Below are 114,070 nucleotides of genomic sequence, written 5' to 3'. Positions count from 1 at the left end.
CAGCAGGCGGAAGCCGTCCGGCTCGGCCGCCGCGGCGGCGATGAACGCGTGCAACGTGCTTATGTCGATCTTCTCGGCCTGGGCGGCCACCGCGATCAGGTCGCCGATCCGTTCCAGGGCCTGTCGGTAGAGATCCCGCTTCGAGTCGAAGTGCCGGTAGACGATCATGCGGCTGATACCGGCCTCGTGGGCGACGTCGTCCAGGCTCGTCGCGGCGAATCCGGCCCGCGCGAACGCCGTCGTCGCCGCCGCCAGGATCTGCTCCCGCCGCTGCGCTCGTGGCAGTCGTTCGCTGCGCTGTCCCGTCACGTGCACTGTCCTACCAGGTCGCCGATGTTGACAGGCGTGTGTATATTTCAAAGTATACGTAGCCTGGGGAGGGACGATGACCGCACTGCCGCAGCTGCCGTTCGTCGACGGCGGCCTGCTCGAACCGTCACCGCAACTGCTGAAGCTTCAGGCCGAAGGGCCCATCACCCGCATTCGCACGCAGATCGGCGACGAGGCGTGGCTGGTCACCCGCTACGACGAGGTCCGCGAGCTGTTCGCCGACCCGCGTCTGGGCCGCTCGCACCCGAATCCGCAGGAAGCTGCCCGTACGACCAACTCCGTCCTGGTCGGCGGCGCCGTCGAGGACGACAACGAGGACGAGAACCACGCCATGATGCGGGCGATGCTCATGCCCGCCTTCTCGCCGCGGCGGATGCGGGCGATGCGCCCCCACGTCCAGGAGATCGTCGACACCGTCATCGACGGCATGCTCGCCGACGGCGGTCCCGTCGATCTGCACGAGCGGTTGTCCATGCCGCTGCCCGTACTGGTCATCTGCGCCCTGCTCGGCGTGCCTTACGAGGACCGGGACGACTTCCGCGCCTGGTCCGATGCCGTCGGCGACACCGTCGACGGCGCTCGCTCCGCCGCCGGTTGGGAGAGCCTCAACGCGTACATGAAGGGGCTCATCCATCGGAAGCGGTCCGAGCCCGGCGACGACCTGATCAGCGACCTCGTCGCCGACTACGGCGACCGGGTCGGCGACGAGGAGCTGTCCGCCCTGTGCGCCGGCCTGCTGTTCGCCGGCCACGAGACCACCATGGTCCGCATCGACGTCGGCACCGTGCTGTTCTTGACCAATCCCGACCAGCGCGAGGCCTACGTCCAGGACGAGAAGCTCGCCGCCTCCGCCATCGAGGAGGTCCTGCGCCGCAGCATGACCGGCGGTGGCGGTCTGCTCCGCTACGCCCGAGAGGACATCGAAGTCGGCGGCACCACGATCAAGGCCGGCGACGCCGTCCTACTCGGCGCCGGCGCCGCCAACCACGACGAGCGGGTCTTCGCCGACGCCGTGCACTTCGACATCTCCCGCCCGTCCAACCAGCACCTGACCTTCGGCCACGGCGCCCGCTACTGCATCGGCGCCAGCCTGGCCCGCCTCGAACTCCAGATCGTGTTCGACGCCCTGCTCCGCCGAATCCCCACCCTGCGCCTCGCCGTCCCGGTGGAGGAGATCAAGCTGCGCGTCAACCAGCTCGGCGGCGGTCTTGTCGCAGTGCCGGTCACTTGGTGACTGTCGAACGACGTTTCGGTGCCGGCCGCCATCTGGTGATCAGCACCCGGCCGGGCGTTGCCCCGTAGTTCGCCGAACTTCTCGATTCCGCCGCAGTCGAGAAGTTCGGCGGCCTGGAGAACCTCGCCGAAGGTGAGAACTTCGCCGAAGTCGGGGAGTTCGGCGAACTTGAGAACTTCGGTGAACTTGAGACTTCGGCGAAGTTGAGGAAAGCGCGGAGGAGCGGGTCGGCGCGGGCGGAGGTCCCGGGGTCAGGCGGGGTGGGTGAGGGCCGCGCGCACGATGTGGAGGAGATCGTCGGCGGAGAGGCCGAGGTCCGCGGTGGCGGCGGCGAACTGGCGGGCGGCCTGCTGGGCGCGCTGGAGGCTGTGCTCGCCGGCGGGGCTGACGAAGGTGCCGGCGCGGCCGCGGGTCTGGACGAGGCCGGCCTCCTCGAGCTCGCGGTAGGCGCGGGCGACGGTGTTGACGGCGAGGCCGAGATCGGCAGCGAGCTGGCGGACGGTGGGCAGGCGGGTGCCGACGGCCAGGGTGCGCTCGGCGATCTGACGGGCGAACTGCGACTTGACCTGCTCGTACGGCGGAACGGGCGACGCGGTGTCGAGCTGGATCACCGGGCCACCGGGACCTTCGGCGTCAACGGCTCGTGGGCCATCGCGAAAACCGAGATCACAGCCGAAACGGCTGTGTACACAGTTAACAACCACATCGACGACGAGGTCGACATCGTCACCAGTGCCAGCAGCACGGGGTAGGCGACGGCGGCGTGGCGGGCGTCGTGGACGCGGAGCAGGTCGTCGGCCTGGAGGGATCCGAGGTCGACGGCGATGGGGGCGCGGGTGAGGGCGCCGTGCAACGAGGTATAGGTGACGGCGGCCAGTAGTGCGACGCCGACGAGGAATACGACGGCGAGCTGAATATCGCCGCCGGTGAGAAGTGCGGCGAAACCGAGAAGTGCGGCCCCGGTGTAGGAGACGGCCAACAGGATGCGGGTGCGGCGGCCGACGACGGCGTTGAATTCGACAGGCTCGAAACGGTCGACGTGCTCCCGCTGGGTGGCGGCGACGCGAGCGTCGCCGACGCGCTGGACAACGAGGCCGATACCGGCGGCGAGGGCGACGAGCGCGGTCAGCGACATCGGCCAGATCAAGGCGGTCGAACCGAGAAGGAACTGCGCGACCCGAAGGGCGAGGATCACGGCGACCAGGCCGACACCGAGATGGACGGCCCGCCGGCGGACGAGAAGGCGACCGAGCAGCAGGCCATGGGGCCCCAGGTCCACGCCGCGATAGCGCTGCGTCCACGAGTCGACGTATCCCACGGAGCTCCTCGGCATTGAGTGCGACCGGTTTGACATGTGACTGTCATCACCGTATCGGACCACCGGCTCCGCGTCGCCCGTCGGACGTAGGTCAATACACCCGGCGTCAAGTCCCGAATACACCCGAACGCCTCAGGTGATCTCCAGCACACCGGCCGGGTCGAGCGGGATCTGCCTCAGCACGAGGCGACTCCGCAGCTCACGGACCCCGTGCTCACGCTTGAGCCGTTCGATCAACTCCTCGAATTCGGCGGTGTCGACGCAGGCCATCCGCAGCTGGTAGTCGTACTCCCCGGTCACGTGCGCGGCCGAGAAGATCTGCGGAAACCGGCGCAGTCCCCGCTCGAACTCGGCGCCGGACACGCCGTCCCGCAGCCGCGCCTCGGTGACCAGCACCAACGGCCGGCCGAGGGCGGCGAAGTCGAGGTCGGCACGGTAGCCGCGCAGGAGCCCCGACCGCTGGAGTCGACGCACCCGGTCGGCGACGGCGTTGGCGCTCAGCCGGACGGCCCGACCCAGCTCCTGATACGTGACCCGGCCATCGTGCAGCAGCACGGTGAGGATCTCCCGGTCGACGGCGTCCACTGCGACTTCCGAAGTCATGGTGCCAATCTACCGAGGAGATCGCGGCCAATGACGGCCAAGTGCTGAGAATTCCGCGACAAATGAGGCGGCATTACTGAGAGGGTCGAAGTCATGGGGCCCGACCTGCTCAAACTCCTCCTGACGCCCACCCTGATCATTGCCGCCACCCTCCTCCAACGCCGCTGGGCGACACTGTTCGGCGGCCGCCTCGTCGGCCTCCCGCTGACCGCTGCCTCCTCGCTCACGCTGCTGACCGTCCGCGAGGGCGAGACCTTCGCCGTCCAGACGGCGATCGCGACCCTGTCCGGCCAGTTGGCGATCGCCGCCTTCTGCCTCGGCTACGCCCGCACGGCGCTTGCCCACCGCTGGTCGATCGCGCTGCCGATCGCCATCTGCTGCTACGCGATCGCCGCGCTCACGCTGAGCCTGCACGACTTCTCCTTGCCGGTACTGGAATTCCTCGTGCCGACGGGTCTGGCGGCGACGCTGGCGGCCTGGCCGGCTCTGACGCCGCGCGAGGTTCTGCCCCTGCCGTGGGAACTTCCGGCCCGCATCGCCGTCGCCACGGTCATGACGACGTCGGTCCTCGCGACTGCCACGATGGTCGGGTCGAGAACGATCGGCCTTGTGGCCTCTTTTCCTTTGTTCGCAGCACTGTTCGCCGCGCACGGGCATCATGGGGCCGGCGGCCCGGTGGCGGTCATCTCCCTGCGTTCGGTCGTGGTCGGAGCCTTCACGTCCTCGGTGTTCTTTCTCACGATCGCGAGCACCCTGTCGTTGATGGGCGCCCTCGCCGCGTTCCCGCTTGCCGTGGCGGCAACGGTGTTCGCGCACATTGCGGTCAACCTATTCACCTATGGATCGAATCCTGGCGATTCCTGTATTGGACGCATGAACGAGCGGCAACTAGCTTCCAGTGCATGACCGTGACCCATGCGCCCGAAGATCAAGCACATCGCCGTGGCAGCAAGGGATTCCGTCGCATCAACCTCGGCCTGTTCGCCGCCGGCCTGGCCACGTTCATGGTCCTCTACTGCGTGCAACCGCTGCTTCCCTTGTTCGCCAGGGACTTTCGGCTCACGCCCACCGAGTCGAGCCTGGCGATCTCCGTCGCCACCGGCATGTTGGCCCTGGCGATCGTGCCGCTGAGCATGCTTTCCGAGCGGTGGGGCCGAATGCCGCTCATGACGGCGTCGCTGTTCGCCACGGCGCTGCTCCAGATCGCCGTCGCCTTCAGCCCGAACTTCACCGTCATGTTGGCCTTGCGGGCGTTGCAGGGCCTGGCGGTCGCCGGCCTGCCCGCGGTCGCAATGGCCTATCTCGCCGAGGAAGTACACCGAGGATCGCTCGGATTCGCCGTCGGCCTCTACATCGGCGGCAACAGCATCGGCGGCATGGCCGGCCGTGTGATCGCGGGCCTGGTCACCGATCTCGGCGGCTGGCGCTGGGCGCTCAGCGCTGTCGGTGTGACCTCGCTGGCCTGCGCCCTGCTGTTCCGCGCGGTGATGCCGTCCTCGTCGAACTTCAACCAGAAGCCGATCGGGATGCGCTCGCTGGGCCGCTGCTTCCGGGACAGCGGTCTGGTGCGCCTCTACCTGATCGGCATGATGCTGATGGGCAGCTTCGTCACGATCTACAACTACCTCGGCTTCCGCCTCACGGCCGCCCCTTTCGGCCTGTCGCAGGCGATCGTCGGCCTGATCTCCGTCGCCTACCTCGCCGGCACGGTCAGCTCCCCGGTCGCCGGCCGGCTGGTCGACCGCTACAGCCGGCGCCAGGTGCTGTGGGGGACGGCGCTGGTCAGCCTGGCCGGCCTCGGACTGATGCTCTTCGACAACATCGTGCTCGTCGTCCTGGGACTGCTGCTGCTCACCGCCGGCTTCTTCGCCGGCCACACGGTCGCCAGCGGCTGGGTCAGCGCCCGCGCGGCCCATCCGGCGCAGGCGGCCGCCGCCTACCAGCTGTGCTACTACCTGGGCAGCAGCGTCGGCGGATCCGTTGGCGGGCTTGCCTTTTCGGGCGGCGGCTGGGTTGAGGTCACGGTGTTCACGGCCGCGTTGACGCTGGGCATGCTGGCGCTGGGACTGAGCCTGCGCAAGCTGGCTCCGGCCGCGCGGAACCTCGTCCGCACACCGGTCACCGTGTGATCAGCGGTCCGATGTCCTCGGGGCCGCCGGGCTCGCCGAGCGCCACGCCCTGACCGGCGTCCACGCCGATCTCCCGCAGCCACGCCACATCGTCCAGGGTGTCCACGTTCTCGGCGATCACCTGCATGCCCATCTGGTGGGCCAGCGACACGGTGTTCCACGAGACCGTCGCCGGAATCGTCTCCCGCTCCCCGTTGGCCTGGGCGACCACTAGATCCCGGCTCTTGAGCGCGGTCAGCGGTCGGGCCGCCAGGCGCTCCGGCGGGTGCCCCGACAGCCCGGAGATGCTGAAGGTGATGCCGCGTTCGGCGAGCAGGATCATGTCCTCCTCCTGCTCGTCGCCTTCGCCGTCGAGGGCGTCGGGTTCGAGCTCCAGCCGCAGCAGATTGCCGTCGAGGCCGCTGTCGGCCAGCGCCCGCAGCACGTTCGGCAGGAAGTCGGGGTCTCGCGCCTGCCGCGGCGGCATCTTCACGCTCACGACCGGGGCGCGCTCGCCGAACTCCAGCTGCCATTCGCGCGCCTGCCGGCACACCTCCAGCAGCAGCCACTCGGACAGCCGCACCACCAGCCCGGTGCGCTCGGCCAACGCCAGGAACTCCGCCGGCGGCAGCACGCCGTGCTCGGGGTGATCCCAGGCCAGCTGCGCCTCGACGGCCATCAGACGGTTGTCGCCGAGGGCGCGAATCGGCTGGTAGATGACGGTGAACTCGCCGTTGTCCAAGGCCACGGGCATGGTCAGCGCCAGCTGGAGCTGCGCGCGGTCACGGTCGCAACGCTGCTTGTCGAACAGGGCCCACTGCGCCTTGCCGCCCTGCTTGGCCCAGTGCAGCGCCATCGTGGCGTCCCGCAGCAGCTCCGCCGGCTGTTCCCGACCGACCGCCCGCTCCACGATGCCCGCGCTGGCGTGTACGGACAGCCGGTGCCCGAGCACCGTCACCGGTTCGTTGATCAGCCGCATGGCCTCCTCGACGAGCGGCGTCACGGTCCGGGTGCCCTCGGACTCCTCGATCAGCAGCGCGAACTCGTCGCCGCCGAGCCGGGCGGCCAGCATCTTGTTGTCCTCGGCGTGATAGCGCAGCTTGGTGCCCAGCTTGAGCAGCACCTCGTCGCCGACCTCGGGGCCGAGCCCGTCGTTGATGGCGGCGAACCCGTCGATGCCGAACACGCACAGCGCGACCCGCCGCGGCCGGTCCACACGTCCGAGCACGCTGTCCAGCCGGGCCATGAACGCCGTCCTGGTCGGCAGGCCGGTCAGCGGGTCCTGCATGCCGAGCGTGGCCATCGCCTGGTTCGCGTAGTGCAGCTCGGTGGCGTCCTCGACCATCGCCACCTGGTACGTGGCCACGCCCGTGGAGTCACGCACCGCGGACACGGTGACGTTGGCCCACAGCATGTCGCCGTCCTTCTTCAGCAGCCGCTGCCGGCTGCGGAACGACGGGTACTCGCCGCGGAACAGCCGGTCGTAGCGCTGAAGGGTGTCGGGGATGTCGTCCGGGTGCAGGATGTCCGCGCCGGTCAGCCCGTTGAGCTCCTCGCGGCTGTAGCCGAGCAGCTCCTGCAGCGCCTGGTTGGACTCGAGGATGTTGGAGTCGAAGTCGCCGATGGCCAGCCCGATCGGCGCCGAGTCGAACACGGCCAGGAAGCGGGACTCGCTGTCCTGCAGCCGCCGCTGCGCCACGTCCGTGGCCAGCCACATGGCCTGCTTGATGACCTCCTGCTCCTCGAAGGTGCGCTCGCGCAGCGCCTCCGAGTAGCCGGTGCTGAGCCGTCCGAGCAGCTGGACGACCCGGTCCAGCAGCTTGAGGTCCTCGCTGGAGATGCCGGCAGGCCGCACCAGGCCGGTGCCGAGCAGCTGCAGCGTGCGGCCGAGCGCCTCCGGGGCGGTGAAGTGGGCGTTGACCAGCCGGGCCCCGACCTCGATCGCCGGCTCGGGGTCGAACGGCTCGCTGACCAGCGCGGTCAGCAGGTTGCCGGACAGGTCCAGCAGGAAGTCCTCGATCTCGCGCCGGGACATCGGCACGTAGCTGGTGTCGATGATGGCCGCGGCCCAGCCCTCGGCGAACTCGCGCAGTTGGGCGCTGCGACCGTCCTCGGTCATCGCCACCTCGCTCGTTCCGGCATCCCGGCCGGTAAGTGTATTCGGCGTCGGCTACGGCTTCGCCGCCACCACTCCGTAGACGAGCGAACTCTCCGGGTGACGGCCGACGTCCGCGGCGGAGTCGGGCCGCCACAGCGGCAGATGGACCACGCCGGGCGGCACCGGCTCGAAGCCGGCGATGATGCGCAGCAGGTCATCGGCGGTGCGCAGGTGCAGCGGCTCCATGGTGTCCTGCACGATGTCGCCGACCGTCTGGGCCTCGGCGAGCAGCGCGCCGTCCGCGCCGGTGAAGCTCGGATGGGACAGTGCGACGTGGCTGCCGGGCGCCAGCGCGTCCCGGTAGCGGCCCATCAGCCGCGCCGGGTCGGCGCTGTCCGGGACGAAGTGCAGCATCAGTAGCGTCAGCACGGCGACCGGCCGGTCGAAGTCGATCAGCGCCCGGACCTCCGGCGCGCCCAGCACGCCCTCCGGCGAGCGGAAGTCGCCCAGCACCGCCGTGGCCAGCTCGTTCTCCCGCAGCAGCGGCTCCGCGTAGGCGATGGCGATCGGGTCGTTGTCCACGTACGCCACGCGGCACTTCGGATCGAGGCCCTGGGCGATCTGGTGCACGTTGCCCACGGACGGGATGCCCGAGCCGATGTCCAGGAACTGCGTGACGCCCTGGCCGACCAGATAGGTCACCGCCCGGCGCAGGAAGCTCCGGTTCAGCCGCACGGTGGCGCGCACCTGCGGCATCACCTCGATCAGGCGCTTGGCCAGCTTCCGATCGGCCGCCGTGTTGCAGCCGCCGCCGAGCAGGTAGTCGTACACCCGCGCCCCGCTGGGCCGGGTGAGGTCGATGCGTTTGGGCGCCCATTTCGGTCTGTCCAGCATCGGCACGTCAGCACTTCCTCGCCACCACGCCGTACATGGCGGCCTCCTCGTCATGGTCGGCGTCCTCGGGGAACTCCGGTCGCCAGCGTGGCACGTACACGATGCCCGGCTCCAGTGGTTCGAAACCGTCGACCAGTGTGGCGACGTCGGCCAGGCCGCGCAGCGTGATCGGCGTCTGGTTGGCGGCGTACAGGTCGTAGACGGTGAGGATGTGGTCGGTGACGGATTCGTGGGTGGGGTGCGACAGCGCCACATAGCTGCCCTCGGGCAGCGCCTCGCGGTACACCGACATCAGCTCGGCCGGCTCGTCCTCGTCGGGGATGTGGTGCAGCAGCGCGAACAGCAGCAGGCCCACCGGCTGGTCGAAGTCGATCAGGCGCTGCACTTCCGGTGACGACAGGACGGCGCCCGGCCGGCGGAAGTCCTCCTGCACGACGGCGGCGAACTCGTTGTCCTGCAACAGGAGTTCACTGTGGACGACTGCCGTCGGCTCGCGGTCGACGTAGACGACGCGGCAGCGCGGGTCGCGCGCCTGCGCCACCTCGTGCACGTTGCCGACGGTCGGGATGCCGGAGCCGATGTCGATGAACTGGTGGACACCCAGATCGACCAGATGGCGTACGGCGCGGCGCAGGAACGCGCGATTGGCCCTCGTCAGGTACTGCACCTCGGGCATCGCCTTGATGACCTGGCGCGCCAGCTCGCGGTCGGCCTCGGAGTTGGTGGCCCCGCCGAGAAGGTAGTCGTAGATCCGGGCCGCGTTGGGCGTGTCCAGATCGATGTAGGTGTGAGCCCAGCTCGTGTGGTCAAGCACGGCGCACCTCGTGGTCCGGTGCTGCGAACGGCGCGCACCCTGGCGTTTCGGTGGTAGCCCTCGGGAGTGTAGTGATCGGGGCCGGGACGTCTACCTGCCTTGAGGTGAATCCCCGTCCACACGGGCAGGGTCGTCTCCCTGCGTTGCCGTTACAGCGTCCGATCGGGTGATGTTCGGTGTCCGAAGCACCGTGATCACCACGCCCACGGCGACACCCGCTGTGATCGACACCAGCGCGCGGTCCAGTTCGACGGGCAGCGCCACGATGCTGGTCGAGCTCCACCACACCGGCAGATCCTGGAGAAAGGCGAGGGCGCCCAAGCCCACCGCGGCCAGCGCCGCGAACCATCGTCCGGTGCTCCGATCGGCCGCCAGCAGGGCCACCGCCGCCGCCCCGATCAACCAGGCGAGCACGACCGGCAGGTACTCGTGCGAAAGGACAGTCCACTGATTCTCGGCCTGCCGACCAAGAATTGTGGCAATTCCGTGGGTGGCGGCGGCCAGCACCAGCACGGCCGTCGCGACTGCCAGCGGCCGCTGGCTGCGGCGGACAAGGCCCAAAAGCGAGGCGGCGATCGCCAATGACACCGTGACCAGGATCCACGGTGCGGGCGACGGTCCCGGGATCCAGCGCAGCTCGCCGCGCACCTGGTAGGTCCTGCCGTCCGAGACGAGATCGACCCGCCAGGCCCGGATCAGGTGCTCGTGGCCCGGATCGGACACAACCTGCGACGGAAGTGTTGCGTCACCCCAGTGCGCGTAGTGATCGTGCCACTGCACCGCCGGATCGGCGGAGATGCGTTGCCAGCGCGGGGCCTTGGCCGCGTCGCCGGTCGGCTTCTCCGGGTCCTCGCTGATGTCGCCCGACGGCGTCGGCTCGGCCGGGAGGGCGGCGTTGACCGCCGCGCCCTCGGGGCCGATCTGGTAGCGCTGCGCGCCGTCCGGGTCGAGAACGACGACATCCGTTCGAGTGGAATTGCGCAGCCACAGGGCTTCGCCGTTCTGCAACACCTGGAACTGCACGCCCGACGGCAGTTCCTGGCTAGACTGGATCAGGGCGCTGCGCAGGTCTCCGACGCGGTCCGGCGGCGTGTGCGCGTCGGCGTCGTGGGCGGACGCGGGCGCGGCCAGCGCCAGCAGCAGCACGGCGACCAGGGCGGCAAGGCGGGCCACTTCGTCAGCCTCCCAAGGGATTGAAGCCGGCCGGCAGCTCCAGCCGGTGCGCGCTCATGAAGCCGGAATCGGCGAGGATCTCCCGGATCGGGCCGTCCGCGACGACCTGGCCGTGGTCCAACACCACGGCGCGGTGGCACAGTTCCAGCGCGTACGGCAGGTCGTGGGTGACCAACAGTGTGGTCATGCCCAGTCGTTTCACCAGATCCGCGAACTCGCGCCGGGCCGCCGGGTCCAGATTGGACGATGGCTCGTCGAGCACGAGGACCTCGGGGTGCATGGCCAGCACGGTCGCGACCGCCGCGCGGCGGCGCTGGCCGAGGGAAAGCCGGTGCGGTGGGCGATCGGCGAGATCGGCAAGGCCCACATAGGACAGTGCCTCGGTCACGCGCTCCTTGAGCTCGTCGCCCTTCAGGCCGAGATGGGCCGGCCCGAATGCGACGTCCCGGCCGACGGTCGGGGTGAACAGCTGGTCGTCGGGATCCTGGAAGACGACGCCGACCTTGCGGCGGACGTCCTTGAGCGTCTTCGGGCCGACGGCGGTGCCGCTGATCAGGACCTCGCCCGCCGACGGCGTGAGGACGCCGTTGAGTTGCAGCACCAGGCTCGTCTTGCCGGCGCCGTTCGGTCCGAGCAGCGCGACCCGTTCGCCGCGATAGATGGTCAGGTCCACAGTGGACAAAGCGGACGTGCCGTCGGGGTAGTCGAAGCTGACGCCGCGGATCTCGATCGCGGCCTGCTCGTTCGAGGCCGTGGTGGAGGGCATGAACCGGCCACGGCGGACCTCGACCGTCGGCGCGGGGGACGGGGTGCGGATCGCCCGGCGGGCCTTCCGCTTGCCGCGGGCCGGCTCGTCGCCGTGCGGAGTAAGGGAAATCGGCAGCCCGACCTTGTCCTCGTAGCCCGGCAGCTGGACCCGGTACGTGCACAGGTCGCAGTTCATCCGGACGTCCCCGTGCAGCGCCTCGCGATAGCGCTCCAGGACGATTCGCGCCAGCCGTGGATCGGGGCCGAGGTGGCCGCCGCCGCGGACCGTGATCTCCGGGTGCTCGGCCGCCCATTCGCCGGCCTGCTGGTGGATTCGCGGCACCAGCATGCCCGTGAACAGGAAGAAAGGGCTGACCACGATGGTGGTCGCGCCGAGCAGGCGGCAGCGTTCCATCGCCTCGGCGACGTTCGGGCGGGCGACGGACACGAAGCCGGGCTCGATCGTGCCGAGACCCCGCTTGTCGGCCAGCAGCCGGCCGACCTTCCACAGGTCGGAGCAGGCATCGGGGTCCGACGAGCCGCGCCCGATCAGCGCGACGCCGAGCTTCTCCGGATCCGCGTCGCCCGCGGCGTCGCGGATCCGTTCCTCGGCGATCGACAGGATCGTCGGCTCGATGCCCAGGTCCCGGGCCAGTCTGAAGTGGACGGACGGGTGTCGTTGGCGGGCACGGGCCATCGACGCCGGACCGTCGTTCTTGAGGTGTCCGGCGGCCAGCAGGACCAGCGGCACCACCACGATCTCGTGGGCGCCGTCCGCGACCAGGCGGTCGATGGCCTCGTCCACGCCCGGTTCGGCCAGTTCGACGAAACCGCAGCCGATCCGGAGATCCGGCGCGCTGGCCTTCACCGCCTCCGCCAGCGCCCAGTACTCGTCGACGCCGTCCGCGTCACGGCTGCCGTGGCCAAGCAGCACCATCGCCGGCGCGGTCATGCCGTCGCCCACGCTGTCGCCGTCAACGCGGCAAAGATCGTCGGGACGGTCAGCGCCGCCGCCCAGGTCCCGCGCTTGGCCGGCTCCCCGGTCAGCGTCGCCGGCAGCGATCCCTCGTAGCCGCGGGACGCCATGGCGAGATAGACCCGCTCGCCCCGTTCGAAGGCGCGGACGAACAACGCGCCCACACACAGGGCCGTGTCCCTGGCCTGCCACAGCCATCGCGGATCCGCGCCGCGGCAGGCCCGGGCCGTGCGCAGGCGGTTGAGCTCCGAGTTCAGCACCTCGGCGTACCGGATCATGAACGACGCCACCGCGGTGAAGATCTTCGGCACCCGGAGCCGCTCCAGGCCCGTGATCACCTCCGGCAGCGGCGTGGTCGCCGCCAGCACACCCGTGGCCAGCAGGCCGAAGCTGGCCTTCAACACGATCGACGCCCCGGACTGCAGGCCCGCGATCGCCAGCGGAACGCCCAGGACGTGGATTTTCGGGCCGGTCGCGAGGAACGGCAGCAGCACCACGAAGAACACGAACGGGATCTCCACGACCAGCCGCCGCAGCAACATCGTCGCCGGGATCTGGGCGATATACGTCACCACGGCCAGCGCGAGGACGTAGCCGAGGTACGGCCAGTACGTGTCCCGCGGCGTGCAGGCCACCAGCAGGATGCACAGCGCCGTCGCCGCCACCTTGCACTGCGGCGCCGCCCGGTGCAGCGGCGTGTCCGCCGGGATCAGCAGGTCCGCGCCCGGATTGTGGGCGGCTCCGCTCACTGCGGCACCTCGCTAGCGCTCGGTGTCCGCGTTCGCGGACGCACTGCGTTGAATGATTCGCTCGCAAGCTCGCTCATGCGCTCGCCCGTGTCAGATGCCGGCCCACCCGCACCAGATCCGGCCTCAGCCGCAGCAGCGCCGCCACGATCAGGCCCGTCACCAGGCCCTCGAACACCGCGATCACCGTGTAGGTGCCGATCGTCGTCACCGCCACCGTCACCGGCGGCACCGCCGTCGCGCCGCCCACCGCATACTCCAGGCTGTACAGGACGGAGCCCGCGGTGACCGACACGAAGCCCGCCAGCCCACAGGCGATCGCCACCCAGAGCTTCGTCTTCGGCAGCACCTTCCGCAGGCCCAGGATCAGCGGATAGCCCACCACCGCCGGGATCAACGCCATGTTCACCGCGTTCACCCCCAGCGCCGTCACGCCTCCGTCGCCGGCGAACAGCCTGCACCACCAGGACCACCCGAGATCACCACCGGCCCCAGCCAGGGTCCCAGCAGCGCCACCGCCAGCGTCCCGCCCAGCAGGTGACCGCCCGTGCCCACCCCGATCGGGAAGATCGGCGCCTCCAGCACCAGGAAGAACGCCGCCGCCAGCCCCGCGAGGGGGATGTCCCGGTCCCGCAGCGACGGCCCCAGGTTCCGGCTGCACAGTGCCAGCCCCGCCACCGCCACCACCCCGCCCGCGATGGAGACCGGCGCGTTCACGAACCCGTCAGGAATGTGCATCGGATCCCTCCACCGGTCCGTTGATCGCCAACAGGTCGAGCGCGGCCACCTCGCCGATCACGAAGGTCACCGGCGGGCGAAGCCGCGGGTTGGGCAGCGCGGCGAGGGTGCCGAGCTCGGTGCGCTGGTGCGGACGGCTCGCGGCGCTGATGGCCGCGACGGGAGTGTCGGCGGGCAGGCCGCCGGCCATCAGCTGGGCGGCGATGTCCCGCAGCGCGGACCGACCGGTGAGAACGACGATCGTGCCGCCGACACGGGCGATGGCGCCCCAGTCGATGTGCTGGCGGTACTCGGGGTCGTCGTTGCCGGCGACGACGGTCAGGGTGGTGGCGACCTGCCGGACCATCACCGGAATGCCGGCGAGCGCCGGGGCGGCGATGGCCGCCGAGATGCCCGGCACGATGTCGAACGGCACACCGGCGGCGGCCAGTGCGACGGCCTCCTCGCCGCCGCGCGAGACGACAAAGGCGTCGCCGGCCTTCAGCCGGACCACCTCACGGCCGGCCCGCCCGAGTTCGACGAGAAGCTCGTTCACGTCGGCCTGGGGCCATGCCGGACGACTTCCTGCTTTGCCGACGCAATGCACAACTTCGGCGGAATTCGCGATGTCGACGATGTCGACCATCGACGGACGGTCGTAGACGACAACTTCGGCGGACTTGAGAAGTTCGGCCGCACGGCAGGTGAGTAGACCGGGATCACCGGGGCCGGCGCCCACGAGGTGCACGGTCACCCGGTACTCCGCCCAGCACTCTGCCCGGCCGCCGATCGGGGCGTCACCAGCCAGTCGCCGAACCGCCGGGTGCTCGACGAACCGATCAGCACGGTGGTGGTCATGCCGACTTTGTCGCAGTCGAGGTCGGCGAGCGTGGTGAGCTCGACGCGCTGCCCGTCGCGGGCGATGTCGGCGACCAACGCCACCGGAGTAGTAGGCGCGCGGCGTTCGAGCAGAACTTCGCGGGCGCGGTCGAGCTGCCACGGCCGCCCTTTGGAGCGGGGGTTGTAGAGCGCGATGGCCAGGTCCGCCTCGGCGACGGCCCGCAGCCGGCGCTCCACTTCCTCCCAAGGAGTCAGCAGGTCGGACAGCGTCAGGCAGGCGAAGTCGTGCGCGAGCGGGGCGCCGACCAGTGCCGAGGCCGCGAGCGCCGCGGTGACGCCGGGCAGCACGCGGACCTCGGGTCGTGCGGTTTCCCCGATTTCGTACGCATTGCTCAACGCCAACGTCGCCATGCCGTACACACCGGCGTCGCCCGACGACACGAGCACCACCCGCCGGCCGCCGGCCGCGGCCTCGACGGCCTGCTCGGCGCGGAGCTTCTCCTCGGTCATCTGCCCGCGGACGACGACCTGCTCCGGGCGAAGGATGTCGTCGCAGGCGTCTATATAGGCGGAGTAGCCGTAGACGGCCTCGGCGTCGGCGATCGCCTCGGTCACGGCCGGTGTGCGGTGTCGTGCGTCGCCCGGTCCGAGACCGACGATGGTGAGCACGCCGGTCATGGCAGCCTCCGCTTCTCCACCGGAATCGGCCGGCCCTCCGTGGTGCCCTCGGCCGACCGCCGCCGACAACCGTGCGAATAGGCCGGGTCGTACAACCTGGTGCGCTGGACCTCGCGGTCGGCGCGGAGCGCTTCGCCGACGAGCACCAGCGCGGCGGTCCGGATCCCGGACGCCCGCAGATCGGCGGCGAGTTCGCCGACGGTGGTGGTGACGATGCGCTCGTCCGGCCATGTCGCCTTCGCGACGACGACCGCCGGCGTGTCGGCGGAGTAGCCGTTCCCGTCGGCGAGCAGCTCGGCCTGCAACTGCTCGGGACGCTGCGCGGAGAGGTAGACGGCCATCGTCGTGCGGTGCGACGCGAACGAGGCGACCGTCTCGCCGTCGGGCATCGACGCGGCCGTCCGACCACCGGCCAGGCGTGTTAACACGATCGACTGTGAAATCGTCGGTGAAGTCAGTTCACATCCAACGGCCGCCGCGACGGCGCCGAGAGAACCGACGCCCGGCACGATCTCGTACGGCCGACCGGTCCGCCGACACCAGTCGATCTGCTCGCCGATCGCCCCGTACACGGTCGGGTCGCCGGAATGCAGCCGGACGATGGCCGCGTCGGGGTGGCTTGCGTAGACCTCGAGCACGTCCTCCAGCGTCATGCCGGCGGAGTCGTGCCGCTCGGCTGCCGGATTGGCGTGCTCCAGCACCTCGGCCGGCACCAGCGACGACGCCCACACCACGACGTCGGCCCTGGCCAGCCGGTCGGCGCCGCGGAAGGTCATCAGGTCGGCCGCGCCGGGGCCGGCGCCGACGAATGAGATCAGTCCGGGGGGGATCACCGCGGGAACCGCCCGAGGCGCAGCGCGATGCCAGCCATCACATCCTCCGTGCGACGCGTGTCAGTCGCGTGGCCGGTCTCCTGGCTCCCGGATCACCGCCGTCGCCGCGCCTTCCCAGGCGCACGCGCCCAGTGGCTGTTGCTCTGCGGGACGACTTCCCGGTCACAGTGGCGGGACCGCGCCGGATTCGCACCGGCTTCCCGTAACCACGCTCGCGGAGCAGGTTAACTGACGCGTGGGTGGGCCGACACCGCCGACTACGGTGTGAAACAGTCCAGCCGAGGGGAAGCCCAGTCGTGCCGCGAGTGCCTCATCCGATCGAGTCGGAGTCGTACGAAATCCTCCGTCGGCGCGTCGACACCGGGGGGCTGGGGCCGCTGTCGCGAGCGGTCGTCGAACGTCTCGTGCACACCACCGCCGACCCCACCTGGGCCGGTGACCTGCTGGTCGACGAACAGGCGCTGGCCGCTGGCCGGCAAGCGCTGGCCGACGGCGCACCGGTGGTCACCGACGTCCGGATGGTGGCCGTCGGCATCACCAGCCGACCGGCGATGGTCGTCGCCGAGACGGCCGGCGGAGTTGAGGAGTTCGTACGAAAAGCTCCGGTTGGCGCGGTGTGGGCCATCGGGCAGGACGTGTCGATCGTCACCGAACTGGTCGCGAGTTGTCGGGCCGGTGAGATTCGGCCGGCATTGGTGATCGCGTTGCCGGCCGGCTTCGTCGGCGCAGTCGAGGCGAAGCGGGCGGTCCGCGAGCTCGGCGTGCCGGCGCTGACCAACCGCGGCGAACGCGGCGGCGCGGCGCTGGCCACCGCTGCCGTCAACGCGCTGCTTTACCTCTGACGCAGGCGTGCCAGGTGATCGGTTTGCCGTTAACGTGACGAACGCTGACGTGGCAAGTTGCTGACGACGGGAGAGTGGCGCATGTCCATCGGCCAGGACGAGTTCGTGTCGGCGGCCAAGGACCTGATCGACCAGTTGGTGACCACGCAGCGTGAGGCCATCGCGGCCGCCGCCGCGTTGGTGGCCGACTGCGTGCTGGCCGACGGCGTGGTCCAGGCGTTCGGCACCGGTCACTCGCAGGGACTGGTGATGGAGATCGCCGGCCGGGCCGGCGGCCTGATCCCCACCAACAAACTGGCGCTGCGCGACATCGTCACCTACGGCGGCGCCCCCGCCGACTCCCTCGGCCCGCACACCGAGCGCGAACCGGCGATCGCCCACCGCGTGTACGAACTCGCCTCGCCGCGCCCGACCGACCTGTTCGTCATCGCGTCCAACTCCGGCGGAAACGGCTCGATCGTCGAAATGGCCTCGCTCGTCAAGGAGCGGGGTCACGGCCTGATCGCCTTCACATCGCTGGCCCACGCCACCGCCGTCGAGTCGCGGCATCCGTCCGGCAAGCACCTGCACGAGCTGGCCGACGTCGTGATCGACAACTGCGGCCCGATGGGTGACACGCTCCTGCCCATGCCCGGCGGCGGCCAGGTGTGCGCGATCTCGTCGATCACCTCCGCCTTCGCCGCCCAGATGATGCTGGCCGACGCCTGCGCCCGCCTGATCGCCGCCGGCAAGACGCCGCCGGTCTACCTGTCGGCCAACGTCCCCGGCGGCGACGAGCACAACAAGTCCCTCGAAGAGCACTACTCCGGCCGCATCCGCCGCGACCCGTAGACCACCGACCCGCGGACGAACACCACCGGGCCGTTGGTCCGCTACTCCGGCGCCATCCGGGAGGCGGCGTAGAACTCGGCGAGTTTGGCGACGGTCGAGGTGACCATGTCGCGGAGCTCGGCGGGGTCGAGGACCTCCAGTTCGGCGCCGAAGCGGAGGAACTCGCCGTGGGCATGGCGGAGGGTTTCGATCGGGACCACGGCCTCGACCCAGCCTTCGGCGTCGGGCGCGGAGAAGGTGGCGGTGACCAGGTCGGCGACCTGGCGGCCGATGAAGTAGGGGAGGGCCCGCACGCCGTCGGGGGACAGCCGCACGCGGGCCCGCTGGCCGCGCATGCGGACCTCGAACTGGCTGGCCCAGTCCTGCCAGTAGGCGGCCAGGTCGAAGTCGGCCGGGCGGGAGAAGCGCTCGTCGAGGGTCTGCACGGCGAGGACGTTGGAGACGCGGAAGGTCCGCAGGTCGGCGCCGGCCAGGGCGACGAGGTACCAGGTGCCGGCCTTGAGTACGACGCCGAGCGGGGCGAGACGGCGGGTGACCTCGCGAGGGGTCTGCCAGCGGCGGTAGCGGATCTCGACCATCCGCTCGTTCCAGACGGAATCGGCGATTTCGGAGAGAAAGGGAACTTCGTCGGCTTCCCGCAGCCAGCCGGGGGCATCGAGGTGGAAGCGTTCACGGATGCGGCTGGCCCGGGCCCGTAGGTCGGGCGGCAGGGCGGCGAGCATCTTGAGCTCGGCGGTGGCGACGACGGTGCCGAGCCCAAGCTCGGCGGCGGGACCGGGCATGCCGGCCAGGAAGAGGGAGTCGGCCTCGTCGGTGGTGAGTCCGGTCAGCCGGGTGCGATAGCCGTCGAGCAGTTGATAACCGCCGGTGGGACCGCGATCGGCGTAGACGGGCACACCGGCGACGGACAGGGACTCGATGTCGCGATAGACGGTTCGTACGGAAACCTCGAGTTCGTCGGCGAGCTCCTGCGCGGTCATCCGCCCCCTGGTCTGCAACAACAGCAGGGTGGACAGCAGCCGGCTCGCACGCATACCCCGCATTGTGGGTCAGGCGAACCGGACGACCGCCGTCGGCACTCCACGAACCTCGGCGATCCGGTCGGCCTCGGCCTGCACGTCGTCACGCAGCGAGGGGTCGATGTCGGCGTCGAAGGAGGTGACGGTGACCTCCAGCTTCTTGCGGCCGACGAGCCTCGCCCGCCACATTCCACCGATCTGGCCGTCGACCAGAAGTGCGCCCGGATTGCCGAGGACCGTCCACAGTGCCTTCTGCTCCGCCTTGTCGGGCACCAGCAGGTCGTGGTCGCGGGCCTGGAGGAACGGGTCCATCGCCGGCAGCAGTCGGACGAGCTCCACTCGGTCGCAGTCGAGAAGTTCGTCGACATTCCCCTCGGGCAGCCACGCACGTCGACCGTCCATGGAAACCTCGGCGAGGTCGTCGGGCCAGATGTCGCGGACGTTGGCCGTCGATGTATCTAGCCACTTCGCCACCTCGGTGGGCGTCGCCGGTCCGAGGAAGCGGAGATAGCGGTGCACGAGTCCGTGCGGATTGGTGGATTTCGTCGGAATCGGTCCGCGCTTGGGCAGCGGCTCCAGCAGCAGCCCGGTCTCGCCGGCCCGCAGCCGTATGCCGCCCGGCAGCGCACCGAGCCGAAACGGCTGTTCGTATACATGTGTTGCCTTACACGCCGGGCAGTCCTTCAGCTGGCCGGGCGGCATCAGCTTGGTGACCTCGGCGCTGGCCGCGCCTTTGGTCATCGGCTTGGTCACGACCTGGCGCATCGACTCCGCGATCAGCCGGTACGTCTCCAGCGCGGACAACCCGTCGGTGACGGTCCGGGACTTCTGCCACATGAGCCGGGCCCGCGCGTCGGTGTCGCTCCACGGCCACAGCTCGCCGGCCCACCGCCGAAGTTCACCGGGCCGGTGGTGGTACGGGGCGCCGCGCAGCGTCCACGCCAGCTCGTACCCGTCAAGACTGACCGGTCCGGTGGTGCGGGCGGCCAGCGCGAGCTTGGCGGAGCCGGCCTGGGTGTCCTGAAGGCCGATGTCCAGCACGGCCGGCTCCTCGCTGTCGCGGAGGAGCCCCTGCTGACGGACGCGGTACCACAGCACCTGGTCGCGGCTGACGGTTCTGGTCACCAGGCCATCATCACCCGAAAGACTGCCATCCGCTGTCAGGATCGGCGGCGCGAATCGGCGCAGACCGCCCTGACTACCATCGTCGCGTGACCGAGCAGCACCAGCACTACTTCACCGCCGATCCGAACGCGGTCAGCGAGCCGCGGCTGCTCACCGTCGAGCTGCCTGATCTGACGTTGAAGCTGACCACCGACGCCGGGGTGTTCTCGCCGAAGCAGCTCGATCCCGGCACGAGGGTGCTGCTGGAGAACGCGCCGGCGCCGACCGTCGACGGCCACCTGCTCGACGTCGGCTGCGGCTACGGCCCGATCGCGCTGACGCTGGCCAAGCGTTACCCGGGCCGGAAGATCACCGGTGTCGACGTGAACACGAGGTCGCTGGAACTGGCCCGTGCCAACGCGAAGGCGGCCGGCCTCGACACGATCACCTGCCTGCTGCCCGAGGAGGTCCCGGCGGACGCGCGGTTCGCGGCGATCTACTCGAACCCGCCGATCCGCATCGGCAAGCAGGCGCTGCACGAGCTGCTGCTGCACTGGCTGGACCGCCTGCTGCCGGACGGCGTCGCGTATCTGGTGGTGCAGAAGAACCTCGGGTCGGATTCCCTGGCCAAGTGGCTGACCGAGCAGGGCCACTCGACCCGGCGCATCGCCACCGACAAGGGCTATCGCGTGCTCGCCGCCAGGCCCAAGGCCTGATCACTCCTCAGTGTCGGCCTCGCCGGTGTCGACCGCCAGTACGCCGCGCTGATCGGACAGGCCGGTCACGAGCGCGGTCAGCTGTCGCGGGCCGACCAACCGCAACCGTAGGTCGATGACGTTGGTCGACTCGTTCCGATTGGTCGAGGCGTGCTCGACGACGTACCCGGATGACGTGACGAGCTCCAGGATGTCGCGCAGCGCGCCCTCGCCGTCCCGGTAGCTGGTGCGCACCACGGTGGTCGCCGGGCGGGATCGGGTGAGCAGCCGGACCAGCGGCGGATATCCGTACACCACCAGGAAATGCGCGGCGGTGACGAACGCCGCCAGCAGCGGCAGCCCGGCCGCGCAGGCGCAGCCGACGGCGACGCTCACCCACACCACGGCGGCCGTGGTCAGCCCGCGCACGATGTTCTGCCGGACGAAGATCAGGCCCGCGCCGATGAAACCGATGCCGGACACGATCTGCGCCGCGACCCGGGACGGGTCCAGCACGATCCGGCCCTCGACCAGCACGTCGGTGAATCCGTATTTGCTGATCAGCAGGAACAGCGCGGCGCCCAGTCCGACCAGTGTGAGCGTGCGAAGTCCGGCACTCTTCTGCTTGAGTTCCCGCTCAAGGCCGATCAGCGAGCACAACACGAGCGCGGTGGCCAGTTCGATGATCTGCGTCCAGCCCTGCCCGGACGGTTCGCCGAACGTCACCAGCTCGTTCATCGCTCACCCTTTTCGTCGCAGGTTCTCCCGCATGCGGCGGAGAAAGTCGCCGAACTGCGCCCGCTCCGCCTCGCTGAAACCGGCCAGGGCCCGTTCCGCGGCATCCTCTCCCACGTACCCCGGCTCCCGCAGATCGGAGACGGCGCCGACGAGCTCGCCGACGACCGGCCCGAGCATGGCCAGCGCCATGCGGGTGCGCAGCTCGTACAGGCTGATGCCGGTGGCGACGCCGACGTTGAGCGACTCGACGTCGCCCGACATCGGGATTCGGACCACGTGGTCGGCCAGCTCCAGCACATCGTCGCCGACGCCGTCGGTCTCGTTGCCGACGATGAGGGCGACCGGCCGGCCGCTCAACGGCACCGATCCCTGCAGCGTGTCGGCACGTCCCGAGGTGGCGACCACCTCGAAGCCGCGTTCACGCAGGTCACGCACCGCCTGGACCGGTGTGTCGTAGCGCCGCAGTCGGGCCCGCAGCACCGCCGCCCGCGAGGCGTCCAGCACGCGGCGGCTGGTCAGGTCCGTCTCCGGGTCGGTGCAGACGATGTCGGCGACGCCGAGGCCGACAGCCGTCCGCACGATTGTGCCCAGATTGCCGGGATCGAGCACATTGTCCAGTACTACGGCGAAGTCCCCGTACGGCTGGTCGTCGCCGGCGACGGCGGCCAGCTCGGCGACGGCCAGCCAGGAGACGGCCCGGTTCAGCCGCACCGCCTGCCGCAGCACCGACTCCTTCACCACCATCACCGGCACGTGCGCCTCGGCCAGCAGCGAGGTCACCGGGTCGGCGGCGCCCTCGGCCGCGAGCACGAACCGCAGCGCAGCGCCGGCCTCCACCGCCTGAGTGATGAGCACGGCGCCTTCCAACAGGCAGCCGCCGGCCTCGGCCCGTCCCGTCCGGTTGGCGAGGGCCCGGACCTGCTGGAGGTGGTCGTCCTTGAGCGACGTGATGACTGCTGGCACGGCGACGACCGTATCGGCCGGTTCGGTCGGACCAGCGCTTAGGCTGTGTCCAGACAGTGAGGAAGGTGCGCCGTGACCGAACGCCGTCTGCCGCGTCCACGCGAGCTGGCGCAGTTGCTCCGGCCGAAGCCGCTCGTGCTGGACCCCACGGAGCGTCGGTTGGCCGCCGCGCACACGATCGCGGACCTGCGCACCATTGCCCGTCTGCGCACGCCGCGCGCGGTGTTCGACTACACCGACGGGGCCGCCGAGATGGAGGACAGCCTCCGCCGTGCGCGCACGGCCTTCCGGCGCGTCGAGTTCCGGCCCAACGTGCTGCGCGGTGTCGCCGACCCGGACACCAGTGTCGAGGTGTTGGGCCAGCGCAGCGCACTGCCGTTCGCCTTCGCGCCCACGGGGTTCACGCGGATGATGAATCACGAGGGAGAGCGCGCTGTCGTCAAGGTCGCGCAGCGCGCCGGCATTCCGTTCGCACTGTCCACGATGGGCACCACGTCCATAGAGGACGTTGCGGCCGCCGCCCCCGAGGCGCGCAAGTGGTTCCAGCTGTACGTGTGGCGCGACAAGGGCGCGGGCCGTGAACTGTTGCAGCGCGCGCATGCCGCCGGCTACGACACGGTGCTGCTGACGGTCGACACGCCGGTCGGCGGTGCACGCATGCGGGACGTGCGCAACGGCCTGACGATACCGCCCGCGTTGACGCTGCGGACCTTCCTCGACGGCGCCACGCATCCGGCGTGGTGGTTCAACCTGCTCACGACCGAGCCGCTGACGTTCGCCTCGCTCACCGAGTGGGGCGGCACGGTCGAGGACCTCATCAACTCGATGTTCGACCCGACGCTGAACTTCGACGATCTGGACTGGGTGCGCCAGATGTGGCCCGGCAAGCTCGTGGTCAAGGGCATTCAGAACGTCGAAGACGCCAGCGACGTCGTGAAGCACGGCGCCGACGCGGTGCTGCTGTCCAACCACGGCGGCCGGCAGCTCGACCGCGCGCCGACGCCGCTGGAGCTGCTCCCGCAGGTCGTGGACCAGGTGAAGGGGGACGCCGAGGTCTGGCTGGACACCGGCATCCTGTCCGGCGCGGACATCGTGGCCGCCCGGGCGATGGGGGCCGACCTGTGCCTGATCGGTCGCGCCTACCTGTACGGGCTGATGGCCGGCGGCGAGCGCGGCGTACAGCGCACTGTGGACATCCTGCGCAAGGAAATCGTGCGGACGATGCAACTGCTCGGCGTGCGCGCCGTCGCCGACCTGCGACCCAGCCACGCGCGGCTGCGGTAGGCGCCGTGCTCGATTTCAGACTGCTGGGCCCGGTCCGCGGTTGGCGTGACGGGGAGGAACTCCAGCTCGGGCCGCCGCAGCAGCGCACGGTGCTGGCCATGCTGCTGCTGAGCGACGGGAAGCCGCAGACGCCGGAGCAGCTCGCCACTGCGCTGTGGGGTGCCGAGGCCCCCTCGTCCGCGGTCGCCACGGTGCGTACCTACATCCACCGCCTGCGCCGTGCCCTCGGCGACGACCAGCACCTGCTCGTGCACGACAGCAACGGCTACCGCCTCGATCTGCCGCCGACCGCCACCGATGTGGGCAAGTTCCAGGAGTTCGTGGACCGTGCCGCCGTCGCGCTCGACGAGGCCCGGCCGGACGACGCCGTGCGGGACTTCCGCGCGGCGATCTCGCTGTGCAACGGCACGGCGCTGGCGGGGCTGCCCGGCGAGTACGTGGAAGCCGAACGCGCTCGCATGCGGCAGCGCCGGCTGACCGTCCTGGAGGACCTGTTCCGCGCCGAGCTCGACCTCGGCCGGCATGCTGAGATCGTGGACCAGCTTCAGGTCCTCGCCGCCGGCGAGCCGCTGCGCGAGTCCATGCACGAGCTGCTGGTGCTGGCGATGTGCCGCTCGGGCCGGCAGGCCGAGGCAATGCTGGCCTACGACCAGATCCGGCGGCAGCTGCGCGAGGAGCTCGGCGTCGATCCCGGCGCCCGCCTGCGCATGCTGTACGAGCACATGCTGCACGGCGATCCAGAGCTGGAACCGAAGGCGCGGCAGGCGCTACCGGCTGTGCCGCCCGCACAGCTGCCATCTGACCTGCCCGTCTTCGCGGGGCGGTCTCACGCGCTGGCCGAGGCGCACCGTAGCCTGCCCGGCGAGGACGCCCCCGACCGCACGGTCGTCACCGTCATCCAGGGCATGGCCGGCGTTGGCAAGACGGCGTTCGCGCTGCACTGGGCTCATGAGGTCGCCTCACGATTCCCCGACGGCCAGCTGTACGTGAACCTGCGTGGCTATGACCCGGTCGCGGTCGACCCGAACGACGCCGTGCGCGCCTTCCTTCAGGCACTGGGAGTGCCCGCCGCGCTGGTGCCCGCGGAACCGGAGGCGCGGATCGGTCTCTACCGCAGCCTGCTGGCCGACCGCCGCTGCCTGCTGCTGCTCGACAACGCGCGGGAGTCCGCCCAGGTGCTGCCGCTGCTGCCTGGGCGGTCGCGTTCGCTCGTCATCGTGACGAGCCGAGGACGCCTCGACGGCGTCGTCGCCGCCACCGGCGCGCCGCCGATGACCCTGGATCTGCTCAGCCGTGACGACGCCGTCGACCTGCTGTCGCAACGCCTCGGCGCGAAGCGTATCGCCGCTGAACCCGACGCCACGAACGCGATCGTCGACCGCTGTGCGCGACTGCCGCTGGCACTGTCCATTGTGTGCACGCGAATCCTCGCTCAATCGAGCGAGTTCCCGCTCGCCGACATCGTGGCGTCGCTGTTCGGCCCGCAGTTCTCCCTCGACGCCTTCGCCGCCTCCGACCCGAGCGTCGATATTCGTGCGGTGCTGAGATCTTCGTACGCATCCCTGTCGGACGGTGCGGCGCGCATGTTCCGACTCCTGGCGCTGCACCCTGGACCGACCGTTGGCCTGCATGCGGCGGCCAGTCTGGCGGCGGTTTCGGTGCGCGAGGCATCAGCCCTGCTGCGTAAGGTTACGGACGTTCACCTAGTGACGGAGGTCGCGCCCGGCCGCTACGGCTGGCACGACCTACTGCGTGCATACGCCACCGAGCAGTTGGAAGGCGCGGCCGAATGCGAAGCGGTATTCCGTCGCCTTGCCGACCATTATCTGCTGACCGCCGACAGTGCGGCCCGTCGATTGTCGACGCAGAACGACGCCCCGTCGCCGTGCGAGCAGGCGGCCGGCGTCGTGCCGACGGACCTGGCCGACCAGGAGCAGGCCGTGCGTTGGTACGTCGACGAGCAGGCCGCGGCGATGCGCGTGCTGGAACTCATGGCCGCGTACGGACTGCACGAGCACGCGTGGCGCTTCGCGTGGGCGCTGCGGCACTTCCAGGACCGTCAGCAGCACTGGTACGACCTCCTCGACGCGCACGCCATCGCTCTGCGGTCGGCGACGGCGGCCGGTAACCGGATCGGCATGGCGTACGCCCATCGCGGGCTGTCTCGCGCCGACTGTCGGCTTTCGCGCCTCAAGTCCGCGCGCAAGCACATCGACGAGGCGCTCGCGTTGTTCGAACAAGCCGGCTGCACCGCGGCGTTGGCGTACACGCTGCGGCAGTACACGTGGGTCGAAGAGTTGGACCACGCCCCCCAGCGCGCGCTCGAACACGCCGCGCGCGCCCGTGACTTGTTCCGCGGGCTGGGTTGGGGCCCTGGCGTGGGCGTCGCGACCATGACGATGGCTCGGTACTACAGCATGATCGGCCGCGACGCGGAGGCCGTGCCGCTGGTGTACGAGGCGCTCCTGCTGCTGCCCGCCGGCGACACCGGCGAGTTGGTCGGCGCGTGGGAGGTGCTCGGCGAGGCCTACTACCGACTCGGCCAGTACGAGGACGCGGTCGGCGCCTACCAGAACGCGGTGAAGGCCTTCGCCGAACTGCGGGCCGACGCCGATGAAGTCTCCGTGCTGCTGCGGATCAGCGCCTGTCTGCTGGCGCTGGAGCGGCGGGCGGAGGCCGGTGACGTGCTCCGCCGCGCCGCCGCGATTCAGCGCACGCTGTGCCCGGCCGCGATGGGCCCGACGATCAGGGTCGAGGACTGGGCCCAGTTGCTGACCGTCGAGCAGTGACCCGTCACTCGACGAAGATGTCGACGGACGGCCGCATGCCGGCGCACACCCGCAGCACCTCGTGCACGACGTGGTTCTCGAATTCGCCGAACTTCTCGATGTCGACGGTCTGCTCGTCGTCGATGACGGGGTAGGCGCGCTGCGTCAACGCGTAGTCGAAGCGGGGCGCCCACTTGCGCGCGCCGAGCCGAGCGGTGATGGAGCAGTTGTCCACCAGATAGGCGATGCCGCGGGCGTGCATGTAGGGGTTGAGGGAGTCCACCGCCTCGATCACCGACTCGTTGGCGATCTCCGAGTACGGGTGGCCGAACTCCAGCAGCGCGTCGATCTGCGCCATCATCACGCCGATGAACACGCCGGCGGTGAACGGGTCGAGCGGGATCTCGTCGGGCACCCGGTCGGCCCGCACCTTCTGGCCGACCCGCCACATGTCGGCCTGGTCGATCTTGCCCATCGGGAACCGGGACAGCCGCTTGCCGGCCAGCACGACGCTGCGCACCTCGTCGCCGGAGCGGACCTCGTCGTAGATCTCATGGATCAGCTCCAGTCCGACCGGGTAGCTGACCGAGTACGCCTCGGCGAAGATCTGCTTCTCGTCGGAGTCGAGCATTCGGTAGACGCCGAGCATGCCGTCACGGGAGATGATGCGCGAGATCGGGCCGGTGACGGACTCGGCGGAGTGCCGGAAGGCGTCCTCGTCGCTCATGCCGTGGTCGCGGAACCGCCGGTAGAGGCTCTCGACGATGCCGTGCAGGCCGCCGGCCAGGATGCCGCGCTCGCCGGACAGATCCGAGAGGTACTCGGAACGCAGCGTGGTCCGAAACGTGTACGGCGCGCCGAGGCCCACCGACCAGCCCAGCGCGCGGTCGACCGCGCGGCCGGTGACGTCCTGGTGCACCGCGAAACTGGCGTTGATGCCGGCACCGTTGACGTCCTGCCCCTGGAGGTAAAGCGCGCGGACCGAGGCGCCCATGCCCTTCGGGCAGACGGCGATCACGTCGATGTCGGCGGGGAACTCGCCGCCGACCAGGTCCAGGTGGCCGAGCAGGAAACCGTGCGACAGGCCCAGCGTGGTGCCGCGCTTCATCGCCGCGAACACCTCTTTGTAGGTCTCGGCCATCGCGCCGTCCGAGATCAGCAGGATCACCATGTCGGAGTCGCGGATGACGTCGAACATCTCGCCGAGCGTGCCGTCCTCCGGCGAGAAGCCCGCCTGCACGGCGGCGTCCCACGACGCCGAGCCCCGCCGCAGACCGACGGCCACGCGCACGGCGTTGCCCAGCGAATCGCGCAGATTTTGCGCCTGCGCCGAACCCTGCGGACCCCAGCCGATGACGCCCAGCTGCCGCACACCCTCGAAGGCCGCCGGCAGCCGGTCGAACAGGTGCCGGCCGCCGCGCACGATCGGCTCCTGCCGGTCCGCGACGGCGATGTACTCCTTGTCGAACACCTTGGTGTCGAAATCCAGGTCCATGGCGGTGGTTCTCCTCAAGCGCCGACGCGGGCGGGAAGTTCGGTGGAAACGTGCCGGGTCTCGGGAAGACCGAGCAGGCACAGCAGGCTGACGACGGCCGAGCCCGCCACGTACCAGCCGACGGCGGTTGTGCCAGAGCCGGCGGCCAGCGCGGCCGCGATGGTCGGGGCCAACGCACCGCCGAGCACGCCACCCAAGTTGTACGCGAACGACGACGCCGAATACCGGTAGCGCGCGTCGAACAGCTCCGGCAGGAAGGCACCGAGCGGCCCGTACACCCAGCCCATGGCGGCCAGGCCCAGCGCGAACGCGATGCCGACCGACAGCGCGGTGCCGGCCCCGAGCAGCGGGAACATGACCAGGCCAATGACGCCCGTGGCCACGCACCCGGTGAGCAGCACCGGTTTGCGGCCGAAGCGGTCGCCCGCCAGGCAGGACAGCACCGTGGTCAGCGCCATCGCCCAGATCGCCGCGATCAGCAGGCCCAGCGCCTCCGACCTGGGCATCTTCAGCGTGGTCGTCACGTACGACAGGCAGAACGTCGTGGTGACGTAGAAAATGACGTAACAGGTGATGATCGTGCCGCCGCCCAGTAGCAGCCGGACCGGCGCCTTGCGCAGCATGTCGACCAGCGGCATGCGGCTCTGCTCACGCCGGCGTACCACCTCGGCGAACACCGGCGTCTCGGCCAGCCGCAGTCGCACCACCAGCCCGACGGCGACCAGCACGGCCGACGCCAGGAAGGGGATCCGCCAGCCCCACGCGTGGAACGCGTCGTCCGACAGCAGCGCGGACAGGCCGAGGAACAGTCCGTTGGCGGCGAAGAAGCCGATCGACGGCCCGAGCTGAGGGAAGGTCGCGTACCAGGACCGCTTGCCGGCGGGCGCGTTCTCCACGGCCAGCAGTGCGGCGCCGCCCCACTCGCCGCCGAGGCCGATGCCCTGGAGGAAGCGCAGCAGCACCAGGAGCACCGGCGCGGCGACGCCGAGTGTCGCGTAGCCGGGCAGCAGGCCGATGGCCACAGTGGACAGGCCCATGGTCAGCAGCGAGGCTACCAGGGTCGCCTTGCGGCCGACCCGGTCGCCGAAGTGGCCGAACAGCAGGGAGCCGAGCGGCCGTCCGATGAAGGCGACGGCGAAGGTCGCGAAGGCCGCCAGGGTGGCGTTCACCGGGGCCAGGGTCGGGAAGAACGTGGAGTTGAGCACCAGCGCCGTTGCCGTGCCGTAGATGTAGAAGTCGTAGAACTCGATCGCGGTGCCGATGAAGCTGCCGACGGCGATCCGGTCGATGCCGGGCGTGCTGGTCACGCGGGCCATGCTGGGACAGCGCCGATGATGGGGCAACCCCACTGGCCGATCGGGTAACCGAACCGTGCCGCATCGGAGCCGGTTTCCCGGCATCTACGGACCGTATATGCGGGCTTGTTAGTTTCGTCGGTGAAAGATCTGTCCGGTGGTGACGTCTTTCGACGCACTTCTCGGTTTCGCCGCGATCGAGAAGTGCGTCGACCATCGAAGGGGGAGAGCCGATGGCCCACGACGAGACCCTGGTCGGGCGGACGCACGACATGGCACGCATCGGCGAACTCCTGGTCGGCGACGACACGGCGCTGTTGCTGTCGGGCGAACCCGGGGTGGGCAAGTCGGTCGTGCTCGATGCCATGGCCCGGTCCGCGGCCGAGCGGGGCGTACGAGTTCTGCGCGCCGACGGCGTCGAGTTCGAGGCGGACATGGCGTTCGCCGGTCTCAACCAGCTGCTGCTGCCCGTCATGAACGCCGCCGACGGGCTCGAACGGCCGTACCGCGACGCCCTGAACGTGGCCGTCGGCCTCGGCGACGGTGTGGCCCCCGGTCGGATGGCCGTGTCCAACGCCGTGCTCACGCTCCTGCGGACCGTGGCCGTCGAGCGCCCGTTGTTGCTGGTCATCGACGATCTGCCGTGGATCGACCGCGCCAGCGTCGGAGTCCTCGGTTTTGTCGCACGCCGACTGAGCGGCACTCGGGTCAGCATCGTCTCGGCGTCGCGCACCGGCGCCGAGGGCGTCTTCCCCTGCGGCACCATGCCCGAGTACGAGCTGCCGCCGCTCGACGACGACTCCGCCCGCCTGCTCGTCGGCGCGCGGTTCCCAGGACTGGCGGAGCGGGTGCGCCAGCGCGTGCTGGAGGAGGCGCGCGGCAACGCGCTGGCGCTGCTCGAACTCCCGGCGGCTCTGACCGGGCCGCAGCAGGCCGCGCAGGCCAGCCTGCCCGACGTGCTGCCGCTCACTGACCGACTGCGGGTGCTGTATGCGTCACGGATCACGGGCCTTTCCGACTCGTGCCGACGCCTCGTGCTGCTTGCGGCGCTCGACGGCACCGGCGACCTGCACGTCGTGTTGCAGGCCGCAGACGCCCGCGATGACCTGCTGAGCCTGGCCGAGGCGGAGCGCGGCCAGCTGATCCGCGTGGACGAAGGTCGAGGACGCCTTGCCTTTCGGCACCCGCTGATCCGCGCCGCCGTGGTGGAGGTGTCGACCAGCGCGGAACGCCGCGAGGCCCACCGTGCGCTGGCCGGCGTGCTGGAGTCGCAGCCCGACCGGCTCGCGTGGCACCTGGCCGAGGCCGTGCTGCGGCCCGACGAACGTGTCGCCGAACTCCTGGAGCAGACCGCGCACCGCATGCTCCAGCGCGGCGACGCCGTGGGCGCAGTCGTGGCGTTGACCCGCGCCGCGCACATCAGCCCACCCGGGCAGGGGCGCAGTCGCCGATTCGCCGAGGCCGCCTACATCGGCGCCGAGGGTGCTGGCGTGCTGGCCCACGCCTCCGAGCTCCTCGCCGACGCCCGCCGCGCGGGCCCCGAGACGCTGCACGCCGCCATCGCGGCCGTCTACCTGCTCATCAACGACGACGGCTCCATGGACACCGCGTACCGGCTGCTCGTCGGCGCCATCGAGGCCGACCCGGACGACGCCGCCCTGGCCGACGCTCTGCACGCGCTGGTGCTGGTCTGCTGGTGGAGCGGTCGTGAGGAGTTCTGGCGGAGCTTCCACACGGCGATCGAGCGGCGAAAGTCCGAGCTGCCGTCGGAGCTGCGGCTGACCGCCCTCACGTACGCCGACCCCGCGCGCACCGGAAAGCTCGCGCTCGCAGACGCCGACGACCTGGTCGCTGCGGCGCACGACGAGACCGATCCGGCGGTCATCGTGCGTATCGGCGTCGCACTGTTCTATCTGGACCGGCTCGTGGACGTGCGCGACGCCATGTGGCGGGTCGTGCGGCACGGCCGCAACGGCGGTCCGTCGCGGCGGCACCTCGCGGCGTTGATGATCATCTGTCTGGACCACTACCTCACCGGCGAATGGGACGAGGCCGCGCGGTCGGCCGAGGAGGGCATCGCCGTGTGCGACGCCTCCGGATACCGGTTCTTCCGCTGGTACTTCGACTACATCGTGATGCTGCTTGCGGGCGCCCGCGGCGACACCACCACCGCGTTCCGGCTCGGTGAGCGTGTCGTGCGGTGGGCGACGCCTCGCGGCGCCGGCACTGCCGTCGTCTACGCCAACCAGGCACGCACGCTCGCCTGCCTGGGCAGCGGCGACTACGAGCGCGCGTACCAGTACGCCACGGCCGTGACGGCCGCCGGCGAGCTCGCCTCCCACGTGCCGCACGCGATGTGGGGCTCCATGGACCTTGTCGAGGCGGCCGTGCGCACCGGTCGTCACGCGGAGGCCGCCGCGCACGTCCGCGCGTTGCAGGATGCCGACATCGCCGCACTGTCGCCTCGGTTCGCGCTCATGGCGGCCGGCGCGGAGGCACTGTGCGCGGACGACGACGAGGCGCTGCGGCTGTACGAGAAGGCCCTCGCCACGCCGGGCGTGGACCGCTGGCCGTTCGAGGTGGCGCGAGTGCGCCTCGCCTACGGCGAACGCCTGCGCCGTACCCGCGCAATCGTCGAGGCCCGCGGCCCGCTCGCCGATGCCCTGGCGACGTTCGAGTGGCTCGACGCGCAGCCCTGGGTGCAGCGCACGCAGAAGGAGCTTCGCGCCGCCGGGCTGTCGACCGCGCCCAAGTCGGACGGCCCGCTTCAGAGCACTCTGACGCCCCAGGAGCTGGAGGTCGCCCAGCTCGCGGCGTCCGGGCTGACGAACAAGCAGATCGCCGAACGACTGTTCCTCTCGCACCGGACCGTCGGCGCGCACCTGTACCAGATCTTTCCCAAGCTCGGCATCACCTCACGGGCCGCCCTGCGCGACGCCCTGGCCGCCGTCGGCTGATCACAACTCCGCCGAACTTCTGCTTCTCGCCGAACTCCAGAACTTCGCGCGAACTTCTCAACTTCGTCCCGGCTCCACGACTCCGTCCGACTCCGCAACTCCGTCCGACTCCACGACTCGGTCCGGCCTTCACAACTTCGCCGGACTCCACGACTTCGCCGCACTCCACGACTTCGCCGCACTCCACGACTTCGCCGCACTCGACGGCTTCGTCGGACTTCTACTTTGCGACGAACTCCACCAGCGCGCGGGTGACCTCGTCGGCGTGCGTCCACAGCAGACCGTGCGGCGCGCCGTCGATCTCCAGATATTCGGCGCCCGGCAGCATCGCGCGCAACGGCCGCCCGGTGGCGTCGATCGGCAGTATCCGGTCGGCTGTCCCGTGCACGATCAGCGCCGGCACGTCGATCTGCTGGACGTCGTCGCGGAAGTCGGTGATCCACGTGGGCACGGTTGCCGCCGACGCGTACGGCGATGCCCCGGCCGCCACCTGCCAGCTCGCCCGTACGACTTCCTCACTGACGCGGGAGTCGAGAAGTTCGTCGAAGTTGTAGAAGTCGGCGAAGTAGGCACTGAAGTACGCGTACCGGTCCCGTTTGACGGCGGCGAGCACGGCGTCGAGGACCGACAGCTCAACACCGTGCGGTGTGGCGGACGTTTTCAGTAGAAAAGGTTGCATGGCGGAGAGGAACGCCGCCTTGGCCACCCGAAGCGAGCCGTACGTGCTCAGGTAGCGGGTCACCTCGCCGGTTCCCATGCCGAAACCGACCAGAACAGCGTCTGACAGGTCAAGCGTCAGCATGAGGCGGTGTAGGTCCGCGGCGAAGGTGTCGTAGTCGTAGCCCGTGGTCGGCCGCGACGACTGGCCGAAGCCGCGGCGGTCGTAGGTGATGACCCGCTGGCCGGCGGCGAGCAGGCACGGCACCTGCTTCTCCCAGGAGCGACCGTCGAGCGGGTAGCCGTGGATCAACACCACCGGGCGGCCGGCGCCGTGATCCTCGTAGTACAGCTCGATGTCGGTCTTGTTCTCCTCGCCGACCCTGACGAACGGCATGGTGGCTTCCTTCTCCTGCCCGCGGTGGTCCCGTCCCAGCATCGGCCACGGGCCGCCGCCTCCTCATCAGTCAAACAACTGCACCCTCCCCGGCGGATGAGGTGTCAGTTGCCACGGCGGTCGTCGCACAGGTTCCCGTCATCGACGGTGCCGCCGCCGGTCAGCGACGGGTTCCGCCGGACGCCCGCGTCGTGTTGGAGCAGGAGTTCGACGCCGACGAGCGCGCCCAACTCACCGGCGAACGGCCGGTGACCCGCGCTGGTCAGCGGCGATCCGGCCGTCTCGGCCTTCTACCGGGATCCGCACGCCGTCTCGACCTACCTAGGGCAGCTGTCCGACGGTGTCGAGTTCGATAAGCGGACGACTTGCGGTCGATGCGCTGGATGCGGATGTGCCGGCCTGGGCAGTGGACAGACCAGGTGTCGCCAATTCCGGCACGGATCTCCAACTGCGGATGTACGAGGATGCGCTGGAATCCAAGCGGCTCGTGCTGTTCGGCGGCGACCACTTCGCCTCATGCGTAAAGGAGGGCGCAGTTGCTTTAGGCGCGGCAATGACATGGTTCTCCGAGCATCTCAAGCCCTGAGTCGAACGTTCTCCGGGCGGCCGTCGCCACCGAGAAATCACGGACGCAGGTGTGCGGTTCTCGGTCGAGGTTGGCCTTATCAGGAGTACCCATAAGCATCCGCGCCGCGGAGAATCACCCGGTCGACCATGAAGCCGACTACTGAATCGGTATCCCGGTCGAGGCGGTCGTGGACCCGGAGGTCAGCCCGATGGTTGGCCCCGGATGCGCCGATGACATGGTCCTCGGTGGTCGTGGCCACGGCCGCCGTCGTCGGCGAGCTGTCGGTCGGCAGCGCGTCCCCACGGTGCCCGACGCCGCGATCGGGGGAGGCCGACGCCCACTTCTCCTGATCGAGCCACTGGCAACGACAGATGTGCTTGCTTATTCGTTACGGAAACGGCATTCAGTGTTTGTGTAATTACCGTTCGACCGTCCGTGTGTCACAAATGCAGGTTTGCGTAAAATCGAATTCCGACTGATGTGCGATTGTGGGAAGGTGGCCCCGGTTCTCCTGTTCAGAACTCGTCTTTCGAGTTCGATCTCCGGATACTTGGCTTCGGTTGCGCTGCGGCGGACGGTTGCCCTTTGTCGGCACCTTCGCGTAGCCCCGGGCGGCGTGGGGTGGTCTGCAACCATCCAGTCGTAATCGCCTTCGGGCAACCGCCACGGCGGCAGGCTGAGATCGGCGGGAAGGGCGGATTGGCTGTGGCTCGCCTCCGTGAACGCGGCCGGTGTGGCGGCTCCGGTCGGGATCGGCTGTGTCTGACAAACGGTCGACGCCACGATCGGCGAACAGCCGTGTGGGCGGCACCATTCGTCGCAATGACCGGCCCAGGGGTTGTCCGCGCTGCTTCTCGGAGTGCGACGGTGTCGGCACTGTCGGTATTTCGCGCAGGTATGTTCGGAATCTCGACGATCGGCGCGTTTGGCCCTTGTTCTCCCGATATGCGCCCGACTGCGGTTGTGTGCTGACCAACCCCGTAGAGGCGTTCTCCTCGACCGGCTACCCGATCGTGCCGTCGTACGCGGCCGAAGAGTCGCACTCCGTTGTCGCGCCGCCTTGAGCAGTCGCGGCCGTACGGGCCGGTGACTCCGCACCCGCTGTGGGCTGGGCGGACGCGAACCTGAACGGTCCCGTCGGCCAGCCCGCATGTCCAGAGCTTGGAGAGGGAAGTCACAAAGGAGGTCATGGGCCTGTGGTCAACCGACCACAGGCTGTCATACCCGCAGGTGGAAAAGCGCGCCCCCGGCAGGACTCGAACCTGCGACCAAGTGATTAGAAGTCACTCGCTCTGTCCGCTGAGCTACGGAGGCTTGAGGCATGCCGGCGCACGCCCCGTGAGGTACATCGCTTCAGACGCCCAAGTCGTTTCCGGTTGACCCTCATTCGGATGATCACGATATGGACAACCACCGTGGGTGCCGATTTCTGTACGCGGTGTTGTCAATCCGTCTTCGGGTTCACCGGATCGGGGCGGCGCTTGAAGCGCGCACCACCAGTTCCACATCCAGCCTGACGGGTCTGCTCGGTCTGCCGCCGTCCAGCAGGGTCAGTGCCAGCTCGCCGGCGAGCCGACCCTTCTCGACCAGCGGCTGACGGACCGTGGTCAGCGGTGGATCCGCGACGCCGGCCGGCGGCGTGTCGTCGAATCCGACCACCGAGACGTCCTGCGGCACCGACAATCCCACGTCGCGGGCGCCCTGGAGGGCACCCAACGCCAGCTCGTCGGACATGCAGAGCAGTGCCGTCGGGCGGGGGTTCTGCTGTAACAACCATCGGGCGGCCGTCCGGCCGTGCTCGCGGTCGCTGGTCGCGGCCTCCCAGACCGGCACACCCTCGGGGGCGATCCCGACGGCCGTCAGCGCGTCGATGTAGCCGCTCAGTCGTTCGCGCGTCACGCGGAAAGGTGACCCCGTGCGACGCTCCGGAGCAGCCGGACCGTTCCGTCCGTCCGGCTGAAGGGTGAGCGAGATCACCCCGAAGTCGCGGTGTCCCAATTCCGTCAGATAACGGCCGGCCGCCTGGGTTCCGCCGAAGTCGTCGAGTTCGACGCGCGCCGCGCCGCCCGTCGCCGGCTGGTCCACGACCACCATCGGCAGCCGGCGTTGGCGCACCGCCGTCAACGCCGGCGCGGTGTCCGGCAGTGAGTAGGCCACGACAACATCCGCCTGCGCGCGGGCGACGCTGTCCGGGCGTGGTCCGCCCGACTCGTTGCCGGCCAGCAGCACCAGTGCGTGATCGCGGCCGTCGACCGTGGCGGCCAGGGCGTCGAGCATGATCGTCAGCGCCGGGTCGGAGAACGCGCTGGACAGGCCCGATCGCAGCATGAATGCGACCGCAGCCGACTTTCGTGTCGCCAGGCTGCGGGCGACCGGGTCCGGACCGAGATATCCCAGCCGGTCGGCGACCTCGAGAATGCGCGTGCGCAGGCCGGCTGAGAGCTGGTTGGGCCGGTTGTAGGCGTTGGACACCGTGGCCCGCGAGACGCCGACGGCACGGGCGACCGTGTCCAGCGTCGGGCGGCGAGTTTGCTCGGTGTCCACAAGGTAGAGCGTAGTTGGCGCGGAGGGGTGGACCGACCCGCTGGACTCTACTGAAGCGCTTCAGTACAGTCCGTTCCAGTCGAAGGGGGTACGAATGCTGGCCAAGAGCACCGCTGTCTTCATCGTGTTCGTGCTCAACGGAGTCGTGTTCGGTTCATGGGCCGCACGCGTGCCGGCGCTGGCCGCGCAGGTCGGCGCCACCCCGGCCGGGCTCGGGTTGTCGCTGTTCGGCGTCAGCGTCGGGCTCATCGTCGCCGCGCCGATCGCCGGACGGCTCTGCGCCGCCTACGGTTCGCGTGCCGTCATGGTGCTCGGCTGCGTCACGGGCTTCGTCGTGCTGCCCGTGCTCGGCCTGACCACTTCGCCGCTGCAACTCGGCCTCGTGCTGTTCGCCCTCGGGCTGACCGTCGGCACCCTCGACGTCTCCATGAACATCGCCGCGGTCACCGTCACCCGGCTGCTCGACCGTCCGCTCATGCCCGTTTTCCACGCCGGGTTCAGCGTCGGCGGTCTGGCCGGCTCCCTCGCCGCCGCGTTCTCCGCCGCCCTGGCGTGGAGCCCGTTACGTCAGTTCACGATCCTCGCGGTGCTCGGCGTCGTCGCCGTCGCGGTCATCGTCACTTCGCTGCCCGCTGAGGCAGGGGAGCGGTCCCGTACCCGCTCGGGTGGCGTCGTTGCCGCCGGTCCGTCGCCCATGCGGCGGCCCGTGCTCTGGCTGCTGGCTCTGATCGCCCTGTTCTCCGCCGTCGCCGAGGGCGCCTCGGCCGATTGGTCCGCGCTGTTCCTCGTCCGGGAACGCGGCGTGCCCGACTCCCTCGCCGCCGCCGGCTATTCGGTCTTCTCCATAGCGATGGCGTTGACCCGCTTCTCCGGTGAACGGGTGGAGCGCCGCTGGGGGCCGTACCGAATGCTCGGTTTCGGCGCATTTCTCGCCGCCGTCGGACTTCTCGCTGCCGTCACGATTCCCGTTCCCGGCGTCGCGTACATCGGTTTCGCCTTCGCCGGAGTCGGGCTCGCCTACTCGTTCCCCGTCACCATGAGCCTCGCCGGCGCCGCCGGTCGCCGGGCCGACGGCACCGGCGGTGAGCGCGAGATCGGCTTCGTCACCACTATCGCCTACGCCGGCTTTCTCGGCGGTCCGCCGCTGCTCGGTCAGCTGGCCCAGTGGAGCGGCCTCGGCTTCGCGCTCGGCGCCGCCGCCGTCATCGCGGCGCTGATCGTGCCCGCCGTGCTTGTCGTGATTCGTGCCCGTCGTCGGGAATGCGCACCACCGGCAGTCGGTGCGCCGACGATGTGAGCTGCGTCGCGGCCTACCCTCAAGTACGTGGCCGAAGACGTCGTGACCGCCGGGCCCACGCCCAGCGCACTGGTTCGCCGACCCGCCGGCATGCTCCCGCTGCTGTTGATCAGTACCGTCATCGCCGCGCTGGTCGCGGCCGTGCTGACGCTGTTCTCCGGTAGCGAGCTGCTGTACACGAACCTGGGGCTGCCCGATCCCGGCGCGATCACCCGCTACGGCATCACCGTCGTGCGCGTCCTGACCGAGGCCGCTTCGACCGTGTGCGTCGGCGCCCTGCTCTTCGCCGCCTTCCTCACCTCACCGCAGCGTGCCGGCCGCCTCGCCGTCGACGGCTACGCCGCCCTTCGCACCGCCGGCTGGTCCGCCGTCGTCTGGTGCGTCGGCGCCCTGCTCGAGGTGCCCTTCACCCTCGCCGATGCCGAGGGCAAGCCGATCAATTTCATGCTCAACCCCAGCGTCCTGTTCAGCAGCATCAACATCGTCGAACAGGCCGAGGCCTGGGTCATCACCGCCGTCATCGTCTTCGTGCTGGCACTCGGCTGCTTCTTCGTGCTGTCGTGGGGTTGGACCGCCAGCCTGTTCTTCGTCGCCCTGATCGGCCTCGTCCCCGTCGCCGCCAGTGGGCACTCCTCCGCCGGTGGCTCCCACGACCTCGCCACTAACAGCCTGCTGTACCACCTGATCGCCGCCGCCATCTGGATCGGCGGGCTCGTCGCGTTGCTCGCCCACGCCCGCCGCCGCGGCGCCGACCTGGGCCTCGCCACCAGCCGCTTCTCCAAGGTCGCCCTGGTCTGCTGGATCATCATGGCCGCCTCCGGCGTCATCAACGCCCTGGTCCGGCTGCCCGTCACCGACCTGTTCACCACCTCATACGGGCTGCTCGTCCTGGCCAAGATCGCCCTGCTCGCCGTGCTCGGCGTCATCGGCTACTTCCAACGGGAACGTGGTGTCAAGGCCGTCGTCGCCACCGGCTCGGGCCGTGCCCTCGTCCGGCTCGCCGGTGTCGAGGTGCTGATCATGTTCGTCACCCTCGGCGTCGCCTCCGCGTTGGCCCGGACCCCACCGCCGCAGGACGTCTACAGCGCCGTCGGCGACGTCGAGCGGCTCATCGGCTACCCGCTCGCCGGCCCGCCCACTGTGTTCCGGCTGCTCTTCGACTGGCGCTTCGACCTCGTGTATGGCACCGCCGCCATCCTCGGCATCGTCGTCTACCTGCTCGGTGTTCGACGACTGCGCAAGCGTGGCGACCAGTGGCCCGTCGGCCGCACCGTCGCCTGGGTCGGTGGCTGCGCCGCCATTCTCTTGGCCACCTCGTCCGGCATCGGCCGCTACGCCACCGCCATGTTCAGCGTGCACATGGGCGAGCACATGATGCTCAACATGCTCGCCCCGCCATTGCTTGCCCTCGGCGGTCCCGTCACCCTTGCCCTTCGGGCCTTGCCCACCGCCGGCAAGGACCGTGCGCCCGGACCTCGTGAGTGGCTGCTCGCCGCCGTTCACTCGCCGATCGCCCGCGTCCTCACCCACCCTGTCGTCGCCCTGGTGCTGTTCGTCGGTTCCTTCTACGGCCTGTACTTCTCCGGCCTGTTCGACGCCGCCCTCAACTACCACTGGGCGCACCTCGTGATGAACGCCCACTTCCTCCTGGTCGGCTACCTCTTCTACTGGCCCGTCATCGGCATCGACCCCACCCCTCGCCGCCTGCCTCCCCTCGGGCGCCTGGGCATGGTCTTCGCCTCCATGCCCTTCCACGCCTTCTTCGGCGTCATCCTCATGAGCATGCAGACCGTGATCGGACAGAACTTCTACCGATCGCTGTCTCTGCCTTGGGTGACCAACGAGCTCTCCGACCAGCATCTCGGCGGCGGCATCGCCTGGGCCGCAGGTGAGATCCCCCTCCTGGTTGTCATGCTCGCCCTTCTCGCCCAGTGGGCCCGCACCGATGAGCGTGCCGCCCGCCGATCTGACCGACGCGCCGACTCCGACGGCGACGCCGACCTCAACGCCTACAACGCAATGCTCCAGCAGCTCAGCGAGGGCGGCGGCCCCACCAAGTCCGAGTAACCATCCACCTGCAGCCTCGCTGACTCCTCGCTCCCGGACTTCACTGCTCAACCAGGGCGTCCGGGCAAGACCTGACCACCACCACAAATCCGTGCTTTCGTCGGAAATGCGAATGACCCCGCCGGCACACCATCGCCGACGGGGTCGTTCGCGCTCAGTTCAGTTCGTCCGACGGAAGTTTCGCGTCGCGATGAACCCGCCGACCAACGCGATCACTCCGGAGATAGCCAACGACGCGAACAACGTGTATGCCGGGTTCGCTTCCCAGATGGTCGTCGCCAGCCCGCGCGAAGCGAAGATCGCGTAGCTCAACGGGTTGATGTTGGCGATCACCTGCACCCAGCCCGGCATCGTCGACACCGGCATGTAGGCGCTCGAGCCGAACATCAGCGGGAACATCGTCAGGAACGCGACCGCCTGCATGGTCTCGGCCTTCTTCACCCACGTCGCGATCGCCAGGAAGAGCCAGCCCAGGCCCCAGCCAACGACCAGCGACACCAGCAGAGCTGCCGCCACACCCATCATGCCGCCGGCCGGCGTGAAGCCGAACAGCAGCGCCGCGGCGATCAACATGACGATCAGTTGGATCGCCATCCGCACCGTATCCGACAGGCTCCGCGCTAGCAGCACCGAGAACAGGCTGACCGGCATCGACCGGAACCTCGCGATCACCCCGTTCGACATCTCGGTCAGCAGACCCACCCCGGAGCTCATCGCCGAGGTCATTGCCGTCGTCACCAGAGTCGACGGCAGCAGGTAGTTGATGTACGAGCCCCACTGGTGCAGGCTGCCGAGCTTGCTGATCCCGCCGAAGACCTGGCTGAACAGCAACAACATCACCAGCGGCTGCAGCAGGCTGAAGAACAGCATTCTCGGGTCGCGCAGGAAACTGTTGAGCGATCTCTGCGTGAGGACCCACACTTGCGTGGCGAAGCTGCTGCCGTGCCAGCCCAGGTCGCCACGCCGAGGTGCCTCGTCCGTCGGCGTCGTGGCTTGAACTGTCGTGGTCATGGGATTTTCCCCCTCATCCGGCTCAGGCGGCCGGGGCTTCGGTGTTGACGGCCAGATACACGTCGTCGAGCGTCGGCTCGGTGAGCGCCAGTTCGCCCACCTCGACCCCCACTTCGTCGAGCGCCCGCACCACGGTCGCCAGGTCGGTCGACTTCTCCACCGGCGTCGAGACCGAATGCCGCGCCTTGTCGTGAACTGGATGCAGTCCAGCCTGGGACAACGCGTTCAACGCTGTCGCCGCATCCTCCGGCTCGGCCAGAACCACGCTCACCGTGCGCTTGCCGACGCCCGCCTTGAGCTCCGCCGCCGTGCCGGACGCGACCACCTTTCCCTTGGACAGCACCGTGATGGAGTCGGCCAGTCGGTCCGCTTCCTCCAGGTACTGCGTGGTCAGCAGCACCGTGGTCCCGTCGCCCACCAGGCCCTCGACGATCTCCCACAAGCCGATCCGGCTCAGCGGGTCGAGGCCCGTCGTCGGTTCGTCCAGGAAGATGACGTCCGGCCGACCCACCAGGCTCGCCGCCAGGTCCAGCCGTCGCCGCATACCGCCCGAGTACGTCTTCGCCGTCCGGTCCTTCGCCTCCATCAGGTCGAACGTCTCCAACAGGTCACTTGCACGCGCCGTCGCCTGCTTCTTGGTTGCCCCCAACAACCTTGCGATCAGCACGAGGTTGTCGAGACCGGACATGTTCTCGTCGACCGACGCGAACTGCCCTGTCAGGCCAATCCGCCCACGCACCTGGTCGCCCTGGCTCACCACGTCCAGCCCCGCCACCGACGCCGACCCCGAGGTCGGCTTGAGCAGAGTCGTCAGCACGTTCACCAACGTCGTCTTGCCGGCTCCGTTGTGGCCCAGAAGTCCAAGCACCGTCCCCCTCGGCACCGAGATGCTCACGTCTTCCAGCGCCTTCACGGCGCCGAACGCCTTGCTCACGTTTCTCGCTTCGATCATCACTTCGGTCATCGCGGGTCCTTCCCCCCTCGCTTGGCCTGGACGGCAACGGCTCCGTTCGTGAAGAGATCGACGATTTCCGCCACGAACGACTCAGGTTCCTTCTGATCGAACTGTGCCGTCCGCATCGCCTGCATCCTCGTCATGAAGGTCAGGCCGATCAGATAGCCCGCCGCCCGGTCGGCCGGCAGCCGCAGCTGTTCCTGGCCCGACGACAACAGCGCCGAGATCGCCGTGGTCGTCCGCTCGAACTCGTCCATCATCGGCGGCTTCGCGTCCTTGCCCGACGCATCGTCCTTCTTGTGGTCTTCGTTCGGCCGATAGCCGGTGGCGCCCAGCGTGTGCATCAGCGCCCCCAGCCGGGCCGCCATCTCGTCGATCATCGTCATTGCCTCGATCAGCCGGCTCGTCAGCGGCTGGTCCACCGAGATCGCGTCGATCCGCTCAACCAGTTCCCGCGTCCGAAACGCCCTCAGCACACAGAAGTCCAGCAACTCCTGCTTGTCCTTGAAAACCCGGAAGATCGTGCCCTCCGCGATCCCCGCCGCCTTGGCGATCTGCCCGGTGGTGACATGCGTGCCGTGCTCGGCCAGCAGGGGGATCGCCGCCAGGGCGATGGCCTCCTGTCGGTCCTCCGTGCTCATAGCAGGAGCGCGCCGACGGCGTGGGGGTGACTCGGTGGACATGCCACCAGCTTATGAGTGTGGACTCACTCACGCAATGAGTTATTATTCATAGAGCGGGCGCAGTCGGCCCGCCTGCGGAAGTTGGATCCACGCCTCGGTGCCGCCGCCGTCCCGTCGGCTCATCCACGCCCGACCACCGTGCCCCTGTACGACCTGCCTGACGATCGCCAGCCCAAGCCCTGACCCCGGCATCTGTCGGGCCTCCTTCGTCCGGTGGAACCGCTCGAAGACCCGCTCTAGGTCGTCCTCCGCGATCCCTGGACCACGATCCGCGACCTTGACCTCCACACTGGCGCCCCACTGCCGCACCAGTACCTCCACCGGAAGTCCTGGAGGCCCCCACTTGGCTGCGTTGTCCAACAGGTTCAGAACCGCGCGCTCGAGAGCGTTCGCCTGCCCTCTCACCATCGCTGGAGTCTCCATCAGCGTGAAGTCGACCTGCGGCGTCCTGGCCCTCGCGCGAGTCATAGCGGACCGCACGACCTCGGCCAGGTCGATCTCCTCGACTTCTTCCCCCGATCGTGGATCCCGCGCCAGCTCCACGACTTCGTCGATCAGATGATCAAGCTCGCGCATCTGGGCCTGCACGTCTTGGAGCAGCCGCTGCTTGTCCGCAGACTCCAGTCGCCGCTCCGGATGATTCTCGGCGCGCAGTAGCAGGTCGACGTTTGTGCGCAGGCTCGTCAGCGGCGTGGCCAACTCGTGGCTTGCATCCTCCACAAGCTGGCGCTGAGCATCGCGTGAGGCGCCCAGCGCGTTGAGCATCGAGTTCATGCTCTCCGCGACACGCGTGACCTCGTCGGGATCTCGTTGATCGACCGACACCGCGGCGCTGAGATCCTGTGTGCTGGCAACGTGTTCAGCGGCCGCGACCACCCGATTCACCGGCCGAAGACCCGCACGCGTAAGCCAGTAGCTCAGCACGCCGGCTGCCGCGATGCCGACACCGCCCGTCAGGGCGAGCACCAAACCAAAGCTGGCCAGCGTTCCGTTCATCTCGCTCAGATCGATGGCGATCTGAACCGCGTGTCCGTTTGGGCCGGTCTGCTTCGTGCGAATCCAGCGAGTGAGAACGCGGTACGACGTGCCGTTGATCTTGACGTCTTCGGTCGTGTCGTAAAGTTCGCGCCGGGCGACTTGGCGGTCAGCGGGCGAGACCGGGATCGAGGCCTGTCCGACGGGCGTCAAAGATGATCCGTCCGGGAAAACCGTCTGATACAGCGGTGTGTCGGGACCACCGCTCTGCACGGTGGACCGCATGCCGGCGGAGTCGATCTTCACCGCGAAGACCACCTGCCGATCGAGTCGCTCGTTTACCACGTTGCTGAGCTGGTCGCGGAGAAGCAGCCAGGCGGCGACGGAAACACCGATCACGGCGACTGCGACCGCAGCCGCCGACACGACGCCGAGGCGCCGGCGTAGCGACGGTCGTCGTCCTTTCACGAGGTCTCCGACTCCTTGAGGACATAGCCGACTCCGCGAACAGTGTGCACGAGGCGTGCCTCGCCATGCGCTTCCAGCTTCCGGCGCAGGTAGCCGATGTACACGTCCAGGCTGTTGGAGCCCGTGCCGAAGTCGTAACCCCAGACCTCGGTGAACAACACCGACCGAGACAACACACGCCGTGGATGCCGCAGAAGCAGTTCGAGAAGGTCGAATTCGGTGCGGGTGAGCTCGATCAAGCGTTCGGCCCTGAGCACCGTGCGCGCGGTGACGTTCAGTTCAAGGTCGCCGAAGGCGAGTTTCTCGCTTCCGCCGGTGTCGGTGCGCCGGAGCAGCGCCCTCAGCCTGGCAAGCAGTTCCTCCAGCGCGAATGGTTTGACGAGATAGTCGTCAGCTCCCGCGTCGAGGCCGGCCACACGGTCGCCGATGGCGCGGCGCGCGGTCAGCATCAGGACCGGCACTCGGTCCCCGGTCGCCCGTAGCCGCCGACACGTTTCGAGCCCGTCGATCACTGGCATCATCACGTCGAGCACGAGTGCGTCCGACGGCCTGGCCGCTTGGGACTTGAGAGCCGAGTCGCCGTCTGCTGCGAGCTCGACCTCATATCCCTCGAACCGGAGGCTGCGACTGATGGACTCGCGGACCGCGGGTTCGTCGTCTACGACCAGGACACGCATGACGTCATCCTCACCGACATTCACCTCAGCCGCGATTGTTCACAGCAACCTCTCAGTTGCTCAGGCGGCGTCCGCCACCGGAGCTGGGCCGATCGTCCAGATCGTGCTGCTATGACCGACCCGGATGCGGTCGACCGGGCAGTTCATGAGAGCGGTGGTGTGTTCGTCGCAGACAAGAGCACGGCCGAAAAGCGTGGATTGGCCGCCGTCGAGCCAGCGCACTGTGAACGAGATCTCGCGGGGCGACGCCTTGGCTGCGCAACGCGGGTGCATGCATCCGCTGCCGTCGGTGGCGGAGTCCTCGTGCGCAATCGAGGAGCCATCACTCGAAAGTGGCAATGTTGACGCATCTGGCCAGTCCGGGCTGATGGCTATGGCCGGCTGCAGGCCTTCGTTGTGCTCAGGTGCTGAGGCCCTGTGACGATCGCCGAGATCGCTCGGTAGCGGACGAGCTGTGGCCTCCGCGCCTTCGTGTTGTGCCGAACTGTCGACGTCGTGGCTTCCATGAGCCTGCGGTGCCGTGCTGGGGCTTGCGGCTTCGGGTGCGCTGGAGTGGGTTTCGGTCTGTGTGTCCGCGGTGTTTGTGGGTGCCGGCGGAAGCTCGGCGCCCTGGGGCTCTGACGCCGCCCGCGACGGATAACCCACCAGTTCGAGGCAGTGAGTGTGGACGACGCGTTGCAGCGCCTCCGGACTGGTACGGGTGGCGATCAGCTCGATCCAGTCGTGCTCGATGCCTTGGACTGTGCCGAAGCCCAGTCGATCCACAGCACGGACAAGCGTCGTCGCATGGGCCCAAGTGATCGCGCCGGACTGCAACGCAACAAACGTGCACGGCAGCTGTTCGCGCAGCCGGATTGCGGACACCGCAAGCTCGTTGGCTTCACGGCCAGAGAGATGACACTCGTTCCTGAGCAACGCGGCGGCCGTTGCGTGGCCAGTGCGTTCGTGGACGCCCTGCGCGATCGCGACTGCTACGGAATGACTCAGGGCTGCGCGCACAGTTGATTCCAGACGAGCGAGATCTCGCACCGTCTCGAGGAGTTCACTGTCGGTTCGATCTCCTTCGGTAAGACTTAGTGCTTTGGTCAGCAGTGCGGATACGTTCCACGGCTCCTGCATGGGCTACTCCCGTGAGTTCGGCTGTCATTCAAGCTAAGCGTCCGAGAGCGGTTTTGCAACTGTCCTGATTTGACCCTCGTGTCGGTGGTCGCATATACCATGCGCAATCAATTCTCGAGCCAGTTCAAGATCGACCTGTGGATAACCTTTCTCGATCTTGAGTTGTCCACAGGCGATGGTTGGGCCACTTTCGCCGCACGCTGCTGGCGTGCACAGTGGGGACGTCGGTGGTCGACGGCCTGTAGTGGGAGTTCGTGGACCGATGTCTATCGCGAAGGATGGGGTCAGTGTTCGAAACAATAGTGACTGTCGTGGGTAACGTCGCGACGGATGTCGTTCTGCGTCAGACTCAGGACGGAAGTCCCTCTGTCGGCTTCGGTGTAGTCACAACCGAACGCTATCCAGATGCGAAGGCGGGTGGGTGGACTGACGGGAACAAGCTTTTCGTGTGGGTGTCCGGATGGAAGCGGCTCGCGACTGGAGCTGCCGCATCCTTGAAGAAGGGCGACCCTGTCATCGTCACAGGCAAGCTTCGCGTGGAGGAATACGAGAAGGAAGGCGAGAAACGAACACTGGTCAAAGTCGCCGCTACGGCAATCGGACCGAATCTTGCGTTCTGTACGGCTGATGCCCGGCGTAACGGCCCCGAGGACGTCCCGCCGTTCCTACGGTCGATCGACCTCGACCAGGTCACTGGCGAGCAGTTGCCGCCTTCGTTGTCCGCAGTCGCCGTGTGAGGTAGGTCGGCGCATCGGCCGATCGCGGCCCCCATGCCACCGCTGCCCCTGATCCCGGTCACGCCTGCGTGACCGGGATGTCAGCAAGAGTGAGGTCCGCCACCCTGTGCGAGGTGGACACGGTCCGTCGTCCTCGCCCGACGGGTCGTCACCGCAGGTGAGATGGGCCGAACGGCGGTACGGGACATCCTGGACGTTCCACGTTCGCGTCAACTTCTCTGACTCGTCCCGCCCGTTCGTGGCTACCGAGGTTCTGGTCCTCTCCTCGTCACTCTACGATCGCGCCCATGGCCGAGTACATCTACACCATGAAAAAGGCGCGGAAGACGCATGGGGACAAGGTCATCCTCGATGACGTCACCACCGCGTTCTACCCGGGCGCCAAGATCGGTGTCGTCGGCCCGAACGGCGCTGGCAAGTCGAGTGTCCTCAAGATCATGGCCGGTCTCGACCAGCCGAGCAACGGCGAGGCCTTCCTCAGCCCCGGTTACACCGTGGGCATCCTCCTCCAGGAGCCGCCGCTCAACGAGGAGAAGACCGTCCTCGGCAACGTCGAGGAAGGCGTCGGCGACATCATGGTGAAGCTTCACCGCTTCAACGAGATCGCCGAGCTCATGGCCACGGACTACTCCGAAGAGCTCATGGACGAGATGGGCAAGCTCCAGGAGGAGCTTGACCACGCCAACGCGTGGGACCTCGACTCCCAGCTCGAACAGGCCATGGACGCTCTCCGTTGCCCGCCGCCCGATGCGAACGTGACGCAGCTGTCCGGTGGTGAGCGCCGCCGAGTCGCGCTGTGCAAGCTGCTGCTGAGCAAGCCCGACCTGCTGCTCCTCGACGAGCCCACCAACCATCTGGACGCCGAGAGCGTGCTCTGGCTCGAGCAGCACCTCGCCCAGTACGCCGGTGCCGTCCTCGCCGTCACCCACGATCGCTACTTCCTCGACAACGTGGCCGAGTGGATCATGGAGGTCGACCGTGGCCGAGTGATCGGTTACGAGGGCAACTACTCCACGTACCTGGAGAAGAAGGCCGAGCGGCTCGCCGTCCAGGGCAAGAAGGACGTCAAGCTGCAGAAGCGCCTCAAGGACGAGCTCGACTGGGTGCGGTCCGGCGCCAAGGCCCGCCAGGCCAAGTCGAAGGCCCGCCTTCAGCGCTACGAGGAGATGGCCGCGGAGGCCGAGCAGAACCGCAAGCTCGACTTCGAAGAGATCCAGATCCCGCCCGGCCCGCGTCTGGGCAGCGTCGTGGTCGAGGCCAACGACCTGCGTAAGGGCTTCGGCGACCGCGTTCTCATCGAGGGTCTGTCCTTCGACCTGCCGCGCAACGGCATCGTCGGCGTCATCGGACCGAACGGCGTCGGCAAGACCACGCTGTTCAAGACCATCGTGGGTCTGGAGAAGCCGGATTCGGGCACGGTTCGGATCGGCGAGACCGTGAAGCTGTCCTACGTCGACCAGAACCGCTCCGGCATCGACCCGAAGAAGACGGTGTGGGAGATCGTTTCCGAAGGTCTCGACTACATCCAGGTGGGTCAGACGGAAATGCCGTCGCGCGCCTACGTCAGCGCCTTCGGCTTCAAGGGCGCCGACCAGCAGAAGCCGTCGGGCGTGCTGTCCGGAGGCGAGCGCAACCGCCTCAACCTCGCGTTGACCCTCAAGCAGGGCGGCAACCTGATCCTGCTCGACGAGCCGACCAACGACCTGGACGTCGAGACGCTGGGTTCGCTGGAGAACGCCCTCGAGCAGTTCCCCGGCTGCGCGGTGGTCATCTCCCACGATCGGTGGTTCCTTGACCGCGTCGCAACGCACATCCTGGCCTGGGAAGGCACCGAGGAGCAGCCGGCGAAGTGGTTCTGGTTCGAGGGCAACTTCGAGGGGTACGAGGCGAACAAGGTCGACCGACTGGGTATTGACGCGGCCCGTCCGCATCGCGTGACCCACCGGAAGCTGACACGAGACTGAGGCGGCAATCGATCGTGGCCGGCAGTGGCGAGGCGCAGACGGATGCGGAGGTTGGCACGCTCAGCGTGCCCGCCTGGCAGCTGCGTTGGCGGGCTCCGGAGCTGAGCCTGGTGCTCAGTGAGCGGGCATCCGCACTTGCCATGGGGCGCCGGGACGAGTTGGAGCGGTTGAGGGCGGAGACCCTCACGGTGTTTGCCCTCAACCGACTCGACAAGGGCGTCCAAGCGGTCGAACGTGCGGTTACGGCTCTCAAGGCGGCAGAGGCCGGCAACCATGTCGAGCTCGGTTGGCGCCTCCGCGTCGAGCTGGCGGCCTGTGCGCGTGCTGCGGGAGTGCCGCTGACCGGGTTCGGGGTGCTCAAGCCGGTTCTGCGGGCCGAGGGCGTGTCGGCGGAAGTTCGGGCGTCCGCGCTCGTCGCGCTGACAGACTGTCTGGTGTTGATCGGACGGAGCAAGGAGCTCACGGACGCGCTGGACCAGGCCGATCAGCTCTACGGTGAGGACACAGCCCTCGACGCCGAAGCAAAGTTGCTGTCGAGGGCGTTGCTTCGTGCGTCCGCGGCACGGCAGCACCGTCGATGGGGCGACCTGAAGGCCGCCGTTGGAGCGGCGCGTGATGGCTTGGCGTTGCTCGTTGAAGTGGGCGGCGCGAAAGCTGATTCCGGGTACGTTGCAAGCCGACTGGTGCTGGAACTCGTCTGCGCGCTGATGGACTCCGAACAGCTGACGGACGCGACGGCGGCCGCTGAGGAGCTGCTCGAACGACCTGTGCGGGCGCCGTCCGCAGCTGCGGTTGGCTGGCTCAAGTTGGCGCTGGCGACACGGGTGCATCTGCCGGCCGGCCGAACGAGCATTGCGAACGATCTGTTGCTCGATGTCGCCGATAGCGCCGTACGGCATCAGCTTGACCCGCTGCTTTCGGAGAGCATGCTGGCGTTGTCGCACGTCCACGAGATGGCGGGTCAACTCGCCGAAGCGTTGACCTGTCTGCGGACCGCGCACGCGGCGGAGCGCCGTCGGACGGCTGCCCTGTACACCGTGCGAACGAAGCTCGCGGAGGAGTTCGCTGCCGCCCACCGAGAGAGCTCGGGGCTCAAGGAACAACTCCCGAGTTTGATCAAGCCGCGGGCGACCAAGCCGGAGCCGGCTTTGGACACCGACGCGGTGACCGGGCTGTTGAACCGCAGTGGGTTCCGCCGGCAGGTGGACGCAGTCGTCAACGGTGGCTATATCGACCACACGTTGTCCTTGGTACTGCTGGATGTAGACGTCGCCGCGACGAACGGTGCCGGCACGGCGTCGGTGGACGACCAGGTCATGCGCAAGATCGCTGATCGTGTGCGCGACGTCGCTCCCGGCAAGGCGGCGGTCGGCCGAACCGCTGGTGACGAGCTGGCCGTGCTTCTGCCGGACACGACACGTGACCAGGCGCAGCAGTGGGCCGAGGAACTCCGGTCCGACGTGTCGCCGCGCTTGGCCGTGACGATGACGACGGGGGTTGCTGAATATCGCCCGGGAAGCGGTGGCGAGGCACTACTGACGGAAGCGGATCAAGCGCTGTCGCAGGCGCGACACGGCAGTGCCGCTACGGGCGGAGCCGTCGATCTGGGTGGTCGCGGAGCTGCGTCAGCACTGGAGACCACGGCTGAGCGGGTCGATCCCGCGCTTCGTCCGACTCCCGCACCGTCGGACGACCTGCCCCGCCGCAGGGTGAGGCGGGCTGACGAACAACCTGCGGGATTGTCGTCCGCGTGGGCTCAGGCAGCTGACCGGTGGCGGATGGGCAATGTAGGAATGCCGTCCAGCCCGGTGGACATGTCGCAGTCGGCGGACATGTTCTCGGACGGGACCAAAGCCTCGGAACGCGACCGGACGCAAGCACCTGGTGCCTTGGCGGCGTTTTTCCGAGCTGCTGCCGAGTCGACCTCGACCACGGCGGAGCCGCCGCAGGCTGAGTCCACTGGCGGTCGGCGTAGAGCTGAAGATCGTGAAGCCGGGTCAGGGAAGACACCGCAGTCCCGGCACGCCAACGATGAGGCAAACCGGCCGGATCTGGCCTCGTTGGTGGAATTGCTGGCCGCTGCTGGCACTGGCGGTCGACGTCGTGCGCCGGAGCCGCCCGAAGCAGAGACGCCGGTTGCGGTCGAGCAGGCCGCCAAGACGCAGCCTGAGCAGTCAGCCGCCACGGGCCGGCGCCGCCGTGCCGAGTCATTCGAACGCAGCGAGATCGTCGACGAACTTCGGGCTGATTCGGGGCGGTGGCGGCTTGAGCCTCCTTCGGCTCGCGCAGCCAAGCAGGCATCTGCTGTTGAGCCCATGGAGGTTCAAGCGCCCTCGTCGCCGGCCGCACAGGTCGAAATTCCCGCTATGACCACCGAGACGCCAGCTGTTGCTGAGGTTGAGCCAGCGGGAGTCGGGGATCAGACGGATGCCGGTACGGTTCCGTTCACTACGCATGCCGGCTTGCCGCGCGAGGTCTTGGGGCGGGACCGTGGCGTTGAGCGTGAATCGGAACGTGCCTCCACGCCGGAGGGTGCAGTGGCGACGGTTGGAGCCGACGCTGACGCGTCGGTGGCCGATCGATCGGTCGAGGAGCCTCCCGCAGTGAGCGGAGGTCGACGGCCGCGTTCGGAGTTGGCGGACCTTTTGGCCGAGGCACTGGTTGCCTTCGAGTCGACAGAACACGCAGTTCACACGCACTTCGAGGAGGAACCGCCTGCTGCGCGGCCTCACCGGGAGCCATCGACCGTCGACCAATACGACTGGCAGCCGGAACGGTCGGGTTCGCGGCACCGGCAACCCGAGCCGGACGACCGGATCGAGGTGCCGAGCGCTTCGTCCGAACCGCCGATGTTGTCTGATTGGGTGCTTTCGGGCAAGGACGACCAGCCGCCGCGACCCGACACGTCCGGGTTGGGCGACTGGACGCCGTCGCCGTACCGGGAGGATCGGCCGGCGGTCGATCATGATCCGCGCCCGGTGGAGCCGGAACGGGACTGGTCGGACTGGACGTGGACGCCGCCGGAACGCTGACCAGGCGAAAGCCAACTCGTCGGTAACCTCCGGATGCGTGTCGGTGGCACCCGTCACAAGGTTCGATTCAGCTGCAACCCCTGGGCGTTTGCGGTGCGGTGACCCATCTAGGGTGGACTACGGTCCCGGCGCACCGAGGCGCCGGATAGCGTGGAGCCGCCTGAAAATGAGCTCGACTGGAGCCCCGTCCCGCCCTGCGACCGCCGGTACCGGCGTGAGCCGCGAAGACCGGCTGGACAGTCCCGAACAGGTACGCGATGAGCTGATCGGCGGCGCAGTCGCCGCCGCACCGGAACTCGCAGAACTGATCCGCCTCTACTACCGCTACGTGCCCGCCGAGGAAGTCATCGACGACGACCCTGGCGACCTGGTCGGCGCGGTGCGATCCACCTACCAGCTGGCGGACAACCGTGTCCCCGGCCGACCGGTGGTCCGCATCCTCAACCCGACCCGGTCCCAGGACGGGTGGACGTGCCCGGTGACGGTCGTGCAGATCGTCACCGACGACATGCCCTACCTGGTCGACTCGATCTCCTCGGCGCTGATTCGCAGCGGGATCCAGGTGCACCGCGTCGTGCACCCGATCGTGGTGGTGCGCCGGGACGTGACGGGTGCGCTCCGCGAGGTGCTGCCGGAGGCCGATCCGGGGGAGCCGCCGGCGGACACCCTCGCCGAGTCGTGGATGCACATCGAGGTCGACCTCATCACGGACGCCGAGCGCGGCCGCGAGCTCGAGAACCGGCTGATCTCGGTGGTCAACGACGTCCGCGAGGTCGTCGAGGACACCGACAAGATGGCGGGCACGGCCCTCCAGCTGGCCGACCAGCTGGAGCAGGCGCCGCCGAGGCTGGACGCCGAGGAGGTCGCCGACGGCATGAGCCTGTTGCGGTGGCTGGCTGAGGGGCATTTCACCTTCATCGGCTACCGCCAGTACGAGCTCGTCGAAGACCCCGCGGGCGGCGAGGAGCCGGCGTTGCGCGCGGTTCTCGCTTCTGGCCTGGGCGTGCTGCGCCAGGACAGCCTGGCGGCGCGAAGCCTGACCGCAGGACCGGACACGGCTGCGCAGGCGCTGGCGCCGGAGTTGCTGGTGTTGACGCAGGCGAGTGCGCCGTCCGCGGTGCACCGCTCGATGTACCCGTACTACGTGGGCGTGAAGACGTTCGACGCCGAAGGCAATGTCAGCGGCGAGCACCGGTTCCTCGGCGTCTTCACGACGTCGGCGCTGCACGAGGACGTGCTGGACATCCCGGTGATCAGCCGTCGGGTCCGCAACGTCATCCACCGCGCCGGCTTCCCGCTGGAGTCGTACTCCGGCCAGCGGATGCTCGAGGTCATTCAGAACTACCCGCGCAGCGAGCTGTTCTCCACCGACGCGGACACGCTGTACGACATCGCGACCGGTGTGCTCGCCCTGGCCGAGCGCCGTCGGCTGCGGCTGTTCCTGCGGCGTGACCCGTACGGGCGGTTCTACTCGTGCCTCGTATATCTGCCGCGCGACCGGTACACGACGACGTCGCGGTTGGCGATGCAGGAGGTCCTGCTCGCCGAACTGCAGGGCAAGAACCTCGAGTACAGCGCGCTGATCGGCGAGAGCCCGCTGGCCCGGGTGCACTTCATGGTGCACACGGAGCCGAGCGAAGCGGCAGAACCGAATTCCATTCGCATTCAGGCCCTGCTGGGTGAAGCCACCCGCAACTGGGACGACCGCATGGCGGACGCGATTCTGTCCGAGCACAACGAGCCCGAGCAGGCCTCGGATTCGGCGAACCAGCTCGGCGCGGAGTCCGCCACCGAGCAGGGCCAGCGCTTCGCGATGGCCTTCCCGGAGAGCTACAAGGAAGACTTCACCGCCACCGAAGGCCTTGCCGACCTGCGCCGGATCCAGCGGTTGTCCGAGGGTGACCTGGACATGTCGTTCTACCTGCCGGCGGACGCCGAGCCGGGGGAGCGGCGGTTCAAGCTGTACCTGGCCGGCGCGCGGGTGACGCTGTCGCAGGTGCTGCCGGTGTTGCAGCGGATGGGCGTCGAGGTCGTCGACGAGCGTCCGTACGAGATCCAGCGCGAGGACGGCACGCAGTGCTGGATCTTCGACTTCGGCCTGCGCATGGAGCAGGGCGTGCTGGACCGCCTCGCCAAGCAGAACCTGGACACCGTTCGTGTCCTGTTCCAGGACGCGTTCGCGGCGGCCTGGCGCGACGAGGCGGAGGTCGACAGCTTCAACGCCCTCGTGCTGCGCGCCGGACTCGGCTGGCGGCAGGCCTCGGTGCTCCGCGCGTATGCGAAATACCTGCGCCAGGTGGGAATCCCGTACAGCCAGGACTACATCGAGGATGCGGTCCTGCGCTACACGAACGTCGCCGAGGCACTGGTGCGGCTGTTCGAGTCGCGCTTCGACCCGGCGCTGTCGGACGACACCCGCACGGGTGTGGTCACGGCGTTGACGGCCGAGATCACCGAGCTGATCGACGAGGTGACCAGCCTCGACGCGGACCGGATCCTGCGCCAGCTGCTGTCGCTGATCAACGCGACGCTGCGGACGAACTACTTCGTGCGCAACGCCGATGGCGATGCGCGGCCGTACCTGGCGGTCAAGCTGGACTCCCGCTCGCTGCCGGAGCTGCCTGACCCGAAGCCGCGCTTTGAAATCTTCGTGTACTCGCCGCGCTTCGAGGGCGTGCACCTGCGGTTCGGCCCGGTCGCCCGAGGCGGCCTGCGCTGGTCCGACCGGCGGGAGGACTTCCGCACCGAGATTCTGGGTCTGGTCAAGGCGCAGGCGGTGAAGAACGCCGTGATCGTGCCGGTCGGCGCCAAGGGCGGCTTCGTGTTGAAGCGTCCGCCGGCTCCCAAGGGCGACCCGGGCCTGGACCGCGAGGCGTTCCTGGCCGAGGGCATCACCTGCTACCGCATGTTCATCTCGGGCCTGCTCGACCTGACGGACAACCTCGACGCGGGCACGGTCGTTCCCGCCCCGCAGGTCGTCCGGAACGACGGCGACGACACCTATCTGGTCGTCGCGGCGGACAAGGGCACCGCGACGTTCTCGGACATCGCCAACGAGGTCGCCGGCAAGTACGGCTTCTGGCTCGGCGACGCGTTCGCCTCCGGCGGGTCGGTCGGCTACGACCACAAGCAGATGGGCATCACCGCCAAGGGCGCGTGGGAGAGCGTCAAGCGGGCGTTCCGGGAACTGGACGTCGACACTCAGACGCAGGAGTTCACGGTCGTCGGCGTCGGCGACATGTCCGGTGACGTGTTCGGCAACGGCATGCTGCTTTCCGAGCACATCCGGCTGGTCGCCGCGTTCGACCACCGGCACGTGTTCCTCGACCCGAGCCCGGTGGCGGCGCCGTCGTTCGCCGAGCGGAAGCGCCTGTTCGAGCTGCCGCGCTCGTCGTGGGACGACTACGACCGCAGCCTGATCAGCGACGGCGGTGGCGTGTGGCCGCGGACGGCCAAGTCGATCCCGCTGAGCCCGCAGGTCAAGGAGGCACTGGGCATCGACGGCGACGTCGACCACATGGCCCCGACCGATCTGATCAAGAAGATCTTCCTGGCGCCGGTCGACCTGCTGTGGAACGGCGGCATCGGCACGTACGTGAAGTCGGCGACCGAGTCACACGCGGAGGTCGGCGACAAGGCGAACGACGCGGTCCGCGTTGACGGCGCCGACCTGCGGGTGAAGGTCATCGGTGAGGGCGGCAACCTGGGGTTGACGCAGCGTGGCCGGATCGAGTTCGCCCGTGCGGGCGGGCGGGTCAACACCGACGCGTTGGACAACTCGGCCGGCGTCGACTGCTCCGACCACGAGGTCAACATCAAGATCCTGCTGGATCACCTCGTCACCGAGGGACAGCTGGACCGTGAGCACCGCAACGAGCTGCTGGCCGAGATGACCGACGAGGTCGGCATGCTGGTGCTGCGCGACAACTACTGGCAGAACGCCGTGCTGGGGGTCAGCCGGGCGCACGCGGCGCCGATGCTGTCGGTGCACGCGCGGTTGGTCGCCGACCTGGAGGCGAACCACGGTCTGGACCGCCACCTGGAGGCTCTGCCGTCGAGCATGCAGTTCAAGGCGCTGGAGAAGGCGGGCGACGGTCTGACCTCGCCGGAGCTGGCGACGCTGCTCGCGCACGTCAAGCTGGCGATCAAGGACGAGGTGCTGGCCAGCAACCTGCCCGACTCGGACGTGTTCGTGCGCAGGCTGCCGGAGTACTTCCCGAGCAAACTGCGTGAGCAGTTCGGCAACGCGATCGGCTCGCACCCGCTACGCAAGCAGATCACCACGACGCTGTTGGTCAACGAGGTCGTCGACGGCGGCGGCATCTCGTACGCGTTCCGGCTGGCCGAGGAGGTCGGCGCGAGCTCGACCGACGCGGTTCGGGCGTACGCGGTCGTGACGAACGTCTTCGGGTTGCCGCAGATCTGGCGCGAGATCGACGAGTTGGACAACAAGGTCTCCACGGATCTGCAGAACTCGCTGATGTTGGAGACCCGCCGACTGCTCGATCGCGCGTCCCGGTGGCTGCTGTCCAACCGGCCGCAGCCGCTGGCCGTTGGCGCCGAGATCAATCGCTTCTCGACGATGGTGACCGAGCTGGCGCCCCAGGCGCTGTCGCTGCTGCGTGGCCGCGAGCGGGAGATCGTCGCCGGCCATGCGGAACAGCTGGTCGACCAGGGCGCTCCCAAGGACCTGGCGGAGCGCGTCGCCGCACTGCTCTACACGTACGGCCTGCTGGACATCAGCGAGGTCGCGGAGCTGGCGGAGCGCGAAGGGCTGGGTGTCGAGCGCACGCACCAGGAGACGGCGGAGCTGTACTACGCGCTGTCGGAGCACCTGAACATCGACCAGATGCTCAGCTCGGTCAGTGACCTGGAACGCGGTAACCGCTGGCACGCGCTCGCCCGCCTGGCGTTGCGTGACGATCTGTACTCCTCGCTGCGGGCGATCACCCTCGACGTGCTCCGGCACAGCGATCCCGGGGAGAGCCCCGAGGTGAAGATCGCCAACTGGGAGCAGTCCAACGCGTCGCGTCTCGGCCGTGCCCGGGCGGCACTCCAGGAGATCAGCCGGGTCGGCCGGCTCGACCTGGCGACGCTGTCGGTGGCGGCGCGGCAGGTGCGCAGCATGATCCGCTGACGTCGACGGACAACGGGCCCCGCCGGCGAACGTCGCCGGCGGGGTCCCGTTCTGTTCGGGCAGCTGTCCGCGAAATGGTCTCCGAGCTGGCTGGGTAGGATCCAATACTGAATCTGGGCATCAGCCAGGGAGGCGTTGTAGTTGGGTGTCTTCGTCGCGCAGGTGCGACCGCGGTGGTCCGACATGGATGCTTACGGGCACGTCAACCACGCGAACACGGTCACCCTTCTGGAAGAGGCACGAGTCGCTCTCGTGTTCACCGAGGCGGCGCGGCAGGGTCTCGTCGACATGTCGCGCGGCATGGTCGTGGTGAAACTGGCGGTGGACTACCGCGTTCCGCTGGTGTTCGACGGGGGATCGGTCGACATCGAGATGTCGGTGCGCGATCTGAGGGCGTCGTCGTTCATGTTGGACTACTCCGTGCGCAGTGGTGGAAACGGCTCGTCGACGGTTGCGGTGACGGCGGAGACGCTGATCTGTGCCTACGACGTTGAAGAAACGAGGCCGCGGCGGTTGACGGACTCCGAACGGGACTTCCTGGCGAGCTGGCACTCTGGGGGCGCACGTGGCTGAGCTGGTGTTTGCTGACACGTCGGAGCGCGACGATCTCGGCGCGTTCGTGGCCCGGGCCGTGCGCTTGGACCAGCAAGGGGTAGTGCGTCTGCGCAACCGCGGCGAAGATCGGGTCGAAGCGTGGGTCGCGACGCCGTTCGATGTGCTGGCGACCCGGACCGTTGCCGGTTCGGCGACGCCGTCGGACGTGGCGGTCGCGGGCAGTGAGCTGCTCTCCGGCCTGGCGATCCTGCGTGGCGACCGGGTGGATCCGGGCGCGTCGAAAGATCTGATGTGGCGCAGTGCCCTGCCGCCGGCGGAGGGGTGGAAGCAGGTCGACGATCTGCCGGTAGCCGTGATGACGGAACTGGCCGACCAGGGCGTGGCCGTCGCGCGCGAGAACTCCGGCCCGCACGGGACGCCGCCGGCGTCGCTGTTGGACCAGACGGTGCTGACCGTGAGCGGCAGCGGGCTGGACGTCAAGATTCCGCTGCGTTGTCTGTTCGCGCTGTCCGGGATGGGGTTCCTGGGATCTGGCGACCTCGAGGGCAATGTGCGGGTGACCGCGACGGACGCGTGGCTGCGTATTGACGCCCGGTTCGGCGCGGTCGTGCGTCGACGCCATGCCTTGCTGCCGCTGCTGGTGTGAAGTCGACTTCGCCGGTCGAGTTGGTGTCGGCCGGCGAAGTCGACCTGGTGGTCAGCGGAGCATGAACTCGTGGACCGACAGAGCGCGGTCGACGACGCGGACGTCGCCGATCCAGCCGTAAAAGCCCTGGTCGACGGTGCGGTCGTAGTCATAGGCGCCGAGTAGCCAGTTGCCGGTGCCGGAGATGCCGGTGGCCGGGGTCTTGGGGTTCCTCAACACTGGACAACCGTTGACGAACATTGACGAGTGTTGACCAGTGTTGACGAGAGCAACGTGCCACCACTGGTCGAGGAGCAGCTCGTGGCCCCAGCAGGTGGAGATACCGGTCTGGTTGAGAGGGAAGACGGCCCACTGGAACTGGGCGCCGTCGGAGAGGGCCAGGGTGGCGGCGGGCTCGAGCGGATCGTCGCCCGTCTTGCCGGCGTCGCGGCCGCGGCACAGGCGGGAGAAGATGCCGCACCAGGCGTGCAGGCCGTTCTTGAAGTCGCCGGGGACCTTGACGAACGCCTCGATGGTGTAGCCGTGTTGGAAGTTGGTGGCATTGAGAGGCGCGGCGTCGACGGTCTGAAGGTAGGCGCCGTGGCCCGGGTTCTTGCCGCCGTCGAAGCGGAGGCTGCCGTGCGCGGGGGCACCGGGGTGGAAGTCGGCGGACCAGGTCAAAGCTGACGGACCACTGCCGGGCATGGTGACTCGGACGAGGTCGTTGCCGTGGCCGGAGAGGTCGCGTTGCACAAGACCGTCGGCGAAGGGCGTGCCGGCGGCGGGACCGTTGTCGAACCGCCAGTAGGCGAGGGTGCCGGGGACCAGGACGTCCCGCGTCGGGCGGGAGACAGGCGGGGGAACGGGGGCGAAGCCGCTGAACCGGGCAGTGAAGTCGACGTCGAGCGTGAAGCGGTTGACGGGGCCGGTGAGCTCGATCTCGCGGCGGTCCAGCTTGTTGAGCCGGGAGGAGTTCTGGTCGAGCAGCCAGGGCGAGATGGTCGAAACGTCGATGACGTTGCGGGCCAGATCGAAGCGGTAGAGCCGGATCATGGCGCTGCCGCCGTAGTAGTGGTCCTGGTAGTTGGTGATGTGCACATGGACGTCGTGTCCGGCCCTGTTGCGCAGCACGGCCCGGCCGGGCGGCCAGAAGTGGCCGTTGAGGGTGAGGAAGATCTGGTCGTTGTCGTTGATGAGCTGGTCCCATAGCTGCTGCCCGTAGTCGGACAGCGAAGCCTGGCCGGCGTCGTCGGCGTAGGCGAGTTCGTGGGTGGTGAGGATGACCGGGGTCTTCGGGTGCTGGCGGATGACCGTGCGGGCCCAGTCGAAGCCGGCGGGGGACAGCCGCCAGTCCAGGGCGAGGACGAGCCAGTCGCGGCCGCCGCCCCGGAACAGGTGGTAGCTGTTGTAGCCGTCCTTGGACGAACCGCGGAATGTCGGCGAACTGTGGAACCGCTGCGGACCGAAGGTCGACAGCCACGGGCTGCTGCCGCGCTGGTCGTCGGTTGAGGAGTTCACGTCGTGGTTGCCGGCCAGCACGCTGTAGCCGACGCGGTTGCGGTCGAGCGCCTGGAACGAGTGGCCGATCTGGGCGATTTCGCCGGCCTCGCCGTGTTCGGTGAGGTCGCCGAGGTGCGACAGGAAGACAACATTGTCAGCACCGCCGTCGAGGACGTGGCGCAGCGAGGCGTCCAAGGGCGTGGCGTCGCCGCGGTCCTCGTCGAACAGGTACTGCGTGTCCGGCATGACGACGAGCGTGAAGCGTGGGTCGTTCGGATCGGGGTACCAGCCGGCCGTCGATGACGGGGCCGCGGACGCGGAGACAGTGCCGAGCGCACCGGTCGCCGCCACCCCCGCACCGATGAGCCCAGCACCACGCAGGAAGCTGCGACGACTTGAGTCACTCATGGGCGGGAAGTTAATCGCCGATCCCCAACGCGGGCGGAACTGCCGGTGAACGGTGCCAGGCCAGCGGCCACGGTGCGGCCCCCGACGGGACGAGAAAGCCGTCACACCAGCCAGACGGCGGTGTCCGGGGGCAGGAGGTCGGCGGCCATCGGCCCGCTGGCCAGCAGCACCTGCCCGGGCGGCAGCGGCACGGGGGCGCTGCCGGTATTGAGGGCGCAGATGAGACCGCCGCCCTTGCGGCGGAAGGCGAAGCAGCCAGGAGGGGCGCCGTACCACTCGAGGCTCTCGCCGCCGAAGGCTGGATGGGTCTTCCGGAGCTCGAGGGCCTGGCGGTAGAGGGACAGCATGGACCCGGGGTCCTCGAGCTGGGCCTCGACGGTGAGGCCGGCCCACTCGTGCGGCATGGGCAGCCAGGTGGCGACGCCGGAGGAGAAGCCGAAGGGGGGCTGGTCGCCCTCCCAGGGAATGGGCACGCGGCAGCCGTCGCGGCCCCGATCGGTGTGCCCGGACCGAAGCCAGATGGGGTCCTGGAGGGCCCAGTCGGGCAGTTCGACGTTGGACAGCCCGAGTTCCTCGCCGTTGTAGACGTAGACGACCCCGGGCAGGGCGAGCTCTACGAGGGCCATGGCCCGGGCGCGCTGACGACCGAGTAAGCCGTCGCCGTAGCGGGTGACGTGCCGGACGACGTCGTGGTTGGACAGAGTCCAGGTGGCGGGGGAGTCGACGTAGGTGACGGCGGCGAGCGAGGAGTCGATGGCGTTGCGGACGGAGTCGGCGTCGAACTCGGCTTCCACGAGGCGGAAGTTGAAGCCGAGGTGGAGCTCATCGGCTCGGAGGTAGCGGGTGAACCGCTCGTTCTCCTTGACCCAGATTTCGCCGACGGCCATGGCGTTGGGGTACTCGTCGAGCACCTTGCGGATCATGCGGTGGATCTCGTGCACACCGTCGTCGTCGAATCGCGGGTCGAGGGCGTTGTCGTGCAGCACGCCGGCGCCGATCTCGGCCCGGGGGTCCATGTCGGGCAGCCCGTACGGCTTGGCCATGCCGTGGGCGACGTCGATGCGGAAGCCGTCGGCCCCGCGGTCGAGCCAGAATCGGAGGGTGCGCTCGAGATCGGCGCGAACCTCGGGATGGGACCAGTTCAGGTCGGGCTGCTGGGGCGCGAACAGGTGCAGGTACCACTGCCCGTCGGCGACCCGCGTCCAAGCGGGCCCGCCGAACACGCTGGTCCAGTTGTTGGGCGGCATTGAGCCGTCGCCGCCCCGGCCCTCACGGAAGTGGTACCGGTCCCGCTCGACGCTGCCGGGCCCGGCCCGCAGGGCGGCCTGGAACCACCCGTGCTGGTCGCTGGTGTGGTTGGGCACGAGGTCGACGGTGACCTTGATGCCGCACTTGTGCGCGTCGGCAACGAGGCGGTCGAACGCGGCCAGGTCGCCGAACTGCGGGTCGACGTCCCGTGGATCGGCGACGTCGTAGCCGTGATCGGCCATCGGCGAGCGGTAGAACGGCGTCAGCCAGAGCGCGTCGACCCCGAGCAGCTCCAGGTAGCCCAGTCGGGACCGGATGCCCTCGAGATCGCCGACGCCGTCGCCGTCCGAGTCCGCGAAGGACCTGACGTACACCTGGTAGAAGACCGCGTCGCGCCACCAAGCCGACTTCTCGGCGATCTCGGCATGAACGTCAGCGGATCGTCGCACGGGGTGTCATATTGCCATCCGTCCGGGATCGGTTGTCCCCTAATGGGTTACGCCAGGCGGAAAACCGTGGTCAGCCGCGCAGTGATCGTTCTCACCGGGATCTCACACCCAGGTGTTGAGCAGGCTGTTGGCCGCCATCTCCAGGTACTCCCACAGCTGCTGGCGCTCGGCCTCGGGCAGCCGCTCCTCGTCGACGGCGATCCGCATGCAGCGCAGCCACGCGTCCCGCTGGATCGGACCGACCGTGAACGGCGCGTGCCGCATCCGCAGCCGGGGGTGGCCGCGCTGGTCGGAGTAGGTGTGCGGGCCGCCCCAGTACTGGATCAGGAACAGCCGCAGACGCTCCTCGGCCGGCCCGAGGTCCTCCTCCGGATACAGCGGACGGAGCACCTCGTCCTTGGCGACCTCGGCGTAGAAGCGGCCGACGATGCGGCGGAACGTCTTCTCGCCGCCGACGGCCTCGTAGAAGTTCTGCGGCGTTCCCACGTCTCTATCCTCGCACTCAGCTGTCCGAGCCTGACGCCTTGGTGTCCTCGAAGCCGGTGCTGCGCGGCCGGGCCGGTGCGGGCTTGGGTGGCTCCTCGGCCGGCTTCGCCGGCGTGCGCACGAACGGCAGTTCGATGCCGGCCGCCACGAACGCGCCCATGATGCGGGCCCGCAGCGCTCGCTGCGTCGCCCACTGCCGGCCGGGCCGGACCTTGACGGTCAGCCGCAGCGTGATGCCCTCCGACGTGACCTTCTCCACGCCGAGCACCTGTGGCGCGTCCATCACGTCGTCGGCGAGCGGCGCCTGGCTCACCGCCTCCTCGGCGGCCTCGCCGAGCACGGCCAGTGCCTCGTCCACGCTGCCGTGGTGGCTGAGCGGCACGTCGACGACGGCGACCGCGAAGCCCTGGCTGGAGTTGCCGATCCGGACGACCTCGCCGTTGCGCACGTACCAGACGGTGCCGTTGACGTCGCGCAGCGTGTTCACGCGCAGGTGCCGATGTCACCCATGTGCGCCACCGTTTCCTACTACGCAGCCGACAAAACTTCCCGGCTATTTTCTCTTGAATCTAAGAATCCGTTGCGTATGAGCTGGGGGCGAAATGGGAGCTCCGCGCTAAATGATTCTCAGACCCCTAAAAATGCCCAGACAAGGTCACATATTCAAGTTACTGAAGATGAGCAAGCAAACTGGGGAACCAGCGTTATAAATCGGTCATAGGCTCCAGATACGCCTGTGATCACCCAAGATGCTGGACGGAGTGGCACAAACAGAATTATGTAGGATCATTGTCCACTCGACATGATTACGTATGAATGCACAGTCTGTTCAGTTGTGAAATATGGGGTAACCTGACTCGACCTTACGCCTCACAATCCCGCGACGTTTTAACACATAGTACATGGGCTTGCTTCCTTGGGAGAACCTTATATCAATGTCTGTCACTAACACTAGCCATGCCTGCCACGACACGCGCAGGCCGACGGCCTCGACGGTGCCGGTGGCCTGGCCGGCATCGATCACGTCGCCGACGCCGTACTGATCCTCCAGCATCATGAAGACGCCGGACAGGAAGTCCCGGACCAGCGATTGCGCGCCGAAGCCGATCGCGACGCCGAGCACGCCGGCCGAGGCGATGATCGGCGTGATGTCGAAGCCGAGCTGCTTCATGATCGTCAGGAACGCGATGCCATAGATCAGCAGCGAGGTCAGCGACTTGAGCACCGAGCCGATGGTCGCGGCCCGCTGCCGCCGCCGCTCCGACCGCTGCGGGGCGGGCAGCTGCTGCACCCGCTCCTTCAGCGGGCGCAGCAGCGGCGGCATCTCGCCGTTGCCCTGCGTGAACTTGTCGATCATCCGGTGGAGCACCAGCCGGATCACCACGGCGAGCACCACGATGATCGCGACCTGAATGGCCCCGGTGACTAACAACGGCCAATTGTCGGCGAACCATCCGGCCGCCTTGACCACGTTGTTGTCCTGCCCGGTCATATGTAGTCAGTCCTCCAGCTCCAAGCCGACCTGATGGGCGAGGAAGCCGAGTTCGTCGACGGCCAGCGCCACGCTGCGCGACACCGACCGCGCCGCGTGGCCGACCTCGGTCTCACGGCGGATCAACACCGGATGCTTGGTGGGGTCAGCGCTGGTGGCGTGCTGCAACGCTGCGCACATCTTGCGGGCGTGGTTCGGGTCCACCCTGCTGTCCGACTCGAACACGGCGAACAGCACGGCCGGGTACTCGACCTCCTCGATCACCCGATGGTACGGGGAGTAGGCCAGCAGCCAAGCCAGCTCGTCGGCCACGGCGGCGCTCCCGTACTCCTCCGCCCACAGCCTGCCCAGCAGAAACCGCTCGTACCGCACCATGTCCAGCAGTGGCGCGGAACACACGACCGCCCGATACAGTTCCGGCCTTTGGGTCAACGCCGCTCCGACAAGCAGACCACCGTTGGATCCGCCGGAGATCGCCAACTGCTCCGGCGTCGTCCAGCCGTTGCGGATCAGGTATTCGGCGGCGGAGTGGAAGTCGTCGAACACGTTCTGCTTGCGGTCGCGCATGCCGGCCTGGTGCCACTGCTCGCCCTCCTCGGAGCCGCCGCGCAGCGACACGAGGACCCACACGCCGCCGGACTGCACCCAGGCCAGGGCGTTGCTGTTGTAGCCGGGACGGCGTGTGAGGGCGAAGCCGCCGTAGCCGGTGACGAGCGTCGGCAGCGGCTGGTCGGGACGGCCGTGCGGCGACACGACGAACATGCGCACCACGGTGCCGTCGCGTGACACGTACTCGAGCTGTTCTGTGCGTACGTCCGGCACCTCAATGGCGCCCGGCGCGGCGGCCCACAGCTCGGTGTCGGACGCACCGACGCGGTAGGTGCGCACGCACGTGGGCGTGGTGAAGTCGGTCCAGCCGAACCAGATGACGCCCTCGCGGCCGCTGGTCCGCGCGTCGGTCATGGTCATGCCGTGCAGGCTGCCCTTGCTCGGCAGGGGCACCTGTCCCACGTGTGCACCCGTCGACGGCTCGTGCAGGTGCAGCTCCGACACGGCGTGCCGGGTGCGCTGGAGCACGAGGTGGGTGCCCTGATCCCCGTCGCCCTCACCTGAGCCGCGCACCCACTCGGCGTTCTCCAGCACAGAGTCGTGCTCTTCGGCCACGAGCTCGGTCCAGTGCTCACGGCCCGGCTGCTGCGGGTCCGCGACGCACAGTCGCCCGCGCGGGGCGTCCAGTGTCGTCAGCAGGTACAGGCGGCCGTCGCCGGCGACCCACGCGTTGCACCGCGCGCCGCCCTCGTCCGACACGACCTCGTTCAGCACGAACTCGTCGGCCGTGAGGTCGGCGATCCACACAGCCTCGCGCTGCGTGGTGCCGCGCCGGCCGTCGACCAGCAGCCAGCGGCCGTCCTCCGAGGTGGACAGCATGAAGTAGTACGTGGGGTCCATGCCGTCGCCGTGCACGTTGACGTCGGTGGCGGCGTCCGTGCCGACACGGTGCCGCCAGACGCGGCGGTGGAACAGCTGCTCGCCCTCCGGCACCTGGTCCGCGGGCAGCCTGCGGACGTAGAAGAACTCCTCGCCGCCGGGCAGCCAGCCCACCGAGCTGTACCGGCAGCGGTCGATCGGGCCGTCGAGCAGCTCGCCGCTGTCCACGTCCAGCACGTGCAGCAGCGACTCCTCGTTGCCGCCGACCGAGATCTGGTACGCCAGGAGGGCGCCCTCGCGGCTCGGCGACCAGGTGTCCAGAGTCGTGCGCCCAGACGGGTCGATGACGGTGACGTCGAGGAGGACGCGCTCGCTGCCGTCACGCTCGCGCAGCCACAGCGCGGCGTGGTCCTGGCCCGGGTCGCGGCGGGTGAAGAACGCCCGGCCGTTACGCCAGACGGGTGCTCCGACGCTGCCGGCCGCCGTGAGCCGCTCCAGCCGTCCGCGCAGCGCGTCACGGCCGGGCAGCGCCGTCAGCCACGACTCCGTGACCCCGTCCTGTGCGGCCGACCAGGTGACAGTGCGCTCGTCGGCCGGGTCCTCCAACCAGCGGTACGGGTCGGACACAGCGTGTCCGTGCAGGTCCTCCACGAGCGGCAGACGCTCGGCCGGTGGATAGGACGCCGTCAAACGGGGGAGTGCCTCGGTCATCTGCCGAAGGGTAGCGACCTAGGTGAAAACGATCGCCGTTAGGCCACGGTTCGCCATGGATTTGACGACGGGTTCATGACATGTCATGCATCACACGTGCGTTGAGCGGGTCAAGTGTGGTCGACTATGGCTGCACCGGTGGAGGTGGTCGCGTGCCCGACCGACAACCCATACCGATCGGCGCCCCCAGATCGGGAGTGGCGCCGCGGGTCCCTCTGTCTCAAGTTCCTGCCCAGACCCAGGTCAGCGGCCACGTATCCAGCGTGGATCCGGACCGGGTCGGCCAGGACAGGGCGCGTGGTGCGCCGACAGGGCCCAGTTGGGGTCGGCGCAGGGTGCTCCTGCTCAACGCCACGTTCGAGCCGCTGACGGCGTTACCGCTGCGGCGGGCCGTGGTGCTGGTGGTCTGCGGCAAGGCCGAGGTCGTGCACGGCGACTCGGCCGGTCTGATCCTGCATTCCTCCACTGCCAGCGTCGTGGTGCCCTCGGTCATCCGGCTGTCCAGCTACGTCCGGGTCCCCTATCGCGGCCGGGTGCCGCTGACCAGGGCCGGGCTGATGCACCGGGACCGCTACCGCTGCGCGTACTGCGGCGGGCGGGCAGAGACTATCGATCATGTGGTGCCGCGTTCGCGCGGGGGTCCCCACAGCTGGACCAACTGCGTGGCCTGCTGTGCCAAGTGCAACCACCGCAAGGCCGACAAGATGCTGTCCGAACTGGGTTGGAGGCTGCTGGTCGTCCCGACCGCGCCCCGGGGGCCGCACTGGCGGCTGCTGGCGGGCGTGGCCGACGCCGACCCCCAATGGCTGCCATACCTGGGCGAGCCCGCGGCGTGAGCCGGCGGTTCGCCCGGGTGAACGGCCCGCGGTAGCGGGGCACGTGCCGAAACGGCCCGTACTGGTTCGCCTTCGGTCCAGTTAGTTCAATCGATAACATCTAACAATGCACATCAGGCGCTGGTCTATAGACAAGCGGAACATAGGTAGATTAGGCGGGTCAGGCTACAAAACAAGATAGTAATTAGTAGAGGGGAGTATGTAGAACCTCGCCCGTTGTGCCTGTGGTCAGGCCGCGCGGTTGACCCTGATGCCGTCGCGGTTGACCCGGATCCCCGCTCGGTCGGCGGCGGCCCGGTTGACGCGGATGCCGTCGCGGTTGACGCGGATGCCGTCGCGGTTGACGCGGATCCCGTCGCGGTTGACCCGGATCCCCGCTCGGTCGGCGGCGGCCCGGTTGACGCGGATGCCGTCGCGGTTCACGCGGATACCCTCGCGGTTGACGCGGATCCCGGCCTGAGCGTTCACCCGAATGCCACGCTGGACAAGGGTGGTCTTGTTCACCCGGATGCCCGAGGTCGCCGTGAATACCGTGTGCAGCTCTTCACTCGATCGGGTGACAGTCACGACCGGGGTGGGGAGGTTCGGCGTGTGCATGGCGTGCCCTCCTGGGGGGATCAGGGTGGAATTCAGGCAAGGCCCTTGCTCCGCAAGACCCGTACAGGTGAAAGCTAATCTTGATTCGCCGGTCAGGACAAGCCGCCAAACCGGCGGCATTCGCGTTGTCTACCCGGGGTCCGTTCGGCGCAGCGCGTTACACCGCAAGAGTGCGTGGCGATGATCACGTTCACGCGCTGTCGTCGGCAACGGTGTGGTCACTACGCCGCGCACAGCGCCCGTTCGGGCGTGGTCATCGCCCCGGAGCGGGGCGGCCGGTGACGCGCGGCGGGACGGCCTCGGCTACCGTAAGGCCTCGTGAACGTCGTGGACACCCTCCTCGTCTTCGCGCTGATCCCGCTGTGTGTGTACGGCGTGATCGCGTTGCTGACGCTGTGGCCGAAGTTCGCGCGTACCCCCCGGTACCAGGCAGGCCAGGAGTGGGGCTACGCGCCAGTGTGGTGGACCGCCAATCCCGTGGGCGTAGGCGCCCACACCCTCTCCGCGCACGCCGCGCTGGAGCAGGGCGAGGCCGGCGAGCCCGCTCCGACCGCCCGGGGAGGTGCCCGTGGCAACTGGTGAGATCGCGCAGCGGGGCGACGTCGAGCTCGGCTACGGCGAGGCCCTGATGGCCGACGGCCGGCTCTCGGTCGCCGTCGAGCAGAAGCCCCAGCCGCCAACCCTGCCCTTCCGCTCCGCCGAGCTGGCGCAGCTGGACGAGGCGCTGACCCTGTCGAGCCGGGAGACCGGCCTCGACTTCAGCGTCTACCTGGGCGAGCTGGACGGCGACGACACCCGCAAGGCCGCCGAGGAGCTGCACGCGCAGACCCTGCGGCCGACGCACGCGGTGCTGATCGCCGTGTCCCCGGGCCAGCGCGCCGTCGAGATCGTGACCGGCGACGAGTCGCACCGCCGGCTGCCCGACCGCGGCTGCAAGCTGGCCGTGATGAGCATGGTGGCCTCCTTCAAGGAGGGCAACCTGGCCGGCGGCCTGGTCAGCGGCCTGCGCATGCTGACCGACCAGGCGGGTCCGGCGCCCCGCCGGTGACCTGGTCGTAGACACGAGGAGGCCCTCCCGGACGAATCCGGGAGGGCCTCCTTTGCGCTACGGGGTCAGGACCGGTCGAACTCGCGGGCCGCCAACGCCCGCACGATGCCGGCGCGGCCCTCGGACACCAGGCGGCGCAGCGACGGCGGGTGCTCCTCGGACTCCAGCCAGGCGTCGGCCGCCTGCACGGTCGACTCGGCCACCGCCCACGACGGGAACAGGCCTGTCACCGTCGGCTGCGCCCGCTCGCTGGACCGGCGCCGCCACACGTCCGCGACGTCGGCGAAGTACTTCTCCGCGTACGGCGCGAGCAGCTCCTTCTGGCTCGGGTGCGCGAAGCCGTAGATGATCGCCTCGTTCACCGCGTTCGGCAGATCGTCGTCGTGCACCGCCCGACGCCACGCCTCGGCCTTGTTGGCCTCGGTCGGCACCAGCGCGCGGGCCCGCTCGGCGTGCCGCTGACCGGCCGCCGTCGGATCCTGCTCCAGCTCGTCACGCACCTCGGCGTCGCCGGCCGCGCCGTGCGCGGTCAGCGCCTGCAGCAGCCGCCAGCGCAGGTCGGTGTCCACCACGAGGCCCGGCAGCGGCGCCGAGCCGTCCAGCCAGCCCTTCAGCACGGCGACGACGTCGTCGGTCAGCGCCGAGCCGGACAGCGAGTTGACGAACGCCAGCTGGTGGTCCGAGCCCGGCTCCGCGGAGCGGGCCAGCCCCAGCACCGTGTCGGTGAACCGCCGCCAGCCCTCCGGGGCCCACGACGGGTCCGCGTACGAGGAGATCGCGGTCTGCGCCTGGAGCAGCAGCCGCTGCACGACGCCGACCTCGCTCTCGGTGTGGATGCTGCCCAGCACCAGCGTGACGAAGTCGCGGGCCTTCAGCTCGGCCTCGCGGGTCATCTCCCACGTGGCCGACCAGCACAGCGTGCGGGGCAGCGGCTCGGTGATGTCGACGATCCGGTCGACCAGCGTGGCCAGCGAGTCGTTGTCCAGCCGCATCGTGCAGTAGGTCAGGTCGTCGTCGTTGACCAGCACCAGCTTGCCCCGCGGCACGCCCACCAGGTCCGGCACCTCGGTGCGCTCGCCCGTCACGTCTAGCTCGACACGGTGCGTGCGGACCAGCTTGCCGGTCTCCGGGTCGTCGTCGTAGACGCCGATCGCCAGCCGGTGCGTGCGCAGCTCGCCCGCACCCGGGCGGGCGCCGCCCTGCAGCACGGCGAACTCGCCGAACCGGCCGTCCGCGTCCACGGTGAACTTCGGCCGCAGCAGGTTCAGGCCGGTGGTCTCCAGCCACTGCGCCGACCACCACGACAGGTCGCGGCCCGACGCCTCCTCCAGCGCCGCCAGCAGGTCGGACAGGGTGGCGTTGCCCCAGGCGTGCTTGGCGAAGTACACCCGCAGCCCGCCGAGGAAGTTGTCCAGGCCCACGTAGGCCACCAGCTGCTTGAGCACGCTGGCGCCCTTGGCGTACGTGATGCCGTCGAAGTTGACCTCGACTGCCTGCAGGTCCGGGATGTCCGCCGCCACCGGGTGGGTGGAGGGCAACTGGTCCTGCCGGTACGCCCAGGACTTCTCGATGTTGGCGAAGGTCGTCCAGGCGTGCGGGTACTCGGTGGCCTCGGCCTGCGACAGCACACTGGCCCAGGTGGCGAACGACTCGTTCAGCCACAGGTCGTCCCACCAGCGCATGGTGACCAGGTCGCCGAACCACATGTGCGCCATCTCGTGCAGCACCGTCTCGCAGCGCCGCTCGTACATGTAGCGGGTGACCCGGCTGCGGAAGACGAAGTCCTCCAGGAAGGTCACCAGGCCGGCGTTCTCCATCGCGCCCGCGTTGAACTCCGGCACGAAGGCCTGGTCGTACTTGCCGAACGGGTAGCGGACCCCGAAGGCGCGGTGGAAGAAGTCGAAGCCCTGCTTGGTCTGCGTGAACAGGCGCTCGTGGTCCATGTGCTCGGCCAGCGACGCGCGGCAGTACAGGCCCAGCGGGATGCTGCCCTCGTCGTCGGTGAACTCGTCACGCCACTCGGCGTACGGGCCGGCGACCAGCGCGATCAGGTACGTCGACAGGGTCTTGGTGGTCTCGAAGACGTGGCGCGAGGTCTCCGGGTTCAGCTCCTCGACGCTGGCCGACGGAGCGTTGGACATCACCTTCCAGTCCTTCGGCGCGGTCACCGTGACGTCGTAGACCGCCTTCAGGTCCGGCTGGTCGAAGCAGGTGAACATGCGCTTCGCGTCGGCCGTCTCGAACTGGGTGTACAGGTAGACGCCCTTGTCGACCGGGTCGACGAAGCGGTGCAGGCCCTCGCCGGTGTTCGTGTACAGGCACTGAGCCCGTACCACCAGTTCGTTCTGCTCGGCCAGGTCGGACAGCGCGATGCCATCCTCGTCCCGATAGCCGGAGACATCGAGTTCGACGCCGTTGAGCACGGCTGACTGCACCTCGCCCGCGACGAGGTCGATCCAGGTCGACGCGCCGGCCGTGCGGCTGCGGAAGCGCACGGTAGTCGTCGATCCGAACACGGGACCGTCGCCGGTCAGGTCCAGTTCTATGTCGTAGGACTGGACCTCGAGGAGCGCCGCGCGCTGCTGGGCCTGGGCGCGGGTGAGGTTCGGCGCGGCCACTGGGTCACCTCATCTGTGGATGTCGGGGGTCCGGATCGGCTGTCGTTCGCCACCGGGGATGGGCAGGGGTCCCCGCATCCAATCACGTGACGTGGTCGCCGCGCTGCCAGGATCCGGCGTAATCGCCGGACGGGAAGACCGGACGCCCCCCGATGGTTGCCCTTAGGTGTGGAGCCCGGGCTGGCCGGGCCGGCGTGACCCATGGAGATGTGTCGAATGAGCGCAGTGTCCTCCTTCTCGGACGAGAAGGTGAAGGTCGACTTCTGGTTCGACCCAGCATGCCCGTGGGCGTGGATCACGTCCCGCTGGATCCTCGAGGTCGCCGAGCACCGCGAGCTCGACCTGAACTTCCATGTGATGAGCCTTTCCGTGCTCAACGACGGGCGTGACCTGCCAGAGCAGTACCGCGACTTCCTCGACCGGGCCTGGGGCCCGGTGCGGGTGGCCATCGCCGCCGCCAAGCACCACGGCGACAAGGTGCTGCTGCCGCTCTACACGGCCATGGGCACCCGGATCCACAACGAGGGCGTCAAGGACTTCGACGAGGTCATCAAGCTCGCCCTGGCCGACGTCGGCCTGCCGGCCGAACTCGCGGAGGCGGCTGCCAGCACCGAGTACGACGAGGAACTGAAGGTCAGCCACCACTCCGGCATGGACCCGGTCGGCATGGACGTCGGCACCCCGGTCATCCACGTCAACGGCGTCGCGTTCTTCGGCCCGGTGCTGTCCAAGATCCCGCGCGGCGAGGACGCCGTCCGCGTGTTCGAGGGTGCCCGACTGCTCGCCGGCTACCCGCACTTCTACGAGCTCAAGCGCACCCGGACCGAGTCGCCCGACTTCTCCTGACCCGTCTGGCCGCCGACTCGGGCGCGGCCGCCGCACTCCTCGCGGCGGTCGCGCCTGACCTTTTCGTCGAACTTCTCGACTGCGCGCGAGCTTCTCGACCGCCCACGAGCTGCTGGGCTGCGCGCGAACCTCTCAAGTTCGTGCGACTTGCTCGACTGCGTACGGACCCCCTCCCCGACTTCGTACGAACTTCTCGATTGCGCGCGAACTGCCCGATCGAGCGCGAGCTGCTCTCCTTCGCCGAGTTCTGGTCGCCGACGGCCGGCTCGACCGCGTGCGGACTCCTCGATCGTGTGCGAACTTCTCACGTCCGTCGGACTTCTCGAGTGGGGGCGCGGATGTGGTCAGAGCTCGTGGTCGGCGTGCCAGTCGACGTCGGCGAGGGTGGTCGGCTTGCCGGGCAGGACGGTCGCCGAAGCGGGGCGGAGTCCGTCGAGCATGAGCTGGGTGAGGCGGGCGTCCAACTCCTCGGGCATGGTGCCGGGCACGTCGAACGGCCGCTTGAGGTGCAGCGACACGAGCATGGCGACGTCGACCACGCCGACGTCGGTGCGCATGGAGCCGTCGGCCTGAGCAGTGATGATCATCTGCTCGACGATGTGCAGCAGGTCCCGGCGGGCGGAGCGGATCTCGTCGCTCTGGTGGAGGGCGGAACGCAGCTGCGGGTCGACGATGGAGCGCAGCGCGCCGAGACGCAGGGCGACGGACTCGCGGACGAACCGGCTCAGCGCGGACCAGGCGTCGGGCTCGGTGCGCAGGGCGGTGCGGGCGAGTTCGGTCATGTGCTCGACGGTGTGTACGGACAGGGCCCGCAGCAGCGCGACCCGGTCGGGGAACCGCCGGTAGAGCGTGCCGACGCCGACGCCGGCGTGGCGGGCGATCTCCTCCATGGGGACGCCGACGCCCTGGTTGACCAGCAGCTCACGGGCGGCGGCCAGGATCTGGTCGCGATTGCGCTTCGCGTCCGCCCGCAACTGTCCCGTCATCGCCGCGCGCCCTCCACCGGCAGAAATGTGTTCGAAGGCTACCCGGCGCACACAAGGTTGTGGCCCCTCCCAGGCCGGGAGGGGCCACAACCGTGACCGTTCGAGCGGGTCAGCGACCGTTGCGCATGGCCGGGGCCTTGAGCCGGGCCGACAGCTCGCTGACGTCGATCTTGCTCTCGCTCGGGCTGCGCTCGCTGAGCGTCTCGGCGTTCGCGGTGGTCGGGTTCTCCGCCGGCGTGCGCCGCGGCGCGTTGCGGACGCGCTCGCTGGGCACCATCGGGCGCAGCTTCTGGTCGAGCTGCCTGGTCAGGTGGATCATCGTGCGCGGCTGGTTGAGTCCGACGATGCCGACCGGCTTGCCGGCGCGAATGTAGCCGGTGATGGACCTCTCGGCGCCGTTGGGCCGCGTGCTCAGGTACATCGTCTGCTGGCCGATGGCCGGGATGCCGGCGGCCTGGATGCGCACGTGGTGCTGCTCGGACCAGAACCGGGGCAGCGGCGTGAACGGCTTGGCCCGCGACTTGCCGGCCAGCAGGCTCTCGGCGGCGGCCCGGCCCATCTCGATGGCGTTGAGCCAGTGCTCGACACGCCGCGGCACGCCGTCGAACCGCAGGTTGGGCCAGCGGGCGACGTCACCGGCGGCGACGACGTCGGAGGCGCCGACCACGTGGCAGGTCGGCTCGCACAGCACGCCGTCCTCCAGCACGAGGCCGGAGCCGGCTAGCCAGTCCGTGGACGGCATGCTGCCGACCGCGAGGATCACGCAGGCGGCGGTGATCAGCCGCTCGTTGGACAGCACGATCGCGACGCCCTCGGGGCCGGTCGCCCAGTGCCGGATGTCCACGCCGAGCGCCAGGTCGACGCCGTGGCGGCGGTGCAGGTCGCCGATGGCCGCGCCGAGCTCGGGGCCGAGCGCCTTGCCGAACAGCGTCTTGGACCGGCCGATGATGGTGACGTCCCGGTTCATCTCACGGCAGCTGGAGGCGAACTCGCAGCCGGTGAAGCCGGTGCCGATGACCACGACGCGGCCCTTGGAGCGGGTGAGCGTCTCCTTGATCGCCATGGCGTCGTCGAGCGTGCGCAGGGCGTGCACGCGCGGGTCGTGTCGGGGTGCGCCGGCCAGGTGTCTGGCCTCGACCCCGGTGGCGATCATCAGGCCGTCGTACTTGAGCTCCTCGCCGCCGGGCAGGTGCACGACGTGCCGCCCGTGGTCCAGCTTGTGCGCCCGGGTCCTGGTCCGCCAGATCGCGTCGATGTCGTGGTAGGCGGGGAAGAACAGGTCCTTGGTGGCCAGCTTGCCCGTCACCAGCTGCTTGGACAACGCCGGCCGGTGATACGGCTTGTGCGGCTCGTCGCCGACGATCACGATCTCGCCGTCGAACTTCAGCTCGCGCAGCCGCTCGGCGGCGCGCAGCGCGGTCAGCCCGGCACCGACGATGACGATTCGTTCCATCCTGCCGCTCACAGTTGCTCCCCGGACAGCTGGATCGCACGCATCGGGCAGGCCATCGCGGCGGCGCGGGCCTGGTCGGCGTACTCGGGGATCACCTCGGTGACGTAGCGCAGCCGCTCGTCCTCGGTCAGTTCGAACAGGCTCGGGGCCTCGTACTGACAGGTGCCGTAGAGGTGACAGCGACCGTTGTTCACGCTGATGGTCAGGGAGCTGCCGTGCAGAGCGCGACGAGGACTCATCGGGCCAGCAGTCCTTTCTCAAGAGGCGGGTTCGGGGTAACCGCGTGGCGGACGGGGCGGGACGTTCGGGGGGATCCCGCTAACCGCCGCTGAGCACTCCTGCTCCGACGAGGTTCTTGCTGGGGACGAAGCGGAGCACGGCCAGCACGACGGTCGGAATCATCAGGGTCAGTCCGCCGAGCCAGACGATGGACAGGTGACCGTTGGCGACCGCGCCGAGCCAGGAGTGCACGATGGTGATGCCCACCGCTATGTAGGCCATCTGGTGGAAGCGCAACCACCTCCTGTACACGAAGAACTTGACCAGCCCCGTCGAGATCAGGATCGCGGTCATCACCTCGAGCCCGAGGATGCCGAACGCCCAGCGCAGCTGGCCGCCGTCCAAGATCGGGATGGTGAGGTTGATCCAACTGAAGATCTCGTCGGAATCGGTGAGGAAAAGGAAGCATGCCGCATGCAGCCCGCCGAAGGCGAGCGTGAAAGTCGCCATAACCATGTGGCTGCTACGAACGGCCTGCCGTCCTGTCAGCTTGGTGACCCATCCGGTCGCGGTGAAAATCCCCCAGACCAGGGTCAGGCACATCAACGCATAGGCCAACCGGGCCGAAAGCGCGGCTACCTGTCGCACGCCAGAATCGTGCGCGGAGTGCACTGTCGGCGAAACAATCAACTGCGTCAACGTTATCAACTGCGTCGACACCTCAGACGCCTCCCGGACGGCCGTGATGCTCGGGGTGGTCCGATCGGAGCAACGGGGTGGGCCGTGTGGTCGGGGCCATGCTCCGGGTCGGATGTCCGATTGTCACTTATTGTTGGTCATGGTTAAACAGTTTGTCTGCGGTGACAGCTGCCTCCAGACGTCCGGGGGAGTAATCCGTGCGGCCGAACGGAGTAGCTGTCAGGGTGGTGCGGCGTTTCTGGTTAGCGGAACTAACGAATTCGGTTGTCTATGTCCTTGTAGAAGTTGGTGTGAGCGTCACACCGGCGGGCAGGTAGTTCGACACCAAGGGTGTTGACTTCGGTGGCGGACGCATAGTTTCTCCTGCCCGGTTGACTGGTTCCCAACCGGATGGAACCGGTTCCTGAAATCCTTTTTTCCGTGCCGCCGGACCCGGTCGGCGGGTGGTGAGCCCGGCCACCAGGCGGTGGAACTCCCGAGGCCGGTCGACGGTGGTCAGCCCGACCAGTCCGTCTTTCCGCGCCGACGCGAGGCTGCCCGGGCCGAGTCGCCCGTGCTCGCCGCCCAGCTGCGGCTGGCCCGCGACCTGCACCCTCATCCGGTGCTGCTCGGTCCAGAACCGCGGCATCGGCGCGAACGCCGGCGCCCGCGACGGTCCCAGCAGCAGGTTCTCCGCCGCCGCCCGGCCCATCTCGACCGCGTTGAGCCAGTGCTCGACTCGCCTGGGCACGTCGTCGAACCGCAGGTTGGGCCAGCACGCCACGTCACCGGCCGCCACCACGTCGGCGGCGCCGACGACATGGCAGGTCGCCTCGCAGTACACGCCGTCACGCTCGTGGTGCGGGACCTTGGAGCCGCGCAGCCAGGACACCGCCGGCAGGCCGCCGACCGCGATGACGACATGCCCGGCGACCAGCACCTGCCCGTCGGACAGGTGGACCGCGATGCCGTTGTCCGCCGGCAGCCAGTGCAGCACCTCGACGCCGAGGACCACACCGACACCCTTGCTCTGGTGCAAACGGGTGACACCGTCGCACACCTCGGGCGGCAGCGCGCCGGCCATCAGCGCCGGCCCGTCGGTCACGATCGTCACCCGCCGCTTGAGGGCGCGGATGCTGGCCGCGACCTCGCAGCCGGTGAAGCCGCCGCCGATCACGACGACGGACTCCTTGTCCGCGGACAGCGCCTCGCGAAGCCGCGTCGCGTCGTCGAGGGTGCGCAGCTGGTGCACGCGCGGGTCGTTGACTGGGGCGCCCGGCAGGTGCCGGGACTCCATTCCGGTGGCAATCACCAGACCGTCGTAGGCGAGCTGTTCGCCGCCGGGCAGCGCGAGCACGCGCTTGCCGGTGTCGACGCCGCGAGCCGCGGTGTTCAGCCGCCAGCGCGCGTCGACCTCGGTGTAGGCGGCCAGCGTCAACTGGTCGGCCTGCACTTTCCCGGTCAACAGCTGCTTCGACAGCTCAGGACGGTGATAAGGACGGTGTGGCTCGTTGCCGACCATCACCACCTCACCCTCGAACCTGAGTTCACGCAGCCGTTCAGCGGCTCTCAAGCCCGCCGCTCCAGCCCCTACTACGACGATGCGATCTCGTCGGTTCACCGACTACGTCCTCGCTCACCGCGTGGTGTCCGCCACGCCGGCCCCGACCGCACGTGTGATCCAGCAAACCGGCACATCGGATCGCGCTCCGATAGCCGTTAGGTAACAGTTTGTCGGTCAGGGGCGTGGTGGCTATCGACTGTTCGGGGCAATGCCTTCGGTGAAGGGACCTGTTACCGGCCGGAACGGTTACGCGCCGTCAATCTCCCGATGGCCCCATGGGTGGCATCGGCCGGGAACGGTGAGTCACGGAGCACCTCCGCGAGCGTGACCGAACCGGCGGTGAGGGCCCGCGCGAGCTCGACGACGGCCGCGATGTCGGCCCGCTGCGCGTCGACGAAGGCCGCGTCGACCGGGTCGCCGTGTCCCGGCACGACGACCGTGTCCGGACCGGTCAGTTCGAGCAGGCCGGCCAGCGCCGTCGGCCAGGACGCCGGGAACGAGCCCTCGAACGCCGGCGCGGCGCCGTTCTCCACGAGATCGCCGGCGAACACCACATCGGCGTCCGGCACGCGCAGCACCAGGTCGTTGTCCGTGTGCCCACGGCCGAACTGTGCGATCTCGACGACTCTGCCGCCGAGGTCGACCGTTGTCCGCTCCGACACCAACGCGTCCGGCAGCACGATCCGGGTGGCGCGGATGGCCTCGGCGACGTCCGGTCGGTTCTGCGCGGCGTAGTGCGCTGACCACTTCTCCTTGTCTTCGGCGCCGTCGATGACGAGTTCGTCGACACAGTTCGGATGGGCCAGCACCGGACAGGGCAGGAACGCTTGCGTGCCGAAGACGTGGTCGAAGTGCGAGTGCGTGAGGACGACGGTCCACGGCAGCGGCGTCACGGCGCGGACTGCCGCCGCCCACTCGGCGCCCTGAACCTCGTCACCGCCGGTGTCCACCACGAGGCAGGCGTCCTCGCCGAGGACCAAGCCGAGTGACAGGTCCAGCTCCTCGTGCCGGCGGACGTGCACTCCGTCGGCGACCTCGATCCAGCGCGCGCTCATGTGGACAGTTTGTTGGTCAGCACTCCGTCGCGGAGCACCGGTGCGCACGAACTGCTGCCGACCGCCGCGGCCAGCTCGACGTCGCCGCCGTGCCCGGCGGCCGTCAGCTCGCGGCCGGATGCGCAGGCGTGGAGAAGTTCGACGACATTCTCGACTTCGTGCGAAAAGCAGCTCGCCGCCAACCTGGTCTCGGGCGACGCACTGCTGGAGTTCGTCGCCAGTAGTGCGGCGGCGACGGCGCCCGCGCCGAGCAGGTCCTCGATGCCGGGACGCAGTGGGCCGGTGGTGACGCCCCACCGCTCGCCGGCCGGCACGATGCCGATCGGCCGTTCACCGGCGAACTTGTCGACTTCGCGCGCAACTGACTCGGCGTTGCGCAGACAAGCGGCGAACACGGTCACGCCGGCGCCCGCCGCCTGCACACACAACGCCGCCCCATTGGGTGACGGCAGCGCGAGCAGTGTGTCGGCCGGCAGGTCGAGCAACGACGACGGACGGAGCGTCCACTTCTGGTCGCCGGCGACGATCGCGCCGGCCGACCGAGCGGAGGAAATCGCACGCTTATCTCCTCTTCGCACGGGAACCACCCGGCCGCCGCGATTCAGCGCGACGTCGACCGCGGTCGTGAAGGACAGCACGTCGACGACGACCAGAACCGCGCAGCTGGACGCCAGCGCCGCGACGCCGTCCGCACCCCACTCCAGCCGCAGTCGGTATCCGTCCTGCCGGAAGACGTCGTTGTTCACCCGACGGAGTGTGGCGTGCACCTCACGTTCCGGCAGCTGAATTGCTCCCCGTCGCCCACCGAATGGCAGACTCTGACCGTGCGCGTCTACCTGGGTTCCGACCATGCCGGCTACGAGCTGAAGTCCCACCTGGTCAAGCACCTCGCGGCCAGCGGACACGACGTGGTCGACGTCGGCCCCGCCGCCTATGACCCCGAGGACGACTACCCGGCCTTCTGCATCGCCACCGCCAGCCAGGTGGTCGCCGACGAGGGCAGCCTCGGCGTCGTGATCGGCGGCTCGGGCAACGGCGAGCAGATCGCCGCCAACAAGGTGCCGGGCGCGCGGGCGGCGCTGGCGTGGAACACCGAGACGGCGAAGCTGTCCCGCGAACACAACAACGCCCAGGTCGTGGGGGTCGGTGCCCGTATGCACAGCGTCGAGGAGGCCACCGCGATCGTCGAGGCGTTCCTGGCCACGCCGTTCTCCGGCGCCGAGCGCCACCAGCGCCGCATCGACATCGTGGCCGAGTACGAGCGGACCGGCGTCGCGCCGGAGCTGCCGACCGCCTGATGCCGGAAGGTCACACGCTGCACCGACTCGCCCGGCTCCATCAGCGCCGGTACGCCGGGGAAAAGGTGCAGGTCAGCAGTCCGCAGGACAAGTTCGGCGGTGCGGAGTCGGTCGACGGGCGCGTGCTGGTGAGGGCCGAGGCCGTCGGAAAGCACCTGCTGCACCGGTACGGGCCGGACGCGACCGTGCACGTCCACCTCGGCCTGTACGGGACGTTCACCGAGTTTCCACGGCCGGAGCCGGCGGTCACCGGCATGGTCCGGATGCGCATGCTCGGCGAAACCCATGGCACGGATCTGCGCGGCCCGACTGCGTGCGAACTGTTCACGGACGACGAAGTCGACGCGTTGTTCGCCCGGCTCGGCCCGGACCCGCTGCGTCGGGACGCCGATCCGGAGCGGTCGTGGCGGCGGATCTCGAAGTCGCGGGTGTCGATCGCGGCGTTGCTGCTCGACCAGGCCGTGCTGGCCGGCGTCGGCAATGTCTATCGTGCCGAGGTGCTGTTCCGGCACGGCATCGACCCGATGCTGGCCGGCAAGCACCTCGACCGCGAGCAGTGGGACTCGATTTGGGCCGATCTGGTCGAGCTGATGAAGTACGGCGTCAAGGTCGGCCGGATCGACACTGTCCGTCCGGAGCACGACCCGGAGGTGACGGGCCGGGCGCCACGACAGGACCGGCACGGCGGCGAGGTGTACGTCTACCGCCGCGCTGGTCAGCCCTGCCTGGTCTGTGGGACTCCGGTGCTCACCAAGGATCTGGGCGGCCGCAACCTGTATTGGTGTCCTACCTGTCAGCCGGCCTGATCGCAGGGGTGTGGGTCGCCTGAGGCCCATGGCCGGCATGGGCAGCGGCGCGAGTGCGGTAACGCCCGAGAATCAGCGGGGCCCGAGAAGCTGCGGCGTCTGGGGGACTGCGAGGCCCGATACGCAACGGCGCCCGGGGCAGTTGCTCCCGGGCACCGGCACTACGCGCTTTATGTCAGCGATCGCGGTCAGCGGTCACCAGTTGTCGCCGCCACCACCGCCCCAGTCGCCTCCGCCACCCCAGTCACCACCGCCCCAATCGCCGCCGCCGTCCCAGCCGCCTTGGTCGCCGCCGCCCCAATCGCCGCTGCCCTGGTCACCGCCGCCTTGGTCGCCGCCGTCCCAACCGGCCTGCTGACCCTGGTCGCCGCCGAAGTCGCCGAAGCCCTGGCCGCCGTCGAAACCGCCGCCGTCGTAACCACCGTCCCAGCCGCCGCCGGCGTCCCAGCCACCTGCCGCGTACGGGATGCTGTGCATGCCGGAGAACATGGCGTTGAACAGCAGCCCGGCGCCGATGCCCCAGGCGCCGGCGACGAGCGCGGGCTTCCACCACGGCTCGCTGTACCAGCCCTGCGGGACCGGCCGGCCGGCGACGTAGCCGCCGGGGTAGTAGTGCGGGGTGCCCGTGCCGGGCTGCGCCGAGGCCTCGTACTCGTGGCCCTCCACCTCGACCCGGCGATCGCCGTCGACCTTGCCGGCGCGGCTCTGGCCGTTGAGGTCGGGCAGATCGGGGCCGGGGTCGAGGCCCATCGCCGTGCGGGCGGCCCGCACGTAGTACAGGCCTTCCTGCGCGGTCTGGGTGACCAGCCGGCACTGCTCGGTGGTGCGGGCCTGTTCCATCTGCGAGCCGGCGGCGTTGTAGCGCTCGCCGGCGTCGGCCAGCGCCTGCTTGGCGGCGTCGTTGGTGCCGGTCAGGTTGAGCACCTGGCCGCCGAGGCGCTCCACCCAGCGGCGGGCGTCCGCCTTGGCGTCGTCGAGGCGCTGGCCGTTCGCCGCGCGCTGACGCATCACGACTACGGCTACGCCGATGATCACCACCAGCAGGATCACGACGAGCAACGCGGTCACTGTGCCTCCCGGGCTCCAACGAGGGTGAATCCGTCGCAAACGGACAACGGGAAAGCTACCGGCTGGGTTCCTGACGGGCCGGGCGACCGGTGTGACACGACGGACAGCTACTTCTTGGTCGCACCCGGCGATCGCCCGGCCCAGTAGGCCCCGAGCATGCCGACCGTGACCACCGCGACGAGGTAGAAGCCCATGCCGTTCCTCCTTGACCAAGTGGCTACGTCACGGCAACGAGCCCGCGCGCGGAGGGAGTTCCGGACCTTGGCTGTCGGTTTGCTGTCGATCATCCGGCCGGTGGTCAGAAGACCTCGGGGCAGTGCGGTTGGTCGTCGCCGGCGAAGGCTCGTGAGGCGGCCCGGGCCTTGCCTGGCGTGAGTTCACGGATGCGTTGCGCGGCAACGAGTTGCTGCACGGTCGTGCCGCCGAGGAACACTGCGCCCAGTTCACGGACGTCCAGCGCCAGATCTGGCTCGGCGTCGGTGCGGGTGACCGTCGCGGGGCCGTCGGCCTCGGCGACGAGCCGCCAACTGCCGGCGTTCCAGGGACACAGGGTGTCCTCGACCGCCAGCACGACGTCGACCGGCGCGGAGTACGCGCGTAGCGGCAGCGCCCGGTCGATGTCGATGATCCGGGCCCACAGGCCGTCGCTGACCTGCCGGACGTTGTCGGTGGCGTCCTTGAGCATGTGGATGATCGGGTCGTCCGCGGCGGCCTCGGCCCGGACGGTCGTGGTCAGGTCGATGTCGAGCAGGTAGCGCCACAGCGCCGCGTACGCCTGCGGTGTGGCGCCGAGGATCTCCCGGGCGTACACCTCGTGCCCGGGCTTGCGGGTCTCCCATTTCTTCTTGACCTGGTAGACGGTGTAGCCCTCGGGATGGATGGCGTAGCGCCACTTCGTGGCGTTCTCGCTCCGTAGCTCGTCCGGGTTCTGGGCCAGGAACGCCTGCCACGACGCCTTGGTGCGGTCGACCCAGCCGGCGCGTGTCGGCGCGACCTTGCTGTGCAGGTGGTGCATCAGCGGCAGCGCGGTTTCCTTGTCCACCTCACGGATACGGCCGTCGCTGATGTCCACAGTGGACTGGAATTCGGCACCCCTCGGCACGGCGAAGAAGGCGCGGTGACCGGCGAGCCCGTAGCCGAACCGGCCGTAGATGTCGCCCTCGGAGGCGTACAGCGCGGCGAAGGCGTCACCGGTTCCGTGCTGGGAATGCAGCTGTGCCCGGATCAACTGGCCCATCGCGCCTCGACGCCGGTGGTCGGGCGCGACGGCGACGCAGGAGATCGCGGCGACCGGGTGCGGACCGGTGCCGGGCAGCGTCATGCGTTTGCTGAGCATCGTGGCGCCGCCGACCAGCTCGTCGCCGTCGAAGGCGCCGTGCGTGCGGTGCGGCTCGACCAGGTCGATCTCGGCGGCGACATCCTCGGGGACCGGGTCCTCCAGGAAGGCGCGGAAGACCGTGCCGATGAACGCCGGGATCTCCTCGGCGGTGAGTATGCGGGTCACCAGCGGCGATGCGGACATAGCGACTTCGTACGCCGGTTCGCCGGCCGGCGCGAGTCGATTTCCATGACGCCCGAGGTAATCGACCGGGGCTCCGCCCGCTGTCAGGCTGGGGAAACCGAAGCGGGACAAGGAAAGGAACGGTCGAGATGACGGAGACCGACGCGGTCGTGCGGCGCTACGTGGAGATCTGGAACCAGCCCGATGGCGCACTGCGGGCCAAGGCCGCGGCCGACCTGCTCACCGGCGAGTGTCGGTTCGTCGACCCGATCGCCGACGTGACCGGGCCCGACGGCCTGGCGGCCGTCATCGGCGGCGTGCACGAGCGGTTCCCGGGCCATCGGATCCGCCCGATCGGGGAGGCGGACACCCACCATGACGTGCTGCGGTTCAGCTGGGAGCTCGTGCCCGACGGCGGCGGCGAGTCCGTGGTGATCGGCACCGACGTGCTGACGCTGACCGGGGACGGACAAGTGGAGGCGATCAGCGGCTTCTTCGACAAGGTGCCCGCTGCCTCGTGACACGGAAAAACGGCTGTGGGCCACGGGAATCCCGTGGCCCACAGCCGTTGTCGTGGTCCTACTTGGCGTCGACCAGCTCCGGCTGCTCGGCGTCGGCAGCCTTGCTCCGCTTGGCCTCGCGGCGGTTGCGGAACCGCTCCTTGGTGTTCTCCACCATGGTGTAGAGCGTCGGCACCAGCAGCAGCGTGAGCAGCGTCGAGCTGACCAGGCCACCGATCACCACGACCGCGAGCGGACGGGAGATGAACGCCCCGCTCTGCGTCAGGCCCAGGGCCATCGGCAGCAGCGCGAAGATCGTCGCGGCGGCGGTCATCAGGATCGGGCGCAGCCGTCGGCGACCGCCCTCCACCACCGCGTCGGCGATGCTCATGCCGTCCTGGCGATATTTGTTGATCAGGTCCATCAGCACGATCGCGTTCGTCACCACGATGCCGATCAGCATCAGCACGCCGATCAGCGACGGAAGGCCGAGCGGGATGCCGCTGATCAGCAGCGCGGCGATGGCGCCGGTGGCGGCGAACGGGATCGACACCAGCAGCACCAGCGGCTGCATCAGGCTGCGGAACACCGCGACCATGATCAGGAACACCAGGGCGACGGCGACCGCGAGCGCGATGCCGAGGTTGCCGAACGCGTCGCTCTGCTGCTGGGAGACGCCGCCGATGCTGTAGCTGGCGCCGGCCGGCAGCTTGGTGTCCTTCAGCTTCTGGCTCAGCTCGGTGCTGATCGTGCCGGTGTTGGCGCTGTCGGCCGTGCCGCTGACGGTGGCGCTGCTCGCCCCGGCGATGCGCTTGATCTGCGTCGGGCCGTTGGTCTGCTGGACCGTGGCCACCGAGTCGAGCCGGACCACGCCGGTCAGGCCCGGCAGCGGCAGCGCCTTGAGCGCGTCCAGGTCGGCCGGCGCGGTTCCGGTGCGCAGCACCACGTTTTCCGACGTGCCGTTCAGGCTCAGCTGCCCGATCTGGCTGCCGGCCAGCTGGGCCTGCACGGCCTGGCCGATCGTCGAGTCGCTCAGGCCCTGCTTGGCCGCCAGCTGGCGGTCGACCGAGACCTGCACCTCCGGGGCGCTGTTGACCAGGTCGCTCGTCACGTCGGTGACGCCCGAGATGCCGGACATGGTCTTCTGCACGGCGTCCGAGGCGGTGCGCAGCACGTTCTCGTCCGCGGCGTTCACCACGACCTGCAACCCGCTGCCGCTGAAACCGCCGCCGCCCTGGGCGCCGACCGTGATCTTGCCGGCGTCCGGCAGCGCGTCCAGCTTGTCCCGCAACGCGTTCTGTACGGTGTCGAGATCGGCGCCGTCCTTGATGGTGATGGCGTAGCTGGCCTTGGACGTGCCGCTGTTGCCGCCGAAGCCGAGAAAGCCGCCGCCCGAGCCCACCGTGACCTGGTAGGTGTCGATGCCGTCGACGCCCTGGATCGCCGTCTCCACGCGCTTGGCCGCCGCGTCCGTGGTGGCCAGGCTGCTGCCGACCGGCAGCGTCTGCGAGACGTTGACGGTGTTCTCGCCCGAGCCGTCCAGGAAGTTGGTCTTCAGGCCCGCGCCCATCGCCAGCGTGCCGAACAGCACCAGGACCGCGATCAGCACGGTCGTCCAGCGGCGGCGGGTGGCGAACCGGATGACCGGCACGTAGATCCGCTGCAGCGGGCTGCGCAGCTCCTTGCGGACCGCCTCGTCCGGATCGGTGCCTTCCTTGGCGGGCTTGAGGAACCAGTACGCCAGCACCGGCACGATGGTCAGCGCGACCAGCAGCGACGCCAGCAGCGCCACCGTGACCGTCAGGCCGAACGGCGCGAACAGCTCGCCGACGAGGCCGCCGACCACGGCGATCGGGGCGAACACGGCGACCGTGGTCAGCGTCGACGCGGTGACCGCGCCCGCGACCTCACGGGTGCCGTCCAGCACGGCGCGTTTCTTGTCCTCGCCGTAGCTGAGATGGCGTTTGATGTTCTCCAGCACCACGATCGAGTCGTCCACGACCCGTCCGATGGCGATGGTCAGGCCGCCGAGGGTGAGCAGGTTGAGCGAGGTCTTGGTGGTCCACAACACGATCAGCGCGATGAGCACCGACAGCGGGATGGACACCGCCGTGACCAGAGTGGAGCGCACCGAGAGCAGGAAGATCAGGATCACCAGCACCGCGAAGGCCAGGCCGAGCAGGCCCTCCTGGGTCAGGCCCTCGACCGCCTGGTTGACGGCGGGTGCCTGGTCCTGGATGACCGTCAGCTTGGCGTTCTGGCCGAGATCGGTCTGCAGCTGGGAGATCTTGTCGCGGACCTGCTGGGAGATCTCGACGGCGTTGCCGTCGGGGGTCTTGGTGACCGAGACGCCCAGGCTCTCCTTGCCGTTGGTCCGGGTGATCGAGGTCGCCGGCGCGAGGTCTTCGGTCACCTGGGCGACGTCGCCCAGCTTGACCGGCTGCGGCACGGGACGGCCCGGCACGGACGGCGTCGTCGGCGCCAGGTAGAGGTTGCGCACATCGTCCACGGAGGACAGTCGCTGTCCGATCTGGACGGTCAGGGTCTGGTTGCCCGGGCTCAGCGTGCCGGCCGGCGTCGGGGTTCCGTTGGCGCGCAAGGCCGTCGTCACCGCGGTGGCGCTCAGGCCGGCCGTGGCGAGCTTGGCGTTGTCGAGCGTGATGGTGACGACCTTGTCCCGCGCGCCGGTCACGTTGGCGTCCCGGACGCCGGTGATGCCCTGGAGTTCCGGCAGCACCGTGCTGGTCAGCTTCGCGGCCAGCTGCTGCTGGTCGGCGTCGGAGGAGGCGGCGAGCACGATCACCGGCAGGTCGTCGGTGTTGCCGACGATCACGTTCGGCTTGACGTTGGCCGGCAGCTGCGCGGCGATCTGGTTGACCGCCTGCGACATCTTGTTGACCGAGTTGTCGAGGTTCGTGCCGAAGTCGAACTGCACCGTCACCGAGGACGAGCCCTGGCTGGAGGTCGAGGTCAGCTGGGTCTGACCGGGCACGCTACGCAGCGCGTCCTCGATCGGCTTGGTGACCTGGTCCTGGACGATCTCCGGGGATGCCCCCGGGTACTGTGCGACCACCACCGCGGCCGGGAAGGACAGCGACGGCAGCAGCTGTCTCTGCAGTGACGGGATCGCCCACGCGCCGAAGCCCAGGGCGATGAGCGCCACCAGGGCCACCAGGCTGCGGTTGGCGAGGCTGAGTCTGGTCAGGAAGGTCATGGCAGCTCTCTGCGGAATTGGTTAGCCTTGTCCTAATATTTGGCCCAAGGCTAACAGTGCGACCGGCCTGGTCGCTGATACTTCTCTCAGGTTCGAGGGGATCGCTGGAACTGCTCCCGGGCCGTCACAGCGGCGTGACGAAGGGTGATCGGTAACCGTTCATGGAGGACAAGGACCAGCTCATCGCCAGCATCACCGCGGCACAGCGGTCGATGGGCCGGCTCTTCGGCGCCGCGCGGACCAACCCCCTGATGTCGCTCAACCTGACCATGCGGCAACTCAAGGTCCTGCTCACGCTGGCTCGACGCGGTCCGTTGCCCGGACACGTGCTGACCGCCGAGATGGGCGTGAGCCTGGCCACCGTCACCGGCATCGTCGACCGGCTCGCCGCCCAGGGCCTCGTCTCCCGCCGCGAGGACCCCACCGATCGTCGCGTGCGTCTGTTGGAGCTCACTGCCGAGGGGCGCAAGCTCGTCGGCGGAGTCATGGACGCCGGCAGCGCGCAGTACCGCCGTCTGCTCTCGCGTCTTGAGGTCGATGAACTCCGTCTGCTCGACACACTTGTCCGCCGCATGGCCGAGATCGCCGACGAGGAGTTCCCGGAGTCCGGCTCACATTGACGTGTCGGCACGGGATATGTGAATCGCTCGGTTTCGGCAAAACGGTTGTGAACCGAGTTCACAGGCTTTCTGCTGCGAGCGGCCCAGTCGCGGCGTCCGTTCGGATCTGACACGGCTGTCATCGCTGGTCTGTCCGAGTGGAAGGAGACCTCGGTCACGCAACGGGATGTGGTTGACCGTGTACGAACCGTCGTGATGCCCGTTCGCGGGCGTCGACCCGGTCCAGGGCGACGGAGGGGAAACCTATGCGGCATACGGACGGTGGTCGTCGATCTGCGTGGTTGCGGAGAACACCGGCGGTGCTGGGTGTCGCGGCGGTGGTGGTGGCGGGCCTGACTCCGGCGGCGGAGGCGGTGCCGGTGACCAGCGCGGACACCACACACACGGTGACGCTGGTGACGGGCGACCGAGTGGTGGTGCAGGACGTCGGTGGCCGGCAGACGGCGACGGCGCTGCCGAGGCCCGGCTCGACGGGCGATTTCGTGAACCAACGCATCGACGGCGATCTCTACGTGGTGCCGGCGACGGCCCTGCCGTACCTGGGTAGTTCCCTCGACCGGTCGCTGTTCGACGTGTCGGCCCTGATCCGGGACGGCGTCACGGACCAGGTGCCGGTGCAGGTGGACGGCAGCGCGCCCGGCGTGCTGGCGGGGAAGGTCACGGCGGAGTCGGGCGCGGCGTTCGGGGCCGCGTTGGCGGCGCAGGCCGGACGAGATGCCAAGAATCACTTCGCCACCCGCGGACCACTGTTCGGCACGGCGAACCAGGTTCGGTTGGCCGCGCCCGGGGCGCCGCAGCAGGTGCACCCGAACTTCCCGATGCACACGGTCCGGATCCTGACCGTCAACGGCGCGAACACGCCGGTGGACGCGTCCCTCGGCGTCATCAACACGAACGACAGCCGCAACTTCAACGCCTTCCCCTACAGCACGGCGGGCGAGGCGCGGGTGAGCGTGCCGTCTGGCGACTACGGCGTGGTGGCGTGGTTCCCGACGTTCGACGCGGCCGGCCAGGTGACGTCGGTGCGGGTGGTAGCACAGGACTTCGCCGTCACCGGCGACCAGACGGTCACCATCGACGGCAGCAAGGCGACGTCGGAGATCTCGGTGAGCACGCCGAAGCCGTCGAACCTCACCTCGGAGACGCTGGAGTACTTCCGCAGCGCCCAGACCATGGGCTCGCAGGGCTACGCCTTCGCGGTCGGCAACGGCAAGGCCTATGTCGCGCCGTCGGCGCCGACGAAGGTCGGCGGCTTCCACTTCAACGTGCAGACGCACAGCGAGTCCCCGGCCGGCACGGCCAGCCCGTACAGCTACGACCTCAAGATCGACAACGACGGGGCGCTGGGCGCGAACCAGCACTACAAGGTGACCGCGGACCAGTTGGCGACGCTGAAGGAGAGCTACTACAGCGACAAGCCCGGCCGGTTGGAAGGCGCGTCGCGGATCATCTTCCTGCCGTACGAGGTCTTCGGCTTCGGACAGTTCTCCCCGTTGACGGCGCCGTTGCAGCGCACCGAATACGTGCTCGGCGGCCCCGGTCTCCTCTACGACGACGCGGTGCTGGCCGGCATGGCCACCGGCGGCGGCTTCACCGCGGGCGGCTTCCTGAACTACGCGGCGAAGACGACAACGCCGGTCGAGTGGCATCGCGGCCCGTTGGCCCCGGGCCTGACCGTGCCGTCGGCGGGCACGACCTCGTGGTTCTGCTCGGCCTGCCGGCGTGACGACACGATCCGGGTCGCGCTGACGCCGGTGCTGGACAGCGACGGCCACACCCTCTACCTCGACGCGCCGACCACGGGCACCGTCTCCACCTCGCACTTCCAGCTGCTCTCGGGCGGCAAGGCGCTGATCGACGGCAAGGACGTCACCGGCGGCGAAGCCACGGCCCCGGCGGCGCAGGCCGCCTACAAGATCGTCTACGACCAGACGCGGACCGCGCCGTGGTCCACCAGTCCACGGTCAGCCACAGCGAGTGGACGTTCGGCTCGGCGCACTCCGGCGCGCAGACCGTGCCGGACGGCTGGGCATGCGACCCGGTCACCGGCAAGGCGACCGACTGCTCGGCGCTGCCCCTGGTCACGGCCTCCTACCAGCTCAAGGCCGGCCTCGACGGCAACGCCGCGGCCGGACCGGACCAGGTCGTCGTCGCATTCGGGCACGCCCCGGGCGGGGCCAACCTGCCGTTCGCCAGGGCCGGCATCCAGGTGTCCTTCGACGGCGGCGCGACGTGGACGCCGACGTTCCTGGCCGACCTCGGCGGCGGCCGCTACCGGGCGCAGTGGACCAACCCGGCGTCCACGACGGGCGGTGACGTCTCCCTGCGGGTCAACGCGACCGATGTCGCGGGCAACTCGCTGACCCAGTCCGTCACCAGCGCGTTCTCCGTGCCGGGCGTCCAGAGCTGACCAAGGGGGACTCACGATGAACCGAATTCGCGCGGCCGTGCTGGCCGGTGCGCTGCTGACGCTCGGACTGCCGGCCGTCGCCGGCGCGGCACCCGACACGACGATGCACACGGCGTGCCCGGCGACGGCGGTCTCCACCGCGCCGACGGCGCACTGCTTCGCCCTCTACCGCACCGCGCATTCCTTCGGCGTCAACGCGACGCCCGAGGGCTATGGGCCGGCTGATCTGAGGGATGCGTACAAACTGCCGTCGACCGGGGCGCGGGGCAGACGATCGCGATCGTCGACGCCTTCGACAATCCGAGCGCCGAGGCCGACCTCGGCAAGTACCGGCAGCAGTTCGGGCTGCCGGCGTGCACGACGGCCAACGGCTGCTTCAAGAAGGTGAACCAGCGCGGCGCGGCTTCGCCGCTGCCCGAGGGCAACCCGAACTGGGGCGTGGAGATCTCTCTCGACCTGGACATGGTGTCGGCGGCCTGCCCCGACTGCCACATCCTGCTGGTCGAGGCGAACACGCCCCTGACGGCGGACCTCGGCGCGGCGGAGGACACGGCGGCGACCTCCGGCGCGAGCGCCGTCTCCAACAGCTACGGCTCCGACGAGTACAACGGCATGGACGTCGACGCCAAGCACTTCCAGCACGCCGGCGTCGCGATCCTGGCCTCCAGCGGCGACTACGGCTTCCAACCGGCGTCGTTCCCGGCGTCGCTGGCCAACGTCATCGCTGTCGGCGGCACCACGTTGGAGAAGGCCGACAACGCCCGCGGTTGGACCGAGACGGCCTGGTCGCGGGCGGGCAGCGGCTGCTCGGCGTGGGTCCCGAAGCCGGCGTGGCAGCACGACGCCAACTGCGGGATGCGGACCGTCGCCGACGTGTCGGCGGTCGCCGACTCGGATCCGGGGCTGGCCGTGTACGACACGTACGGGCTGGGCGCGCAGGCCGGCTGGGTCACGGTCGGCGGGACCAGCGCGTCCTCGCCGTTCATCGCGGGCGTCATCGGCCTGGCCGGCGACGGCAGCCGGCTGACCGACGCGTCCTCGCTGTACACGCACGCCGACAAGCTGTTCGACGTGGTCGGCGGCTCGAACGGCTACTGCGGTGACGACTACCTCTGCACCGGCCTGCAGGGTTACGACGCCCCGACCGGCGTCGGCTCACCCAACGGAATCGGGGCGCTCTAGCCCGATCTAGCCTGGCCGGGTGGCTGAATCTCCCATGCTCGGTGTGGTCGCGTCCGGCGCGGGCGGCGTCCAGGGCCTGTTCGAGGGGCTCGTCCGTCCCGCGCTGGACGCCGGCTGGCGGGTCGGCGTCACGTTGATGTCTATTTGCTCACTGTGAATTTTCGACGTGGGCTAAGTCACCCCACTTAATGAGTTAGAAAGCACATCCTGTAAGCAGTGACGACATTCCGAAAATGTGCTGCGTTCCCCTTTCACGCACACTACCCATTAAGCACCTCCCGGGGTACAGCTTCTACCATCGTATATTCTGTTTCAGCTAGTAGACACTCTATGATGAAGTTCGAACGGTTTTGGGCGCGCCATTTGAACAAGACCCCGGTCCAATAGAAGCCACGGATAGTGAGTTTCAAGACACGTAGGCAGCATGGTCCATCTCGGGTGGTTAATCGGTATTGCTAAGCTCCGAGGTAATCGTGGACCGTCCTCACGAATAATACCCTGCTGTGAAGCAAATACGTAGTAAAGCGCTTATCACTAGTCCATGAACTTTGTCGACCGCCGGCCGGTGGTTCCGCGACGCAGGCCTCGTCGCCGAGATCGAGGAAGCCACTGGTCTTCCCCTGCGCGTCGAATCGCGGCTGCCCGGTGAGCGGAAGCCGCATCCGCCGGTCGACACCTACGTCGTCGCGCCGGCCACCGCCAACACCGTGGCCAAGCTCGCCCTCGGCTTCGGCGACAACCAGGCGCTCACGCAGGTGTCCGAGGCGATCGGCACCGACGGCGTCGAGGTGGTCGTCTTCCCGTGCGTCAACGCCGCGCACGTCCGGCATCCGGCCTGGCCGGGGCACGTCGCCGCGTTGAAGGCCGGCGGTGTGCGCCTGGTCGACGGCGAGGAGGTCTGGCCGTTGAAGGAGCCTCGATCGGGGGAGTGGCACCCGATCCCGTGGCGGGCCGTGCTGGACGCGGTGAACTCGACCCGGCCGTGAGCCGAGCGGGTGACCCCGGACACGGTCACCGTAAGATGATCAGGTGACCTGCTGGGGGCGGCCCGCGTGACGGCCATCGTGGACGGCTCCCGCCACACCCGACCGACCTGGGCCGACGTGCCGGGCCGGGTGCGCGAGGTCATCGAGGCCAAGATCGGCGCGCCGGTGGTGCGCGCGCTCAGCCAGGCCGGCGGCTTCACCCTCGGCCTCGCGTCCCGCCTGCTGCTCGCCGACGGTCGCCGGGTGTTCGTCAAGGCGCTGCCGGCCGACCATCCGCTCGCCGGCGCCTACCGCTCCGAGGCCTCGGTCGTGTCGCGACTGCCGGAGAACGTGCCCTCGCCTCGACTGCTGCACGTCGTCGAGGGGCAGTGGGTGGCGCTCGTTCTCACGGACATCGACGGCGGCGAACCGAATCTCCGGCCGGGGTCGGGGGATCTCGCCGCAGTCCTGTCGGCGCTGGGCAGCGCGTCGCGGACGCTGACGCCGTGCCCGCTCGACGACGTGCCGAGCGTGCTGGACGACCTGGCCCCGATGCTGTGCGGCTGGACGTCACTGAGGTCGGCGGCGGCCGGCGACCTCGAACCGTGGGCGCAGGCGAACCTGGATTCGCTGGCCGCGATGGAGACGGCGTGGCAGCCGTGGGCCGAGGGCGACACCTTGCTGCACAACGAGTTGCGCGTGGACAACATGATCCGCCGGGTCGAGGACGGCCGCGTGCTGCTGGTCGACTGGTCCTACCCGTCCAAGGGCGCGGCCTGGCTGGACACCGTGACGATGGTGCCGCAGCTGATCATGGCCGGCCACGCGCCGGCCGACGCCGAGCGGCTGGTGCTCGGCCGTCCTGTGCTGGCGAAGGTGCCGGCCTGGGCCATCACCGGCTTCGCGGCCGCGCTGGCCGGACGGTGGGAGCTGTCCAGCCGGCTGCCGGAACCGACCGGCTGCGTCGGCCTGCGGCCGTACCAGGCGCGGGCGGCCGCCGCCGCGCTGACCTGGATCGTGCACCGGACCCGCTGGTAGCCCTCACCCGTTGCGGGAGCCCACACAGAACTCGTTGCCCTCGGGGTCCTGCAAGACGCTCCAGGCCATGCCCGGGTACTTGAACTCCTCGACGAGGGTCGCGCCGAGTCCGACCAGTCGGGCCACCTCGGCCGGGCGGTCCGGGGCGCCCAGGTCGAGGTGGAGTCTGTTCTTGCCGGCACGTGGCTCGTCGACGCGCTGCAGCCCCACGTCGACATTGCCCTCCGAGGACAGCACCAGCATGTCGCCCTCGTCGACCTCGTGAATGATCTCGGCGCCGAGCGCCGCGACCCAGAACTGCGCCAGCGTGCGGGTGTCGAGGCAGTCAATGGTGATCATGCGGATCCTCAGTGCCATGCGCAGACGGTAATCGGCGGTCGGGGCGATTCCGGCCGTTCCCGGCAACCGGTTGGAAAGCCTGCCCCTGCGTTCTCTACGCTCTGTACTTTCATCGACCCCGCACGAGGAGTCTCAGCCGTGATCACGAGGATGTCGTCGTTGTTCCTGCGCACCCTGCGCGAGGACCCGGCGGACGCCGAGGTGCCCAGCCACAAGCTGCTGGTCCGCGCCGGTTACGTCCGTCGCGTCGCACCGGGCGGCTACTCGTGGCTGCCGCTGGGCCTGCGGACGCTGCGCCGTATCGAGGCCGTCGTCCGCGAGGAGATGAACGCGATCGGCGCGCAGGAGATCCACTTCCCCGCGCTGCTGCCCCGCGAGCCCTACGAGGTCACCAACCGGTGGACCGAATACGGCCCCAACGTGTTCCGCCTCAAGGACCGCAAGGGCGCGGACTACATGCTCGGCCCCACCCACGAGGAGCTGTTCACGCTCACCGTGAAGGGCGAGTACAGCTCCTACAAGGACTACCCGGTCGCGCTGTACCAGATCCAGACCAAGTACCGGGACGAGGCGCGGCCCCGCGCCGGCATCCTGCGCGGCCGCGAGTTCGTCATGAAGGACTCGTACTCCTTCGACCTGGACGACGAGGGCCTGGCCCGGTCCTACCAGGCGCACCGCGACGCGTATGTGAAGATCTTCGACCGCCTCGGCCTCGAGTACGTCGTGGTGAAGGCGACGTCCGGCGCCATGGGCGGCTCGGCGTCCGAGGAGTTCCTCGCCGTCGCGCCGACCGGCGAGGACACCTTCGTCCGCAGCACCGAGTCGGACTACGCGGCCAACGTCGAGGCGGTCGTCACGCCCGCGCCCCCGGCGCAGCCGATCGACGGCAAGCCCGAGGCGAAGGTGCACGCCACGCCCGACACGCCGACCATCGCCACGCTGGTCGAGTTCTTCAACAACGCCGGTCTCGGCCGCGAGTTCACGGCCGCCGACACGCTGAAGAACGTGCTGCTCAAAACCCGCCGTCCCGGCGAGGACAAGTGGGAGCTGCTGGCCATCGGCGTGCCCGGCGACCGCGAGGTGGACCAGAAGCGGCTGGAGGCGGCGCTGGAGCCGGCCGAGGCCGTGATGCTCGACGAGGCCGACTTCGCCGCGAACCCCTTCCTGGTCAAGGGCTACATCGGGCCGAAGGCGCTGCTGGACAACGGCGTGCGCTACCTGGTCGACCCCCGCGTGGTCACCGGCACCGCCTGGATCACCGGCGCGGACCAGGACGGCCACCACGTGATGGACCTGGTCGTCGGCCGCGACTTCGTGCCCACCGGCACCATCGACGTGGCCGATGTGCGCGAGGGCGACGCCTCGCCCGACGGCAAGGGCACCCTGGTGTCGGCGCGCGGCATCGAGATCGGCCACGTGTTCCAGCTGGGCCGCAAGTACGCCGACGCCTTCGGGCTGGACGCGCTGGGCCCGGACAGCAAGCCCATCCGGATCACCATGGGCTCCTACGGCGTCGGCGTCTCGCGTCTGGTCGCCGTGATCGCCGAGCAGTACTTCGACGACCGCGGCCTGGTGTGGCCCCGCATCGTCGCGCCGGCCGACGTGCACGTGGTCATGGCCGGCAAGGACGACACGGTGCGCGAGGGCGCGGAGAAGCTGGCCGCCGAGCTGTCGGCCGCCGGCATCGAGGTGCTGCTCGACGACCGGAAGGCGTCGCCCGGCGTGAAGTTCGCCGACGCCGAGCTGATCGGCGTGCCGACCATCCTGGTCGTCGGCCGCGGCCTGGCCGACGGCAAGGTCGAGGTCAAGGACCGGGCCACCGGCGAGCGCGGCGACATCCCCGTGGACGAGGCCGTCGCGCACCTGGTCAAGCTGGTCCGGGGCTGATTGTCGTCTGATGCGGCTCGGCGGTGTTCAGCCGCTGGGCCGCATCGACGACATGATCTTCATGGCGTCGTCGTCGGTGAGGGCGTTGGGCACGCCCTGGTCGGCGAACAGCACCAGGATCACCGAGCCGGTGTCGGAGGTCTTCACCGCCGCGGTGTAGACCTTCGCGCTCGGCGGCGTGCACGTGTTGGTGGCCTTCGGCGGCGTGACCTCGGCGACCGACAGCGTGGCCGACACCTTGCCGTCGGAGATCTTGATCTGCTTGGACGGATCCAGCTTCACGTCCGGCGCCTGGCCCGAGTCCGCCTTGTAGGCGACGGTCGCCCAGTGCTTGGCCGTGTCCGGCGCGGACTGCTCGGGACCCTCGGTGTCGTTCGCGGTGACGGCCGTGCCCGCACGCACCGAGCCGGCCTGACCGGCGCAGTAGCCCTTCAGGTAGTAGGCCGCGCCGGTGCCGGTGACGAAGTCGCCGTCGGACGGGCCCATGCCGACGATCTCGTCCGGGTCGTCCTTCGTCCACTGCGTCTTCGGCACGTCATAGGCGACGTTGCGACGGTTGGACACCGCGACCTGCCAGCCCGGCACCCGCGGATCCAACGGCTTGAGGCCGGCCGTGGTCGGCGGGGCCGAGGTCTGCGTGCGATCACCGGCCTGCGGCTGCCCGTTGCGGGTCAGCAGCACGACAGTCGTCACGACGCCGGCCAGCACCAGCACGCCCACCAGCGTCAACACGATGGTCAGCGTGCGGCGGTTGCGCGGCGGCGGACCCTGCGGCGGCTGCTGGTACATGCCGAAGCCGCCGTAGTTGGACTGCTGGTACGGCTGCTGGTACTGGGGCTGCTGCTGCGGCGGCTGGCCCGGATACTGCGGCTGACCGTAGGTGTAGCCGGGGTACTGCGCCTGCTGGCCGTACGGCGGCGGCTGCTGCTGATACCCGGGAACTCCCTGCGGCCCCGAGGAGTCCGGCCCACCGGCCTGGTTGTCCCCGTAGCCCGATCCACCACCACTTGGCCACGTCACGGCCGCAAACGCTACCGCTTGGGCGGTCTTCTGTCAGACGACCTGCGGCAATACTCCGGTGGGGGTGTTGCCTGCGCGGCGGTCCGGGGTACTACTCGTGCATGGCGACCAGCGAGACCATTCCGGCGGATGTCCCCGAGGTCGACCCGCTCGTGGAGCGGCTGCGGGCCCAGGACGTCGAGGTGGTCGCGCTGTCCTTCGTGGACAACGCCGGTATCGCCCGCGTGAAGACGGTGCCGCTGCCCAAGCTGGCGGCCGCCGCCCGGCACGGCGTCGGGGCGTCGCCGTGCTTCGAGACCTTCTGTTTCGACGACTTCATGGTGAAGGGCCGATTTCTCGGCGGGCCCGACGGCGACCTGCGGCTCGTGCCGGACCTGGCCCGGATCGTGCCGCTGGCCGGGCAGCTGGGCTGGGCGTGGGCGCCGGTGGACAAGTTCCGCCAGGAGGGCGAACGGTTCGAGGCGTGCCAGCGGGCGTTCGCGGCGGCGCAGGTGGCGGCGGCCGCCGAGCGTGGACTGACGCTGCGGATGGCGTTCGAGACGGAGTGGTCGCTGCTGACCGAGGCCGGCGATCCCGTCTTCCACGGCCCGGCGTACAGCTCGATCCGGCTGGAGCAGATCGCGGATTACAGCCGTGAGCTTATGGCTGTAATGCGAGCCCAGGACCTCGGCGTCGAGCAGTTCCACCCCGAGTACGCCGAGGGGCAGCTGGAGGTGTCGGTCGACCACAACGACCCGGTCGGCGCGGCCGACGACGTCCTGCTGGTCCGTCACTCCATCCGGCGAATCAGCCACCTGCACGGGTGGCGGGCGAGCTTCGCCCCGGCGCTCACACCCGACACCGTCGGCAGCGGCGCGCACCTTCATCTGTCCGTTGTGGACCAGTTCAGCGGCGGCAGCGGACCGTTCGGACTGCCGCCGGTCGGCGAGGCGTTCCTCGCCGGCGTGCTGCGTGAACTGCCGGCGCTCATCGCGGTCGGCGCCGGCAATCCCGCCAGCTTCCTGCGCGCGGCACCGTCTCGGTGGGCGGGTGTGTGGCAGGCGTGGGGGCGGGAGACCAGGGAGTCGGCGATCCGCTTCATCACCGGCGTGACCGGCCTCGGCGCGACGGCGGCCAACGCCGAGGTGAAGTGCTTCGACTCGACGGCCAATCCGTATCTCGTCGTCGGCTCGGTCATCGCCGCCGGTCTCGCCGGCGTCGACGAGGGACTGCGGCTGCCGCCGCCCATCGGCGGCGATCCGGCCGCACTCGACGAAAGTCAACGCATTGCTGCCGGAGTGCAGAGGTTGCCAGAGTCGTCCGCGGCCGCCGCAAACGCTTTCGCGGCGTCGAAGGTGCTGGTCGCCGCGATGGGGGAGGTGCTGCACGACAGCGTGCTCGCCGTCCGCCGCGGTGAAGCCGAACGGTTCGCCGAGACTTCGCCGGCCGAGTTGGCCGCGCTCACCCGCTGGCGGTGGTAGCGGTGGTGACCGACGACCTCGTTCTCGTCGACCAGCACTGCCACGGCGTTGTCGCCGAGGATCTCGACTGCGCACGGTTCAGTGCATTGCTGACGGAATCCTCGATTGCGACGAACTCCTTCGACTCGTTGCTCGGGCTGGCCGTCCGCCGGTGGTGTGCGCCGCAGCTCGGACTGCCGGCGCACTGCTCGGCCGACGACTATCTGGAACGCCGCGCCGAATGGGGTTGGCGTCGGGTCAGCTCCCAGCTGCTCGGCTCCGTCGGAGTGGGGTCGTGGGTGCTGGACACTGGTCTGTCGGAGCCCGGCACCCCGTTGACCGAACCGACCGATTTCGCCGACATCGCTCACGGCGCCACGTTCGAGGTGCTTCGCCTGGAGTCCGTCGCCGAACGCGTCGCCGCCGGCCAGCCCGATGTCGTCGACTTCCTCAATTCCGTCGAAGTCGAGATTCGCGCCGCGATCGAGGCCGGCGCCGTCGGGCTGAAGAGCGTCGTCGCCTACCGGACCGGACTCGATCTGCCGGCCGAGCCGCCGACCGACGTCGAGGTCGCCGCCGCCGCGAGCGCGTGGCTACGGTGGGGCGGCACGCGGTTGGACGACCCGATCCTGCTGGCCTGGCTCGTGCACCTCGGCGCCCGGCTGAGCGCCGAGCTCCACGTCCCCCTCCAGCTGCACACCGGATTCGGCGACGACGACGTCCGGCTGCATCGCGCCGACCCGTCGCTGCTCGGCGACTTCCTGCACGCCACGAAGTCGACCGGCGCCACGATCGCGCTGCTGCACACCTGGCCGTTCCACCGCAACGCCGGTTATCTCGCGCACGTGTTCCCGCACGTTCTCGTCGACGTCGGCCTCGCCGTCCCCTATGTGGGTGACCGGGCCGGCGCTGTTCTGGCCGAACTCCTGGAACTCGCACCGTTCGCCTCGGTGTGTTTTTCGTCCGACGGCTACGGCCTGCCCGAACTGCACCATCTCGGCGCCACCCTGTGGCGGCGGGCGCTCGGCCGGCTGATCGACGGCTGGCTGGCCGACGACGTGATGACCGCGGCCGATGGTGATCGTTTCGCGTTCAACTTTGCCGCGGGCAACTGTTGCCGTGCGTACGGCCTGACCCCGCCGGGCTGATCCACGTATCCTGCGACCATGTCCGCAGGCACCCAGGCGTCGGAGTCGACGAGCGTCTACCCGAGGTGGCTGGTCGTCAGCACGCTGGTGCTGTCGCTGGCCGGCCTCGCCGTGGCGATCTACATGACGATCAGCCACTACACCGACAACGCCACCCTGGTCTGCCAGGCCAACTCGGTGGTCAACTGCGCGCAGGTCACCTCCAGCCCGCAGTCGGTCGTCCTCGGCATTCCCGTCGCCGTGCTCGGACTCGTCTACTTCGTGCCCATGACCGTGCTGTGCTCCCCGTGGGCCTGGCGCTCCGAGCTGCCCGCCGTCCGCTGGCTGCGCCTGGCCGGCGTCAGTGTCGGCCTGCTGTTCGTGGTCTACCTGGTCGCCGTCGAGCTGGCCGTCATCGGCAAGATCTGCGAGTGGTGCACCAGCGTGCACGTCATCACCTTGGCCCTGTTCGCACTCGTCGTGGTGGGTGAATACCGCTCAAGGCCGGCCTAGCCCCTGTTGATCATTGGTAGCGTCCGGAGACGAGGTTTCGTCAATCGGTACGGCGTGCCCACGCAGCTGTGTTTCCACGGTCCGGCCGGTTCCCGGATGCGGGTCGGCAACGGACAGCAGTGGTTCGCCCGATGTCACTGTCCGGTTCGGACAGATCGAGGCGTTGGTGGAACAGGGAACGGAGCAGCGGCGCGGGCCTGCTGGGACGTGAGCTGACGAGTTCACGGACGCCCGGCCGGTGAGCGTTGGCGTGTTCCAGTTGCGGCAGCAGTGGAACCTCCTGATCCCCATTGTGGACACAGTGGTGTCGGCGACGATCAGCGCGGCCCGCCGGCCCTCCAGTGGCGGGATGCGGATCGGGCCGGCGCGGACGCAGTCGGCCGGCCAAGGCCGAATCCGGTGTGGGATGCAGCACCGCGGCGACGCGGTGATCCGGTGGGAGCTCGGCGAGGAGCCGTGGCACAAACGTTGGCCGGTAACGAAAGCGGAGCCGGAGTGCCAGGTCCTGCTCCTCGTGCGAGAACACGAGCGTGTTTGCGACGAGTGGGCTGGTGGTGCACCACCAGCCCACCCCGAAACTGGGCCGGCGGCCTACAGTCCGAATGCGAGCAGCACGTGGCCGCGATCACTCGGGTAGGGCGCCATCCAGTAGCCGGTCTGCACGTAGACCATGCCATTGGCGACGATCGCGCCGCCGCCACCGGAGATTGCGCCGCCGCGGCCGGGCAGGCCGTTCACGCCGTCGAAGTCCCGGACGGTGTCGTAGGTCCACAACACCTTGCCGGCCCGGCTGTCGAACACCCGCATCTTGCCGTCGGCACTGCCCTCGTAGACGACGCCGGGCGACGTGGTCACCGCCGGAATGAACGACGGCGAGCAGAGGTCCGGATACTGCGCCGCGCCGCCGGTGGTGCAGCCGTCCGCTGGATTCGGGGTGTGCCAGAGCTCCTTGCCGGTGGCGGGATCGAGGGCGTAGAGCGTGCCGGGGTCGCCCATCATCGTCGCCACGTACAGGCGCTGTCCGTCGAAGCTGGTGCCCCACTGGATGCCGGACAGCCCGCCGTTGGGCATCGGCGTGGACAGCAGCCGCCGCCACACCACCTGGCCCGTGTGCGCGTCGAACACGTGGTAGTAGCCGGCTTTCTGGCCGATGCCGACCATTTCACGGCCGTTGACGGTGAACAGATTGGGTGTTGCGCCGAGATCCCAGTCCAGCGCCGTGCCCCGCGGCACCGGGCAGTAGCCGTCGGCCGACTGCGGGTCGTTGCACAGCGACCGCCAGGTGTCGTCGGGGGTCACCTGCTGCTTCCACCGCACGTGGCCGTTGGACGTGTTGAGCGCCAGCAACGTGTCGAAGTCGCCGCCGTGGCCGGTGTAGTTCTGGCCGGTGCCGACGTACAGCGTGTGCGTGCGCGCATCCACCACCGGCGAGCTCCACACGCCGGCGCCGGACGGCTCGTAGCGCGCCGCGCCACTCGGCCACGTGCCAACCTGCCGCGGCGGCGGAACCGTGTAGTAGCGCCACGAAAGCCTGCCCGTGGCGGCGTCGATCGAGTCGACGTGGCCACGGAACGTGCAGCAGGCCGTGTTCTGGTCGCCCGTGTTCTGGCCGCTGGACGTGCCGACGTAGATGTGGCCCTCGAAGAAGATCGGCGAACTCGTCACCACCGACAGCGGTGTGGCGTCGGTCTGGTACTGCCACAGCAGGCGTCCGGTGCGCTGGTCGAGCGCTCGCACGGTGCCGGTCACGTCGCCGAAGTACACGCGACCGGCCGCCACCGACGCGCCGTCCTGCACCGCGTCGTTCGGCGGCAGTTGGTAGGTCCACCGCTCCGCGCCGGATTTCGCGTCCAGCGAGTAGAACCGGCCGTCCTCGCCGCCGAAGTACAGCGTGCCGTCAGCCACCGCGGGCTGGCTGTGCGGGCCGGGCGCGCCCGCCGTCGGATAACTGAACGCCCACTTCAGCTTCAGGTTCCCGACCGTCGTCGGGGTGATGCGGTGCTCGCTGCCGTTGAAGCGCGAACCGCTCAGATCCTTCGTCCACGTCGGCCAATCCCCGGATGCGGCGCCGGCCGAGCTCGTGCCCGCGGTCAGCGTCAGCGCGCAGAGCGCGGCGAGGCCGGCGGCCAAGAACCGTCGTGACATGCAACTCCCTCCCCAGGTCAGCTGTCGGTGTCCATCCCAGCGCGCTGGGTGATCGACCGCCAGCGGACGAAGTCGCGGGCCGGAGCGACCTAAGTACTCGTCGGGCCTACTTTCGTAGGTCGCCGGATTCGCGCGGCCACCGGAGGGTAGAATTCGCACGTAAATGTGCCGTTGAATAGAGGAATTGAGATGACGGACGCCGTAGCGCAGGCGAAGCCAAGGGTGCTGTCCGGTATCACCGCGACCGGCAACCTGACGATCGGCAACTACATCGGTGCGCTCAGCGTCTGGGCCGAGGAGCAGGACTCCTACGAGAACTTCTTCTTCATCGCCGACCTGCACGCCCTCACCATTCCCGAGGCGATCAGGGCCGACGACCTGCGCCGCCGCATCCGCGAGATCGTCGCCCTCTACCTGGCCTGCGGCCTCGATCCCGCCAAGTCCGTGCTGTTCCTGCAGTCCAGGGTGCCCGCGCACGCCAGCCTCGCCTGGATCTTCGACTGCGTCACCCCGGTCAGCTGGCTGGAGCGGATGACCCAGTACAAGTCCAAGTCGCAGGGCGCGAACCCGAGCGCCGGGCTGTTCACCTATCCGGCGCTGATGGCCGCGGACATTCTTCTCTATCAGGCGCAATTCGTTCCCGTCGGTGACGACCAGCGTCAGCACGTCGAACTCTCCCGGGACATCGCCAACCGGTTCAATTCGATGTTCGGCGAGTGTTTCCGGGTGCCGGCGGCGCTGATCCGCAAGAGCGGCGCGCGCATCATGGGCCTCGACGACCCCACCGCCAAGATGAGCAAGAGCAAGGCCGAGACCCACGAGGGCCACGCCATCGGCCTGCTCGACGACCCCAAGAAGATCCGTAAGGCCATCATGCGGGCCGTCACCGACACGGGCACGGCCGTCGACCGCGAGAACCTCTCGCCCGGCGTCAACAACCTGCTCGTGCTGCACGAGGCCCTGTCCGGCGCCACCCGCGAGGCGACGCTGGACCGCTTCGACGGCAACGGCTACGGCACCCTCAAGAAGGACCTCGCCGAGCTCGTCCTCGACAAGATCGCGCCCATCCAGTCCCGGTTCAACGAGATCAGCGGCGACCCCGGCTACCTCGACCAGGTGCTCGCCGACGGCGCCGAGAAGGCCACCGCGGTCGCCGACGCCACCCTCCACCGGGCCATGGAGCTCGTCGGCCTGCGCTGAGCCATTCACCGGCGGCCCGATCTCGTGTGCGGGAGAAACCAGTCTATACAAGTTGGCCATGGTCTCTGAGCGGGCTGGTTAATAGAGCGCTAGGGAAAACATAGTGTTCGTAGGCACACGTCCCCCTTTCACTCGTACTCTAGCACTTATACTTCCCGGGCGGTACTTCTGGTACCATGGTAACCGGTAATCCATCTAAGTCACAGGCTGGCGCGGCGTTGGCTATAAAGGCCCTGGTGCTAGCATTGTCGACGGAAACGAGGCTTGAGGTTGAGCACTGCGCACGACCTGACCCATGGCCGGCGCGCGGCCACCGCCACCCGCCGTGGCGTCCGTGACTACAACATGGACGCCGCCGCGCTGTTCCAGGCGTCCACCGGCGTCGCCGTGGCCGCCATCGTCGACGGCATCGGCAACGACCCCGGCGGCGCCGCCACCATGCGGCTGTTGGCGGAGAGCGCCGTGCGCGTCGGCGCCACCAAAGGCGCCCTCGCCGGCGTGCTCGCCGCGGCCGCGCTCGTCGAAGACCCCGGCATCAACCCCCACATGCCCGACGGCGTCATCGTGCTCGCCCTCGCCGTGCCCGGACGGCCCACCCACCTCGCGTGGGTCGGCGACTCTCACGCCTACAGCTGGGACGGCACCCGCCTGCACCTGCGGACCGACCCCCACACCATGGGCGCCTACCTCCGTGGCAACGGCGTCGCCGACCTCGCGCCCCTGCACGACGCCTGGGTCCGCGTCACCCTCTCCAGCGCCACCGTCACCAACGTCGCCGTCTCCTCCGTGCCGCCCGACGAACTCGTGCTCCTCGTCAGCGACGGCCTCGACTCCGTTCCCCACGACGAGCTCGAAGCCCTCGTCCGCGAACACCAGGACGACCCCAACGCGCTGGCCGACGCCATCGTCGCCGCCGCCCGCGAAACCGAGGACGGCTACCGCGACGACGCCACCGCCCTCGTCCTCACCACGCGATGACTGTGGCGCGGGACACAATCGAGGCTCAGATGAGCCGGATCCGGTCCACCGGCGGCAGCGACGTCGGCATCACGTCCGTGACCCACGCGAACTCCAAGCCGGACAACGTGGCGCCCTCATCCGTCCACACCAGGAGTTCGCCGACGAACTCCCCGGACTCGTCGACGACCTGAGCGCCGACCGGCACCAGCCTCGACGGCAACGCCGCATGCTGCACCGGCTCCCGAACCCGCAGATCAACACTCGTCGACTCGGCCGACCACCGGGCCACGACCTCCGTGCGGTCCAACTGACTCCGCAACTCCGCGGCCCCGTCGAACCCACACGACAAGATGTGCTCCAGCACGGCACGCTCGGAAACAGACAACGGCCGCGGCGAGATCGGAACAGTAGGCACCCAGCCAGCATGACCTGTGGCGCTCGACACATCCACGGCGCCCGGAAGAGGCAAAAGAAGAGCGGGTGACGGGAATCGAACCCGCATGGCCAGCTTGGAAGGCTGGAGCTCTGCCATTGAGCTACACCCGCACCGCACCCCCAACCAACCGGGTGCATGCGGGAGCTTAGCGGGTCGCGCTACTCTCATGCACGCGCCATCGACAACACGGCGCGAACGGGGTGTGGCGCAGTTTGGTAGCGCACTCGCTTTGGGAGCGAGGGGCCGTGGGTTCAAATCCCGCCACCCCGACGATTGGGTGAAGTGTGCTCACGGGACCGCCTTTGGCGGTCCCGTTCGCCGTTATCGCCGGCGATGTCTTCTGGGGCTCCCGCCCCAGGCCCCGAGCCAAGGGGCTCCGCCCCCTGGACCCCCAGCGTGTGGCCTGCGGCCTACACCCTCGACGTGTGGCCTGCGGCCTACACGCTGTCGTGGTGCGTGCGTGGGGGTGGCGGGGCGTGTGTGTGCGTGGTAGGTGCTTGGTGATCGCGCTGGCGTGGGGGTCGGGAGCTTCGCTCTTCCTGGTCGACCTAGACTTGGGTATCCAATCCCGGGGCGCTGTGCGGTCGGGAGCACTGTGCACGCATTTGTTCGTACGAGGAGACCACGTTGAAGAGCACCGTCGAACAGCTGAGCCCGACCAGGGTCCGGATCAACGTCGAGGTGCCGTTCGACGAGTTGAAGCCCAACTTCGACCGGGCCTACCGCAAGCTCGCCGGCCAGGTCCGCATTCCGGGCTTCCGTCAGGGCAAGGTGCCGCCGCGCGTGCTGGAGTCGCGCATCGGGCGCGCCCCGGTGCTGGACGAGGTGGTCAACGAGGCGATCCCGGCCAAGTACATGGAAGCCGTGAACGCGGGCGAGGTCCGGGCGCTGGGCCGCCCCGACATCGAGGTCACCAAGATCGAGGACGGCGACCACCTGGCGTTCACCGCCGAGGTCGACATCCGCCCCGACATCACCATCCCGGCCTTCGGCGAGCTCGCCGTCAGCGTCGACGACATCGAGATCGCCGACGACGACGTGGACAAGCAGCTCGACGAGCTGCGCGCCCGCTTCGGCACCCTGACCGGCGTCGACCGCCCGGCCGAGAACGGCGACTTCGTCACCGTCGACCTGTCCGCCTCCGTCGACGGCAACGAGGTCGAAGAGGCCCGCACCACCGGCCTGTCCTACGAGATCGGCTCCGGCCAGCTCGTCGAAGGCATCGACGACGCCCTCATCGGCGCCGAGGCCGGCGAGACCAAGACCTTCACCACCCAGCTCGTCGCCGGCGAGTACGAAGGCCGCGACGCCGAGGTGAGCGTCAAGGTCGACAACATCAAGAAGCGCGAGCTGCCCGAGGCCGACGACGAGTTCGCCCAGCTGGCCAGCGAGTTCGACACCCTCGACGAGCTCAAGGCCGACCTGCGCGAGCGCCTCGGCCGCGTCAACAAGATGCAGCAGGGCGTGCAGGCCCGCGACAAGGTCCTCGAGGCCCTCCTCGAGGTCACCGAGGTGCCGCTGCCCGAGGCCGTCGTCGCCGCCGAGGTCGAGACCCGCAAGCACGACGCGGTCCACGCCTTCGACCACGACGACGACCGCTTCAACGAGTGGCTGACCGAGCAGGGCCAGACGGCCGAGGAGTTCGACAGCGAGCTGCGCGTCGCCGCCGAGGCCGCGGTCAAGACCCAGCTCGTGCTCGACGCCATCGCCGACGCCGAGCAGGTCCAGGTCAACGACGCCGAGCTGTCCGAGCGCATCGTCTACCAGGCCCAGCGCTTCGGCATCAGCCCCGACGAGTACGTGCAGCGGGCCCAGCAGGCCGGCCAGCTCGGCGCCATCTTCGCCGACGTCCGCCGCGGCAAGGCGCTGGCCGCGGTCGTCCGCCAGGCCGCCGTCACCGACGCCTCCGGCAACACCATCGACCTGGACGAACTGTTCGGCGCGCCGGCGGCCCCCGCCGTCGAGGAAGCCTCCGACGAGGCGGCCGAGCAGGAGTGACGCCCTGAGCGAACGCGGGCGGCGTCGGGACGTCGGCGCCGCCCGCGTTCGTTAAAGTCGAAGCAAGCCACACGCGGGCCGCCCGCCGGAACACCGGCCCCCGGCCCGCCAGCTCGACCAAGCGACAAGCGAAGCCAGGAGTCATCAGTGAGCCAGTACCAGCCACTCCAGTCCCGCTACGTGCTGCCGTCGTTCGTCGAGCGCACCAGCTACGGGGTCAAGGAGTCCAACCCGTACAACAAGCTGTTCGAGGAGCGCATCATCTTCCTCGGCGTGCAGATCGACGACGCGTCCGCCAACGACGTGATGGCGCAGCTGCTGTACCTGGAGTCGGTCGACCCCGACCGCGACATCATCATGTACATCAACTCGCCCGGCGGCTCGTTCACCTCGCTGATGGCGATCTACGACACCATGCAGTACGTGCGCCCGGACATCGTGACCGTGTGCCTCGGCCAGGCCGCCTCCGCCGCCGCCGTGCTGCTCGCCGCGGGCACCCCCGGCAAGCGCCGCGCGCTGCCCAACTCCCGCATCCTGATCCACCAGCCGGCCACCGAGGGCCTCTACGGCCAGGTGTCCGACCTGGAGATCCAGGCCAACGAGATCCAGCGGGTGCGCCGCGCCCTGGAGACCACGCTGGCCCGGCACACCAACAAGACGCCCGACCAGGTGGCCGAGGACATCGACCGGGACAAGATCCTGACCGCCGAGGAGGCCAGGGTCTACGGCATCGTCGACGAGGTGCTGCCGTACCGGAAGCTGTCCGCGCAGAGCTGAACCGGGCCGCGGCCCCGTCCGACACGCCGAATCTGGCTAGTAATCGCCTGGTTCGACACGGTCGGGGCCCGCTGGTCCTCCCGCTCGCGATCGCGGGCGGGTACCGTCGTGGGGAACGTGCGCGACCCATCGGTGTGGGTCGGGCCATCGTGACAGCCAGGTGGACCGGCGACAGTCGGCGAACCGGAGGGGACAGAGGTCAGCGGTCATGGCGCGTATCGGTGACGGCGGAGACCTGCTGAAGTGCTCCTTCTGCGGGAAGAGCCAGAAGCAGGTGAAGAAGCTCATCGCCGGTCCCGGCGTGTACATCTGCGATGAATGCATCGACCTCTGCAACGAGATCATCGAGGAGGAGCTGGCCGAAGCGGGCGACGTCAAACTGGACGAGCTGCCCAAGCCGGCCGAGATCCACGACTTCCTCGACCAGTACGTGATCGGTCAGGACGATGCCAAGCGCACGCTGTCGGTGGCGGTCTACAACCACTACAAGCGCATCCAGGCGGGCGACCGCAACCGGGACGGCCGGGACGACGGCGTAGAGCTCGCCAAGTCCAACATCCTCATGCTCGGCCCGACCGGCTGCGGCAAGACCTACCTCGCCCAGACCCTGGCCAAGCTGCTCAACGTGCCGTTCGCCATCGCCGACGCCACCGCGCTGACCGAGGCCGGATACGTCGGCGAGGACGTCGAGAACATCCTGCTCAAGCTGATCCAGGCCGCCGACTACGACGTCAAGCGGGCCGAGACCGGCATCATCTACATCGACGAGGTCGACAAAATCGCTCGGAAGAGTGAAAACCCGTCGATCACCCGCGATGTCTCCGGCGAGGGCGTGCAGCAGGCCCTGCTGAAGATCCTGGAGGGCACCACCGCCAGCGTGCCGCCGCAGGGCGGCCGCAAGCACCCGCACCAGGAGTTCATCCAGATCGACACGACGAACGTCCTGTTCATCGTGGCCGGCGCCTTCGCCGGGCTTGAGCGCATCATCCAGGACCGGGTCGGCAAGCGCAGCCTCGGCTTCGGCGCCGAGATCCGCTCCAAGGCCGAGATGGAGTCGTCCGACATCTTCGGCGACACCATGCCCGAGGACCTGATCAAGTTCGGCCTGATCCCGGAGTTCATCGGCCGCCTGCCCGTCGTGGCCAGCGTGACCAATCTGGACAAGCCGTCCCTGGTCAAGATCCTCACCGAGCCCCGCAACGCGATGGTGAAGCAGTACCAGAAGCTGTTCGAGATGGACGGCGTCGAGCTGGAGTTCACCAAGACAGCGCTGGAGGCCGTGGCCGACCAGGCGATCCTGCGCGGCACCGGCGCCCGAGGCCTGCGCGCCATCATGGAGGAGGTGCTGCTGCCGGTGATGTACGACATCCCCAGCCGCACCGACGTCGCCAAGGTGGTCATCACCGAGCAGACCGTGCGCGAGAACGTCAATCCGACCATCGTCGCCCGGCAGCCCAGCCGCCGCGAGCGCCGCGAGAAGTCGGCCTGACCGAACCGTCAGAACCGCGAAGGCCCGCCCACCCGGAAACGGGAGGGCGGGCCTTCGTCTTGAGCCCGACGGGCGCTGGCCGCCCTGGGTCGGCCGTCAGAAGTTGATCATGTGGCCGGCCAGGCCGTGGACGGCTTCCTTGACTGCCTCGCTCAGGGTCGGGTGCGCGTGCACGTTGCGGGCGACCTCGTTGACGGTCAGGTCCCACTGCTGAGCCAACGTCAGCTCCGGGAGCAGCTCCGTGACGTCCGGGCCGATCATGTGCGCGCCCAGCAGCTCGCCGTGCGTGGCGTCGGCGATGATCTTGACGAAGCCGCCGGGGTCCCCGATGCCGTGCGCCTTGCCGTTGGCGGTGAAGGGGAACTTCGCGACCTTGACGTCGAAGCCCTTCTCCTCGGCCTGCTTCTGGGTGTAGCCGAAGCTGGCGATCTGCGGCTGGCAGAACGTGGCCCGAGGGATCATCACGTAGTCCAGCTCCATCGTCTCCGCGTCGGCGATCGTCTCCGCCGCGACGATGCCCATCGACTCGGCGGCGTGCGCGAGCATCAGCTTCGCGGTGACGTCGCCGATGGCGAAGATGTGCGGCACGCTCGTGCGGCCCCGGCCGTCGATGTCGATCGCGCCGCGCTCGGTCAGCCGGACGCCGGTCCTCTCCAGGCCGTAGCCCTCGACCCGCGGCTGGAAGCCGATCGCCTGGAGCACCTTGTCGGCCTCCAGCACCTGCTGCTGGCCGTCCTTGCTGACAGTGACCAGGACCTTGTCGCCGGAGTCGTCGATCGCGTCGACCCGCGTCGAGGTGAGCACCTTGATGCCGAGCTTGCGGTAGCGCTTGGCCAGTTCGGCCGAGACCTCCTCGTCCTCCAGTGGGACGGGCCGGTCCAGGAACTCGACGATGGTGACGTCGACGCCGTAGCCGTGCATGACGTACGCGAACTCGACGCCGATCGCGCCGGCGCCGGCGATGATGACGCTGCCCGGCAGCGTGTCGGTGAGGATCTGCTCCTCGTAGGTCACGACCCGCTCGGACAGCTTCGTGCCCGGCAGCAGCCGCGTCGTCGCGCCGGTGGCGAGGATGCAGTTGTCGAAGGTGACCGTCTCCTGGCCGCCGTCGGTCAGCGCGACCTGGATCGTGTTGGCGTCGGTGAACGTGCCCCAGCCGAAGAACTGCTGGATCTTGTTCTTCTTCATCAGGAAGTGGACGCCCTTGACCCGGCCGTCGGCGACCTTGCGGCTGCGCTGGAAGGCGGCGCCGAAGTCCATCGTGATGCCGCCCTCGGCGTGGATGCCGAACGCCTCGGCCTCGCCGGTCAGCAGGTGCGCCAGTTCGGCGTTGCGCAGCAGGGCCTTGGACGGGATGCAGCCCACGTTCAGGCAGACGCCACCCCAGTACCGGTCCTCGATGATCGCCGTCCGCAGCCCCAGCTGCGCCGCTCGGATCGCCGCGACGTACCCGCCGGGTCCGGCCCCCACCACCACGACGTCGAAGTGTGTGCTCATGCTCCAACCCTAGTCAGCGGCACGCCCGCCTCCGATGTGACGTTCAAGCAGTCGCCGGCCGCCACACAGCGAAGTGGTTGTGAATCCGGTTCACAGCCGTTTCGCTCTGTGTCACCGACACACTCGACCTAGCGCAGAACTCGGTCGGCGCCGGTGTAGACGTTCATCGAGTCGCCGCGGAGGAAGCCGATGAGGGTCATGCCCTGTTCGTCGGCGAGCTCGGCGGCCAGCGACGACGGGGCGGACACGGCGGACAGGATGGGGATGCCGGCCATGGCGGCCTTCTGCACGAGCTCGAAGGAGGCGCGGCCGGAGACCATGAGGACGCAGCCGCGCAGCGGGATCAGTCCGGATTGGACGGCCCAGCCGACGACCTTGTCGACGGCGTTGTGCCGGCCGACGTCCTCCCGGGCGACGAGCAGCTCCCCGTCGGTGGTGAACAGGCCGGCGCCGTGCAGGCCGCCGGTGGAGTCGAAGACCTTCTGGGCGGCCCGCAGCTTGTCGGGCAGCGTGGTGAGGACCTCGACGGAGACGGCGCAGTCGTCGGTGGCGGGGGCGTGGCGGGTCTTCAGCCGAACGGCGTCGAGGGCGGCCTTGCCGCACACGCCGCAGGAGGAGGTGGTGTAGAAGTTCCGCTCCACGCCGACGTCGGGCGGGGCGACACCGGGGGAAAGTGAGACTTCGAGCACATTGTACGTGTTTCGACCGTCGGGACCGGTTCCGGCGCAGTAGCGGGCCGCCGAGACGTCCTCGCGATCACCGATCACGCCCTCGGTGAGCAGAAAACCGTGGGCCAGTTCCACATCGTTGCCCGGCGTTCGCATCGTCACCGCGACCGCTTTTCCGTCAATCCGCAATTCGAGTGGTTCTTCGGCCGCTAGTGCATCCGGACGAGAGCGTTCGCCCTGGTGGGAGAGCTTGAGCACCGGCCGGCGGACGGTCACCCTTCCCATTTCGGAACCTCCCAGTTTCGTAAGTCTTCGGTTCATTCCGTTCGGCGCGTCAGCGGTGCCGTTCGTCGTTACGTGCGCCACTCGGTCGTGCCGAGTCACACCCGATCCCAATAGGTTCCATTCTCAACTATCTGGGAGGGCAGTAGAGATGGGACTCGGGGTCCTTGATCGCTCGCGCACGATCGCGCCGGGGGGATGGAGCCGCTGGCTCGTACCGCCCTCCGCGCTCGCCGTGCACCTGTCGATCGGACAGGCCTACGCGTGGAGCGTGTTCAAGACGCCGCTGGAGAAGGCGCTTCACCTCAACGGGGTGGAGAGCGGCCTGCCGTTCCAGCTGGCGATCGTCATGCTCGGCCTGTCGGCGGCCTTCGGCGGCACGCTCGTCGAACGCAACGGACCGCGATGGGCGATGGCGGTGGCATCCGTCGCGTTCGGCGCTGGGTTCCTGATCGCCGCGCTCGGCGTGGCGACGTCACAATTCTGGCTGGTCGTCGTGGGCTACGGCCTGGTCGGCGGCATCGGCCTCGGTATCGGCTACATCTCGCCGGTCTCGACGCTGATCAAGTGGTTCCCGGACCGTCCGGGCATGGCCACCGGTATCGCGATCATGGGCTTCGGCGGCGGAGCGTTGATCGCGTCACCCTGGTCGACGGCCATGCTGGCCGGCTTCGGCACCACCACCTCGGGCATCGCGGCGACGTTCGCGGTGCACGGCGTGGTGTACGCGATCTTCATGGCGATGGGTGTGTTCCTGGTCCGGGTGCCGGCCGACGGCTGGAAGCCGGCCGGGTGGGACCCGTCGCAGGCCACCGTGCACAGGCTGATCACCACCAACAACGTGAGCGCGTCCAACGCGATCAAGACGCCGCAGTTCTGGCTGCTGTGGCTGGTGCTGTGTCTGAACGTGACCGCGGGCATCGGCATCCTGGAGAAGGCGTCGCCGATGATCGTCGACTTCTTCAAGGTGAGCCCGGCTCCGGCCGCGGGCTTCGTCGCGTTGCTGTCGCTGACCAACATGCTCGGCCGGTTCGTGTGGTCGTCCACCTCGGACGCCATCGGCCGCAAGAACATGTACCGCATCTACCTCGGGGTCGGCGCGCTGCTGTACCTCGTGCTGGAACTGGCCGGCGGCTCGTCCAAGGCCGTGTTCGTGCTGGCCGCGATGCTGATCCTGTCGTTCTACGGCGGCGGATTCGCCACCGTGCCGGCCTACCTGCGTGACCTGTTCGGCACCTACCAGGTCGGCGCCATCCACGGCCGCCTGCTCACCGCCTGGTCGGTGGCCGGCGTGGCCGGGCCGCTGATCATCGACGGCATCGCCGACGCGCAGAAGGCCGCCGGCAAGTCCGGTCCCTCGCTGTACGCGCTGTCCTTCTTCATCATGATCGGCCTGTTGGTCATCGGCTTCGTGGCCAACGAGCTGATCAAGCCGGTCGACAGCAAGTACCACGAGCCGGCGGCCAACTCGGACGCGCCGGCCGTCGAGGAGGTGGACGCGAAGTGAACCGCACCGCGCTCATGACCGTCGCCTGGCTGTGGGTCGGTCTGCCGTTCGCGTACGGCCTCTACCAGTTGATCGTCAAGGTGACGCAGCTCTTCCAGAGCTGACAACACAGACACGAAGGGCCGGGACGCAATGCGTTCCGGCCCTTTCGTCTGTTGTGGACGAACAAAGTCGAGAAGTGGTCAGCTCTGTTCGAGGCGGATGATGATCGCCTTGGACGTGGGGGTGTTGGAGGTGTCGGCCGTGGAGTTCAGCGGCACCAAAGCGTTGGCCTCGGGGAAGTAGGCGGCGGCGCAGCCCTTGGCGGTGGGGTAGGAGATCACGCGGAAGTGCTTGACCCGGCGCTCCTCCAGACCGTCGGGGGACGGCCACTCGCTGACCAAGTCGACCATCGCGCCGTCGGAGATGCCAAGGGACACAAGGTCCTCGGGATTGACGAACACGACCCGGCGTCCGTCGTGGACGCCGCGGTAACGGTCGTCGAGACCGTAGATGGTGGTGTTGTACTGGTCGTGGCTGCGCAGCGTCTGCAGGATCAGGCGGCCGGCGGGCACGGCGATGACCTGCACCGGGTTCACCGTGAAGTTGGCCTTGCCGGTGGTGGTGGGGAAGGAGCGGGAATCCCGGGGCGGATGCGGCAGCACGAAGCCGTCGGGCTCGCGGACGCGGGCGTTGTAGTCCGAGAAGCCGGGAACGACACGGGAAATGTGGTCGCGCAGGACGTCGTAGTCGCCCTCGAAGGTCTCCCACGGCACGGTGTGCGAGGAGCCGAAGACTGCGCGGGCCAGCCGCGAGACGATGGCGACCTCGGACAGCAGGGCCGGCCCGGCGGGGGCGAGGCGGCCGCGTGACCGGTGCACGACGGACATGGAGTCCTCGACGGTGACGAACTGGGCGCCGGCGGCCTGGTCGTCCCGCTCGGTGCGGCCGAGCGTGGGCATGATGAGGGCGACCTTGCCCGGCACGACGTGCGACATGTTCAGCTTGGTGGACACGTGCACGGTGAGGTCCATGGACTTCAACGCCCGCATGGTGACCTCGGTGTCGGGCGTCGCCGACACGAAGTTGCCGCCGACGGCGAAGAACACCTTGGCCTTGCCGTCCCGCATGGCGTGGATGGCCTCGACGGTGTCGTAGCCGTGCGCCCGGGGGGAAGTGATGCCGAACTCGGTGTCCAGAGCGGACAGGAACTTCTCGGCCGGCTTCTCGTAGATGCCCATGGTGCGGTCGCCCTGGACGTTGGAGTGCCCGCGCACGGGGCACACGCCGGCGCCGGGCTTGCCGATCATGCCGCGCATCAGCAGCACGTTGACGAGCTCGCGGATGGTGGGCACGGACTGCTTGTGCTGGGTCAGACCCATGGCCCAGCAGATGATCGTGCGCTTGGACTCGACCAGAAGCCGTGCCACGTGGGCGATCTGCTCGCGGGAGAGACCGGTGGCGGCGTCGACCTCGTCCCAGTCGAGCTGACGAATGTCGGCCGCCCACTCCTCGAAGCCGTGCGTGCAGGAGTCGATGAACTCCCGGTCCAGCACCGTGCCCGGGGCGGCGTCCTCGGCGGCGAGCACCAGGTGCCCCAGCGCGCGGAAGAAGGCCAGGTCGCCGCCGAGCCGGATCTGGCAGAACTCGTCGGCCAGCGGCGTGCCCTTGCCGACGACGCCGCGCACGTTCTGGGGGTTCTTGAACCGCATGAGCCCGGCCTCGGGCAGCGGGTTCACCGCGACGATGGTGGCGCCGTTGCCCTTGGCCTCCTCCAGCGCGGACAGCATGCGCGGGTGGTTGGTGCCGGGGTTCTGCCCGACGACCAGCAGCAGGTCGGCATTGGTGACGTCGGCCAGGCTGACCGAGCCCTTGCCGATGCCGATGGTCTGGATCAGCGCCGACCCGGACGACTCGTGGCACATGTTCGAGCAGTCCGGCAGGTTGTTGGTGCCGAGCGAGCGGGCCAGCAGCTGATAGGCGAAGGCGGCCTCGTTGCTGGTTCGCCCGGACGTGTAGAAGATCGCCTCGTTCGGGTCGTCCAGCTCACGCAGGGCCCCGCCGACCAGGGAGAACGCGTCGTCCCAGGAGATCGGCTCGTAATGGCTCGCGCCCTCACGCAGCACCATCGGCTCGGTCAGCCGGCCCTGCTTGCCCAGCCAGTAGTCGGTCTTCTCGGCCAGTTCGGCCACCGAGTGCCGGGCGAAGAACTCGGGCGTGACGCGCCGGACGGTGGCTTCCTCGGCCACCGCCTTGGCCCCGTTCTCGCAGAACTCGGCCAGCTTGCGGTGCCCCTGGGCCTCCGGCCACGCGCAGCCCGGGCAGTCGAAGCCCTCGCGCTGGTTGAGCAGGCGCAGGGTGCGGGCGCTGCGCACGGCGCCCATCTCGTCCCAGCCGTGCTGGAGCGACACCAGCACGCCCTTCACCCCGGCCGCGTACGTCTTCGGCTCGCCGACCTTGATCTTGCTCTCGTCGACGTCCTGCTGCGGAGGCCTGCGCGTCATGACCACCATTGTCCGCCTGTCGCATGGTGGAAGCCAGGCGGGTCAGCAGCGGTCGCCGGTGTTCACGGGGTGTTTGGGGTTGTAGTAGGCCTGCGGCGACTCCGTGCCGGGCCGCGTCGCGGACCCGCGGCCGGAGTACAGCGGGCCCAGCAGTCCCTGCTGGGCCAGGTCGCAGTTCATCGCATAGAGGTACGAGTTCTCGGTCGACGGCCACGGCTTGCCGTCCACGATCTGGTAGTCGGCGTTCTCGTGGATGACCGAGACGATGTCCCACGGCGTCGCCGGCGCCTGGTGTGAGGCAGGCTGGAAGGCGTAGGCGTAGACGAAGTTGGTGTGCACGACCAGTTCGCCGTGCTCGCCCACGGAACTGGTCATGTCGCCGGTCAGCTTGGGCGGCGCCGGCAGCAGCTGGTAGCCGTCGGCGATCTTGGTGAGCCGGGCGCCGGGGTCGGGCAGCTTGACGCCCGGGGCCAGCGTGGCCAGGTACGGCGCGTTGTCGTGCTTGAGGATG

The 114,070-nt window shown here is 69.0% G+C and carries 97 protein-coding genes, 3 tRNA genes, 1 pseudogene and 1 riboswitch; of the genes and pseudogenes, 42 read left to right on the top strand and 59 right to left on the bottom strand.

The window, feature by feature from the left end:
- The coding region (locus KUTG_RS17490; protein ID WP_232240838.1) for a TetR/AcrR family transcriptional regulator at positions 1–309 on the bottom strand (309 nt) is incomplete at its 3' end.
- 76 nt (positions 310–385) lie between these two features.
- On the opposite strand from KUTG_RS17490, the gene KUTG_RS17485 reads away from it, so the two are divergent.
- Positions 386–1,564: a cytochrome P450 gene (locus KUTG_RS17485; protein WP_043718171.1), complete on the top strand. Its 1,179-nt coding sequence runs from the start codon at positions 386–388 to the stop codon at positions 1,562–1,564.
- A 251-nt stretch (positions 1,565–1,815) separates the two neighbouring features.
- Here KUTG_RS17485 and KUTG_RS17480 read toward each other — a convergent pair whose 3' ends face one another.
- The 3 genes from KUTG_RS17480 to KUTG_RS17470 all read right to left on the bottom strand — a co-directional run bounded on the left by KUTG_RS17480 (position 1,816) and on the right by KUTG_RS17470 (position 3,485).
- On the bottom strand, positions 1,816–2,175 hold the full coding sequence (locus tag KUTG_RS17480; RefSeq protein WP_043718169.1) for a GntR family transcriptional regulator: 360 nt from the start codon (positions 2,173–2,175) through the stop codon (positions 1,816–1,818).
- The gene (locus tag KUTG_RS17475) at positions 2,172–2,882 is read right to left on the bottom strand and encodes a hypothetical protein (protein WP_043718162.1); all 711 of its coding nucleotides are present in this window, start codon (positions 2,880–2,882) and stop codon (positions 2,172–2,174) included. The genes KUTG_RS17480 and KUTG_RS17475 overlap by 4 nt, the downstream gene beginning before the upstream one ends.
- A gap of 132 nt (positions 2,883–3,014) precedes the next feature.
- Positions 3,015–3,485, bottom strand: coding sequence for an Lrp/AsnC family transcriptional regulator (locus KUTG_RS17470; RefSeq protein WP_232240837.1), 471 nt, complete (start codon positions 3,483–3,485; stop codon positions 3,015–3,017).
- A gap of 93 nt (positions 3,486–3,578) precedes the next feature.
- Between KUTG_RS17470 and KUTG_RS17465 the strand changes: the two genes are divergently transcribed.
- Entirely contained in the window at positions 3,579–4,391 is an 813-nt protein-coding gene (locus KUTG_RS17465) for a hypothetical protein (RefSeq protein WP_052394788.1), read from the top strand.
- A complete protein-coding gene (locus KUTG_RS17460) occupies positions 4,388–5,614 on the top strand; it encodes an MFS transporter (protein ID WP_043718157.1) in 1,227 nt (408 codons plus the stop codon). Before KUTG_RS17465 ends, KUTG_RS17460 begins: the two co-directional genes overlap by 4 nt.
- On the opposite strand, the gene KUTG_RS17455 is transcribed toward KUTG_RS17460, so the two are convergent.
- The 11 genes from KUTG_RS17455 to cobM all read right to left on the bottom strand — a co-directional run bounded on the left by KUTG_RS17455 (position 5,604) and on the right by cobM (position 16,109).
- Positions 5,604–7,712 (bottom strand): putative bifunctional diguanylate cyclase/phosphodiesterase, encoded by a 2,109-nt coding sequence (locus KUTG_RS17455; protein ID WP_052394786.1) that lies wholly within the window; start codon positions 7,710–7,712, stop codon positions 5,604–5,606. The genes KUTG_RS17460 and KUTG_RS17455 overlap by 11 nt on opposite strands.
- 51 nt (positions 7,713–7,763) lie before the next feature.
- On the bottom strand, positions 7,764–8,585 hold the full coding sequence (locus KUTG_RS17450) for an SAM-dependent methyltransferase (protein ID WP_043729709.1): 822 nt from the start codon (positions 8,583–8,585) through the stop codon (positions 7,764–7,766).
- Positions 8,586–8,592: 7 nt separating this feature from the next.
- Positions 8,593–9,399 (bottom strand): SAM-dependent methyltransferase, encoded by an 807-nt coding sequence (locus KUTG_RS17445; RefSeq protein ID WP_043718151.1) that lies wholly within the window; start codon positions 9,397–9,399, stop codon positions 8,593–8,595.
- A gap of 90 nt (positions 9,400–9,489) precedes the next feature.
- Positions 9,490–10,572 carry a hypothetical protein gene (locus KUTG_RS17440; RefSeq protein ID WP_043718147.1) on the bottom strand — a complete coding sequence of 361 codons (1,083 nt, stop codon included), beginning with the start codon at positions 10,570–10,572 and terminating at the stop codon, positions 9,490–9,492.
- A 4-nt stretch (positions 10,573–10,576) separates the two neighbouring features.
- Positions 10,577–12,271 (bottom strand): CbiX/SirB N-terminal domain-containing protein, encoded by a 1,695-nt coding sequence (locus KUTG_RS66255; protein WP_198047210.1) that lies wholly within the window; start codon positions 12,269–12,271, stop codon positions 10,577–10,579.
- Positions 12,268–13,044, bottom strand: a complete 777-nt coding sequence (gene cbiQ / locus KUTG_RS17430; protein ID WP_052394784.1) for a cobalt ECF transporter T component CbiQ — start codon at positions 13,042–13,044, stop codon at positions 12,268–12,270. Before cbiQ ends, KUTG_RS66255 begins: the two co-directional genes overlap by 4 nt.
- Before the next feature lie 73 nt (positions 13,045–13,117).
- Positions 13,118–13,474, bottom strand: a complete 357-nt coding sequence (locus KUTG_RS65240) for an energy-coupling factor ABC transporter permease (protein WP_052394782.1) — start codon at positions 13,472–13,474, stop codon at positions 13,118–13,120.
- The gene (locus KUTG_RS65235; RefSeq protein ID WP_052394780.1) at positions 13,471–13,779 is read right to left on the bottom strand and encodes an energy-coupling factor ABC transporter permease; all 309 of its coding nucleotides are present in this window, start codon (positions 13,777–13,779) and stop codon (positions 13,471–13,473) included. Before KUTG_RS65235 ends, KUTG_RS65240 begins: the two co-directional genes overlap by 4 nt.
- Positions 13,766–14,512, bottom strand: a complete 747-nt coding sequence (gene cobA / locus KUTG_RS17420) for a uroporphyrinogen-III C-methyltransferase (RefSeq protein ID WP_043718144.1) — start codon at positions 14,510–14,512, stop codon at positions 13,766–13,768. The genes KUTG_RS65235 and cobA overlap by 14 nt, the downstream gene beginning before the upstream one ends.
- The gene (cobJ, locus tag KUTG_RS17415) at positions 14,509–15,276 is read right to left on the bottom strand and encodes a precorrin-3B C(17)-methyltransferase (protein ID WP_084579428.1); all 768 of its coding nucleotides are present in this window, start codon (positions 15,274–15,276) and stop codon (positions 14,509–14,511) included. The genes cobA and cobJ overlap by 4 nt, the downstream gene beginning before the upstream one ends.
- The gene (gene cobM / locus KUTG_RS17410) at positions 15,273–16,109 is read right to left on the bottom strand and encodes a precorrin-4 C(11)-methyltransferase (protein ID WP_198047209.1); all 837 of its coding nucleotides are present in this window, start codon (positions 16,107–16,109) and stop codon (positions 15,273–15,275) included. Before cobM ends, cobJ begins: the two co-directional genes overlap by 4 nt.
- 52 nt (positions 16,110–16,161) lie before the next feature.
- A riboswitch (cobalamin riboswitch) is annotated at positions 16,162–16,335 on the bottom strand.
- Positions 16,336–16,405: 70 nt separating this feature from the next.
- Between cobM and KUTG_RS17405 the strand changes: the two genes are divergently transcribed.
- On the top strand, positions 16,406–16,951 hold the full coding sequence (locus KUTG_RS17405) for a precorrin-8X methylmutase (protein WP_043718142.1): 546 nt from the start codon (positions 16,406–16,408) through the stop codon (positions 16,949–16,951).
- An 81-nt stretch (positions 16,952–17,032) separates the two neighbouring features.
- Positions 17,033–17,782, top strand: coding sequence for a sugar isomerase domain-containing protein (locus KUTG_RS17400; RefSeq protein WP_043718141.1), 750 nt, complete (start codon positions 17,033–17,035; stop codon positions 17,780–17,782).
- Between the two features lie 41 nt (positions 17,783–17,823).
- Here KUTG_RS17400 and KUTG_RS17395 read toward each other — a convergent pair whose 3' ends face one another.
- On the bottom strand, positions 17,824–18,816 hold the full coding sequence (locus KUTG_RS17395; RefSeq protein ID WP_043718139.1) for a helix-turn-helix transcriptional regulator: 993 nt from the start codon (positions 18,814–18,816) through the stop codon (positions 17,824–17,826).
- A gap of 15 nt (positions 18,817–18,831) precedes the next feature.
- On the bottom strand, positions 18,832–19,926 hold the full coding sequence (locus KUTG_RS17390; protein ID WP_043718138.1) for a DNA glycosylase AlkZ-like family protein: 1,095 nt from the start codon (positions 19,924–19,926) through the stop codon (positions 18,832–18,834).
- An 86-nt stretch (positions 19,927–20,012) separates the two neighbouring features.
- Here KUTG_RS17390 and KUTG_RS17385 point away from each other — a divergent pair, with 86 nt between their 5' ends.
- Complete coding sequence (locus KUTG_RS17385) at positions 20,013–20,621, top strand: class I SAM-dependent methyltransferase (protein WP_043718133.1); 609 nt, start codon at positions 20,013–20,015, stop codon at positions 20,619–20,621.
- Here KUTG_RS17385 and KUTG_RS17380 read toward each other — a convergent pair whose 3' ends face one another.
- Both KUTG_RS17380 and KUTG_RS17375 read right to left on the bottom strand, forming a co-directional pair.
- Positions 20,622–21,338: an MgtC/SapB family protein gene (locus tag KUTG_RS17380; RefSeq protein ID WP_043718131.1), complete on the bottom strand. Its 717-nt coding sequence runs from the start codon at positions 21,336–21,338 to the stop codon at positions 20,622–20,624. It abuts the gene before it with no gap.
- Between the two features lie 3 nt (positions 21,339–21,341).
- Positions 21,342–22,301, bottom strand: a complete 960-nt coding sequence (locus KUTG_RS17375) for a TrmH family RNA methyltransferase (RefSeq protein ID WP_043718129.1) — start codon at positions 22,299–22,301, stop codon at positions 21,342–21,344.
- A gap of 72 nt (positions 22,302–22,373) precedes the next feature.
- Between KUTG_RS17375 and KUTG_RS17370 the strand changes: the two genes are divergently transcribed.
- Entirely contained in the window at positions 22,374–23,585 is a 1,212-nt protein-coding gene (locus KUTG_RS17370; RefSeq protein WP_043718126.1) for an alpha-hydroxy acid oxidase, read from the top strand.
- A gap of 5 nt (positions 23,586–23,590) precedes the next feature.
- Positions 23,591–26,374, top strand: coding sequence for an AfsR/SARP family transcriptional regulator (locus KUTG_RS17365; RefSeq protein ID WP_052394779.1), 2,784 nt, complete (start codon positions 23,591–23,593; stop codon positions 26,372–26,374).
- A gap of 4 nt (positions 26,375–26,378) precedes the next feature.
- Here the strand turns inward: KUTG_RS17365 and KUTG_RS17360 are convergent, their stop codons facing one another.
- Together KUTG_RS17360 and KUTG_RS17355 are read right to left on the bottom strand one after the other, a co-directional pair.
- The gene (locus tag KUTG_RS17360) at positions 26,379–27,848 is read right to left on the bottom strand and encodes a ketol-acid reductoisomerase (protein WP_043718124.1); all 1,470 of its coding nucleotides are present in this window, start codon (positions 27,846–27,848) and stop codon (positions 26,379–26,381) included.
- 14 nt (positions 27,849–27,862) lie between these two features.
- Positions 27,863–29,155 carry an MFS transporter gene (locus tag KUTG_RS17355; protein WP_232240836.1) on the bottom strand — a complete coding sequence of 431 codons (1,293 nt, stop codon included), beginning with the start codon at positions 29,153–29,155 and terminating at the stop codon, positions 27,863–27,865.
- Positions 29,156–29,376: 221 nt separating this feature from the next.
- Between KUTG_RS17355 and KUTG_RS17350 the strand changes: the two genes are divergently transcribed.
- Positions 29,377–32,100: an ATP-binding protein gene (locus KUTG_RS17350; RefSeq protein WP_043718122.1), complete on the top strand. Its 2,724-nt coding sequence runs from the start codon at positions 29,377–29,379 to the stop codon at positions 32,098–32,100.
- A 220-nt stretch (positions 32,101–32,320) separates the two neighbouring features.
- Here KUTG_RS17350 and KUTG_RS17345 read toward each other — a convergent pair whose 3' ends face one another.
- Together KUTG_RS17345 and KUTG_RS65230 are read right to left on the bottom strand one after the other, a co-directional pair.
- Positions 32,321–33,154: an alpha/beta fold hydrolase gene (locus tag KUTG_RS17345; protein ID WP_043729700.1), complete on the bottom strand. Its 834-nt coding sequence runs from the start codon at positions 33,152–33,154 to the stop codon at positions 32,321–32,323.
- A 104-nt stretch (positions 33,155–33,258) separates the two neighbouring features.
- Positions 33,259–33,384: a hypothetical protein gene (locus KUTG_RS65230; protein ID WP_255360878.1), complete on the bottom strand. Its 126-nt coding sequence runs from the start codon at positions 33,382–33,384 to the stop codon at positions 33,259–33,261.
- A 110-nt stretch (positions 33,385–33,494) separates the two neighbouring features.
- Between KUTG_RS65230 and KUTG_RS58555 the strand changes: the two genes are divergently transcribed.
- Complete coding sequence (locus tag KUTG_RS58555) at positions 33,495–33,740, top strand: hypothetical protein (RefSeq protein ID WP_157494592.1); 246 nt, start codon at positions 33,495–33,497, stop codon at positions 33,738–33,740.
- A gap of 1,223 nt (positions 33,741–34,963) precedes the next feature.
- On the opposite strand, the gene KUTG_RS17340 is transcribed toward KUTG_RS58555, so the two are convergent.
- Together KUTG_RS17340 and KUTG_RS17335 are read right to left on the bottom strand one after the other, a co-directional pair.
- Positions 34,964–35,036, bottom strand: a tRNA-Arg gene (locus tag KUTG_RS17340).
- A 147-nt stretch (positions 35,037–35,183) separates the two neighbouring features.
- Positions 35,184–36,266 (bottom strand): LacI family DNA-binding transcriptional regulator, encoded by a 1,083-nt coding sequence (locus KUTG_RS17335; RefSeq protein ID WP_157494591.1) that lies wholly within the window; start codon positions 36,264–36,266, stop codon positions 35,184–35,186.
- A gap of 94 nt (positions 36,267–36,360) precedes the next feature.
- On the opposite strand from KUTG_RS17335, the gene KUTG_RS17330 reads away from it, so the two are divergent.
- Together KUTG_RS17330 and KUTG_RS17325 are read left to right on the top strand one after the other, a co-directional pair.
- Complete coding sequence (locus KUTG_RS17330; protein ID WP_043718121.1) at positions 36,361–37,563, top strand: MFS transporter; 1,203 nt, start codon at positions 36,361–36,363, stop codon at positions 37,561–37,563.
- Between the two features lie 90 nt (positions 37,564–37,653).
- Positions 37,654–39,630: a bifunctional copper resistance protein CopD/cytochrome c oxidase assembly protein gene (locus KUTG_RS17325; protein WP_052396605.1), complete on the top strand. Its 1,977-nt coding sequence runs from the start codon at positions 37,654–37,656 to the stop codon at positions 39,628–39,630.
- 159 nt (positions 39,631–39,789) lie between these two features.
- Here KUTG_RS17325 and KUTG_RS17320 read toward each other — a convergent pair whose 3' ends face one another.
- The 6 genes from KUTG_RS17320 to KUTG_RS58550 all read right to left on the bottom strand — a co-directional run bounded on the left by KUTG_RS17320 (position 39,790) and on the right by KUTG_RS58550 (position 45,518).
- Positions 39,790–40,641 (bottom strand): ABC transporter permease, encoded by an 852-nt coding sequence (locus tag KUTG_RS17320; protein WP_084579422.1) that lies wholly within the window; start codon positions 40,639–40,641, stop codon positions 39,790–39,792.
- A 22-nt stretch (positions 40,642–40,663) separates the two neighbouring features.
- Positions 40,664–41,605 (bottom strand): daunorubicin resistance protein DrrA family ABC transporter ATP-binding protein, encoded by a 942-nt coding sequence (locus KUTG_RS17315; RefSeq protein ID WP_043718119.1) that lies wholly within the window; start codon positions 41,603–41,605, stop codon positions 40,664–40,666.
- Entirely contained in the window at positions 41,602–42,237 is a 636-nt protein-coding gene (locus tag KUTG_RS17310) for a TetR/AcrR family transcriptional regulator (protein ID WP_052394774.1), read from the bottom strand. The genes KUTG_RS17315 and KUTG_RS17310 overlap by 4 nt, the downstream gene beginning before the upstream one ends.
- 84 nt (positions 42,238–42,321) lie before the next feature.
- Positions 42,322–43,722, bottom strand: a complete 1,401-nt coding sequence (locus tag KUTG_RS17305) for a HAMP domain-containing sensor histidine kinase (protein WP_043718118.1) — start codon at positions 43,720–43,722, stop codon at positions 42,322–42,324.
- Positions 43,719–44,399, bottom strand: a complete 681-nt coding sequence (locus tag KUTG_RS17300) for a response regulator transcription factor (protein WP_043729693.1) — start codon at positions 44,397–44,399, stop codon at positions 43,719–43,721. The genes KUTG_RS17305 and KUTG_RS17300 overlap by 4 nt, the downstream gene beginning before the upstream one ends.
- A 60-nt stretch (positions 44,400–44,459) precedes the next feature.
- Entirely contained in the window at positions 44,460–45,518 is a 1,059-nt protein-coding gene (locus KUTG_RS58550) for a DUF222 domain-containing protein (protein ID WP_157494590.1), read from the bottom strand.
- A gap of 287 nt (positions 45,519–45,805) precedes the next feature.
- Between KUTG_RS58550 and ssb the strand changes: the two genes are divergently transcribed.
- From ssb to KUTG_RS17275, 6 genes are all read left to right on the top strand, one after another.
- Positions 45,806–46,255 carry a single-stranded DNA-binding protein gene (gene ssb / locus KUTG_RS56385; protein WP_198047208.1) on the top strand — a complete coding sequence of 150 codons (450 nt, stop codon included), beginning with the start codon at positions 45,806–45,808 and terminating at the stop codon, positions 46,253–46,255.
- A 287-nt stretch (positions 46,256–46,542) separates the two neighbouring features.
- Complete coding sequence (ettA, locus tag KUTG_RS17295) at positions 46,543–48,219, top strand: energy-dependent translational throttle protein EttA (RefSeq protein WP_043718115.1); 1,677 nt, start codon at positions 46,543–46,545, stop codon at positions 48,217–48,219.
- A gap of 14 nt (positions 48,220–48,233) precedes the next feature.
- Entirely contained in the window at positions 48,234–51,251 is a 3,018-nt protein-coding gene (locus KUTG_RS17290; RefSeq protein WP_043718114.1) for a diguanylate cyclase domain-containing protein, read from the top strand.
- Positions 51,252–51,417: 166 nt separating this feature from the next.
- A complete protein-coding gene (locus KUTG_RS17285) occupies positions 51,418–56,388 on the top strand; it encodes an NAD-glutamate dehydrogenase (RefSeq protein ID WP_043718112.1) in 4,971 nt (1,656 codons plus the stop codon).
- Positions 56,389–56,529: 141 nt separating this feature from the next.
- Positions 56,530–56,961, top strand: a complete 432-nt coding sequence (locus KUTG_RS17280; protein WP_043718107.1) for an acyl-CoA thioesterase — start codon at positions 56,530–56,532, stop codon at positions 56,959–56,961.
- Entirely contained in the window at positions 56,954–57,589 is a 636-nt protein-coding gene (locus tag KUTG_RS17275) for a hypothetical protein (protein ID WP_043718102.1), read from the top strand. The genes KUTG_RS17280 and KUTG_RS17275 overlap by 8 nt, the downstream gene beginning before the upstream one ends.
- A gap of 51 nt (positions 57,590–57,640) precedes the next feature.
- On the opposite strand, the gene KUTG_RS17270 is transcribed toward KUTG_RS17275, so the two are convergent.
- From KUTG_RS17270 to KUTG_RS17245, 6 genes are all read right to left on the bottom strand, one after another.
- Positions 57,641–59,476, bottom strand: coding sequence for a LamG-like jellyroll fold domain-containing protein (locus tag KUTG_RS17270; protein WP_043718100.1), 1,836 nt, complete (start codon positions 59,474–59,476; stop codon positions 57,641–57,643).
- A 101-nt stretch (positions 59,477–59,577) separates the two neighbouring features.
- Positions 59,578–61,173 carry a glycoside hydrolase family 13 protein gene (locus KUTG_RS17265; RefSeq protein ID WP_157494589.1) on the bottom strand — a complete coding sequence of 532 codons (1,596 nt, stop codon included), beginning with the start codon at positions 61,171–61,173 and terminating at the stop codon, positions 59,578–59,580.
- A 102-nt stretch (positions 61,174–61,275) separates the two neighbouring features.
- On the bottom strand, positions 61,276–61,659 hold the full coding sequence (locus KUTG_RS17260; RefSeq protein WP_043718098.1) for a globin: 384 nt from the start codon (positions 61,657–61,659) through the stop codon (positions 61,276–61,278).
- Between the two features lie 16 nt (positions 61,660–61,675).
- Positions 61,676–62,146: a mechanosensitive ion channel family protein gene (locus KUTG_RS17255; RefSeq protein WP_052394770.1), complete on the bottom strand. Its 471-nt coding sequence runs from the start codon at positions 62,144–62,146 to the stop codon at positions 61,676–61,678.
- A 342-nt stretch (positions 62,147–62,488) separates the two neighbouring features.
- Positions 62,489–63,151: a mechanosensitive ion channel family protein gene (locus KUTG_RS66250; RefSeq protein ID WP_052394767.1), complete on the bottom strand. Its 663-nt coding sequence runs from the start codon at positions 63,149–63,151 to the stop codon at positions 62,489–62,491.
- A 6-nt stretch (positions 63,152–63,157) separates the two neighbouring features.
- The gene (locus tag KUTG_RS17245) at positions 63,158–65,290 is read right to left on the bottom strand and encodes a prolyl oligopeptidase family serine peptidase (protein WP_043718096.1); all 2,133 of its coding nucleotides are present in this window, start codon (positions 65,288–65,290) and stop codon (positions 63,158–63,160) included.
- Positions 65,291–65,442: 152 nt separating this feature from the next.
- On the opposite strand from KUTG_RS17245, the gene KUTG_RS17240 reads away from it, so the two are divergent.
- Positions 65,443–66,126 (top strand): HNH endonuclease, encoded by a 684-nt coding sequence (locus KUTG_RS17240; protein ID WP_198047207.1) that lies wholly within the window; start codon positions 65,443–65,445, stop codon positions 66,124–66,126.
- 228 nt (positions 66,127–66,354) lie between these two features.
- Here KUTG_RS17240 and KUTG_RS17235 read toward each other — a convergent pair whose 3' ends face one another.
- A complete protein-coding gene (locus KUTG_RS17235) occupies positions 66,355–66,723 on the bottom strand; it encodes a hypothetical protein (RefSeq protein ID WP_043718093.1) in 369 nt (122 codons plus the stop codon).
- A gap of 318 nt (positions 66,724–67,041) precedes the next feature.
- On the opposite strand from KUTG_RS17235, the gene KUTG_RS17230 reads away from it, so the two are divergent.
- Positions 67,042–67,305 carry an aa3-type cytochrome oxidase subunit CtaJ gene (locus KUTG_RS17230; protein WP_043718091.1) on the top strand — a complete coding sequence of 88 codons (264 nt, stop codon included), beginning with the start codon at positions 67,042–67,044 and terminating at the stop codon, positions 67,303–67,305.
- On the top strand, positions 67,292–67,771 hold the full coding sequence (locus KUTG_RS17225; RefSeq protein ID WP_043729687.1) for a DUF5130 family protein: 480 nt from the start codon (positions 67,292–67,294) through the stop codon (positions 67,769–67,771). Before KUTG_RS17230 ends, KUTG_RS17225 begins: the two co-directional genes overlap by 14 nt.
- Before the next feature lie 65 nt (positions 67,772–67,836).
- Here KUTG_RS17225 and pepN read toward each other — a convergent pair whose 3' ends face one another.
- Positions 67,837–70,389: an aminopeptidase N gene (gene pepN / locus KUTG_RS17220; RefSeq protein ID WP_043718089.1), complete on the bottom strand. Its 2,553-nt coding sequence runs from the start codon at positions 70,387–70,389 to the stop codon at positions 67,837–67,839.
- A 216-nt stretch (positions 70,390–70,605) separates the two neighbouring features.
- On the opposite strand from pepN, the gene KUTG_RS17215 reads away from it, so the two are divergent.
- Positions 70,606–71,235: a mycothiol-dependent nitroreductase Rv2466c family protein gene (locus KUTG_RS17215; protein WP_043718085.1), complete on the top strand. Its 630-nt coding sequence runs from the start codon at positions 70,606–70,608 to the stop codon at positions 71,233–71,235.
- A gap of 344 nt (positions 71,236–71,579) precedes the next feature.
- On the opposite strand, the gene KUTG_RS17210 is transcribed toward KUTG_RS17215, so the two are convergent.
- From KUTG_RS17210 to KUTG_RS17180, 7 genes are all read right to left on the bottom strand, one after another.
- Positions 71,580–72,221 carry a TetR/AcrR family transcriptional regulator gene (locus KUTG_RS17210; protein WP_043718083.1) on the bottom strand — a complete coding sequence of 214 codons (642 nt, stop codon included), beginning with the start codon at positions 72,219–72,221 and terminating at the stop codon, positions 71,580–71,582.
- Positions 72,222–72,330: 109 nt separating this feature from the next.
- Positions 72,331–73,686 (bottom strand): NAD(P)/FAD-dependent oxidoreductase, encoded by a 1,356-nt coding sequence (locus KUTG_RS17205; RefSeq protein ID WP_157494587.1) that lies wholly within the window; start codon positions 73,684–73,686, stop codon positions 72,331–72,333.
- Positions 73,683–73,913 carry a ferredoxin gene (locus KUTG_RS17200; protein WP_043718080.1) on the bottom strand — a complete coding sequence of 77 codons (231 nt, stop codon included), beginning with the start codon at positions 73,911–73,913 and terminating at the stop codon, positions 73,683–73,685. Before KUTG_RS17200 ends, KUTG_RS17205 begins: the two co-directional genes overlap by 4 nt.
- Positions 73,914–73,992: 79 nt before the next feature.
- The gene (locus KUTG_RS17195; RefSeq protein WP_232240834.1) at positions 73,993–74,613 is read right to left on the bottom strand and encodes a ferric reductase-like transmembrane domain-containing protein; all 621 of its coding nucleotides are present in this window, start codon (positions 74,611–74,613) and stop codon (positions 73,993–73,995) included.
- A 247-nt stretch (positions 74,614–74,860) separates the two neighbouring features.
- Entirely contained in the window at positions 74,861–76,192 is a 1,332-nt protein-coding gene (locus tag KUTG_RS17190) for an NAD(P)/FAD-dependent oxidoreductase (protein ID WP_084579414.1), read from the bottom strand.
- A gap of 173 nt (positions 76,193–76,365) precedes the next feature.
- The gene (locus KUTG_RS17185) at positions 76,366–77,190 is read right to left on the bottom strand and encodes an MBL fold metallo-hydrolase (RefSeq protein ID WP_043718078.1); all 825 of its coding nucleotides are present in this window, start codon (positions 77,188–77,190) and stop codon (positions 76,366–76,368) included.
- Positions 77,187–77,936 carry a 2-phosphosulfolactate phosphatase gene (locus tag KUTG_RS17180; RefSeq protein ID WP_043729679.1) on the bottom strand — a complete coding sequence of 250 codons (750 nt, stop codon included), beginning with the start codon at positions 77,934–77,936 and terminating at the stop codon, positions 77,187–77,189. The genes KUTG_RS17185 and KUTG_RS17180 overlap by 4 nt, the downstream gene beginning before the upstream one ends.
- A gap of 78 nt (positions 77,937–78,014) precedes the next feature.
- On the opposite strand from KUTG_RS17180, the gene KUTG_RS17175 reads away from it, so the two are divergent.
- Both KUTG_RS17175 and KUTG_RS17170 read left to right on the top strand, forming a co-directional pair.
- Positions 78,015–78,488, top strand: coding sequence for a ribose-5-phosphate isomerase (locus KUTG_RS17175; protein ID WP_043729678.1), 474 nt, complete (start codon positions 78,015–78,017; stop codon positions 78,486–78,488).
- A complete protein-coding gene (locus tag KUTG_RS17170; RefSeq protein WP_043718075.1) occupies positions 78,488–79,294 on the top strand; it encodes an Fpg/Nei family DNA glycosylase in 807 nt (268 codons plus the stop codon). The genes KUTG_RS17175 and KUTG_RS17170 overlap by 1 nt, the downstream gene beginning before the upstream one ends.
- A 195-nt stretch (positions 79,295–79,489) precedes the next feature.
- On the opposite strand, the gene KUTG_RS61340 is transcribed toward KUTG_RS17170, so the two are convergent.
- The 3 genes from KUTG_RS61340 to KUTG_RS17160 form a co-directional block, all read right to left on the bottom strand.
- On the bottom strand, positions 79,490–80,302 hold the full coding sequence (locus tag KUTG_RS61340; RefSeq protein ID WP_232241459.1) for a hypothetical protein: 813 nt from the start codon (positions 80,300–80,302) through the stop codon (positions 79,490–79,492).
- Positions 80,303–80,469: 167 nt separating this feature from the next.
- Entirely contained in the window at positions 80,470–80,649 is a 180-nt protein-coding gene (locus tag KUTG_RS58540; RefSeq protein WP_157494586.1) for a hypothetical protein, read from the bottom strand.
- Positions 80,650–80,660: 11 nt separating this feature from the next.
- Positions 80,661–81,884 (bottom strand): GNAT family N-acetyltransferase, encoded by a 1,224-nt coding sequence (locus KUTG_RS17160; RefSeq protein ID WP_043718071.1) that lies wholly within the window; start codon positions 81,882–81,884, stop codon positions 80,661–80,663.
- A 128-nt stretch (positions 81,885–82,012) separates the two neighbouring features.
- On the opposite strand from KUTG_RS17160, the gene KUTG_RS17155 reads away from it, so the two are divergent.
- The gene (locus KUTG_RS17155) at positions 82,013–82,384 is read left to right on the top strand and encodes a nuclear transport factor 2 family protein (RefSeq protein WP_043718069.1); all 372 of its coding nucleotides are present in this window, start codon (positions 82,013–82,015) and stop codon (positions 82,382–82,384) included.
- Between the two features lie 58 nt (positions 82,385–82,442).
- Here the strand turns inward: KUTG_RS17155 and KUTG_RS17150 are convergent, their stop codons facing one another.
- Complete coding sequence (locus tag KUTG_RS17150; RefSeq protein ID WP_043718067.1) at positions 82,443–85,577, bottom strand: efflux RND transporter permease subunit; 3,135 nt, start codon at positions 85,575–85,577, stop codon at positions 82,443–82,445.
- Between the two features lie 161 nt (positions 85,578–85,738).
- Here KUTG_RS17150 and KUTG_RS17145 point away from each other — a divergent pair, with 161 nt between their 5' ends.
- The 6 genes from KUTG_RS17145 to KUTG_RS17125 all read left to right on the top strand — a co-directional run bounded on the left by KUTG_RS17145 (position 85,739) and on the right by KUTG_RS17125 (position 91,792).
- A complete protein-coding gene (locus tag KUTG_RS17145) occupies positions 85,739–86,197 on the top strand; it encodes a MarR family winged helix-turn-helix transcriptional regulator (protein ID WP_043718065.1) in 459 nt (152 codons plus the stop codon).
- Positions 86,198–86,478: 281 nt separating this feature from the next.
- Positions 86,479–88,560: a hypothetical protein gene (locus KUTG_RS17140; RefSeq protein WP_157494585.1), complete on the top strand. Its 2,082-nt coding sequence runs from the start codon at positions 86,479–86,481 to the stop codon at positions 88,558–88,560.
- A 431-nt stretch (positions 88,561–88,991) separates the two neighbouring features.
- On the top strand, positions 88,992–89,789 hold the full coding sequence (locus KUTG_RS17135; RefSeq protein ID WP_063753533.1) for a S53 family peptidase: 798 nt from the start codon (positions 88,992–88,994) through the stop codon (positions 89,787–89,789).
- A gap of 19 nt (positions 89,790–89,808) precedes the next feature.
- On the top strand, positions 89,809–89,946 hold the full coding sequence (locus KUTG_RS58535; RefSeq protein WP_198047205.1) for a hypothetical protein: 138 nt from the start codon (positions 89,809–89,811) through the stop codon (positions 89,944–89,946).
- A 391-nt stretch (positions 89,947–90,337) separates the two neighbouring features.
- Positions 90,338–90,775, top strand: coding sequence for a flavoprotein (locus tag KUTG_RS17130; RefSeq protein WP_052394763.1), 438 nt, complete (start codon positions 90,338–90,340; stop codon positions 90,773–90,775).
- Between the two features lie 66 nt (positions 90,776–90,841).
- Positions 90,842–91,792, top strand: coding sequence for a phosphotransferase (locus KUTG_RS17125; RefSeq protein WP_063753532.1), 951 nt, complete (start codon positions 90,842–90,844; stop codon positions 91,790–91,792).
- A 3-nt stretch (positions 91,793–91,795) separates the two neighbouring features.
- Here the strand turns inward: KUTG_RS17125 and KUTG_RS17120 are convergent, their stop codons facing one another.
- Positions 91,796–92,149, bottom strand: a complete 354-nt coding sequence (locus tag KUTG_RS17120) for a VOC family protein (protein ID WP_043718062.1) — start codon at positions 92,147–92,149, stop codon at positions 91,796–91,798.
- Positions 92,150–92,269: 120 nt separating this feature from the next.
- Between KUTG_RS17120 and KUTG_RS17115 the strand changes: the two genes are divergently transcribed.
- Positions 92,270–94,018, top strand: coding sequence for a proline--tRNA ligase (locus tag KUTG_RS17115; RefSeq protein WP_043718061.1), 1,749 nt, complete (start codon positions 92,270–92,272; stop codon positions 94,016–94,018).
- A gap of 27 nt (positions 94,019–94,045) precedes the next feature.
- On the opposite strand, the gene KUTG_RS17110 is transcribed toward KUTG_RS17115, so the two are convergent.
- A complete protein-coding gene (locus tag KUTG_RS17110; protein ID WP_043718059.1) occupies positions 94,046–95,038 on the bottom strand; it encodes a hypothetical protein in 993 nt (330 codons plus the stop codon).
- Positions 95,039–95,139: 101 nt separating this feature from the next.
- On the opposite strand from KUTG_RS17110, the gene KUTG_RS17105 reads away from it, so the two are divergent.
- From KUTG_RS17105 to KUTG_RS17095, 3 genes are read left to right on the top strand one after another with little or no spacing between them, the layout of a single operon-like run.
- Entirely contained in the window at positions 95,140–96,498 is a 1,359-nt protein-coding gene (locus KUTG_RS17105; RefSeq protein WP_043718057.1) for a type I glutamate--ammonia ligase, read from the top strand.
- A 5-nt stretch (positions 96,499–96,503) separates the two neighbouring features.
- Positions 96,504–97,625, top strand: a complete 1,122-nt coding sequence (locus KUTG_RS17100; protein WP_198047204.1) for an amidohydrolase — start codon at positions 96,504–96,506, stop codon at positions 97,623–97,625.
- An 18-nt stretch (positions 97,626–97,643) separates the two neighbouring features.
- A complete protein-coding gene (locus tag KUTG_RS17095) occupies positions 97,644–98,117 on the top strand; it encodes a vitamin K epoxide reductase family protein (RefSeq protein WP_052394761.1) in 474 nt (157 codons plus the stop codon).
- Between the two features lie 591 nt (positions 98,118–98,708).
- Here KUTG_RS17095 and KUTG_RS17090 read toward each other — a convergent pair.
- Positions 98,709–100,262 carry an outer membrane protein assembly factor BamB family protein gene (locus tag KUTG_RS17090; RefSeq protein ID WP_043718052.1) on the bottom strand — a complete coding sequence of 518 codons (1,554 nt, stop codon included), beginning with the start codon at positions 100,260–100,262 and terminating at the stop codon, positions 98,709–98,711.
- 189 nt (positions 100,263–100,451) lie between these two features.
- Between KUTG_RS17090 and trpS the strand changes: the two genes are divergently transcribed.
- Together trpS and KUTG_RS58530 are read left to right on the top strand one after the other, a co-directional pair.
- Positions 100,452–101,462 carry a tryptophan--tRNA ligase gene (gene trpS, locus KUTG_RS17085; RefSeq protein ID WP_043718050.1) on the top strand — a complete coding sequence of 337 codons (1,011 nt, stop codon included), beginning with the start codon at positions 100,452–100,454 and terminating at the stop codon, positions 101,460–101,462.
- A 270-nt stretch (positions 101,463–101,732) separates the two neighbouring features.
- Entirely contained in the window at positions 101,733–102,440 is a 708-nt protein-coding gene (locus KUTG_RS58530) for a SpoIIE family protein phosphatase (RefSeq protein WP_052394759.1), read from the top strand.
- Between the two features lie 25 nt (positions 102,441–102,465).
- Here KUTG_RS58530 and KUTG_RS17075 read toward each other — a convergent pair whose 3' ends face one another.
- Together KUTG_RS17075 and KUTG_RS17070 are read right to left on the bottom strand one after the other, a co-directional pair.
- The gene (locus tag KUTG_RS17075; protein ID WP_157494583.1) at positions 102,466–102,837 is read right to left on the bottom strand and encodes a hypothetical protein; all 372 of its coding nucleotides are present in this window, start codon (positions 102,835–102,837) and stop codon (positions 102,466–102,468) included.
- A 60-nt stretch (positions 102,838–102,897) separates the two neighbouring features.
- A tRNA-Gly gene (locus tag KUTG_RS17070) sits at positions 102,898–102,968 on the bottom strand.
- An 86-nt stretch (positions 102,969–103,054) separates the two neighbouring features.
- Between KUTG_RS17070 and KUTG_RS17065 the strand changes: the two genes are divergently transcribed.
- From KUTG_RS17065 to clpX, 4 genes are all read left to right on the top strand, one after another.
- A tRNA-Pro gene (locus KUTG_RS17065) sits at positions 103,055–103,128 on the top strand.
- A gap of 357 nt (positions 103,129–103,485) precedes the next feature.
- Positions 103,486–104,856, top strand: coding sequence for a trigger factor (gene tig / locus KUTG_RS17060; RefSeq protein WP_043718048.1), 1,371 nt, complete (start codon positions 103,486–103,488; stop codon positions 104,854–104,856).
- A gap of 147 nt (positions 104,857–105,003) precedes the next feature.
- Positions 105,004–105,633: an ATP-dependent Clp protease proteolytic subunit gene (locus tag KUTG_RS17055; protein WP_043718046.1), complete on the top strand. Its 630-nt coding sequence runs from the start codon at positions 105,004–105,006 to the stop codon at positions 105,631–105,633.
- 208 nt (positions 105,634–105,841) lie between these two features.
- Positions 105,842–107,122 (top strand): ATP-dependent Clp protease ATP-binding subunit ClpX, encoded by a 1,281-nt coding sequence (gene clpX / locus KUTG_RS17050; protein ID WP_043718043.1) that lies wholly within the window; start codon positions 105,842–105,844, stop codon positions 107,120–107,122.
- A gap of 96 nt (positions 107,123–107,218) precedes the next feature.
- Here clpX and lpdA read toward each other — a convergent pair whose 3' ends face one another.
- Together lpdA and fdhD are read right to left on the bottom strand one after the other, a co-directional pair.
- Positions 107,219–108,619, bottom strand: coding sequence for a dihydrolipoyl dehydrogenase (lpdA, locus tag KUTG_RS17045; RefSeq protein WP_043718041.1), 1,401 nt, complete (start codon positions 108,617–108,619; stop codon positions 107,219–107,221).
- 128 nt (positions 108,620–108,747) lie between these two features.
- Positions 108,748–109,572: a formate dehydrogenase accessory sulfurtransferase FdhD gene (gene fdhD, locus KUTG_RS17040; protein WP_043718040.1), complete on the bottom strand. Its 825-nt coding sequence runs from the start codon at positions 109,570–109,572 to the stop codon at positions 108,748–108,750.
- 148 nt (positions 109,573–109,720) lie between these two features.
- Here fdhD and KUTG_RS17035 point away from each other — a divergent pair, with 148 nt between their 5' ends.
- Positions 109,721–111,076, top strand: a complete 1,356-nt coding sequence (locus KUTG_RS17035; RefSeq protein WP_043718038.1) for an L-lactate MFS transporter — start codon at positions 109,721–109,723, stop codon at positions 111,074–111,076.
- Between the two features lie 182 nt (positions 111,077–111,258).
- Here the strand turns inward: KUTG_RS17035 and KUTG_RS17030 are convergent, their stop codons facing one another.
- A complete protein-coding gene (locus tag KUTG_RS17030; protein ID WP_043729672.1) occupies positions 111,259–113,559 on the bottom strand; it encodes an FdhF/YdeP family oxidoreductase in 2,301 nt (766 codons plus the stop codon).
- 42 nt (positions 113,560–113,601) lie between these two features.
- Positions 113,602–114,070 (bottom strand): annotated as a pseudogene (locus KUTG_RS17025) (hypothetical protein); the annotation flags it as partial.

Origin of the sequence: Kutzneria sp. 744 (assembly GCF_000568255.1) — a bacterium.
In the GTDB taxonomy this organism is placed as follows: Bacteria; Actinomycetota; Actinomycetes; order Mycobacteriales; family Pseudonocardiaceae; genus Kutzneria.
The sequence above is the reverse complement of the archived record's forward strand: the minus strand, read 5'-3'. Positions and strand labels throughout refer to the sequence as shown.

Bases quoted from the DNA above. Each gene is read 5' to 3' on its own strand.
- KUTG_RS17485 (WP_043718171.1), top strand. From the start codon at position 386: ATGACCGCACTGCCGCAGCTGCCGTTCGTCGACGGCGGCCTGCTCGAA.
- KUTG_RS17470 (WP_232240837.1), bottom strand. From the start codon at position 3,485: ATGACTTCGGAAGTCGCAGTGGACGCCGTCGACCGGGAGATCCTCACC.
- KUTG_RS17465 (WP_052394788.1), top strand. From the start codon at position 3,579: ATGGGGCCCGACCTGCTCAAACTCCTCCTGACGCCCACCCTGATCATT.
- KUTG_RS17460 (WP_043718157.1), top strand. From the start codon at position 4,388: ATGACCGTGACCCATGCGCCCGAAGATCAAGCACATCGCCGTGGCAGC.
- KUTG_RS17455 (WP_052394786.1), bottom strand. From the start codon at position 7,712: ATGACCGAGGACGGTCGCAGCGCCCAACTGCGCGAGTTCGCCGAGGGC.
- KUTG_RS17450 (WP_043729709.1), bottom strand. From the start codon at position 8,585: ATGCTGGACAGACCGAAATGGGCGCCCAAACGCATCGACCTCACCCGG.
- KUTG_RS66255 (WP_198047210.1), bottom strand. From the start codon at position 12,271: ATGACCGCGCCGGCGATGGTGCTGCTTGGCCACGGCAGCCGTGACGCG.
- KUTG_RS65235 (WP_052394780.1), bottom strand. From the start codon at position 13,779: ATGCACATTCCTGACGGGTTCGTGAACGCGCCGGTCTCCATCGCGGGC.
- cobJ (WP_084579428.1), bottom strand. From the start codon at position 15,276: ATGACCGGCGTGCTCACCATCGTCGGTCTCGGACCGGGCGACGCACGA.
- KUTG_RS17400 (WP_043718141.1), top strand. From the start codon at position 17,033: ATGTCCATCGGCCAGGACGAGTTCGTGTCGGCGGCCAAGGACCTGATC.
- KUTG_RS17395 (WP_043718139.1), bottom strand. From the start codon at position 18,816: ATGCGTGCGAGCCGGCTGCTGTCCACCCTGCTGTTGTTGCAGACCAGG.
- KUTG_RS17380 (WP_043718131.1), bottom strand. From the start codon at position 21,338: ATGAACGAGCTGGTGACGTTCGGCGAACCGTCCGGGCAGGGCTGGACG.
- KUTG_RS17360 (WP_043718124.1), bottom strand. From the start codon at position 27,848: ATGGACCTGGATTTCGACACCAAGGTGTTCGACAAGGAGTACATCGCC.
- KUTG_RS17350 (WP_043718122.1), top strand. From the start codon at position 29,377: ATGGCCCACGACGAGACCCTGGTCGGGCGGACGCACGACATGGCACGC.
- KUTG_RS17345 (WP_043729700.1), bottom strand. From the start codon at position 33,154: ATGCCGTTCGTCAGGGTCGGCGAGGAGAACAAGACCGACATCGAGCTG.
- KUTG_RS17330 (WP_043718121.1), top strand. From the start codon at position 36,361: ATGCTGGCCAAGAGCACCGCTGTCTTCATCGTGTTCGTGCTCAACGGA.
- KUTG_RS17325 (WP_052396605.1), top strand. From the start codon at position 37,654: ATGCTCCCGCTGCTGTTGATCAGTACCGTCATCGCCGCGCTGGTCGCG.
- KUTG_RS17320 (WP_084579422.1), bottom strand. From the start codon at position 40,641: ATGACCACGACAGTTCAAGCCACGACGCCGACGGACGAGGCACCTCGG.
- KUTG_RS17315 (WP_043718119.1), bottom strand. From the start codon at position 41,605: ATGACCGAAGTGATGATCGAAGCGAGAAACGTGAGCAAGGCGTTCGGC.
- KUTG_RS17310 (WP_052394774.1), bottom strand. From the start codon at position 42,237: ATGAGCACGGAGGACCGACAGGAGGCCATCGCCCTGGCGGCGATCCCC.
- KUTG_RS17300 (WP_043729693.1), bottom strand. From the start codon at position 44,399: ATGCGTGTCCTGGTCGTAGACGACGAACCCGCGGTCCGCGAGTCCATC.
- KUTG_RS58550 (WP_157494590.1), bottom strand. From the start codon at position 45,518: ATGCAGGAGCCGTGGAACGTATCCGCACTGCTGACCAAAGCACTAAGT.
- ettA (WP_043718115.1), top strand. From the start codon at position 46,543: ATGGCCGAGTACATCTACACCATGAAAAAGGCGCGGAAGACGCATGGG.
- KUTG_RS17285 (WP_043718112.1), top strand. From the start codon at position 51,418: ATGAGCTCGACTGGAGCCCCGTCCCGCCCTGCGACCGCCGGTACCGGC.
- KUTG_RS17270 (WP_043718100.1), bottom strand. From the start codon at position 59,476: ATGAGTGACTCAAGTCGTCGCAGCTTCCTGCGTGGTGCTGGGCTCATC.
- KUTG_RS66250 (WP_052394767.1), bottom strand. From the start codon at position 63,151: ATGACCGGGCAGGACAACAACGTGGTCAAGGCGGCCGGATGGTTCGCC.
- KUTG_RS17245 (WP_043718096.1), bottom strand. From the start codon at position 65,290: ATGACCGAGGCACTCCCCCGTTTGACGGCGTCCTATCCACCGGCCGAG.
- KUTG_RS17235 (WP_043718093.1), bottom strand. From the start codon at position 66,723: ATGCACACGCCGAACCTCCCCACCCCGGTCGTGACTGTCACCCGATCG.
- KUTG_RS17215 (WP_043718085.1), top strand. From the start codon at position 70,606: ATGAGCGCAGTGTCCTCCTTCTCGGACGAGAAGGTGAAGGTCGACTTC.
- KUTG_RS17210 (WP_043718083.1), bottom strand. From the start codon at position 72,221: ATGACGGGACAGTTGCGGGCGGACGCGAAGCGCAATCGCGACCAGATC.
- KUTG_RS17200 (WP_043718080.1), bottom strand. From the start codon at position 73,913: ATGAGTCCTCGTCGCGCTCTGCACGGCAGCTCCCTGACCATCAGCGTG.
- KUTG_RS17185 (WP_043718078.1), bottom strand. From the start codon at position 77,190: ATGAGCGCGCGCTGGATCGAGGTCGCCGACGGAGTGCACGTCCGCCGG.
- KUTG_RS17170 (WP_043718075.1), top strand. From the start codon at position 78,488: ATGCCGGAAGGTCACACGCTGCACCGACTCGCCCGGCTCCATCAGCGC.
- KUTG_RS61340 (WP_232241459.1), bottom strand. From the start codon at position 80,302: ATGCGTCAGCGCGCGGCGAACGGCCAGCGCCTCGACGACGCCAAGGCG.
- KUTG_RS58540 (WP_157494586.1), bottom strand. From the start codon at position 80,649: ATGATCGACAGCAAACCGACAGCCAAGGTCCGGAACTCCCTCCGCGCG.
- KUTG_RS17160 (WP_043718071.1), bottom strand. From the start codon at position 81,884: ATGTCCGCATCGCCGCTGGTGACCCGCATACTCACCGCCGAGGAGATC.
- KUTG_RS17155 (WP_043718069.1), top strand. From the start codon at position 82,013: ATGACGGAGACCGACGCGGTCGTGCGGCGCTACGTGGAGATCTGGAAC.
- KUTG_RS17150 (WP_043718067.1), bottom strand. From the start codon at position 85,577: ATGACCTTCCTGACCAGACTCAGCCTCGCCAACCGCAGCCTGGTGGCC.
- KUTG_RS17145 (WP_043718065.1), top strand. From the start codon at position 85,739: ATGGAGGACAAGGACCAGCTCATCGCCAGCATCACCGCGGCACAGCGG.
- KUTG_RS17120 (WP_043718062.1), bottom strand. From the start codon at position 92,149: ATGGCACTGAGGATCCGCATGATCACCATTGACTGCCTCGACACCCGC.
- KUTG_RS17105 (WP_043718057.1), top strand. From the start codon at position 95,140: ATGGCGACCAGCGAGACCATTCCGGCGGATGTCCCCGAGGTCGACCCG.
- KUTG_RS17095 (WP_052394761.1), top strand. From the start codon at position 97,644: ATGTCCGCAGGCACCCAGGCGTCGGAGTCGACGAGCGTCTACCCGAGG.
- KUTG_RS17090 (WP_043718052.1), bottom strand. From the start codon at position 100,262: ATGTCACGACGGTTCTTGGCCGCCGGCCTCGCCGCGCTCTGCGCGCTG.
- trpS (WP_043718050.1), top strand. From the start codon at position 100,452: ATGACGGACGCCGTAGCGCAGGCGAAGCCAAGGGTGCTGTCCGGTATC.
- clpX (WP_043718043.1), top strand. From the start codon at position 105,842: ATGGCGCGTATCGGTGACGGCGGAGACCTGCTGAAGTGCTCCTTCTGC.
- lpdA (WP_043718041.1), bottom strand. From the start codon at position 108,619: ATGAGCACACACTTCGACGTCGTGGTGGTGGGGGCCGGACCCGGCGGG.
- fdhD (WP_043718040.1), bottom strand. From the start codon at position 109,572: ATGGGAAGGGTGACCGTCCGCCGGCCGGTGCTCAAGCTCTCCCACCAG.
- KUTG_RS17035 (WP_043718038.1), top strand. From the start codon at position 109,721: ATGGGACTCGGGGTCCTTGATCGCTCGCGCACGATCGCGCCGGGGGGA.
- KUTG_RS17030 (WP_043729672.1), bottom strand. From the start codon at position 113,559: ATGACGCGCAGGCCTCCGCAGCAGGACGTCGACGAGAGCAAGATCAAG.